Consider the following 115,343-nt stretch of genomic DNA (forward strand, 5'->3'; position numbering starts at 1 on the left):
CCGAGGCCGCACGCCGCCACGACAGCGCCCGCCGTCGTCCATGCCCAGACCATGTCGGCTCCTCTCGTTCGGTCCCAGACTCGTCGACGCTCTCTCAGAAGTCGCACAGAAGGCGTTTCGCTTCCGATGAGTGCGCCGAGCTGTCTGAGAGGAAAGGAGGCCTGCGCCGCTGAGCATGCCCGTCGCCCTCTTTTGCTACACCGAAGGTGCGGGAATCGTCGAAGAAGCACCCGGGAGAGAAACGAGAGAGGGTTTGACAGTATCGAATACGCGTTCGACACTGGAAGGGTGACTCTTCTCGCCGAGCAATTCGCTCCCGATGGCCGACCCGTGCCCCCGGCACCGGCCTCCATGGGGCGCGAATTGCGCGGCCGGGCTTCTGCCGGCGCGACGGACGAGACGCCCGTCGAGCGCGCCAAAGCCGATCTGGAACGGTTGCTGAGCCTGCGCTCGCGCGTGGGCGAGATGGAGCGTACGCGACTGGACGAACAGGTGCTGCGAACGGATCCGGCGTTCGCCTCGCTGCTGCCCGGCGGTGGTCTGCAACCCGGTGGCGTCTATTCCGTGCAGGGAGCGACGTCGCTGATCATGTCGCTGCTCGCGGGTCCCAGCGCTGACGGCGCCTGGTGCGCCGTGGTCGGGATGCCCGCCTTCGGCGCCGAGGCCGCCGCCCGGTTCGGCGTGGATCTCGACAGGCTCGTGCTGGTCCCCCATCCGGGAGAGCGCTGGTTCAGTGTGACCGCCGCCCTGGCCGATGCGGTGAGCGTGGTCGTCACCGTGCCCCGCGGCCGTGTCGGCGATGCAGAAGCGAGCAGGCTGGCTGCACGCATGCGGCAGCACGGTGCGGTGCTGCTCGTCGCCGGCGAGTGGCCACGGACGGACGCGAGGGTGGGCGTGGCATCCAGCGACTGGAGCGGTCTCGGCGACGGGCACGGCTATCTGCGCGATCGGCGCATCACGGTGGCGGTACAGGCACGCTCGTGGGGCACCCCGCGCCGGGCACACCTCGAATTGCCGCCGGAGGGAGGTCTGCGCGGTCTGCCGCCCGTGCGGTTGCGCGCCGGACAGCGGCGTCTCGACGAGCCGGCCCGGCACAGCACGGAAGCTCCTCGGCACCGCATCGACGTGCCGTGGCAGGGCGATGCGAAGCACAGCATCGCCGGCGACGATCTCGCCGACCTCCGCCGGCGACGGGCTGCGGGATGACCATGGTCACCCCGTCCGCGAGCGTGCCCACTCGCACCATCGTGCCCACCCGCACCATCGTGCTCTGGTGCCCCGACTGGCCCGTGCGTGCTGCGGAGGCGGCGGGGCTGGCCGAGGCGGGGCATCCGCTCGCCCTGATCGAGAAGGGAACGGTGTTCGCCTCCTCGGCTTCCGCCCGACGGGAGGGCGTGCGTCGGGGGCTGCGCGTGCGGGAGGCGCAGTCGCGCTGCTCGGTGTTGGCGGTGTTGACCCACGACCCTTCCGTGGACCAGCGCGAGTTCGAGCCACTGCTGGCGGCCGTCGAACAGGTGATGCCCGGTGTGCAATCGATCAGGGCCGGACTGTGCGCGCTGCGCGCACGAGGTCCTGCCCGGTTCTACGGCGGAGAGGATGCCGCCGCCCGGGAACTGCTGCGCGTCGCCGCCGAACACGGTGTGCCCGATGCATGCGTCGGCATCGCCGATGGGCCGTTCGCCGCAGAACAGGCTGCCCGTGCCGCCATTGGCCACGACCGTCTGCGGATCGTGGAAGCAGGAAGATCGGCAGACTTCCTCGCCCCGCTGCCGGTGGACGTGTTCGATTCCGAAGAGGGCTTTCGTACGCTGTTGCATCGGCTGAGCCTCGACACGCTCGGCGCGGTGGCCGCCCTCGACCCGCTCGAGCTGGAAGACCGGTTCGGCGAGCTCGGTGTTCGCGTGCACGCGCTCGCGAGCGGAACCGAGCGCGCCACCGTGATCCCGCGGGTGCCGCAGGCCGTGCTGGAGCGCTCGATCGTCTTCGAACCGGGGCTCGAGCGGGTGGACGAGATCGCGTTCGGGTTCCGGCAGACGGCCGACGACTTCGTGGTCGGTGTGTCGGAGGCGAAGCTGGTCGCCACAGCCATCACGATCACGGTGCTCGGCGAGTCGGGGGCGACGGGTGAACGCACGTGGCTGCACCCGCGGTGGTTCACGGCATCCGATGTCGTCGACCGGGTGCGCTGGCAGCTGCAGGGGGCCGGCGCCGGGCACGGACTGGACTCGCCCGTCGTGCGGGTGACGGTGGCGCCGGAATCGGTCGATGCGGCGAGCCATCACGAAGCCGGCCTGTTCGGCGACGGTCCGGACGAACGCGTGTACCACGCGCTCTCCCGCGTGCAGAGCATGCTGGGCCACGACGCCGTCGGCACCGCCGCGGTGGGCGGTGGACGGATGCTTGCGGATCGCACCGTTCTGGTCTCCTGGGGCGACCGCGCCCCGGATGCCGTCGCTCGCGATGCTGCGAAGCCCTGGCCGGGCTCTCTCCCGCCACCGCTGCCCGCCACGGTGTACTCGCCGCCGACGAGGTGCGACGTGGTGACGGCATCCGGAGACCCGGTCGTGCTGACCGACACCGGGGAGCTGAGCGATGACCCCGCAGCGTTCTCACCCATACCCGGCAGACAGCCCAGACGGCTCACCTCGTGGGCAGGGCCGTGGCCGGTCGAAGAGCGGTGGTGGGATGCCGCAGCCTCGCGCCGTGTCGATCGGCTGCAACTGGTGGACGAGACGGGTGATGCCTGGCTCGTGCTGTGCCATGACGGGGCCTGGAAGCTGGAGGCGCGCTATGACTGAGCGGCCCGCCACCTCGAGACGGACGGCCTGAACGATGGGGTGGAAGAATCCGCCGATCTCCTGGGCCGAGCTGGAACGCAAGCTCTCCGGGCGCCGCCCTCCAGAGGGCGACCTCGCCGCGCTCGACTCTCCCGCCCGCAGCGTGAAGCGTCGCGCCTATCGTGGCGAGCCGATCGTGCCGGAGAGCGGTCCGTACGTGCCGTACGCCGAGTTGCACGCGCACTCCGACTTCAGCTTTCTCGACGGCGCCAGTTCGCCCGAGCGGCTCGTCGAAGAGGCGGCACGCCGCCGTCTGACGGGCCTCGCCCTCACCGACCATGACGGGCTGTACGGCGTCGTGCGCCTCGCCGAGGCGGCCGAGGCGCACGAGAGCGTGAAGACCGTGTTCGGTGCCGAGCTGTCGCTGGAGCTGAGCGCTCCGCAGAACGGGGCAGCCGACCCAGAAGGCACTCATCTGCTCGTGCTCGCCCGCGGAGAGGAGGGCTACCACCGGCTGGCCGGTGCGATCACCGACGCGCAGCTGCATCCGCTCGCCGAGAAGGGGCGTCCGGTCTACGACCTGCACCGACTCGGCGAGCAGGCCGGCGGGTACTGGACCATACTCACCGGATGCCGCAAAGGCGCCGTGCGGCAGGCGCTCGCACACGGTGTGGACGAGGGGGTGGAACCCGACGTGGCCGCGGCATCCCGGGCTCTGGACGACCTGGTCGACCTGTTCGGTGCCGAGCACGTCGTGGTGGAGCTGTTCGATACCGGGGAGCCGCTGGATGCCGTGCACAACGACGCGCTCTTCGCGCTCGCGCAGCGCAAACGGCTGGCCTGTGTCGCCACCGGACTGGTGCACTACGCCACGGAGTCCGAACGGCCGCTGGCCACCGCGATGGCGGCCGTACGCGCCAGGCGGAGCCTGGACGAGCTGGATGGCTGGCTGCCCGCCGCGGCGACCTGTCGGCTGCGTTCCGGTGCCGAGATGGCTCGTCGGTTCGCCCGCTATCCGGATGTGATCGAGCGCACCGTCGAGATCGCCGAGACGCACGCATTCGCACTGGGCTCGGCGAAGCCGCGACTTCCGAAGCAGAAGGTGCCCGCCGGCCGTACACCCATGCAGCACCTGCGCGACCTCGTGGCGCAGGGCGTGGCGAAGTGGTACCCGCCCGATTACCCGCACGCGAGCGCCGAGACCGTACGGGCGCGCATGGAGCAGGAGCTGACGGTGATCGAGCAGAAGGACTTCCCCGGCTACTTCCTCATCGTGCACGACATCGTGCGGTTCGCCCGCGACCGCGGCATTCTCTGTCAGGGCCGGGGATCCGCTGCGAATTCGGCGGTCTGCTACGCGCTCGAGATCACCGCGGTGGACTCGATCCGTTACCACCTCCCGTTCGAGCGATTCCTCTCCAGCATGCGGCCCGAGGAGCCCGACATCGACGTGGACTTCGACGCGCGGCGCCGCGAGGAGGTCATCCAGTACGTGTTCGACAAGTACGGCAGGCGCAACGCGGCGCAGGTGGCCAACGTGATCAGCTACCGGCCGAAGAACGCGGTGCGCGACATGGCGAAGGCGCTAGGACACTCGCCTGGGCAGCAGGATGCCTGGTCCAAGCAGGTGGAACGCTACGGTCCCGAGGTGTTCAGCGGCGACCACGACATTCCCGCCGACGTGGTCGCGCTGGCCGAGCAGCTGCTCACCGCGCCCCGGCACCTCGGCATCCACTCCGGCGGCATGGTGCTCACCGACCGACCGATCGGCGAAGTGTGCGCCATCGAGCACGCCCGCATGGAGAACCGCACCGTGCTGCAGTGGGACAAGAACGACTGCGAATGGATGGGCCTGGTCAAGTTCGACCTGCTCGGCCTCGGCATGCTCGCCGCGCTGCAGTACATGTTCGACATGGTCGAGAAGCACCTCGGCGAGACGTGGACGCTCGCCACGATCCCCGGCGAGGAGCCCGCGGTCTACGACATGCTCTGTCGGGCTGACGCTATCGGCGTGTTCCAGGTGGAGAGCCGCGCGCAGCTGGGCACCCTCCCCCGTCTGCTCCCCCGAGCGTTCTACGACCTGGTGATCGAGGTGGCGCTGATCCGGCCCGGGCCGATCCAGGGCGGGGCGGTGCATCCGTACATCCGCCGGCGCGCGGGCAAGGAGGACGTGACATATGCGCATCCCGATCTGAAGCCGGTGTTGGAACGCACCCTGGGCATCCCGCTCTTCCAGGAGCAGGTCATGCAGATGGCGATGGCGGTCGGCGACTGCACCGGCGAAGACGCCGACCTGCTGCGTCGGGCGATGGGCTCCAAGCGCGGCATCGAGAAAATCGGCACGCTGCGCGACACGGTGTTCGCCGGCATGGCACGCCGAGGACTGAGCGACGACGCCGCCCGCGCCATCTGGGAGAAGATCGAGGCGTTCGCCGACTTCGGGTTCGCCGAGAGCCACGCTCTCAGCTTTGCGCTGCTCGTCTACGCCAGCGCCTGGCTCAAGCTGCACTACCCCGCCGCCTTCCTCGCCGCGCTCATCAAGGCCCAGCCGATGGGGTTCTACTCTCCGCAGACCCTCACGCAGGATGCCGTGCGTCACGGCGTCGTTGTACGCCACGTCGACATCCAGCGCTCGCTCGTGCACCCCGACCTCGAGCCGCTCGACGAACGTGCGACGGGTCTCGGCTCCGGAGGCACCAGTCCCGAAAATTCCCGTCCCGCAGATTCCAGTCCCGGAAGCCCCGGCCTCGGAGGCTGGGACGCCGGCGACCCGGTGAGCGGCCCGCCGGGTTCGACGACCGTGCCGACCGGGTCGCACTCCTGCCTCGAGCAGAAGCAGCCGCCGGTGCCCGCCGGCTTCGACCGCACCGCACCGGATTCCTCCGCCGACCATCGCCGAGACGGTGCGCTGGCCGTACGCCTCGGTCTCACCGACGTGAACACGATCGGCGAGAAGCACGCGCAACGCATCGTGGACGAACGTGAGGCGGACGGGCCGTTCACGGACATCCAGGATCTGGCGCGCCGGGTGGGCCTGACCTCGCCGCAGCTGGAAGCGCTCGCGGCGGCCGGTGCCTTCGAATCACTCGGGCTCACTCGCAGGCAGGCGTTGTGGGCAGCAGGCCCCGCCTCGCGTGAGCGGCGGGAATATCTGCCCTCCACCGCCGTGTTCGTGCAGCCTCCACTGCTGCCGGTGCTCACCGAGTCGGAGCAGGTCGTGTACGACCTGTGGGCCACCGGCGTGTCGCCGGGCGACCATCCGATGAGGCACCTGCGTCAGGAGATGGCGGGGCGGGGCATCCGTTCGATCGACGAACTGCTGAACGTGGAGGCCGGAACGCGGGTGCAGGTGGCCGGAGTGGTCACCCACCGCCAACGCCCGGCGACCGCGAGCGGCATCACGTTCATGAACATCGAAGACGAGACAGGACTCCTGAACATCGTCTGCAGCGTCGGCGTGTGGGGACGCTACCGCAGGATTGCGCGGGAGGCGCCCGCCCTGGTGGTGCGGGGCATCTTGGAGCGCAGCGAAGAAGGCATAGTCAACGTCGTCGCCGACAGGTTCGAGGCGCTGCCGTTGAAAGCACGCACCACCTCACGGAACTTCCAATGATCGAATGATCAGGCCGGCTTGACGCTGTTGTCCTGCGACTTGCCCGAGGCTCCCGCGCTGTTCGGACCGAGCGGTTCGTCCATCAGCCGCAGCCCCTGGGCGCCGTTGGCCGACAGCGCCAGCCGTTCGATCCACTCGGGGTTGATCGCCGGCGGCTTGCTCCCCGAGTAGCGGAAATACAAGGGGATGCCCGGAGCCAGCCACACGGAACTCCGACCGTCGCCGACCGACACGTCATCGCGCCACGTGAAGAAGAAGCTCTCCCCACGACGCAGCTTCGCCCCGATCACGACCTGGAGATGCGCGAGAACCCGATCGTCGAACTTCACTTCGATCTCGGGCCCGCCATAGAGCAAAGCGCCCATCTCCACCCCCTGCAACGCGTCGCCTGCAAGCCTATGCCGTTCACGCTTGCCGGAACCACCAAGATGCCCGTCGTGTAAGTCAAGGCCTTGCTGCCCCGCGAGCCGGCTCCTAGCGTGCAAGCTCATCGAATTCGCACCTGTCGAAGGAGGAATCATGGGCGACGAAGAGAAGATGGACAACAAGAAGGACGAGCTCTGGGGAAAGGGCAAGGAGGCCGTCGGCAAGGCGACGGGCGACGACGAACTGGAGAACCAGGGCAAGTTCGACCAGACGAAAGCGAACCTCAAGCAGGCAGGCGAGAAGGTGAAGGACGCCTTCGACGGCAACGACTGACGCGCCAGCACCAGGGCGGCACCTCCTGCCAGCCGTCGGCCGTCGCGTTCTCGAAGACGAGGCTCGTCTCCGTGTTCGCGACGGCCGGACTGCCGGGCGAACACTCGAGAACGCCGGCGGGGAGGTACTCGAGAACGAGGCCGCCCGGCTCCGCTGAGTACCGCGGCGAGGCGCAGCAGGTGGTCGCCGACGCAGGCGATGTCCAGCGTGCGCACCTCGCGCCGGTCCGAGAGGCGCACTCGGCGCAGCCGGTGTGGCGCGCTCAGCGGTGTCCGAGGCGCTTGCGCAAGAGGTCGATGCGCGCCTGCAGCTGTGTCACGCTGGCCTGTGCGACGGCCGGACCGCCGCACACGCGGCGCAACTCGGCATGCACGAGCCCGTGCGGCTCCCCCGACTGTTTGGCGTAGAGCCCGACCAGGCTGTTCAGCAGGCTGCGCTGCTCCTTGAGCGTGCGGTAGACCGGGGCCGGAGCCTTCGCGGTCTCGCCCGGCGCGGACGCCGGGCGGTTCGCCGCACGCTTCGCCTGCCGTGCCTGACGGGTGCGCAGCAGTTCGTGCACCTGCTCGGGCTCCAGCAGCCCCGGAATGCCGATGAAGTCCCACTCCTCGTCGCTCCCCGGCTCGGCGTAGCCGCCGAATTCCGCTCCGTCGTACAGCACGCGGTCGAAGGCGGCGTGCGAGTCGAGCGCCTCGAACGCGAACTCCTGCTGGAGCGAATCGGATGCCTTGTCCTCGCGTTCGGCGGCCGCCATCATGGCATCCTCCGGATTCCAGAGGTCGCCCTCGCCGTCCACCGACACGCGGTCGAGGGCGTGGTCGCGCTCCAACTCCAGGGCGCGGGCGAGCGCCATCAGGATCGGCACGTCGGGCAGGAACACGGTGGCCGTCTCGCCCCGGCGGCGCGCGCGCACGAACCGGCCGATCGCCTGCGCGAAGAACAGCGGCGTCGCCGCGCTGGTGGCGTAGACCCCCACCGCGAGGCGCGGCACGTCCACGCCCTCGGAGACCATGCGCACCGCGACCATCCAGCGCGAGGTCCCCTGCGCGAACTCCTCGATGCGGTCGCTGGACTCCTTCTCGTCCGAGAGCACGACGGTGACCTTCTCGCCGCAGATGCTCTCGAGGATCGCGGCGTACGCCCGAGCGGCGACCTGGTCGGTCGCGATCACGAGACCTCCGGCATCCGGAACCTGCGCACGCACCTCGCTGAGGCGGCGGTCCGCGGCGTGCAGCACCTGCGGTATCCATTCGCCCTTCGGGTCGAGCGCGGTGCGCCACGCCTGCGCAGTGATGTCTTTCGTGTTGCCTTCGCCGAGTCGGGCTTCCATCTGGTCGCCGGTCTTGGTGCGCCACCGCATGTGGCCGGCATAGACCATGAAGAGCACGGGACGCACGACGCCGTCGCTCAGTGCCCGCCCGTAGCCGTAGTTGTAGTCGGTGCGAGAGGTGCGGATGCCCTCCCGGTTCTGCAGGTACGTCACGAACGGGATGGGTGACGTGTCGCTGCGGAACGGGGTGCCGGTGAGGGAGAGCCGCCGCGCGGCGTGCTCGAACGATTCCCGGATGGCGTCGCCCCAGCTGAGCGCATCGCCGCCGTGGTGCACCTCGTCGAGGATGACGAGCGTGCGCCTGTCGAGTGTGATGTCGCGGTGCAGGGCGGCCTTGACCGCGACCTGCGCGTACGTCACGGCGACACCGCGATAGTGCGAGCCGTAGCGGCCGTGCGCATTCTTGAAGTTCGGATCGATCGGGATGCCGACCCGCGCGGCCGCCTCTGCCCACTGCCTCTTGAGATGCTCGGTCGGTGCCACGATCGTGATGCGCTCCACGGTGCGCCGCTTCAGCAACTCCACCGCCAGGCGCAACGCGAACGTGGTCTTTCCCGCGCCGGGCGTCGCGGCGGCGAGGAAGTCGCGCGGCTCGTAGCGGAAGTACGCTTCGAGGGCCTCGGCCTGCCACGCCCGCAGCTTGCCCGCGGTTCCCCACGGTGCGCGGTCCGGGAACGACGGCGAGAGATGCTCGATGGCCCACGTTCCGACGGTGCGAGCGTTGTCGCCGTTCTGTTCGGGATCCGCCGGAGGTGCGGCATCCTCGGCCGACGCGGGGACGGGGGTCGATGTGCTCACTTCACTCCACCGTACCGAACCCGGTCGCCGGCTCGCGCCGAGTGCACCCGAATGTCGTCGCGACCCCCGGGTGGACAGAGTCGTTTCGGTGCAGCGGGTAGGGCGTCTGTGCAGTGGGCGGGCAGCGACGCAGCAGAGTCACGGGCCGTTGCAGAGCAGAATGGAGCGCATGACGGAACCGCTCCATCCTTTCCATCGGTACGTCGCCCTGGGCGACTCGTTCACCGAAGGGGTCGGCGATCCCGACGAGAACGCGCCGGGCGACATCCGCGGCTGGGCGGACCGGGTGGCGGAAGTGCTTGCGCGCGGCACCGACGACTTCGCCTACGCGAACCTCGCGGTGCGCGGCAAGCTGATCCGCCAGATCGCCGACGACCAAGTGGACGCTGCCGTTGCTCTCGCGCCCGACCTCATCACGATCTCCGCCGGCGGGAACGACGTGATCCGTCCGGGCTCCGACCCCGACGAGGTGGGCGCGCTGTTCGACGAGGTCGTGACGCGGCTTTCCGTCACCGGTGCCACGATCGTGGTCTTCACCGGCGTCGACGTCGGCTTCTCCCCCGTCTTCAAGGCCATCCGGGGCAAGATCGCCATCTACAACGAGAACGTGCGCGTGGTCGCAGAGAAGCACGGATGCCTCGTCGCCGACCAGTGGGCACTCGACTCGGTGCAGGATGCGCGCATGTGGTCCGCCGACCGGTTGCACATGAACCCTTTGGGGCATCACACGGTGGCGCGCATGGTGCTCGACACGCTCGGAGTCGTCCACGACCTGGAGCCGATGGAGCCGGAGCCGCTCCCCGCGCGCTCCTGGCGGCAGGCGCGCGCGGAGGACCTGTCGTGGGCGAAGGAGTATTTCGTGCCGTGGATCGTGCGGCGCCTCAAGGGCGTCTCCAGCGGCGACAATCGGCTCCCGAAGCGACCGCAGCCCGCACCGGTGGTCGCACCGGGCGACCAGGAGGCCGCGCTGTAGGGCGGTGCCTACGCACGCGCGTGCCGCTGCGCGGCGCGCTGCTCAGCCAGCGGTAGATGTTGCTCGGCGGGTCCCGGGCGGGCGGTGCCGGGCGGGCGGTGAGGGACCGGCGGTCGGGGCGGGCGGCGGGTGCTAACCGGGGCGGGCGACGCGGTTACAGGAACATCAGCTGCGGATGGGCCATGCGCCAGCCCAGGCCCGGATCGGCCACCTGCTTCGAAACGGTGAGCGTGCGTGTCACGCTCTGGCCGGCCCCGGTGTACGTGACCGTGCCGACGGCATCCCCCGGCGCGGCGGTCGACGCGGTCGACGTGCGCACCGTCACCTTGACCGGCGTGTTCGAGAAGACGAAGAGCCCACCGGTCTTGGTCGCCTTCAGCGCCGCCTTCTGACCCCAGAGGCTGCTGTAGGTGCCGTAGCCGGCCGACCCTCCGATCTTCACCTCGTGAAAGCCGTTCTCGACGCTGGCCAGCAGCGTGGGCACCTGGCTCCAGAGACTGTCGTAGTCGGGTGCCCCGGTCACGACGCCCACGAGCTTCAGCGCGTGGCCGTGCACCGTGACGGAGGCCGCGAACATCAGGCAGTGCCCGGCCTGATCGGTCCAACCGGTCTTGATGCCGACGATGCCGTCTTTGCCCAGGAGCTCGTTGGAGTTCTGCACGGTGCCGACGTCGGGCAGAGTCGTCGACGGAGTGTCGACGATCTCGGAGAGCACGGGACTCGCCAGCACGAGCTTGCCGATCGAGACGAGGTCTTTCGTGGTGCTGACGCTTCCCGGGTCGAGCCCGGACGGGTCGGTGATCGTCGTGCCGGTGAGGCCGTGCTCGTTCAGCCAGGAGCTCGCGTAGGTGAGGAAGGCGTCCACCGATCCGAAGCCCCAGTTCGCAAGTGAGATCGCGTAGTTGTTCGCGCTCGGCAGGAGCATGGCCGTGAGCGCCTGCTTTTCGGTGAGTCGCTCGCCCGCGACGACGTTCGCCCACGAACCGTCTTCGGCCCACACCTGCTGCAGGATGTCGACGTCGGCATCCGTGAAGGTGATCGTGGGGCCGGTCTCTCCTTTGGCGATCGGATGCTTGTCCAGCAGCACCAGCGCGGTGATCGTCTTCGTCATGCTCGCGATCGGAGCGCTCGCGGTGCTGCCGTTCTGCACGAGCAGGTCGTCCTGTCCCACGAGCCCGACGGCGGCACTGCCCCAGGCCGGGAAAGCGGGATCGACGGCCGCGGCACGGACCGTGGACGATCCGGACGCGGCCTCCGCGGCCGCCGGCAGTGGCGCCACTGCCGAGAGTGCGGTGTAGGCGGCGGTCGCCAGAACGACGCCGAGCACGGTGAAGACGGCTGCCCGGCGACGACGGAATCGGCGGCGCTGGCGGCGATTGGCAGTCGAGTCGCTCCGCGTCCCGACACCGCCGGGGATGCTCTCCGGGGTGCCATCGGCGGCGTGGTCGCCGGGGTGCGCGGGAGGATGTGACACGCCTGCCATCGTAGGCGGCGTCACCTCTGCGTTGCCCTGACAGACGCCGTGGTATGCGCGGACGCCGGCGGATCTGCCGACTCCTCTGCCGAGGGCGTCACCCGCTCCACGTCGCGGTCCCAGGAACCCGCAACGCGTAGAGGGCGACCGCGGCCGCGGAGGCCACGTTGAGCGAGTCGACGCCATGCGCCATCGGAATGGTCACCACGGTGTCTGCCGCGGCCAGCGCCGTGCGGCTCAGCCCGTCACCCTCGGTGCCCATCACCACGGCGAGGCGCTCGGGCGGATTCGCCGCGAGCTCGTCGAGCGCGACGGCGTCGTCCGAGAGGGCGAGCGCGGCGATACGGAAGCCGGCTTCGTGCAGGCGCGGCGCGGCATCCCGCCACTCGCCGATGCGGGTCCACGGCACCTGCAGCACCGTGCCCATGCTCACCCGCACGCTGCGCCGGTAGAGCGGATCCGCGCAGCGCGGACTGACGAGCACCGCATCCGCGCCGAGCCCGGCGACGGCACGGAAGGCAGCCCCGACGTTCGTGTGATCCACGATGTCCTCGAGCACGACGACGCGCCGGGCGCCGGCCAGCACGTCTTCGAGTGGCGGCAGCGGCGGACGGTGCATGGCCGCGAGTGCGCCGCGGTGCAGATGGAACCCTGTCAGGGTCTGCAGCTGTTCCTCGGAGCCGACGTAAACCGGAACGTCCGGATGCCCGCCCAGCAGGGGCTCGACGTCGGGCAGCCAGCGTTCGTGCAGCAGCACGGAGCGCGGAGTGTGCCCGGCCTGTAGGGCCCGGGTGATCACCTTGGTCGATTCGGCCAGGTACAGGCCGCCGGCGGGCTCCAGCGCTCGCCGGAGCGCGACATCCGTGAGCCGGGTGTAGTCGGCGAGCTCGGGTGCGTCGACCGAGTCGATGGGGATGATGCGCATCAGCGGACTTCCGTGTGAAGAGAGTGCGGACGGGGACCTGGGCCGCGACGGTCAGGGCGCGGAAACAATTCGGAAAACTGCGCTGTTTACACTGACGGCGGACGAGGAGACTTCGGGTGAGCACAACGGCGACGGCGGGATCGACGATCGAGGCCGCCATCGACATCCTCGCAGACCGTTCCGTCGCGGTGCTCACCGGTGCCGGCATCTCCACCGACTCCGGCATCCCCGACTATCGCGGGGAGGGCGCCCCGAAGCGGACCCCCATGTCGTACGCGCAGTTCCTCGGCGACGCGCGCTCGCGCAAGCGGTATTGGGCGGGAAGCCACCTCGGCTACGCGCGCTTCCGCGCTGCCGAGCCGAACGCGGGTCACCTCGCGCTGGCCCGAATGGAGCTGGCCGGCGTGGCCGCGGGCGTGATCACGCAGAACGTCGACGGTCTGCACACCCGGGCAGGCTCCCGCCGGGTGGTGCCGCTGCACGGAAGCATGGATCGGGTGCTCTGCCTGGAGTGCGGGCAGATGTTCGCGCGCGAGGACATCGCCGCTCAGATCGATGCGTTGAACCCGTGGCTCTCACGGCCGGAGTCGGTCGTGATCGCGCCCGACGGGGATGCCGAGGTGAGCGACGTCGATGCGTTCGAGATTCCGGCCTGCAGCGTCTGCGGGGGCCCGCTCAAGCCCGACGTCGTGTTCTTCGGCGAGTTCGTGCCGCCGCTGCGCTTCCAGGCCGCCCGTGAGATCGTCGACGGCGCGGGGGCTTTGCTCGTTGCCGGGTCGTCGCTCGCCGTGAACTCCGGCATGCGGCTTCTCGAGCAGGCACGCCGCCGTAAACTGCCCATCGTGGTGATCAATCGCGGGGGGACGAAGGGCGACGCCCGAGCGACCCTCAAACTGGATGCCGGCACCTCCGAAACCCTCGTCGCTCTGGCCGACGCGCTGATCGCGTGAGCGGCGAGCCGGAGACCACGCCCTCGGGTGGCCGAGAGGGGAAACGTGCCACTGCACCGGTGACGCGCATCACGCTCGTGCGGCATGGCGAGACGGACTGGAACCGTCAGCGGCGCATCCAGGGCTCCACGGACATCCCGCTGAACGACGCAGGTGTGGCACAGGCCGCCGTGGCTGCGCACGCGCTCGCCGACGCCGGCTACACCGCCGTGTACGCGAGCGCACTCTCGCGGGCGCTGCAGACCGCGGCCATCATCGCGGACGCCGCGGGACTGGGCGCGCCGGTCGGTGAGCCGGAGCTGAACGAGCGGGCCTTCGGCGAGGCGGAGGGGCTGACGAACCAGGAGATCCTCGGCCGGTTCCCCGACGACGTGGTGCCCGGGCGCGAGACACGGGAGCACGTGGTGCGCCGAGCACTCCCCGTGCTCGAGAGCCTGGCGGTGCAGCACGCGGGTGAGAGCGTGCTCGTCGTCACACACGGGGCGGTGATCGGTTCGCTGATCCGGCACCTGACGAACGGCGAACGGCCCCGACAGGGCGAGCTCATCAGCAATCTGTCGCTCAGCCACCTCTGGCACGACGGCGGCCGCCTTCGTCTCGAGGAGTTCAACCTTCCCGCTACCGCGGCTCAGGCGGAGGCCTTCGCGGTGCCCGCGGACTCCACCTCGGTCAGCGCCCCGAGCAGCGCCGATGCCGAGCCTGCCCAGGTGTAGGCGGATGCCCGTTCCACGCTGAGCGCGGACCTCGCCGCCCACTCCCCCGGCGCTTCCAGCGCGCGCACGGCGCGGGCGAACGACGACGCATCGTGCGGGTCGGCGTACACCGCGGCATCCGCTCCGATCTCGCGGAAGATCGGGATGTCGCTGATCACCGCGGGCGTGCCCACCCGCATGGCTTCGACGACCGGGATGCCGAATCCCTCATCGAGCGACGCCGTCACGAGTGCCGTCGCGTCGCGCAGAGCGGCGAAGTACTCGGCGTCGCTCGCCCCGTCGTGGAACACCAGCGTTGCCCGAGGTGCCGCGGCCGTGAGCCGCTCCCGCTGAACGTCGCTGACCTTGCTCATCAGGTGCAGCTCGTACCCCGGCAGCAGCTGTGTCGCACGCACGAGCGTCTCCACGTTCTTGTACGGCATGAACGAGCCCATGTAGACGAGCGACTTCGTCGCCGGCGCCTGACGAGGCGTGCTGGGCACATCAGGGGGCACCTGGGGCGCGTTCGGCACGACGTACACCGGTCGGCGGGTGAGGCGGTGCCGCGCGATGAGGTCGCGCGTGGTGTGCGAGACGGCGACGACGGCATCCGCCCGGTTCAGCAGCGCGCGCTGCGGCCACCAGGCGAGGTGGTAGAGCCGCCACAGCCCGCGCACGAACGCGGGCAGGTCCCGCGGAGGCGTGCGATTGCGGTAGTAGATGAGGTCGTGCACCGTGAGCACGAGGCGGTACCTGCGGCCGAACGAGCCCATGGTCTGCATCGGGCTGAACACGATGTCGGGCTTCAGCGCGTTGACCTGCAGCGCCACGAGCGGCTCGCGCACGCTGGTCGGCGCGGAGGCCATCGCCCATGGCAGCGCGGGAAGCATGTCGAGCTGCGCACGATCGCTGATCAGCATCGTCACGTCGTGCAGCTTCGCGAGCTCGGCCACCAGGGATGCCGTGTATCGGCTGATCCCGTCGTGCCGGCCGATGCGGGTGTACCGGCAGTCGAAGACGACCTTCATGCTTTCCCGCCCGTTCCCGCCTGCGACGAGCCGGCGTCATGCGGCGAGCCGGCGTCCTGCGACGAGCCGGCGCGGGCTGTCGTCGACGGCCCGCCTGCCGTCTCGTCGAGGAACGCCAGGATGACCTCGGTCGCCTCCTGCGGAGCCTCGTAATGCACGAGGTGGCCGACGTTCTCGATCACGTGCAGGCGGGCATCCGGGAACAGCGTGCGAAGTCGCCGTTGTGCCGCCAGGGGCGTGATGTCGTCGCGGTCGGCGACGATCAACTGCACCGGCTCGTCGATCCGGGCGGCGTATTCCGACACGTCGTGGCTGACGGATGCCCGGAACGCCTCGAGCACGACGTCGCGATTCGCGAATGCGCTGAAGTAGCGATCGTGCTGATCGTGGATCCACGCCCGCAGTCGACGGTCGCGGGTCTTCGCCATCGCTACGCTCATCACCCGCACGATGGCCGGGTTGCGCAGCAGGCCGAAGCCGAGCGATTCGGGAAGTGCGGAGGCGAGCCAGTAGTAGAAGATCGCGAGGCGGGTGAACACTGCCCGTGGGCCCTTCAGTGCCGGTGCGCCGATCGGGTTCACGAGCACGACGATGTCGGGCCGCCGGTCACCGGCGCTCATCTCGCTGCGTTGCTGCGCCAGGGATGCCGCCACGACGATGGAGCCGAACGAGTGCCCGAGCAGCACGAAGCGGCCTGTCAGGGGCACGGCCTCGACGAACGCGCGCAGCCAGGTCGCGTAGGCCTCGATGTCGTGCTCGCGGCCCGCCAGAGGCTCCGACTCGCCGAAACCGGGCAGGTCGGGAACGATCATCCGCCGCGGCGCGAGTCGTGCTGCGATCGGCTCCAGTCCGTGGTGATCGCCGCGAAATCCGTGCACGAGCACGAACGTGGTGTCGGCATCCGCAGCTCCGTACTCCGCATACGCCGTCGTGCTGCCGAGAACCTCCACCCGGTGCTCTCGCACGGGAACTCGCGGCGGGTGTGCGGGCGGGGTGCGGCGGACGGGAGACACGCATGAAGTCTATGAGGGGGAATCGGCCCAACCTGGGCGGTGCCGCGGAGGGGGTCGTTCTACACTGATCCAGACCGATCCGTCGGCGACGGCGCCTCGAGGGACACGTACCGAAATGCCGCAGGAGGACGTCAGTGAGCTTCACCGCACCGATCCAGCTCCCGGGCCTCACGCTCGATCCGGAGTGGTACCGGCGGGCCGTGTTCTACGAGGTGATGGTCCGCTCGTTCGTGGACAGCAACGGTGACGGGACCGGCGACATCCAGGGCCTCATCTCCAAGCTCGACTACCTGCAATGGCTCGGTGTCGACGCCCTGTGGCTGCCGCCGTTCTTCGAGTCTCCGCTGCGCGACGGCGGGTACGACGTGTCCGACTACCGCTCGATCATGCCCGAGTTCGGCACGCTCGACGAGTTCCAGGACCTGGTGACGAAGGCCCACGAGCGCAACATGCGGGTCATCATCGACCTGCCGCTGAACCACACCAGCGACCAGCACGAGTGGTTCCAGCTCTCGCGCAGTGATCCGCAGGGCCCGTACGGTGACTTCTACGTGTGGAGCGACACGGATGAGAAGTGGCCGGACATCCGCATCATCTTCACCGACACCGAGGACTCCAACTGGGCCTTCGATTCGGAGCGGCGGCAGTTCTTCTTCCATCGCTTCTTCTCCCATCAGCCCGACCTCAACTACACGAACCCGGCGGTTCACGAGGCCGTGTTCGACATCGTGCGGTTCTGGCTCGAGATGGGCGTCGACGGCTTCCGGATGGATGCCATCCCCTACCTCTACGAGTCCGACGAGGGCAACGGCGAGGGCGAGCCGCCCACGCACGAGTTCATCAAGGCGCTCCGCGCCATGCTCGACAGGGATTTTCCGGGGCGCGTGATGATCGCCGAGGCCAATCAGTGGCCCCGCGAGGTCGCCGCCTTCTTCGGTACCGAGGAGGAGCCGGAGTGCCACATGGCGTTCGACTTCCCCGTCATGCCGCGCATCTTCTACTCACTGCGCTCGCAGCGCGCCGACGAGCTCGTGCGGGTGCTGTCGGAGACGACCGACATCCCGAACGGCGCCGGCTGGGGCGTGTTCCTGCGCAATCACGACGAGCTCACGCTCGAGATGGTCAGCGAGGAGTACCGCCAGGCGATGTACGGCTGGTACGCCTATGACCCGCGCATGCGTGCCAACGTCGGCATCCGGCGTCGCCTCGCCCCGTTGCTCGACAACTCGCGGGCCGAGCTCGAACTGGCGCACGCGCTGCTCTTCTCCCTGCCGGGCACGCCGTTCCTGTACTACGGCGACGAGATCGGCATGGGCGACAACATCTGGCTGCCCGACCGCGACTCCTCGCGTACGCCCATGCAGTGGACGCCCGACCGGAACGCGGGCTTCTCCACCGCCGATCCCGGCAAGCTCTTCCTGCCCGTCGTGCAGTCGCTCGTCTACCACTTCAACCAGGTGAACGTGGAGGCGCAGCTCGCGCAGTCGCGTTCGCTGCTGCACTGGGTGCGCAACGTGATCTACGTGCGCAAGGCGCATCCGGTGTTCGGGCTCGGGTCGCTGACGGTGCTGCCGACCGATCATTCGTCGGTGCTCGCGTTCGTGCGCTCCTACTCCGGCAGCGGCACCGTCTTCGGCGACCTGCCCGAGAGCGTGCTGTGCGTCTTCTCGTTCTCGCACAATCCCATCTCGGTCACGCTCGACGCTCCCGAGTTCGCGGGCAGCGAGTTGTACGACCTGTTCGGCGGAGGGCAGTTCCCGACCATCGCCGACGACGGCCGCTTCACGCTCACGCTCGGCACGCAGAGCTTCTACTGGCTGCACATCGAACCGTCTCACTGAGCGCGGCGCCGCGACGACTCCGGCGAGCCGCGAAGGACGACGTCGGTGGTCGGCCCTAGCGTGTCAGCCATGAAGCAGTGGCACGACGAACTCGGCGTATTCGACCTCGAGACGACGGGAGTGGATGTTCGCAACTCCCGCATCGTCTCCGCCCACGTCGGCGTGTTGGATGCTCGTGGTGCCGTCATCGAGCGCCTGGACTGGCTCGTCGATCCCGGCGTGCCCATCCCGCCGGGCGCCACCGCCGTGCACGGCATCACCGACGAGCGCGTGCGTGCGGAGGGCAGGGCCGCGCCCGAGGCGGTGCGGGAGATCGTCGCCGCCCTGCACACGCTGCTGAGCCGTGGCATCCCCATCGTGGCGTACAACGCGCCCTACGACCTCTCGCTGCTCGAGCACGAGGCCCGTCGCCACGGCGTGCCCTCGCTCGACGACCCGGCACCGATCATCGACCCGCTCGTCATCGACAAGGCGGTGGACAAGTACCGCCGAGGCAAGCGCACTCTCGAGTTCACGGCCGGGCATTACGGCGTGCAGCTGCTAGACGCACACGACGCCGGAGCGGACGCGATCGCCGCCGGCCGCGTGGCGCAGGCCATCGCCCGGGCATACCCCACCGAGCTCGGCATCGATGCGGCCGAGCTGCACCGACTGCAGGTGCGCTGGTGCCGCGAGCAGGCGGAAGACTTCCAGGCCTATATGCGGCGCGTCAAAGACCCCGCCTTCGTCGCCGAGGGCACCTGGCCCTGCCGCTGAACGCCACCCAGCCTGACGAGACGACGAACGGCCCCGCCAGGAGGCGGGGCCGTTCGCGCGGGCGAACTCGGCTTACGCCGACTTGCCGAAGTTCTTGAAGCGCTGGTTGAACTTCTCGACGCGGCCGGCGCTGTCGAGAATGCGCTGCTTGCCCGTGTAGAACGGGTGCGACTCGCTGGAGATCTCGACGTCGATCACGGGGTACGTGTTGCCGTCCTCCCACTCGATCGTCTTGTCGCTCGAGACGGTCGAACGGGTCAGGAACGTGGCGCCGGACGCGAGGTCGCGGAAGACCACCGGGGCGTAATCGGGGTGAATGTCAGACTTCATCAGGATTCCTCGAAGGGATGGGGATCGAAACTCGACGCGCCTTATCGAAGCGGCGCGAAAGCTTGACGAGCCGCGGACAGGCATCCACGGCCAACGATCGAGTTTAGCAGACGCCGGCCGTGCGCACGGCGGCCCAGCGAGAGTGCAGTGACACGATCTACTCCTGCGGGCGTGCCCTGGCCGTGTATCGGCCGCCCTCGGACGAGACGTCGATGGGCAGACCGAAGGTCTCGCTGAGGTTCTCCGAGGTCAGGGTGGCCGCGAGCTCTCCGGCGGCGACGATGGCGCCGTCGCGAAGCAGCATCGCGTGCGTGAACCCGATCGGGATCTCCTCGGCGTGGTGCGTGACGACGATCATGGCCGGGGATCGGGAATCGCTGGCGTAGCCGCCGAGGAGCGTGACGAGCTCTTCTCGCGAGCCGAGGTCGAGGCTCGCGGCCGGCTCGTCGAGGATGAGCAGCTCCGGGTCCGTCATCACCGAGCGGGCGATCTGCACACGCTTCTTCTCGCCGTCGCTGAGCGTGCCGAACGCCCGGTCAGCGAGGGAGTCGAGCTTCCACTCGGCCAGCACGCGCTTGGCGCGCCGCACGTCGATCTCTTCGTATTCCTCGTGCCAGCGGCCCGTGACGGCGTAGGCGGCGGTCATCACGACGTCGAGCACGGTCTCCCTCTTCGGGATCCGTCCCGCCAGAACGCTCGACGCGTAACCAATGCGTGGTTTCAGCTCGGCGAGGTCGGCCTTTCCGACCTCCTCGTCGAGCACTGTCACGGTGCCGGACGTGGGGTGGCTCGCGGCCGCGGCCAGCTGCACGAGCGTCGTCTTGCCGGCGCCGTTCGCCCCCAGGATGACCCATCGCTGGTCGGCCGTGACGTTCCACTCCACCCCGTCGAGGATCGCGTTGCCGTCGCGCACGACCGACACGGAGTTGAACGAGAGGACGGTGTTCGACATGGCCTCTAGCCTAGCGGGGCGCACTGCGGGCTCAGTGCGTGAGAAGCCTTCGGTAGAGCGCCAGCGTCTGCTCCGCGATCGAGGACCAGGAGAACTGCGTCTGCGCCCGTAAGCGGCCGGCGCTCCCCTGCGCCGCAGCGCGCTCGCGATCCGAGACGGCCTCCGTGAGCGCCTCGGCCAGGTCGGCCACGAAGCGGTCCGGATCCAACGGTGTTCCGGTGCCGTCGGTGGCCTGCTCGAGCGGAACGAGTCTGCCGGTGACGCCGTTCTCCACGACCTCCGGGATGCCGCCGGTCGCCGTCGCCACCACGGGCAGTCCGCACGCCATCGCCTCGAGATTCACGATGCCGAGCGGTTCGTAGATCGACGGGCACACGAACACGGTCGCTGCACTGAGCAACGCGGCGAGCTCGTTCTGCGGGAGCATCCGATCGATCCAGACGACGCCGTCGCGGGTGGCCTGCAGATCCTGGACGAGTCCCTCGACCTCCGACATGATCTCGGTCGTGTCCGGCGCCCCCGCGCACAGCACGAGCTGTACATCGGGCGGCAGCGCCGCAGCCGCCCTGAGGAAGTACGGCAGTCCCTTCTGCCGGGTGATGCGGCCTACGAAGATGACGGTCGGGGCATCCGGGTCGACGCCGAGCGAGCGCACCAGGTCGGGCTCGTCCACGATGCGCCAGGTCTGCAAGTCGATCCCGTTGTAGATCACGTGGGTGCGGGCCGGATCTACCTGGGGGTACACACGCAGAATGTCGCGTCGCATTCCCTCGCTCACGGCGATCACGGCATCGGCGCTCTCGTAGGCTTCGCGCTCCACCCAGCTGGAGAGCCGGTACCCGCCGCCGAGCTGCTCGGCCTTCCACGGCCGCAGCGGCTCCAGGCTGTGTGCCGTGAGCACGTGCGGGATGCCGTGCAGCAGGCTCGCCAGCCGACCCCCGTTGTTCGCATACCAGGTGTGCGAGTGCACGAGGCCGGCGCCGGCGGTGTCCTGGGCGAACTGCAGGTCCACACCGAGCGTTGCGAGCGCCGGGTTGGCGCCGACGAGTTCGGCGGGAACGGCGTACCCCGTGGTGTCCGGCTCGTCCCGCGGTGAGCCGAAGCACCGCACCTGCACCTCGATGGATGCTCGCAGCGCGCGCACGAGTTCGCTCACGTGCACGCCGGCCCCGCCGTAGACATCGGGCGGGTATTCCCGGGTGAGCAGATCGACGCGCATGACGTTGACGGTAGTACAGCGCCCCCCTCGGCTCTACTGTGTAGTCATGAAGGGGACCAAGATCTTCGGAATAGTGTTGGCCGGCGGTGAGGGCAAGCGTCTGATGCCCCTGACGGCGGATCGCGCCAAACCCGCGGTGCCGTTCGGTGGGCAGTATCGATTGGTCGACTTCGCGCTGTCGAACCTGGTGAATTCCACGCTTCGGCAGATCGTCGTGCTCACGCAGTACAAGTCGCACAGCCTCGACCGTCACGTGTCGCAGACCTGGCGCACGACGGGCATCTTCGGCTCGTACATCGCCTCCGTGCCTGCGCAGCAGAGACTCGGCAAGCGCTGGTTCTCGGGCTCGGCCGACGCCATTCTGCAGAGCCTCAACCTGATCGTCGACGAGAAGCCCGACATCGTCGTGGTGGTGGGCGCCGATCACGTCTATCGCATGGACTTCACGCAGATGATCGACGCGCACATCGCCTCGGGGGCCGCGGCCACCGTCGCGGCCATCCGGCAGCCGATCTCCCTGGCCGACCAGTTCGGCGTGATCGAGGTGGACGCCTCCGATCCCGAACGCATCGCCGCCTTCCGCGAGAAGCCGAGCGATCCGGTGGGCCTGCCGGATTCGCCCGACGAGGTGCTGGCATCCATGGGCAATTACGTGTTCGACGCTCAGGCGCTGATCGACGGAGTGCACCGCGACGGCGCCCGACCGGACTCGAACCACGACATGGGCGGCGACATCATCCCGGACTTCGTCTCGCGCGGCGAGGCGGGGGTGTACGACTTTCAGCGCAACGATGTTCCCGGATCCACGGATCGCGACCGGTACTACTGGCGCGACGTGGGGACGATCGACTCGTTCTTCGAGGCGCACCAGGACCTGGTGTCGGCGCTGCCGATCTTCAACCTGTACAACAACCAGTGGCCGATCTTCAGCCAGCAGCTCAACTCGCCTCCGGCAAAACTGGTGCGCGACGTGCGCGGAGCGATCGGCACCACGATCGACTCGATCGTCTCGCTCGGATCGGTGATCAGCGGCGCCCACCTCGAACGCAGCGTGCTCGGGGCGTGGGCGAAGGTGGAGTCCGGCGCCCACGTCGTCGACTCCGTCATCTTCGAGCGCGCCGTGATCGAGCCGAACGCGTTCGTGGGCCGGGCTATTCTCGACAAAGACGTCGTCGTGCGCGAGGGGGCGAAGATCGGCGTTGACCCGGAGCGCGACCGCGCCCGCGGTTTCACCGTCACGTCGTCGGGCCTCACCGTCGTCGGCAAGGGAGTACACGTCGTTCCATGAGCACTGCCGCCTCCGCGTCCGCCCGCTTTCTCGTGGTGCTCGACGTGGACTCCACGCTCATCCACGACGAGGTCATCGAGTTGCTGGCCGAGCATGCCGGATCCGGTGAGCTCGTCGCCGACATCACCTCACGGGCCATGCGGGGAGAGCTCGACTTCGAGCAGAGTCTTCGGGAGCGAGTGGCGACGCTGCGCGGACTGGGCGACGATGTCTTCGGCGAGGTGGCCGAGCGCATCCGCGTGACAGACGGCGTTCCGGAGCTCGTCGAGGCCGTGCACGCTGCAGGCGGTCTTGTCGGCGTGGTGTCCGGAGGGTTTCACGAGCTCGTGGACGGACTGGCCGAGGGGCTCGGACTCGACCGCTGGCGGGCGAACCGTCTCGAGGTGGTCGGCGGCGTGCTCACCGGAGTGGTCGACGGCGCCGTGGTCGACGCGGCGGCGAAGGAGGAGTCGCTGCGTTCCTGGGCGGCGGATGCCGGTGTGCCGCTGCGACGCACCGTCGCCATCGGAGACGGGGCGAACGACCTGAAGATGATGGGCGCGGCGGCGTTGTCGGTGGCCTTCTGCGCCAAGCCCGCCGTGCGCGCGAAGGCGAACCTGGCCGTCGAAACGCGGGATCTCTCCCAAGTGCTGCCCCTGCTCGGCCTGCGCGGCTGACGGCGTCGGTCACCGGCGACCTCTCCAGCAGCGCAGCCCCGACCCTGGCACCGTCAGCCTTGGTGCACCGGTCCGTTCTCACCGTCGGAAGGATCGTTTTCACTGTCAGAGGGATCGTCGCCGGAGTCGCCGGAACTGTCGTCGACCTCGCCGCTGTCGTCGGTGCCGCGGAAAGCGTGCTGCTCGAGTCCGGCCCGCTCCCCCGGAGCCTGCAGCGCGGATCGCCGCTGCGCCGACTCTCCGGCCGCGAGCGAGGAGCGGCCTCCCCATCGCCCGAGCGGGACGAAGCCGTCCAGCGCTTCGTCCTCGATCTCCTCGTCGGTGAACCCGCGCCGCGACGTCTTGCGCACGCGCTCGGCTTCACGGGCCTGTTCTTCGGGATCGTCCGCGTTCAGACGACGGAACTCCCGGACCGTCGCGCGCCAGAGCAGGAAGAAGCCGATCAGCGCGAAAAGGATCCACTGGATCATGTACGAGTAGTGATAGCCGACGCCCTCGGCGGGTGCTGTCGCCTGCACTCGCTTCAGACCCTGAGATGTGGAGCTCGGGCTCACGATCACGCCGTACGCGGCCGAGTACACGGTGCCACCGATGCGCGGCGCGAGCTCGGACAGGTCGACGGACACGATCTGGTCGTTCACGACGCCGCCCTCGCCCTTCTTCGGCTGGCTGCCCTGCAGTCGCGCGACCACGTCGACGGCGCCGCTCGGCGGTGCCGGCTTCTTCGAGGGCACGCTGCTCGATGCCGGCGAAGAGGCGACCCAGCCCCGATCGATGAGGATGGTGCCGCCCGTGCTGAGCTTCAACGCGGTGATCACGCGGAATCCGGTCTCACTGCTTCGTACGCTGTTGCGCAGGTAGTACTGGTGCGAGGCATCCCACGTTCCGCGCATCGAGACGCGTCGCCACACCTGGCCTGGATCGTACGACGACGTCGTGGGCAGGGCTTTGGTCAGGGGCTCGACCGGGGCGGAGAAGTTCGTGTTCACGAGGGCGTTGTCGGCGCTGGCCTCGCGCCCGCGGTCGTACTGCCAGAGCGCGAGGGACGCGCAGACGAGGGCGAAGACGACCGCGATGGCGGCGTAACCCGCCCACCGCCACGTGCGCAGGAACTGCCACCCGGTGAGTCCCTCGGTGACGGTGTCGTAGACGGCGGCCGGCTTCGCGACAGCGCCGGAGAGCGCCGGACGGTGAGCCAACTCGCCCGTCGTGCGCACGACGGCGTCACCCGGTTGCGTGTCGGTAGCCGTGCTCGTTCCTCTCCTCGGCCGTGGCGTTCCACGGCGCGTCGCGCAGGGGCGCGACCGGTTCTGCTCTCTCGAGGTTAATCCGGGCGGCTGTGGGATGCCTGCAGCGAGCATCCGTCGGCCGTCACCGCCTCGGGTCTCCCGCCTCCGCGCTGCGCACAGGGACGCGGAACAGGATCAGTGACCCATCCCGAGGCCGCCGTCGACGGGGATCACGGCGCCGCTGATGTAGCCGGCGTCGTCGGAGGCCAGCCACGCGACGGTCTTCGCCACCTCCCGCGCCTGCCCGTAGCGCCCCGCCGGGATCGCCTTGCGGTACTCCTCTTGCTGCTCCTGCGGCAGCGCCGCGGTCATGTCGGTCTCGATGAAGCCGGGCGCGACCACGTTCGCCGTGATGCCGCGGGCGCCCAGCTCGCGCGTGAGCGAGCGGGCGACGCCCACCAGGCCGGCCTTGGACGCCGAATAGTTCACCTGGCCGGCGGAGCCGTAGAGGCCGACCACGCTGGAGATGAGCACGACGCGGCCGAAGCGGGCCTTGAGCATCCCCTTCGAGGCGCGCTTGACCACGCGGAACGCTCCGCCGAGATTGGTGTCGACCACGCTTTCGAAGTCCTCGTCGGTCATCCGTAGGAGAAGCGTGTCGCGGTTCGTGCCGGCGTTCGCCACGACCACCTCGACCGGGCCGAGCTCGGCCTCGACCGCCGTGAATGCGGCATCGACCTGACTCGAGTCGGTCACGTCGGCCTGCACGGTGAGGGTTCCGACCGGACCTTCGCCGGAGCGGGCGGTGACGGCGACCCGGTGCCCCTGGGCAACGAACTCCTCGGCGATGGCGCGGCCGATTCCGCGGTTGCCTCCGGTGATCAACACGGTGCGGGGGGTGGTCATGAAGGTGTCCTCAGGGGTCGCAGTCGGCACGTGAACGGCATTCAGTCTAGGGTGCGGCACAGGCCCGGCCGAGCCGCCGGCTGCAGCGAAACCGACGGGGTCCCCGGCGTGGCAGGACACGTAGGCTGGGGTGTGCGGAGCGGGTCGTCCACCGCCCTCGGGAGTCCAACCTTCATGAAGCATCAGACGGTCACGTCTCTGCCGGCCGCACCCGCGGACGAGCGGCGGAATCGCATGCTCGAGTACACGATCATGATGTCGATCCGCGTGCTCTGCCTGATCTCCCTGATCTGGGTGCGCGGGTGGTGGCTCGTCATCCCGGCGGCGGGTGCGATCTTTTTGCCCTACTTCGCCGTCGTGGTCGCGAATGCCGCGCAGACCCGCACCCGCGCGCCGGAGCGGCCGGGGGCCATCGTGCGGGTCGGAGACGACTACTACGAGTCCTCCGCCGAGGGTGTCAGGGTCGACGGGGAGTCGGTGTACGACCCGGCCAACGCGCACGGCGCGCAGGGTGAGAACGCGGAAGGCGAAGGCCCGGACGGTGAAGGCCCGGACGGTGAAGGCACGGACGGTGACAGCGCGCCTGGCGCGCGTCCCGATCGGGCGGGCGCAGCCACCGACCGACCGGGCGACGTCCGGGCGGACGAGCAGGACTCGCGCGAGGGCAGGGCCGACGGCGTGACGACCGCAGGTTCTGCCGGTGCCGAGCCGCAGACATCCAGGGAACGTCGGGACGGGGACGACGCGCGGTGACACTGCTGGACGCGCTCGCCGGCGGAACCGACACGCCCATCTGCTCTCGCGCCGGTTGCCGGGAGCGCGCGCTGTGGCGCATCGAATGGCGTAACCCGCGTATTCACGCCGCGGACCGGCGCAAGACCTGGCTCGCGTGCGCCGAACACATCGACTACCTGCGGGAATTCCTCGCCGCCAGGGAGTTCCCGCTGCAGGTGCTGCCGCTCGACGAGGTGGCCGATTCGGCGGACTAGGCCAGTGCGATCAGATCCGCGTAGTCGGCGTTCCAGTGGTCCTCGACGCCGTCAGGCAGGATGAGCACGCGCTCGGGGTTGAGCGCCTCGACCGCGCCCGGATCGTGTGAGACCAGCACGACGGCGCCCTCGTAGTGCGCGAGAGCATCCAGGATCTGCTCGCGGCTGGCCGGGTCGAGGTTGTTCGTCGGCTCGTCGAGCAGAAGCACGTTCGCGCCGCTGACCACGATCATCGCGAGCGCGAGGCGCGTCTTCTCACCGCCGGAGAGCACTCCGGCCGGCTTGTGCACGTCGTCGCCGGTGAAGAGGAACGATCCGAGCACCTTGCGCGCCTCGGTCTCCGTGAGGTTCGGTGAGCTCGAGACCATGTTCTGCAGCACGGACCTCGCGACGTCGATGGTTTCGTGCTCCTGCGCGTAGTAGCCGATGCGCAGGCCGTGACCGGGCTCGACCTGGCCGGTGTCAGGCACATCGATGCCACCCAGAATGCGCAGCAGCGTGGTCTTGCCCGCACCGTTCAGACCGATCACGACCACCTTCGACCCGCGGTCGATGGCGAGGTCGACGGCGGTGAAGATCTCCAGCGACCCGTAGCTCTTCGAGAGATCGGATGCCATCAGCGGCGTCCGCCCGCACGCGGCGGGAGTCGGGAACCGCAACTTGGCGACGCGATCGTCCTGGCGCACGTCTTCCAGGCCGGCGAGCATCTTCTCGGCGCGCGCGACCATCTGATGTGCCGCCGCCGCCTTGGTCGCCTTGGCGCCGAACTTCGCCGCCTGCAGCTGCAGAGCCGTAGCCTTCTTCTCGGCGTTCGCGCGTTCCTTCTTGCGGCGTTCCTCATCCGCCGCGCGCTGCGCGAGATAGGCACGCCAGCCCATGTTGTAGGTGTCGATGACCTGACGGTTGGCGTCCAGATAGAACACGCGGTTGACCGTCTCGCCGACGAGTTCCACGTCGTGGCTGATGACGATGAGCCCGCCCTTGTAACCCTTCAGGAACTCGCGCAGCCACACCACGGAGTCGGCGTCGAGGTGGTTGGTGGGCTCGTCGAGGATCATGGTCTGGGCATCCGAATAGAGGATGCGCGCCAGCTCGATGCGCCGGCGCTGACCGCCGGAGAGCGTCTTCAGCTGCTGGTCGAGGATGCGGTCGGGCAGGTTGAGGTTACTGGCGATCGATGCCGCCTCCGCCTCGGCCGCGTACCCGCCGAGCACATGGAAGCGCTCCTCGAGGCGGCTGTACCGCTTCATCGCCGCCGAGCTGATCGACTCGTCGTCACTCGCCATCTCGATCGTGGCCTGCTGCATCTGCAGGGCGACCGAGCCGAGCCCGCGGGCATCCAGGATGCGCGTGCGCGCCAGATCGTCCGGGTTGCCGCTGCGCGGATCCTGCGGCAGGTAGCCGATCTCGCCGCCGCGGTCGACGGCTCCCGCGGTCGGCAGTGTCTCGCCCGCCAGCACCTTCGTGAGCGTGGTCTTGCCTGCACCGTTGCGGCCGACGAGCCCGACCTTGTCCCCCGCGCCGACACGGAAGGTCACGTCGGACATCAGGGTGCGAGCGCCGACGCGGATCTCGAGATCGTGCACGGCGAGCACAGGCGTGGTCCAGTTCTGTCGCAGGGTGGGAGTGAGTGCGCGAAGGCGCCTGTCCAGGGTATCCGACGTGACGGGGTGCACTGTCCGCTCTGGTCCTGTTAGGGTTGCCTTACCAATGTAAGGATTGCCTTACTTCGAAGCGGGCCCGGTCCGGGCCCGCCCTGCACAGGGGTCGCCGACGTGGGTGCGCCGTACCGGCGATGCGCGTCTTCCCTGCGGCCCACAGCTGATGAATGGGAGATCACGTGCCCCGACGCACAGTCCTCGCCGGCGCAGCGGCTGTCATGGCCGCCGCCGCTCTGCTCTTGACCGGATGCTCCGGCGCGTCCAACGCCGACATGTCCGATGCCGGCAAGTCGGCCTCCGACGCGGCGTTCCCCGTGACGATCAAGCACGTCTACGGATCGACCACGATCGAGAAGAAGCCGGAGCGCGTCGCGACCGTGGCCTGGTCGAACGGCGAGGTGCCGCTCGCCCTCGGGGTCGACCCGGTGGGCATGGCGAAGGCGACGTGGGGCGACGACGACAAGGACGGCGTGCTCCCGTGGGTCGAGGATCAGCTGAAGTCGCTCGATGCGAAGACTCCGACCCTCTTCGACGAGACCGACGGCATCGACTTCGAAGCGGTGGCCGACACGCATCCCGATGTGATCCTGGCGGCGTACTCCGGCCTGACCAAGTCGGACTACGAGACCCTGTCGAAGATCGCTCCGACCATCGCGTACCCGAAGGTCGCCTGGGGCACCTCCTACGAGGAGACGATTCGCATGGACTCGAAGGCGATCGGACTCGGCGACCAGGGCGAGAAGCTGATCGCGAAGCTGCACTCCGAGGTGAACGCGGCACTCGACAAGTACTCGGTGCTCAAGGGCAAGAAGATCCTGTTCTCCTACATCGATCCCAACGACCACAGCAAGATCGGCTTCTACACGAGCCACGACACGCGCCCCGGGTTCCTCGAATCGCTCGGTCTCCCTGCACCCGACGTGGTGAAGCAGGAGTCGAAGAAGACCGACGAGTTCTACACCACGGTCAGCGCCGAGCAGGCGGATCGTTTCGACGATGTCGACCTGTTCGTGACGTACGGCGACAACGCGAAGAGCATGATCAAGGATCTGCAGTCCGATCCGCTGCTCTCGAAGATCCCCGCCATCGCCGAGGGACACATCGCGGTGCTGAAGAACGACACTCCGCTGGCTGCGTCCGCCAACCCCTCCGCCCTCTCCATCGGCTGGGGCATCGACAAGTACTTCGCACTGCTGGCGAAGACACTGGGCTGACGCCGACGTGACCACCACCACCACCTCGGCTCCCGCGGTGCCCGCCGCGCTGCCGAGCGCCGCCTCGCTGCGGCGCTCGGCGGGCGTGCGCGCGTTCTGGATCGCCGCGATCCTCGCGGCGCTCGTTCTGCTGTTCGCGGCGTCGGTGGCGTTCGGCGTGCGCGCGGTCTCACCGCACGACATCGTCGCCGCGCTCGGCGGAGACACCAGCACCGTGGCACGGGCCGCCGTGGTGGCGCGCATCCCCCGCACCGTGCTCGCCCTCCTCGTCGGGGCCGCGTTGGCGATGTCGGGCACCAGCATGCAGGCGGTGACGCGGAATCCGCTGGCCGACCCGGGCATCCTCGGCGTCTCGGGCGGCGCGGCGCTGGCCGTCGTGATCGGTATCGCTTTCTTCGGCATGTCCTCGCCGTACGCCTACCTGGCGGTCGCGATCGGCGGCTCCGCGGTCGCCGCCGTCTTCGTGTACGGGGTCGGGTCACTCGGCTCGGGCGGCGCGACACCGCTGAAGCTCGCCCTGGCGGGGGCCGCCGCCACCGCCGCGTTCACCTCGCTGGTCAGTGCCATCCTGCTGCCGCGTGTGGACATCGTCGAGACGTTCCGGTTCTGGCAGATCGGCGGGGTGGGCGGCGCCACCTGGGATCGCATCGGCATCATGGCGCCGGTGCTCGTGGTGGGCGCGGTGATCTGCGTGCTGATGGCCCGAGGCATGAACTCGCTCGCGCTGGGAGACGATCTCGCGACCGGCCTCGGCGTGAACGTGCTGCGCACTCGCCTCGTCTCCGCACTCGGTGCGGTCGTGCTCTGCGGTGCCGCGACCGCCATCGCCGGCCCAATCGGGTTCGTCGGCCTGGTCGTGCCGCACGTTTGCCGCTTGCTGGTGGGGACCGACCACCGTTGGCTCCTGCCGTTCAGTGCCGTCACCGGTGCCGCGCTGCTGGTCGCCGCCGACATCGTGGGCCGGCTCGTGGCACGCCCGTCCGAACTCGACGTCGGCATCGTGACCGCGATCATCGGAGCGCCGTTCTTCATCTGGATCGTGCGCCGGCAGAAGGTGCGTGCCCTGTGACGGTCATGGATGCCCCGCCCACCTCCGCGCCGGACGTGCGTGACCTCGTGGTCGGCCGCCGCCGGCGCCGGCGCCACCGTCTCGTCGTCACGATAGTGCTCGCCGCGGCCGTCGTCGCGGTCTTCGCCGGCACGCTCATGGTCGGAGAGTCGTTCTACGGACCGGTCGACGTGATCAAGGTGATCTTCGGGCAGACGGTGCCCGGGGCATCCTTCACCGTCGGAGACCTGCGGCTTCCCCGGGCGAGCCTCGGTCTTCTCGCGGGCTTCGCGTTCGGCATCGCCGGAGTGACTTTTCAGACGATGCTGCGCAATCCGCTCGCTTCTCCCGACGTCATCGGAATCAGTTCCGGTGCCAGTGCCGCCGCCGTGTTCGGGATCGTCGTGCTCTCGCTCGACGGCCCGGCGGTGTCTCTGCTCGCGCTGGTCGGCGCGCTCGTCACCGCGATGGCCATCTATCTGCTCTCCGATCGCGGCGGTTTCGCGGGAACGCGGCTCATCCTGATCGGGATCGGAGTCGCGGCCATGCTGGAGAGCGTCGTCTCGTACGTGTTGTCCAAGGCGGCGTCGTGGGACCTGCAGACGGCGATGAGGTGGCTCACGGGGAGCCTGAACGGCGCAGACTGGGCGAGCGTCGTACCGGTCGCCATCGCGTGCGCGGTGCTGGTCCCCGTGCTGCTGGCCCAGCAGCGTGGGCTCGGGGCCATGCGACTGGGCGACGACCTGGCGACGGGGCTCGGAGTTCGGGTGCCTCGCACGAGGGTGTTGTCGCTGCTCGCCGCGGTCGCGCTGCTGGCGATCGCCACGGCGGGCGCGGGGCCGATCGCATTCGTGGCCTTCATGTCCGGTCCCATCGCCGTCCGGCTCGTCGGCCCTGGTGCCTCCCCGCTTCTTCCCGCCGGGCTGGTCGGTTCGCTGCTCGTCATGCTCTCCGACCTCGTCGGGCAGTTCGCCCTCGACGGCCGGTACCCGGTCGGCGTGATCACGGGCGTGCTCGGCGCGCCGTACCTCATCTTCTTGCTCACCCGTATGAACCGCTCAGGGGGCTCCCTTTGACCGAATCGCACACTCTCGCTGCGCAGTCGCTGACGCTCGCGTACGGCGAACGCATCATCGTCGACGGGCTCGACCTCGTGGTGCCGCCGGGGCGGATCACCGCGATCATCGGCGCGAACGGTTGCGGAAAGTCGACCCTGCTGCGCGCGCTGGCCCGCATCCTCGTTCCAAGATCCGGGCAGGTCGTCCTGGACGGCAAGGCGCTCCACGCCAGGCCCGCCAAGGAGATCGCCCGCACTCTCGGGCTGCTGCCCCAGTCGCCGACCGCACCGGAGGGGATCGTCGTGGCCGATCTCGTGGGCCGGGGGCGGCATCCGCATCAGAAGCTGTTGTCGCGATGGAGCGAGCGAGACTACGAGAAGGTGGCCGAGGCGTTGGCGGCGACGGGCATCACGGACCTCGCGGACCGATCGGTCGACGAACTCTCCGGCGGGCAGCGACAGCGGGTCTGGATCGCAATGGCGCTCGCTCAGGAGACCGACGTGCTGCTGTTGGATGAGCCGACAACCTTCCTCGACGTCGCCCACCAGATCGAGGTGCTCGACCTGCTCGCCGATCTGAACCGTGACCGCGGGACGACGATCGTCATGGTGCTGCACGACATGAACCTGGCGGCCCGTTATGCCGACCACATGTTCGCCCTGCGCGACGGGCACCTGATTGCCGGGGGGCGCCCCAGCGAGGTCGTCACGGACGAGCTGATCCGCACGGTGTTCCGGCTCGAGTCGACGGTGATCGCCGACCCGGTGTCGGGCGCTCCCCTCGTGCTGCCCCGTGGCAGGCACCACTCCCCCGAGCCTGAGCACGAACGCGGATCCGGGCCCGATTCGATGCACCAGCTGGAGCATCGCGTCGAACAGGTGGCCGAGCTCGAGCTCTCCTATTCCGGAGGCCGTGATGAGCACTGACGAGTACCGGTTCTTCCGTGCGCCGGTGACAGCCATCCAGGACCTCACGCCGAGCTTCCGCCGGTTCACTTTCGGTGGCGATGACCTCGCCGAGTACGGCGATCCGGGATTCGACCAGCGCGTCAAGGTCGTGTTCCCGACGGCACACGTCGGGCTGGACTCGATGCCGCGCGGCGCGGACTGGTACAGCCGCTGGCGCGAGCTGCCCGAGCACGCGCGCGCTCCCTTCCGCACCTATACGACGCGTGCAGTGCGCAACGATAAGCGCGAAGTCGAAATCGACATGGTCTCCCACGACGTGCTCGGCCCGGCGTCCGCGTGGATCGAGGGCGCCTGCGTCGGCGACGAGGTCTTGATCTACGCGCCGACCACGCATGCGACCGGAGTCAGCATGGGCGTCGACTTCGTGCCGCCGCGGCACACGGAGTCGTTCCTGTTGGCCGGTGACGAGACGTCGGCGCCGGCGATCGCCGTCATTCTCGAGCAACTGCCTCCGGATGCCCGTGGTGTGGTCGTGTTGGAAGTCCCCCACGCGCGCGACGCCGCCTACCTGCCCCGGCATGACGGCTTCGAGTACCGGGTCGCGGCGCGCACCGGTCACGGGCGGCACGCCCACCTCATCGCGGCAGTGCGGCAGGCTGCGGCAGAGCTGGTCCCGGCCGGACGGGGCGCCGAGGTCGAGGAGCTCGACGACCTGGTCTGGGAGGTACCCCGCACGGCGAAGGGCGGAGCCGCGCTGAAGAGTGCGCCGCTCTACGCCTGGCTGGCTGGCGAGTCGGCGGGGATCAAGACACTGCGGCGAGAACTCGTGACCGGACACGGCGTGGACCGCCGTGCCGTGGCGTTCATGGGCTACTGGCGCGAGGGCAGAGCCGAGAACTGAAGAAGGGGTTCCGCGCGCTGTGTGCGGCCCCCCATCTTCAGTGCAACGTGACGCGAGCCGACTGCGGTGCGCGGGTTGGGGTGCCCGCGCACAGAACTAAATCGCGAAGCCGAGCGCTCTCATCATGTCGCGGCCATCTTCGGTGATGCGTTCGGGACCCCACGGCGGCATCCACACCCAGTTGATGCGGAACCGCTCGACGACACCGTCCAGTGCCTGGGCGATCTCGTCCTCGATGATGTCGGTGAGGGGGCATCCGGCACTGGTCAGCGTCATGGAGATGACGAGCGCGTCGTTCTCGTCGTCCCAGGACAGGTCGTAGATGAGACCGAGGTCGACGATGTTCACGCCGAGCTCCGGGTCCATCACATCCTTCAGCGCGTCTTCGACCTGGTCGTAGAGCGCGGGCGCGAGCGTGGCTGCCATGATCGTCAGCCTACGCTCGCGGTCTCGTCGTCGGTCAGGACGGCGTCGGTGTCGGCTTCGCCCTCGGAGACGAAGCGCACGTAGCCTTCCTCTTCGAGCTGCTCGGCGAGCTCGGGGCCGCCCTCTTCGGCCACGCGGCCGGCGACGAACACGTGCACGAAGTCCGGCTTGATGTAGCGCAGGATGCGCGTGTAGTGCGTGATCAGCAGGACGCCGAGGTTGGTGTTGTCGTGGGCCCGGTTGACGCCCTCCGACACGATCTTGAGCGCGTCGATGTCGAGCCCGGAATCCGTTTCGTCGAGCACGGCGAACTTGGGCTTGAGAAGCTCGAGCTGGAGGATCTCGTTGCGCTTCTTCTCTCCGCCGGAGAAGCCCTCGTTGACGTTGCGGGAGGCGAAGGACGAGTCCATCTTGAGGTTGGACATGGCCGTCTTGACGTCTTTGGTCCAGCTGCGGATGGACGGCGACTCGCCGTCGATGGCCGTCTTGGCGGTGCGCAGGAAGTTCGTGTTGGTCACGCCCGGGATCTCGACCGGGTACTGCATGGCCAGGAACAGGCCGCGTCGGGCGCGCTCATCGACGGTGAGCGAGAGCACGTCCTCGCCGTCGAGCTCGATGGTGCCCTGGGTCACGGTGTATTTCGGGTGACCGGCGATCGTGTAGGCGAGGGTCGACTTGCCTGAGCCGTTCGGGCCCATGATGGCGTGGATCTCACCGGTCTTGATCGTCAGGTCGACACCGCGGAGGATCTCCTTGGTGCCCTGATCGGTCTCGACGGTGACGTGGAGGTCGCGGATGGCGAGTGTGGACATGATGAGTCTCAGACGGCTTTCGTGATTGTCGGGTCGATGAAGATGTCTCCGTCGATGATCTCGACGGTGAAAACGGGAACCGGCTCATAGGCCGGCAGATTCAGCGGCTTGCCCGTGGTGAGCGAGAACCGTGAACCGTGCGCCCAGCACTCGAGGGAATCGTCTTCCACGAACCCCTCGCTCAGCGAGATCTCGCCGTGCGTGCAGGTGTCGCCGATCGCATGGATGTCGCCGGCCGAGTCCTTCACGAGGGCGATCGGCACGCCGCTCAGAACGACGCGTCGCGCCTCGTTCGCGACGAGCTCCGCCGCCGTGCAGACGCGCTCTGCGCTCACCGTGCACCGCCGTCGGCGGTGGTTGCGAGCTCGGCCTCGATCGCCGCCTGCAGGTGCTCCTCCAGTTCTGGCGAGCGGATCTGCTGCACGATCTCCACGAGGAAGCCACGCACGACGAGGCGTCGGGCCTCGTCCTCGGTGATGCCCCGCGACTGCAGGTAGAACAGCTGCTCGTCGTCGAAGCGACCGGTAGCACTGGCGTGCCCGGCTCCGACGATGTCGCCGATCTCGATCTCGAGGTTCGGCACCGAGTCGGCCTGTGCACCTTCGGTGAGCACGAGGTTCCGGTTCTGTTCGTAGCTGTCGGTACCCACGGCGTTCTGCCCGATCAGCACGTCGCCGATCCAGACCGTGTGAGCGCTCTTGCCCTGCAGTGCGCCCTTGTAGGTCACTCGGCTGCGCTGGTGCGGCGCGTCGTGGAACACGTACACCTGGTGCTCGATGTGCTGTCCGGAGTCGGAGAAGTACGCGCCGAACAACTCGGTGCCCGCGCCCGCACCGGCGAGGTGGATCGACGGGTTCAGCCGGACGAGACGTCCGCCGAGCGTGACGGAGATGTGCTTGAGCGTGGCATCCCGCTGCACCTGTGCGAAGTGCGTCGCGATGTGCAGCGCGTCGTCGTCCCATTCCTGAACGGTCACCACGGTGAGGCGTGCGCCGTCTTCGACGATGAACTCGATGTTCTCCGCGAGCTTCGCCTGGCCGCTGTTACGCAGGATCAGGGTCGCGACGGTGTTCGGCATGGCGCGCACGACCGTGTGGGCGGCGCGAGCCTCTGCTCCGAGCCCATCGCGGGTGAGCACGACCTCACGGTCGAGCTCACCGTCGAGCGTGAGAAGCAGGGCCTCCTGGGTTCCCGACCAGGCGGCGGCGGATGCGCGGTCCTCGGGCAGCCCCGCACGAGCGACGAGATCGTCGTGCATGGCGATCCAGCGGGCGCTCACACCGTCGACGTCGGTGAGGGTGTACTCGTAGTGCGCACCGTTCAGGCCGTTGTCGACCAGATCGTTGATCGGGGCGGCCGGCGTGTAGCGCCATTCGACCTCGCGACCGGTCACGGCCGGGAAGTCGGTGACGTCGCTGGACTTGAAACGCTCGGAGCGGGTCTGGACGGGGATGAACTTCGGTTCGGTCTCGGTGATCGTCATCCTCAGCGCACTCGCCTTTCAATCGTGACTGAGAGGTTCAACCCACACTGCCTTCCATGCCCATTTCGATCAGCTTGTTGAGTTCGAGCGCATATTCCATCGGCAGTTCGCGCGCGATCGGCTCGATGAAGCCACGCACGATCATCGCCATGGCCTCGGCTTCTTCCATGCCCCGGGACATCAGGTAGAAGAGCTGCTCCTCGCTCACCTTGGAGACGGTCGCCTCGTGGCCGAGCTGCACATCATCGACACGGATGTCGATGGCCGGGTAGGTGTCGCTGCGGGAGATCGTGTCGACCAGCAACGCGTCGCAGCGCACCGTGTTTGCCGCATGGTGGGCCTTCGGATCGACGCGCACCTCACCGCGATAGCCGGCGCGGCCGCCGCCGCGGGCGATCGACTTGGACACGATGGAGGACTGCGTGTAGGGCGCCATGTGGATCATCTTGGCGCCGGCATCCTGGTGCTGTCCGGGACCCGCGAACGCCACCGAGAGGGTCTCGCCCTTGGCGTGCTCCCCCATCAGGTAGATCGACGGGTACTTCATGGTCACGCGGGATCCGATGTTGCCGTCGACCCATTCCATGGTGGCGCCCTCGGCGGCCGTCGCACGCTTGGTGACCAGGTTGTACACGTTGTTCGACCAGTTCTGAATGGTCGTGTACCGCACGCGGGCGTTCTTCTTCACGACGATCTCGACGACCGCGGAGTGCAACGAGTCCGACTTGTAGATCGGCGCCGTGCAGCCTTCGATGTAGTGCACGTAGCTGCCCTCGTCGGCGATGATCAGCGTGCGCTCGAACTGGCCCATGTTCTCCGTGTTGATGCGGAAGTAGGCCTGGAGCGGGATCTTGACGTGCACGCCCGGCGGCACGTAGACGAACGAGCCGCCGCTCCACACCGCGGTGTTCAGCGCAGCGAACTTGTTGTCGCCGGCGGGGATGATCGTGCCGAAGTGCTCCTCGAAGAACTCGGGGTGCTCACGCAGGGCGGTGTCGGTGTCGGTGAAGATGACGCCCTGCGCCGCGAGGTCTTCGCGGATCTGGTGGTACACCACCTCGGACTCGTACTGGGCGGTGACGCCCGCCACGAGACGCGAGCGTTCCGCCTCGGGGATGCCGATGCGCTCGTACGTGTTCTTGATGTCGTCGGGCAGGTCTTCCCAACTCTGAGCCTGCTTCTCCGTGGAGCGCACGAAGTACTTGATGTTGTCGAAGTCGATCTCGGAGAGGTCGGCTCCCCAGTTCGGCATCGGTTTGCGCTGGAAGAGCTGCAGCCCCTTGAGGCGGCGCTGGAGCATCCACTCCGGCTCATTCTTCAGCGCGGAGATGTCGCGGACCACCTCTTCGGAGAGGCCACGACGGGCGCTCGCCCCCGCTGCGTCTGAATCGGCCCACCCGAACTCGTACTGGCCGAGGCCGTCGAGTTCTGGACGGTCGATGAGAACGTCTGACATTGTGATTACCTCGTTTTTCTGCCGTCCGTCACCGGTTTCAGACCGGCTCCGACCCCGTGCGTGCGCCATCGCGGGTCGATGACACCGACGTCGGATTGTGCGGACGGCTGGCGAGCGCGAACGGTGCGCTCGGTGAACGCACACGATTCTACAGGGCGAGCCTGGTGCACGTGTGGAATGCCCGGCAACCTCACGGGCCTCGCCGCTCCGGCGGACGGAATTCGCCCGGCACATCGAAGCCCCGGCGGGAACGCTTCGGGCGACGGCGCGTCAGCGATCCGCGAGCGAGCCGGCGATGCCGCCGACCGCGAAGAACCGGTGCAGCAGACCGAAAAGCAGGAGGGGTGGCAGCACGATGACGAGAATCAGTCCGGGCGTGCGCGCGGATTGCAGGCCGATCGGCAGCGTGTAGAGCGCGTTCGACTTGATGAAGACCAGCGCGACCAGATAGTCGTTCCAGGTGAGCAGGAAGCAGTAGATGGCGGTGGAGACGATGCCGGGCCAGCACGCGGGGAGCACGACGCGCACGAACGAGCCGAACACGGAGCATCCGTCGAGCCAGGCCGACTCCTCGAGCCGCACCGGGACGGTGTCGATGTAGGCGGTGAGCATCCACACCGCCACGGCGACGGCCAGCCCGATGTAGACGAGCGTGAGACCGCCGAGTGAGTCCACGAGGCCGACGCGTGCGAACAGCACGAAGAGCGGAATGACGAGCACGATCACCGGGAGCGACTGCACCACGAACAGCACGAGCGAGAAGCCCGCCACCAGGCGTCCGCGGGCTCGGGAGAGCGCGTACGCGGCGGGAGCGGCCACCGCGATCGCCACGACGGTGGTGGTCATGGCCACGAAGAGGCTGTTGCCCAGCCAGGTGAGCGCGGGAGTGTACTGGAGCGTGGCGAGGATGCCCGCGAGCGGCCCGCCCGGTGCACCGGGACGACCCGGCGAGAAGGCGGCCGCCACCGTGGGCCACAGCGGTGCGGTGACGAGGGCGACGATCAGAGCGATCGCGAGGGTGCGTGCCGTCGTCGCGAGCGCTTTCATGATGCGGTGCCCACGGCGGGTGGTGTGTCGCGTGGTGCGAGTACCGCGTGGGCCGTCCGTGAGTCCGTCGGCCCTCGTCATGTCTCGTGGCCCATCGTGCGCCGGGGCATCGCCGGTCAACGCTCCCCCTGGATGCATCGCGACTGCTGGACTGCTGCGCTCAGAGAACCTGCGAACGGGAATGCACAGCGCTTCAGCCGGCGCGCCCGGCGAGCTGCTCAGTACGCGAGGGCGTCGGCTCTGACTCCTCAGCGGCCGCGTGCACCGACGGGAACAGACCGGGATTCACGTCGAGGACGACGCGCAACGCTCCGACCCAGACGAGGGCGGCGAATACCACGTGCACCGCTACGAGCAGCTCGGGCAGCGCGGTGAGCGCCTGCACCAGGCCGATGGCCGCCTGCACCACGACCACGGCGAGGAAGGTCGCCACGCGCAGCAGCGGCACCGTGGCGCGCGAGCGCCACAGCACCACGGCCAGTGCGATCGCGACCACCAGGGTCAGCGTTCCGAGCACGCCGTGCACGACGGTGATGTCGATCCAGTCGAATTGCATGCGATTCAACGCGTTTGGATCGCCCGAATGCGGTCCGGAGCCCGAGACCAGCGTGCCCACGACGATGAGCACCGCCGTGAGGCCGGCGAGCAACCAGCTCAGGATGCGAGCCGGTGACGTGAGTCGGGCTCGGGCATCCGCGGCCACGGCGCGCTCGTGCACCCGGTGCCAGGTGAGCGTCGTGGTCGTGAGGAGACCCATCGCCATGACGAAGTGGAAGGCCACGACGTACGGGTTGAGGCCCGTCCAGACGCTGATGCCGCCGGCGACGGCGTTGACGACGACGAGCCAGAACTGCGACCACGCCAGACGCGTGATGCTGCGCACGCGGGGCTTCTGGAGGCGGGCCGCGATGATCGTCCAGGCGACGGCGAAACACAGCAGCACGGTGATCATGCGATTCGAGAACTCGATGACCGCGTGGATGCCCATGGCAGGCGTCGGTGTGACGGACGTGGCGTTGCAGGTCGGCCACGTGGGGCATCCGAGACCGGACCCGGTGACACGGACGATGCCACCGCCGAGCACGATGAGGATGCTGACCACCAGCGATGCCGTGGTTGCCCAGCGCAGCGAACGGGGTGAGAGCGTGTAACGGTCGGCCAGCCAGCCGAGCGGGGTCTTGAGCGTCGACACGATCAGAACGGAAGGATCGGGTCGATCGCGATGGCCAGGAACAGCACCGTGAGGTACGTGATCGAGCCGTGGAAGACGCGCATCGGCGACGGGTTCTCGTGCCGGATCGCGAGTGCGTACAGACGATGCGTCTCGTAGACGAACCAGATGCCCGAGGCGAGCGCCGTGACCGTGTAGACGAGGCCCATGTGCGCCACGGGGATGAGCAGCAGCGAGCACGCGACCGTCGCCCAGGCGTACAGGATGACCTGGAGCCCGACGGCGGCTCGGCCGCGGGTGACGCCGAGCATCGGCACGCCCACCGACTTGTAGTCGTCACGGTATTTCATCGACAACGGCCAGTAATGCGGTGGAGTCCAGAGGAAGACGACTCCGAACAGGATGAACGGCGCCCAATCGAGGGACCCGGTGACCGCAGCCCAACCGATGAGCACGGGGAAGCATCCGGCGATACCGCCCCAGATGATGTTCTGCTGCGTTCGACGCTTGAGCCACAGCGTGTAGAGGAGCACGTAGAACAGGATCGCGGCGACGGATAAGGCCGCGGCGAGCCAGTTCGTGGTGAAGTACAGCCACACCGTGGATGCCACCGCCAACGCCCACGAGAACACGTACGCCTCGCGCGGCGTCAGTTCACCGGTGACGAGCGGCCGGTTCTTCGTACGCGCCATGATTTTGTCGATGTCGCGATCGATGTAGCAGTTGAACGCTGCCGCCGACCCGGCGCTCATCGCACCTCCGATGACCGTCGCGACGACGAGCCACAGGTTCGGCACGCCCTGAGCGGCAAGGAACATCACCGGAATCGTCGTCACGAGCAGGAGCTCCATGACGCGCGGTTTCGTCAGAGCCACATACGCCTGGAACTTGCGTCGGAAACCGATCCGTGCCGGGGGGACCCGGCTCTCGACCACTACGCCCATCGCTCCTCTATCACGTGAAAGCTGCGCATTCGAGTCTAGGTCATCGTGAGCACCGGGTTCTCCGAGCGCCCTGTGGTGGACGGGCCCGACATGCTACGCGGCGCCGGGACGTTGTGGGAAGCCCACATCTCGCGACAGCCGAAAGCGGGCGGCGTTATTGGCAATCTCCCTATACTTGTCAGTGCTCGCCTATCGATGCATTGCTCTTTTTCGCGCGCCCGTGCGGGCGCGTGTGACGGTGTCTGCATGGGTGCCGAAGAAGTCTGGGGCGCGCGCACTACCTCCACCGGTGCGGGTCCGTTCGACGGGCCCCTTTTCGCACCGACGAACAAAGAAGGGTCAGTCTCAAGTGGCAGCTCTGCAGTGGGATCCCATTGACAACAAGGCGGTCGACACCGCGCGCGTCCTCGCGGCGGACGCCGTGGAGAAAGTGGGCAACGGGCATCCCGGCACCGCGATGAGCCTCGCTCCCGCCGCCTACCTCCTGTTCCAGCGCGTGATGCGCCGTGACCCGAAGGACCAGCACTGGCTCGGCCGCGACCGCTTCGTCCTCTCGGCCGGCCACAGCTCGCTGACCCAGTACGTGCAGCTCTATCTCGGCGGTTACGGCCTCGAGCTGGACGACCTCAAGGCGCTGCGCACCTGGGGCTCACTCACACCCGGCCACCCGGAGTACGGGCACACGGACGGCGTCGAGATCACCACCGGCCCGCTCGGTCAGGGACTGTCCTCCGCCGTCGGCTTCGCCTATGCGAGCCGCTTCGAGCGCGGCCTGTTCGATCCCGACGCCGCGCCCGGAACAAGCCCGTTCGACCACTTCGTCTACGTGATCGCCAGCGACGGCGATCTCGAAGAGGGCATCACCTCCGAGGCATCCTCGCTCGCCGGCCACCAGGAGCTGGGCAATCTCGTCGTCTTCTACGACAGCAACCAGATCTCCATCGAGGACGACACGAACATCGCCTTCACCGAAGACGTGAAGGAGCGTTACGAGGCCTACCACTGGCACGTGCAGGTCGTGGACTGGAAGAAGACCGGCCAGTACGTCGAGGACGTGCAGGAGCTCTTCGACGCGATCGAGACGGCGAAGGCGGTCAGCGACCGGCCGTCGCTGATCATCCTCAAGACCATCATCGGCTGGCCGAGTCCGAAGAAGCAGAACACCGGCAAGATCCACGGGTCCGCACTCGGCGCCGACGAGTTGCGCGCCGTGAAGGAGGTGCTCGGTTTCGACCCCGAGCAGACGTTCGAGGTCGCCGACGAGGTGCTCGAGCACACACGCAAGGCGATCGAGCGGGGCGCTGACCAGCGCGCGCAGTGGCAGGTCGGATTCGACGCGTGGGCCGAGGCCAATCCGGAGCGCAAGGCGCTGCTCGACCGGCTCCTCAGCGGCGAGCTGCCGGAAGGCGTGGCCGAGGCGCTGCCGGTGTTCGAGCCGGGCAAGGATGTCTCCACCCGCGCCGCCAGCGGCAAGGTGCTGAATGCGCTCGCGCCGGTCGTCCCCGAGCTGTGGGGCGGCTCGGCCGACCTCGCAGAGTCGAACAACACGACCATCTCGGACGCGGCATCCTTCGTCCCCGCCGAGCGCTCCACCCACGAGTGGGCGGGCAACCCGTACGGTCGAGTGCTGCACTTCGGCATTCGCGAGCACGCGATGGCGGCCATCCTGAACGGCATCGTCCTGCACGGTCCTACGCGCCCGTTCGGCGGTACCTTCCTCATCTTCAGCGACTACCAGCGCCCCGCGCTCCGCCTGGCCGCCCTGATGAACGTGCCCTCCATCTTCGTCTGGACCCATGACTCCGTGGCCCTCGGAGAAGACGGCCCGACGCACCAGCCGATCGAGCAGCTGACGACGCTGCGGCTCATTCCGAACTTCACCGTGGTGCGCCCTGGCGACGCGAACGAGGTCGCATACGCGTGGCTCGAGCTGCTCAAGCGGCGCGGCGCGCCCGCCGGCATCGCGCTGACCCGCCAGAACATCCCGGTGTTCGAGCGCGGCGACGGCGAAGCATCCGGTGACACGTTCGCATCGGCGGCGAACGTCGCCAAGGGCGCCTACGTGCTCGCGGAGGCCCCGAACGGCACCCCCGACGTGATCATCATCGCCACGGGTTCGGAAGTGCAGTTGGCGGTCGACGCGCGCGAGGCGCTCAAGGCCGATGGCGTCAACGCCCGCGTGGTCTCCGCACCGAGCCTCGAGTGGTTCGAGGAGCAGACCGACGAGTACAAGGAGTCGGTGCTGCCCGCATCCGTGACCGCACGCGTCTCGGTCGAGGCAGGTCGCGCGCTCGGCTGGCTCCCGTACGTCGGAGACAAGGGGCGCAGCGTCTCGATCGAGCACTTCGGCGCGTCGGCCGACTACAAGACCCTGTTCCAGAAGTTCGGCATCACCACCGACGCCGTGGTCGCCGCAGCCAAGGAGACGCTCGCCGCCCAGTAGGGCCGAGCGAGCAGAACGTAGAAGTAGAGAAGAAGAGGCGAAAGCAATGACCGAATCCAGCACCGCACGACTCGCGGCCGAAGGCGTCAGCATCTGGCTCGACGACCTGTCGCGCGAGCGCATCACTTCCGGTGGCCTGCAGCGGCTGATCGACACGCGCAACGTCGTCGGCGTGACGACGAACCCGACCATCTTCGCGACCGCCCTGTCCAAGGGCGAGGCGTACGACGAGCAGGTGCGCGAGCTCGCGGCTGCGGGCAAGGACGTGCACGAGGCGGTCTTCGAGATCACCACGACGGATGTGCGTAACGCGTCCGACGTGTTCGCTCCGGTTTACGAGGCGTCAGGCGGCAAGGACGGCCGTGTCTCCATCGAGGTCGAGCCGGGACTCGCACACGATGCGGCCGGCACGATCGCCCAGGCCAAGCAGCTGTGGGAGAAGGTCGGCAAGAAGAACGCGATGGTCAAGATTCCGGCCACCGTCGAGGGCCTGGAGGCCATCACGGAGGCGACCGCGGCCGGCATCAGCGTGAACGTGACCCTGATCTTCAGCCTGGAACGTCACCGCCAGGTGATCAACGCGTACCTGAGCGGGCTCGAGCAGGCGAAGGCCGCGGGCATCGACCTGTCGACGATCCGTTCCGTCGCCTCGTTCTTCGTCTCGCGCGTCGACTCCGAGATCGACAAGCGACTGTCGGCGATCGGTACCCCCGAGGCGGAGTCTCTGAAGGGCAAGGCCGCCGTCGCGAACGCGCGCCTCGCCTATCAGGTGTTCGAGCAGGCCTTCGACTCGGAGCGGGCGAAGGTGCTGCTGGCGGCCGGCGCGAACAAGCAGCGGCCGCTGTGGGCATCAACGGGGGTCAAGGATCCGGCCTACTCCGACACGCTGTATGTGACGAGCCTGGTCGCACCCGACGAGGTCAACACAATGCCGGAGAAGACGCTCGAGGCCACGTTCGACCACGGTGAGATCACCGGCAATACGATCGCCGGAACGTACGACGAGGCCAACGAGGTCCTGAACAAGATCGCCGCTCTCGGCATCTCGTACGACGACGTCACCAAGACGCTCGAGGACGAGGGCGTCGAGAAGTTCATCGTGTCGTGGGGCGAGCTCCTCGACACCGTCGCTGCCGCGCTGAAGGACGCCGGCGCAAAGGCGACCGTTCAGTGAGCTTCAAGATTCACGTCAGCGGCGGGGCGGAGGCTGCGGTAGCGCGGCACGTCCCGTCGCTCGTGAACGACCTGGTGGCATCCGGGATCACCGCCCAGGATGCCGCGCTCTGGGGTGCCGATGCGGAGGCCGAGGCGGGCATCCGCCTGGGCTGGACCGAAGCGGTCGCGATCTCGCGCCCGCTGGTCCCCCGCATCGTCGAGCTGCGCGAGAAGTTCCTCTCCGCCGGGCTCGACCACGTCGTGCTCAGTGGTATGGGCGGATCTTCCCTCGCTCCGGAGGTGATCGCGCGCACCGGCAATCTGGAGTTGACCGTGCTGGACACGACAGACCCGGGGCAGGTGATCGCGGCGGTGGACGACCGGCTGGGGAAGACGGTGCTCGTCGTCTCGTCGAAGTCGGGGTCCACTGTGGAGACCGACAGTCACCGTCGCGCGTACGAGAAGGCATTCCGCGACGCAGGGATCGATCCCGCCGAGCGCATCGTCGTGGTCACCGATCCCGGCTCGCCGCTGGACGCCTCCGCTCGCGAAGCGGGATACGCCGTGTTCAACGCGGACCCGAACGTCGGAGGCCGGTACTCGGCGTTGACGGCGTTCGGGCTGGTCCCCGCCGGACTGGCGGGCTTCGACATCGAAGAGCTCCTCGAAGAAGCCGAGACCATCGCGCTCGAACTCGCGATCGATGACCCGACCAACCCCGGCCTCATCCTGGGAGCGGCCATCGCCGGCACGCAGCCGCTGCGCGACAAGCTCGGCATCCTCGCCGATGGCACGCACATCGTCGGATTCGCCGACTGGGCCGAGCAGCTCGTCGCCGAGTCCACGGGCAAGCAGGGCAAGGGTCTTCTTCCCGTCGTGCTCGACGTGGTCTCTCCGGAGCTCGGCGAAAACCTCCCCGACCTGCAGATCGTGCGACTGGTGGACAACGCCGCGATGCACCACCTGTTCCCCGCCGACCGCCACGACGGCGAGATCCTCGTCTCGGGCAGCCTGGGCGCCATGTTCCTGGTCTGGGAGTACGCGGTCGCGGTCGCCGGCCGTCTGCTCGGCATCAACCCGTTCGACCAGCCCGATGTGGAGTCGGCGAAAGCGGCTGCGCGCAGCATGCTGGACTCCCGCCCCGCCCCGGCGTCACCGATTTTCGTCGACGACGGCATCGAGGTGCGCGCCGACGCCGCACTGCTGGACGGCGCGAGCACGGTCGACGCGGCGATCAGCGCACTGCTCGCGCAGTTGCCGGCCGACGGGTACGTGGCAGTCCAGGCCTACGCGGATCGTGATGCGCTGCCGCAGCTGGCGGGCATCCGCGACCTGCTCGCCGCTCGTGCGAAGCGCCCCGTGACATTCGGCTGGGGACCGCGCTTCCTGCACTCCACCGGTCAGTTCCACAAGGGTGGACCCGCCGTCGGCGTGTTCCTGCAGATCCTCACCGACGAGTCGTCGGACCTGCAGGTTCCCGGCCGGCCCTTCACGTTCGGCCAGCTCATCACTGCGCAGGCCGACGGGGATGCCTCCGTGCTCCGCGAACACGGACGTCCCGTACTCACGCTCACACTCACCGACACGTCCACGAACATCGAGACGTTGTTCGGCGACGTGAACGCCTGAATCGACACGAGGAGATCCATGTCACCGGTGGAGATCACCGCGCACTCCAACCCCTTGCGGGTTCCGACCGATCGACGATTGAACCGCATCGCCGGTCCGAGCAGTCTCATCATCTTCGGGGTGACGGGTGACCTGTCGCGCAAGAAGCTGATGCCTGCTGTCTACGACCTGGCGAATCGCGGCTTGCTGCCCCCTGGCTTCGCGCTGGTCGGCTTCGCTCGGCGCGATTGGGAGAACGAAGACTTCGAGAAGGTCGTGTACGAAGCGGTCAAGCAGCATGCGCGTACGGAGTTCCGTGACGAGGTCTGGCGTCAGTTGGCCCAGGGCATCCGTTTCGTCTCCGGCGAGTTCGATGATGACGCCGCGTTCGAGCGGTTGAAGGACACCGTCGACGCGCTCGACCGCGAACGCGGCACGATGGGCAACCACGCGTTCTACCTCTCCATCCCGCCGAAGGCGTTCCCGCTCGTGACCGAGCAGCTGCGGCGCTCCGGTCTCGCGGAGCAGTCGAAGGGATGGCGCCGGGTTGTCATCGAGAAGCCGTTCGGAAGCGACCTGAAGACTGCTCGGGAGTTGAACGATGTCGTCGAGACCGTGTTCCCGCCGGACTCGGTGTTCCGCATCGATCATTACCTCGGCAAGGAGACGGTGCAGAACATCCTCGCGCTGCGCTTCGCCAACGAGCTGTACGAGCCGATCTGGAACGCGAACTACGTCGATCATGTGCAGATCACGATGGCCGAGGACATCGGTGTTGGCGGCCGTGCCGGGTACTACGACGGCATCGGCGCGGCGCGTGACGTCATCCAGAACCACCTGCTGCAGCTGTTGGCTCTCACCGCGATGGAGGAGCCGGTGTCGTTCGATGCCGCCGACTTGCGGGCCGAGAAGGAGAAGGTGCTCAAGGCGGTGCGTCTGCCCCGAGACCTGTCCACCGCCACGGCGCGCGGACAGTACTCGAGTGGTTGGCAGGGCGGCGAGAAGGTCGTCGGCTTCCTGCAAGAAGACGGCATGAACCCGCAGTCGACCACTGAGACGTACGCTGCGATCAAGCTCGACATCGGTACTCGTCGGTGGGCGGGTGTTCCGTTCTATCTTCGGGCGGGCAAGCGGCTCGGTCGTCGGGTGACGGAGATCGCGGTGGTGTTCAAGCGTGCACCGCAGCAGCTGTTCGCGGAGTCGCAGACGTCGGCTCTGGGCCAGAACGCGCTGGTGATCCGGGTGCAGCCCGACGAGGGTGTGACGATCCGGTTCGGGTCCAAGGTTCCCGGCGCCGGCATGCAGGTGCGGGACGTGAGCATGGACTTCGGTTACGGCCATGCGTTCACCGAGGCCAGCCCGGAGGCGTACGAGCGGCTCATCCTCGATGTGCTGCTCGGGGATCCGCCGCTGTTCCCGCGCCACGAAGAGGTCGAGCTCTCGTGGAAGATCCTCGACCCGATCGAGGAGTACTGGGCTTCCCACGGTGCCCCGGAGCAGTATCGGCCGGGAACGTGGGGTCCGGCATCCTCTGATGAACTTCTCGCCCGTGACGGCCGCACCTGGAGGCGCCCATGATCGTCGATCTGCCCGACACCACGACCAGCAATGTCTCGAAGACGCTGATCAAGATCCGCGAAGAGGGCGGTGCGGTCGCTCTCGGCCGTGTGCTCACACTGATCATCGCCACCCGGCTCGGCCAGGAGGAAGAGGTCATCGAGGCAGCGAACGAGGCGTCGCGCGAGCATCCGATGCGTGTCATCGTGGTCTCCACCGCCGACCCCGACCACCCGCACGCCGACGCGGAGAGCCGACTGGACGCGCAGATCCGCGTGGGCGGCGACGCCGGCGCGAGTGAGGTCATCGTGCTGCGCGCCTACGGCGAGACCGCCAGTGACGAGGAAGGCCTGGTCACCGCGCTCCTGCTGCCCGACGCTCCGGTCGTGGTCTGGTGGCCGGGAACCGCCCCCGACGTCGTCTCCACCTCCGCGCTCGGCCGCATCGCCACCAGCCGCATCACGGACTCCTCCTCTGCCGGTGACCCGCACGCGGCCCTGCTGCATCTGGCCGACACGTACGCCCCCGGCGACACGGACTTCGCGTGGACCCGCCTGACGCTGTGGCGAGCCCAGCTCGCCGCCGTGCTCGACCAGCCGCCGTACGAGCCGATCGAGTCCGTCGAGGTCTCCGGTGCCCCCGACTCGCCGTCGACGGTGCTGCTCGCCGCGTGGCTGCGCCTGCAGTTGGATGCTCCGGTGCAGCACGACCTGACCGCTCGCCAGCGCGGGCTCAGCGGCATCCACGGCGTGCAGCTGCGGCGCGCCTCCGGCACCATCGAGCTGGTGCGCGACATGCCCGACCTGGCCACGCTCACCCAGCCCGGCCAGCCGACGCACGACCTGGCACTCCCGCGCCGCAACCTGCGTGACTGCCTCGCCGAGGAACTGCGACGCCTCGACCCGGACGAGCTGTACGGTGAGGTCCTGACGAAGGGTCTGCCTCTGCTGGAGGCGGAGGAACAGGGAGTCGCTGCACGATGACCAACGAACGGCGGGTGCTGGTCCACCCCGACAAGGACGCACTCGTCGCGGCGGTCGCGGCGCGGTTCCTGACCAAGACGGCAGATCTGCTCGACGAGCTCGACCGGGTGCACATCTGTCTGACCGGCGGGAGCGTCGGCATCGGCGTGCTGGCCGCCATCGCCGACTCGCACGCGGTCCGCACGGTCGATTGGTCGCGCGTGCACTTCTGGTGGGGCGATGAGCGGTGGGTGGAAGCCGCATCCGACGACCGCAACGAGAAGCAGGCGCGTGAGGCGCTGCTGTCGCGCATCGAGGTTCCCGAAGAGAACGTGCACCCGTTCCCGGCAGCGGACTCCGGTCTCGGACTGGACGAAGCAGCGGATGCCTACGCTCGCGACCTCGCGATCTTCGGCGACTCGACGGCCGTCTTCCCGCGCTTCGACATCACCTTCCTCGGCGTCGGGCCGGACGGGCACATCGCGTCGCTGTTCCCGGATCGGGACGGCATCCGCGAGACCGAGCGCACGGTCATCTCCGTGCGGAACTCGCCGAAGCCCCCGCCGGAGAGGCTGAGCCTCACCCGGCCGGTGCTGAACGCGTCGGCGCGAATCTGGCTCGTGCTCGCGGGCTCGGACAAGGCATCCGCCCTGGGGCTGGCACTGGCCGGTGCGAGCTACACGGAAGTGCCCGCTGCCGGCGCGAAGGGACGCAAGCGCACCGTGTTCTTCGTGGACAGGGAGGCGGCGGCGGAGGTTCCGGAGAACCTCATCGCGCCGGAGTACTGACGAACCGCCTCACCCACGCGAAAGGCGGGGTCACGAAACCTCACGGTTCGTGACCCCGCCTTTCGCGTTGTCTCCTCGCGGCGTCGCCGCAGGGGTGTCGTCTCAGGAGTGTTGTCTCAGGGGCGCTGCGTCACTTGGTCGGTGTCAGCCGACCGCGACGCGCACGAAGCTGCTGAAGCGCGTCTTCGAGGAGCTGCTCGGCCTCTTCTTCGGTGCGACGCTCTTTCACGTAGGCCAGGTGCGTCTTGTACGGCTCCAGCTTCGCCAGCGCCGGCGGGTTCTCCTTGTCACGTCCGGCAGGAAGGCCCGACGTGGGGCAGTCGATGGTGTCGGGGATCTCTTCTGCCGGAAGGTTCGCGGCGAAGTAGCGAACCGTCTCGTTGCCGAGGGCGTCCCAGTACCGCACGGCGACGCGCTCGGCGTGGTAACCGTGGTCCTGCTCCCCCATCGGGCCCGATCCGACCCGGGATCCCCTGATCGCGCTGCCGCCTGCTGCCATGAATCCTCCTTGATCGCGAGCGCGTGCCGATCGTGGCGGTTACGCGCTGAACTTGGTGATGAGCCCCAGGACGACGATGCACGCGATCCACACCAGAGCGAGAATCACGGTGATGCGGTTCAGGTTGCGCTCTGCGACGCCGGAGGCGCCCAGGTTGGACGTCATGCCGCCGCCGAACATGTCGGACAGGCCGCCGCCGCGTCCCTTGTGCAGCAGGATGAGGAGGGTCAGCAGGAGGCTCGTGATGCCGAGCAGAACCTGGAGCACGACCGTGAGAATCTGCACGAAGTAACGCCTTTCGGATGGGGGCCGGTCCCGCGACAGAGTCGCGAGGCCGAGGACAAGTATATCGGTCTTCGGCCCCGCGACAGTGGTTCGGTCCCGCGACAGTGGTCGGTTCGGCTACACGCCCACGTGCTTTTGGTACCGGACGATAGCCGAGAAGCCATCGACGTCGAGGCTCGCGCCTCCGACGAGTGCGCCGTCGACGTCGGGCTGCCGCATGAAGCCGGCGATGTTCTCCGCCTTCACGGAACCGCCGTAGAGGATGCGTGTGGCCGAGGCCGCCTCGTCGCCCTTGCGATCGGCGATCGCCGTGCGCAGCGCGGCGGCGACCTGTTGCGCCTGGTCCGGAGTCGCCGCCTGGCCGGAGCCGATGGCCCAGACCGGCTCGTACGCGACGACGAAGTCGGTGCCGGCGGGGATCGCGTCGAGTACGGCGTTCAGCTGCGCCACCGGAACAGCGCTGGCTCCGTGCTGCTCGAGGTCGTCGGCCGTCTCGCCGACGCAGATCAGCGGGGTGAGACCGGATGCCACGGCCGCGGCAGTCTTCGCCGCCACGATCTCGTCGGTGTCGCCGAACAGCGTGCGCCGCTCGGAGTGGCCGATGATCGCGTAGGTGCAATCGAGCTGGGCGAGGAACGCAGCCGCGATGTCACCGGTGTAGGCCCCGGGAGCGTACTGCGAGACATCCTGTGAGCCGTAGACGATCGGCAGCTTGTCGGCCGACACGAGCGTCTGCACGCTGCGCAGGTCGGTGAACGGCGGGAAGACCGCCACCTCGACGGCGCCGAAGTCGTGGCCGGCATCCTTGAGGCTCCAGGCCAACTTCTGCACGAACGCGATCGCCTGCAAGTGGTCGAAGTTCATCTTCCAGTTGCCGGCGATGAGCGGCGTTCGACCGCTCTGCTGCACCTGGCCCGTTGTCACGCTTGCCATCCGAGAACCTCCAGACCGGGCAGCGACTTGCCCTCCAAGAACTCCAGGCTCGCGCCGCCTCCGGTGGAGATGTGGCCGAACTGCTCATCGTCGAAACCGAGAGCACGGACGGCGGCCGCGGAGTCTCCCCCGCCAACGACGCTGAGGCCGCGCGTCTGCGTGAGCGCCTGCGCCACCTCGCGGGTGCCGGCCGCGAAGGGCTCGAGCTCGAAGACGCCCATCGGGCCGTTCCAGAACACGGTGACCGATTCGCGGATGATCTCGGCGAACTTCGACGCGGTCTCCGGTCCGATGTCGAGGCCGAGGCCGGAGGCGCCCCACGGCGTCTCCTCCAGCGACTGCACCGGACGCACTTCGTGCTCGGCGTCGGCACCGAACTTCGAGGCCACCACGATGTCGGTCGGCAGGATGAGCTCCACACCGAGTTCCTGGGCCTGTGCCAGGTACCCGCGCACCGTCTCGATCTGGTCTTCTTCGAGAAGGCTGGAGCCCACCTTGAATCCCTGGGCGGCGAGGAACGTGAACAGCATGCCGCCACCGATCAGCAGCGTGTTCACGCGCGGAAGCAGATGGCCGATGACACCGAGCTTGTCGGAGACCTTCGACCCGCCGAGAACGACGGTGTAGGGCCGCTCGGGCGTTCCGGTGAGACGGTCGAGCACGTCGAGCTCGGCGGCGATGAGCAGGCCGGCTGCGCTGGGCAGCGCCTGGGCGAGCTCGTAGACGCTGGCCTGCTTGCGGTGCACCACGCCGAACCCGTCGGAGACGAACGCGTCACCGAACGAGGCGATCTTGCCGGCGAACGCCGCCCTCTCGTCGGCGGACTTGCTCGTCTCCTCCGGGTTGAATCGGAGGTTCTCGAGCACCGCGACGTCACCGTCGGTGAGGGACGCGACGGTATTCTTCGCGGAGTCGCCGACGGTGTCGGAGGCGAACGCCACCGGCTTGCCGAGGAGCTCGCCGAGCCGCTTCGCGACCGGAGCGAGGCTGTACTTCGCGTCGGGGGCACCGTCGGGTCGCCCGAGGTGCGAGACGACGATGGTACGGGCGCCCTGGGAGATGAGCGCGTTCAAGGTGGGCAGCGACGCACGGACACGGCCGTCGTCGGTGATCTCCCCGTCTTTCAACGGGACATTGAGATCACAACGGACGACGACCGTGCGACCGGCGAGCGAACCCAGTGAGTCGAGTGTTCGGAGCGTCACGCGAGTTCCTCGTGCGGCGACTAGAGGCGCTCGGCCACGTACTCGGTGAAGTCCACCAGGCGGTTCGAGTAGCCCCACTCGTTGTCGTACCAGCTGGAGACCTTCACGAGGTTGCCGCTGACGTTGGTCTGGCCCGCGTCGAAGATCGACGAGTGCGGGTTGTGCTGGATGTCGGAGGAGACGATCGGGTCGTCGGTGTACTCGAGGATGCCCTTCAACCGTCCGTCGGCTGCCGCGGCCTTGTACGCGGCGTTGATCTCGTCGACCGTGAGGTTGTCGCGGCCGGTGACCAGCGTGAGGTCCACGATCGAGCCCACGGGAACCGGCACGCGGTACGACGAACCGCTCAGCTTCCCGTTGAGCTCCGGAAGCACGAGCCCGATGGCCTTCGCGGCACCGGTCGAGGCCGGCACGATGTTGATGGCGGCGGCACGGGCCCGGCGCGGGTCCTTGTGGGGGCCGTCTTGCAGGTTCTGGTCGGCGGTGTAGGCGTGCGCGGTCATCATGAAGCCGCGCTCGATGCCGAACGTGTCGTTGAACACCTTGGCCAGGGGCGCGAGGCAGTTCGTGGTGCAGGAGGCGTTGGACAGGATGTCCATGGTCGCCGGGTCGTAGGTGTCCTCGTTCACGCCGACGACGAAGGTGCCGTCGTCACCGCTGGCGGGAGCCGAGATGATGACCTTCTTGGCGCCGGCCTGAAGGTGCTTGCGGGCATCCTCGGCCTTGGTGAAACGTCCGGTGGACTCGATGACGACATCCACGCCGAGGTCTCCCCAGCCCAGCTTGGCGGGATCGCGCTCCTCGAGGACCTTGATCGGCTTGCCGTTCACGACGATGTTGTCGCCGTCGAGCTCGACCGTGGCACCGAGGCGGCCCCCGACGGAGTCGTACTTGAGCAGGTGGGCAAGGGCCGCGTTGTCGGTCAGGTCGTTGACGGCGACGATCTCGAGGTCGCTGCCCTTGGCCAGCGCTGCGCGGAAGTAGTTGCGACCGATGCGGCCGAACCCGTTGATGCCGATCTTCACGGACACGTAAGGACTCCTGTTACTGGGGCGCCGTTCGGCGCTGGATTTCGGGAAAGGAAACGAACGGACGACGGTGTCCCGGACGGCGTCCGCCCGGGACACCCATCCGCTTACGACAGTAGCAGCAGCCCAGAGGTCTTTTCGCGGGCGCGGATGAAGCGCTCCTGCACGTCACCCCAGTTCGCGATGTTCCAGAATGCCTTGACGTAGTCCGCCTTCACGTTCCGGTAGTCGAGGTAAAACGCGTGCTCCCACATGTCCAGCATGAGCAGCGGGACGGTCGCGGTGGCGAGGTTGCCCTGGTGGTCGTAGAGCTGCTCGATGATCAGCTTCTGACCCAGCGAGTCCCACGCGAGGATCGACCAGCCGGAACCCTGGATTCCCAGAGCCGATGCCGTGAAGTGCGCGCGGAACTTGTCGAACGAGCCGAAGAACTCGTCGATCGCCGCAGCGAGCTCGCCGGTCGGCTTGTCGCCGCCGTCCGGGGACAGGTTCGTCCAGAAGACCGTGTGGTTCACGTTGCCGGCGAGGTTGAACGCGAGGTCCTTCTCCAGCTTGTTGACGTTCGTCAGGTCGTCGGCGTCCCGCGCCTCCTGGAGCTTGGCGATGGCGGTGTTTGCCCCGTCGACGTAGGCCTTGTGGTGCTTGTCGTGGTGGAGTTCCATGATCGTTCCGCTGATGCTCGGCTCGAGCGCCGAGTAGTCGTACGGAAGGTCCGGAAGCGTGTAGTCAGCCATTCACTCTCTCCTCGTGTTCGCGTGATATTTCCCACCGAGGGGCGTGTCGACACCCACGGTGAGAGCAACTCTCTCAGTTTAGTGACGGCTGCCCCGACCCCGTCGGGCGCGAGATCAGTCCAGGTCTGCGGGGAGATTCGCCTCGGTGCCGGGGATGCCGATCTCCACTGCCCGTTTGTCGGCCATCGCGAGCAGGCGGCGGATTCGGCCGGCGACGGCATCCTTCGTCATCGGCGGATCCGCGTGGTGGCCGAGCTCGTCGAGACTCGCGTCCCGGTGAGCGAGACGCAGCTCGCCCGCGTACTTGAGGTGGTCGGGGATGGTGGGTCCGAGGATCTCCATGGCGCGCTCGACCCGAGCGCAGGCAGCGACGGCGGCCTGCGCGGAGCGGCGCAGGTTGGCGTCGTCGAAGTTGACCAGGCGGTTGGCCGTGGCGCGCACCTCACGCCGCTGGCGCAGCTCTTCCCAGGTGCGCACCGTCTCGGTCGCCCCGATGCGCGTGAGCATGGCACTGATCGCCTCACCGTCGCGGATGACGACCCGGTGCACGCCCCGCACCTCGCGTGCCTTCGCCGAGATGCCCAGGCGGCCGGCCGCGCCGACGAGCGCCATCGCGGACTCGTTCCCGGGACAGGTGACCTCGAGTGCGGCCGAGCGGCCCGGATCGGTCAGCGACCCGTGAGCGAGGAACGCACCGCGCCAGACAGCGGCGAGCTCGTCCTTGGCCCCCGTGGTCAGCCGATTCGGCAGACCGCGGATGGGGCGGCGGTGCTGGTCGAGCAGGCCCGTCTGACGGGCGAGCGTCTCTCCCCCGTCGAGCACGCGCACCGTGTACACGGTGTTCTTGCGGATGCCGCCTGCCGAGGTCACCGAGACCTCGCTGCGCACTCCGTACAGTTCGGCGAGTGCTTTGCGCACGTGGCGGGCCAGCTGCGGGGAGTCGAGCTCCGCCTCCACGGCGATACGGCCGGAGATGAGGTGGAGGCCTCCCGCCAGGCGCAGGATGGTGGCCAGCTCGGCCGCCCGCACGGTGTTCTTGCCCGCCTCGACGCCGAGGAGTTCTTCTTTGACGTCAGCGGTCAGTGCCAATCGTGTGGGTCCGTTCTGTGAGTGCATGGCTGCCGGTACGGGCAGGGAGGCCGTGACGATGCGTCATTCCCGGCCGAGATCACGGTGCTTGATCGCCACCGCGACGCCGGGAGCATCGCGCAGGCGCGCTGCCAGCGCTTCCGCGATGGCCACCGAGCGATGCTTGCCCCCCGTGCAGCCTACCGCGATCGTGGCGTGCCGCTTGTTCTCTCTGCGGTACCCGGCGAGCACCGGGTGCAATGCCGAGGCGTAGCCGTCGACGAATTCCAGCGCGCCCTGCTGCTCGAGCACGTACTCGCGCACGTCGGTATCGAGTCCGGTGTGCGCCCTCAGGTCGGGCTGCCAGAACGGGTTGGGCAGGAAGCGGGCGTCGGCTACCAGATCGGCGTCGGGCGGGAGACCGTACTTGAACCCGAAGCTCATGATCGTCAGTTGGATGTCTGCGGCGTCGCTGGCGGCGAAGATCTGGTTGATCTCGACCGCGAGCTGGTGGATGTTGAGGTCCGACGTGTCGATGATGATGTCGGCCGATTCCCGCAACTCGCGAACGCGGGCGCGTTCGGCGCTGATGCCGTCCAGGATCGTCCCGGTGCCCTGCAGCGGATGCGGGCGGCGCACGGACTCGAAGCGGCGCACGAGGGCCGCGTCGGTGGCATCCAGAAAGAGAACGCGCACCTGGGCTCTGCCCCGCAGCGACTGGACCATCTCCTGCAGGTCGGAGAAGAAGTCCCGGCCGCGAACGTCGACGACGGCCGCGATGCGAGGCAGCGTGTCTCCGGCGCGACCCGCGAGATCGATGAGCGGACGCAGCATCTGCGGCGGCAGGTTGTCGACCACGTACCAGTCGAGGTCTTCGAGCGCGTTCGCCACCGTGGAGCGGCCCGCACCCGACATGCCGGTGACGATCAGCAACTCCTGGTGCTGCTCGCTTTCAGGGGTCTGATCCTCGGTCATCCTTCGCCTCGGGTCGTGGAATTGACGGTCTGACCAGCCTAGGCGGTCGGGGCGGATTCCGTCGCGTCGTGCGCGAGGACCTGCTCATCAGTGGATTCCACGGCCGCTCCGCGGTCGTCGGACGCGCCGGCCGTCTCTGCCGTGTGCAGTGCGTCGTGGATCGTCGCAGCCAGGCCAGGCCCGATCCCCTTCACCTCGGTGATCAGGTCTGGCGTGGCCGAGCGCAAGCGGGAAACGGAGCCGAAGTGTCTCAGCAGCTCTCGTACTCTCGACGGCCCGAGCCCCGGGATCTCGGCGAGCGTCGATGAGATGTCCCGTTTGCGCTTGGCGCGTTGGAACGTGATCGCGAAGCGGTGCGCCTCGTCACGAATGCGCTGCACGAGGAAGAGGGCGTCGCTGTTGCGTGGCAGGATCACGGGGTAGTCGGAATCGGGCAGCCAGAGCTCTTCGAGCCGCTTCGCGATGCCGGCGAGCTGGATGCCGCTCACGCCGGATTCCTCCAGTGCGCGTTTCGCGGCGGCGACCTGCGGCTGACCGCCATCGACGAGCAGCAACTGGGGTGGATAGGAGAACTTGCGGGGTCGGCGCGCGCCCTCCTCCTCCGGCTCACCGTCATCGTCGGCGCCGGGGCGCAGGTACGCGAGACGCCTCGTGAGCACCTGGTAGATGGACTCGGTGTCATCCGTGGACGCGGGGATGCTGAATCTGCGGTACTGGTCTTTGCGCGGGAGCCCGTCCTCGAACACGACCATGGAGGCGACGATGTTCGTGCCCTGCAGGTGCGAGACGTCGTAGCACTCCATGCGCAGCGGGGCCTCGGCCATGCCCAGCCCGTCACGGATGTCTTCCAGCGCTTGCGAGCGGGCCACGAAGTCCGCACTCCTCCGCGTCTTGTAGAGCATGAGCGCGTTCTTCGCGTTGAGTTCCGCGGTCTGCGCGAGGGCGGCCTTCTCGCCGCGATGGGCGACGTGCAACCGTACCTTCGACGGCATGGCTCCTCTGCTGTGCGACGCCTCGGCGGCTTCGGCACGCCGGAGGCCGAGCCAGCGTTCCAGCTCGGTGGAGTCCTCGGGCAGCACCGGCACGAGGATCTCCTTCGGCGGCGCGAACTCGCTGTCGTATGCGTTCTCGAGCACAGTTTCGACGAGCTGCTCGAGCTCGACGTCGAGCTCTTTGTCGACCACCCAGCTTCGCGTGCCGCGGATGCGTCCGCCGCGCACGATGAACTGGAGCACGGCCGCGGCGAGCTCGTCGTCGGCGAGTCCGAACACGTCGGCGTCGACGTCGTCGGAGAACACCACGGCGGTCTTCTCCATCACGGCGCGCATAGCCTGGATGCTGTCACGGTAGCGAGCGGCGGCCTCGTACTCCTGGTTCTCGGCCGCCTGGCGCATCTTCTGCTCGAGCGCGCGCACGAAGCGGGTGTCGTTGCCGGCCATGAACGAGACGAAGTCGTCGGCGACCTCCCGGTGCTCCTCGACGGTGACCCGGCCGACGCACGGCGCGACGCACTTGCCGATGTCTCCGAGGAGGCACGGCCTGCCAGTGAGCTCCGCTCTGCGATACACCCCCGGCGAGCAGCTGCGCATCGGAAATGCCTTGAGCATGAGGTCGAGGGTCTCTCGGATCGCCCACACCTTCGTGTAAGGGCCGAAGTAGCGGGCGCCCTTGATGCCGCGGTTGCGCGTGACCATGGCACGCGGCACCTCGTCGGCGAGCGTGACGGCGAGATACGGGTAGGTCTTGTCGTCGCGGAACTGCACGTTGAACGGAGGGTTGAACTCCTTGATCCACGTGTACTCGAGCTGCAGCGCCTCGAACTCGTTCGCGACGACGGTCCACTCCACACTGGAAGCCGTCGTCACCATGCGGCGGGTGCGTTCGTGCAGATTGCGCAAGGGCTGGAAGTAGTTGCTCAGCCGGGCGCGCAGGTTCTTCGCCTTGCCGACGTACAGGACGCGCCGGTGGGCATCCCGGAACCGGTAGACGCCGGGCTGAGTCGGGATCTCACTCGGTTTCGGACGGTAGGCGACGGTGTCGGCCATCGCGCGCTCAGGCGGTCTTCTGCTCGTCGAGCCGGTCGAGGATCTCCGCGAGGAACACGCCCGTGTGACTGCCCTTGGTGCGGGCGACGTCTTCCGGCGTTCCGGTCGCGACGACACGGCCGCCGCCGGAACCGCCCTCGGGGCCGAGATCGATGAGCCAGTCGGCGGACTTCACCACGTCGAGGTTGTGCTCGATCACGATGACCGTGTTGCCCTTGTCGACCAGGCTTCCCAGCACCTGCAGAAGCTTGCGCACGTCTTCGAAGTGCAGACCCGTCGTCGGCTCGTCCAGCACATAGACGGTGCGTCCGTTGCTGCGCCTCTGCAACTCGGTGGCGAGCTTGACGCGCTGCGCCTCGCCGCCGGAGAGCGTCGTCGCGGACTGGCCGAGCCTCACGTAGCCGAGTCCGACATCCACCAGCGTTTTCAGGTAGCGATGGATGGCGCTGATCGGCTCGAAGAACGCGGCCGCTTCCGAGATGGGCATGTCGAGAACCTCGGCGATGTTCTTGCCCTTGTAGTGCACCTGGAGCGTGTCGCGGTTGTACCGCGCTCCCCCGCACACTTCGCACGTGACGTAGACGTCGGGCAGGAAGTTCATCTCGATCTTGATGGTGCCGTCGCCCTGGCAGTTCTCGCAGCGGCCGCCCTTTACGTTGAAACTGAAGCGACCGGGCAGGTAGCCACGGGCCTTCGCCTCGGTGGTCTCGGCGAACAGGGTGCGGATGCGGTCGAACACGCCGGTGTACGTCGCCGGGTTCGATCGCGGCGTTCGTCCGATCGGTGCCTGGTCGACGTGCACGACCTTGTCGAGCTGTTCCGTGCCCGTGACCCTGGTGTGCTTGCCTGCAACCTTGCGCGCCCCGTTCAACCGGTTCGCCAGCACGCGGTACAGGATGTCGTTGACCAGCGAGGACTTGCCCGAACCGCTCACACCGGTGACGGCGACGAAGACCCCGAGGGGGAACTCGACGGTGAGGTTGCGCAGGTTGTTGGCATTCGCGCCGACGACGCGAAGCATGCGCTGCGGGTCGACCGGTCGACGCTGCTGCGGCGTCTCGATGGCGCGGCGGCCGGCCAGATAGTCCCCGGTGAGCGAGTCGGTGTTCGCGACGAGCTCGTCGTATGTTCCCGAGTGCACGACGCGTCCACCCGCTTCGCCCGCTCCCGGGCCGATGTCGACGATCCAGTCGGCCGTGCGGATGGTGTCTTCGTCGTGCTCGACGACGATGAGCGTGTTGCCGAGGTTGCGCAGGGCGACGAGCGTATCGATGAGGCGTCGGTTGTCGCGCTGATGCAGACCGATGCTCGGCTCGTCGAGCACGTACAGCACACCCGTGAGGCCGGATCCGATTTGCGTCGCGAGCCGGATGCGCTGCGCCTCTCCCCCGGACAACGTCGCGGCCGCGCGACCCATGCTGAGGTAGCTCAGTCCGACCTGGATGAGGAAATCGAGTCGCAGCTTGATCTCGCGCAGCACCTGGGCGGCGATCATCTGCTCGCGCTCGGTGAGCTGCAGCTTGTTCATGAAGGCGCGGGCGTCCGCCAGGCTGAGATCGGCGACGTCGGCGATGCTGTGCTCGTGGATGAGCACGGCGAGCACCTCGGGCTTGAGTCGCTTGCCCTTGCAGACGGGGCACGGCACCTCGCGCAGGTATTCCGACCAGCGCTGGCGCTGCGTGTCGGATTCGGCCTGCAGGTACTGCCGCTCGATGTAGGGCACGACGCCTTCGAAGCCCGACGTGTAGCTGAGTTCGCGGCCGTAGCGGTTGCGCCACTTGACCTTGACCTTGAAGTCCTTGCCGCGCAGCACCGCCTCGCGGATCGTGGCCGGTAGCTCGTCCCACGGACTGTCGAGGTCGAACTCGAGATCGCGGGCGAGGCCGGCCAGCAGCTTCTCGTAGTACTGGTACAGGCCCTTGCCCTGGGTGCTCCACGGCAGGACGACACCCTCCGAGATGGCGAGCGAGGTGTCGCCGAGCAGGAGGTCCTCGTCCACCGCCATGCGAGTGCCGAGTCCGGAACACTCCGGGCAGGCACCGAACGGCGCATTGAACGAGAAGGTGCGCGGCTCGATCTCGGTGAGCTGGATCGGGTGCCCGTTCGGGCAGGCGAGCTTCTCGCTGAAGTTGCGTGAGCCATCCGGCCCGCTCTCGTCGACGAAGTCGATCGTCACCAGCCCGTCGGTGAGCGACAGTGCGGTCTCGAGCGAGTCGGTGAGACGGGTCAGGATGTCCGGCCCGGCGACGAGCCGGTCGACCACGACCGAGATGTCGTGCTTGTACTGCTTCTTGAGCGTGGGCGGGCTGGAGAGCTGGATCTGCTCGCCGTCGACCAGGGCGCGCGAGTACCCGGATGCCGCCAGCTCGGTGAAGAGGTCGACGAACTCGCCCTTCTTCTGCTTCACGACGGGACTGAGCACGAGATAGCGGGTGCCCGCCTCGAGCTCCATCAGCTGGTCGGCGATCTGCTGCACCGTCTGGCGCTGGATGACCTCGCCGCAGACGGGGCAGTGCGGCACGCCGATGCGCGCCCAGAGGAGGCGCATGTAGTCGAAGATCTCCGTGATGGTGCCCACCGTGGACCGCGGGTTGCGGTTCGTGGACTTCTGGTCGATCGAGACGGCGGGGCTCAGACCCTCGATGAAGTCGACGTCGGGGCGGTCCACCTGGCCGAGGAACTGACGGGCGTACGCGGACAGCGACTCGACGTAGCGGCGCTGGCCCTCGGCGAAGATCGTGTCGAATGCGAGCGACGACTTTCCGGAGCCGGAAAGGCCCGTGAAGACGACCAGCGAGTCACGGGGGATCTCGACGTTCACGTTGCGCAGATTGTGCACGCGGGCACCGCGCACACTCAGCTGGGAATGGGTTTCCACCTTCGAGATCGACACCCCAGAATTCTAGGTAACACGTCTGACAAACGAGTGAGGTGAGAGCAGAGCGAGCTTGCTCGCTCTGCCGAAGCGATTGAGTTTGTCGAGCCGCGTAGCGGCGACACATGTCGAGTGAGGTGAGAGCAGAGCGAGCTCGCTCAGCGGCGCCGGACGATCGCTGCCACGAATGCCACTATCGCCGCCACGGCGACGAGCGCGACGACGCCGGCGACGGGTGCGACGACGAGCGCGTGTCGTCCTGCCCAGCGCGTGGCGGCGTCGCCCGCTCCCCCGGAACCGAAGACATCGGATGCCACGAGCACGATCGCGAGGACGACCTGTGCCGGCACCTGGATCGCCAGCCACCGTCGCAGCGGCCGCCACAGGGCGGCGAGTTGCAGAGCGCCGCTCGGTTCCACGACCGTCGCCAGTGCGCCGAGCACGGGCAGCAGGTGCACGGTCGCGAGTGCGGCGTACGCGCGCCAGTCGAGGGCATCCGGGGCCCGGCCGAGCTGGGCCAGCGCCAGCACCAGAGCACAACCCCACGCGCCGAGCATGACGGGGAACAGCGCTCCGGCCACGGCGAGTGCTGCGGCGATGAAGGAGAACGGCGCGGGCGCGAGGAGAAACGCCGCGACGGCACCCATGATCGCGACCGCGGCGCGCGGGAGGAACCCGGGCACGATCGCACCGGCGTCGACGCGGGTGTGCAGGCGTTCGCTCATCGGCGCCTCGGTCGGCTCAGCACGCGCAGCCCCGCGGCGAGGGCCGCCGCGTCGCCGTGCCAGTGCACCACATCGGCTCCGATGGAGCGCAACTCGTGCATGCGCTCCTCGCGTAGTGCCAGCACGACGCGCAGGGCGAGCCGCTGGCGCTTGTCGAGGCCGCCCGTGTTCGGGACGGGCAGGGTGTCGACGACGAGCACGCGATGCCCTGCGGCACGCCACAACCCCGCGAGTCGCACGGGATCGCTGTCGAGCACGGTGGTGAGCAGCAGCACCTGCGCACCGGAGGCGACGAGCGGCGTCCGTGCTCGTGAGAGCAGACGCGAGTGCGGGCTCGTGCGGGCGATGGCCGCGCCGAGACGTTCGCGGTGACGGCCTCCGGTGCCGCGTGGGATCGCTCCGCCTGCTCGGGAGAGCACCTGGAACGACACGGCATCGCCCTGCTCGCCGAACGCGGAGGCGAGCGACCATGCGGCCGAGCGCGCGACATCCATCGACGTCACACCGCTGATCGTGGGATCGCCGAGAGCCCAGTCGGCGACGGACTCTCCGACGTCGTCGGCGTCGTCGAGCACGATCGCCACGTCGAGGTCGCTGGTGGCGTTGGTACGCCGCACGAAGAGGTCGCCGGGGCGTCGGCCGAGGCGCGCCGTCGCCTTCCAGTCGATGCGCCGCAACCGGTCGCCGGGAGCGAACGGGTGGATGTCGCGGAACTCGCCTCCGTCGCCGGGCCTTCCCGACGCGTGAGCTCCGGTGAGCCCGCGCAGCCGCAGCGGAACGGGCAGCGACGCGACGCTCGTGAGCACCGGCTCGACGACGGCGCGGTGGGATGCCCGTGGCTCGGCTTCGGAGATGAAGGCCGCGTCGGTCGCGACGCCGCGCACCTGAACGGCCACGAGCTCCTGCTCGCCGGAGTGCGCCAGTGGCACGTGCGCGCGGAGGATCGCCGGTGGTGCAACGGCGAACCGCTGCGTCTCGAACCCGAGCGAGGTGACGCGCACCAGCACGAGTGGCACGTCGGGATCCGCCTCGATGACGATGTCGACGTCGGCGTGGTCGCTCTGCCTGCCCGTCGCAGGCTCGCCGTCGCTCCCGTCGCGATCGGTGTCGAGTCCAGAGGACCGTAGCGTCACGCGCGCCGACTCGTCCTCGCGTGGCCGGCGCAGGGCGAGCACCGCGGCGACGAGCAGCACCACCGCGATCACGGCCCCGTCCGGGCGGCCGAGCACGACAGAGACGACCGCGACGACGAGCGCGGTCACGGTGGTCGCGGCAGGAACCGCCGTGCGGCGCCAGGTCATCAGACTCCCGCGCCGCGGGCGGCGACCGGCGGCCCCGGAACGGCCTCCACGAGCCCGGCCACGATGCGCACCGGGTCGGTGCCCGCCGCCCACGCGGCCGGCGTGAGCGTCAGACGATGCGCGAGTGCGGGCACAGCCACTCGCTTGACGTCGTCCGGCGTCACGAAGTCCCGTCCGTCGATCACCGCGAGGGCACGCGAGACGAGCATGAGCGCCTGCGATCCCCGCGGCGAGGCACCCACCTCGACCGCGCGATCGCGCCGGGTCGCGGCGGCCAGGTCGACGCAGTAGTGCACGATGTCGGGGTCGACGTGCACGAGTTCGACGCCGGCCTGCATGGCGCGCAGCCCCGTGGCATCCGTCACCGGGTCGACGTGCGCCACCTCGGTGCGCCGGGCGATGCGTCCGGTGAGCACTCGCTCCTCCTCGGCGCGGTCCGGATACCCGACGCTGAGCCGCACCAGGAACCTGTCGAGCTGCGCCTCGGGCAGCGCGTACGTGCCCTCGTATTCGATCGGGTTCGCCGTGGCGATGACGTGGAACGGGCTCGGCAGACCGAAGCTGGTGCCCTCGACGGTGACCTGTCCCTCGGCCATCGCTTCCAGCAGTGCGGACTGGGTCTTCGGCGCCGTGCGGTTGAGCTCGTCGGCGAGCAGCAGGCCGGTGAACACCGGTCCGGGACGGAACACGAACTCGCCTGTGCCCGGTGCGTACACGTACGAGCCGGTGATGTCTGCCGGGAGCAGGTCGGGCGTGCATTGCAGGCGGCGGAACGGCAGTCCCATCGCCTGCGCGAGGCTGCGGGCGGCGAGCGTCTTGCCGAGGCCCGGCACGTCCTCGAACAGCACGTGACCCTTGGCCAGGATGCTCGCCAGCGCCACGCGCAGCGGCTCGCTCTGGCCGATCACCACCTCTTCGACGGCGTCGAGCACCGCGGCGGACCGCTTCGCGATCGTCGTGATGTCGGCGGGGCGGACCTCGGAGGGCTCGTCCGGATGCTCGGCGGCCCGAGCTTCGGGGTGTGTGTCGGTCACGGTGTCGGATGTCCTGTTCTCTTCGAGGGGGTTCCGAGTTTCTTCGTGGGGATACCGAGGCGATCCAGCGCGTCCAGCGCGTCGAGGCACGCGCTCAGTGCGGCCGCGGACGGAAGGATGCCTCCGGGCGCCACGAGAGCGTCGTAGGCGGCCGATCCGATGGTCGCGACGATCTTGTCACGGTCGGCCTCGGCGGCGAGGTCGAGGCCGTGGCGCGCCAGTCGCCGGGAGGCGAGCTCGCGCACGGCCCGGATCGCGGGCTCCCTTACCGAGCCGCGGTGGGTCCGGAAAGCCCACGCCAGTCGTGCGACGTCCGACCGGGTGCCGGCCGTGGGCGCTTGCTCGGTGACGGGCCAGGGCACCGTGGCGGAGCCGCGGAAGGCCGCCCAGACGAGGCAGAGCGCCACGATGAGCATCCCGAGCGCGATCGAGAAGTACACCTCGACGCCGAGGTACCAGAGCAGCGCGGCAACCGCGGCGCCGGCGATCGCAGACCAGACGACACCGGCGACGCTGAACGTGTGACGCGGAACGGGTTCGCTCATGGCGCAGCTCCGCCGGAACCGGCGCGGTCGTGCCAGGAGGCACGCAGGCGCACAAGGCATTCGCGGGCCTGCGCCACCGTGGATGCGTCGGCGGCGTGTCCGCCGAATCGCACCTCTTGATACAGGCGCAGCAGCGTGTCTGCGGCGTCGTGGTCGGTGTCGAGGCGCGCAATGATGCGGGAGGTGTACTCGGCCGGGGTCTCGGCGGGGCGACGTCGCACGCCTGAGGCGGCAGCGGCATCCTGCAGGCCGAGCCAGGCACGCTCGATGGCGTCGTGCGGATCACGGGCATCGTCGAGGAGCTCGATCGCCCGCGCGATGCCGGTCACCACCGCCGGCGCGGCCACGTCGTCGTCGGGAGTCGACGGCGTCGGCGTCGTGATCGGCAGAACCGCGGCCGGACGCGTCTCGGTGAGCATGGCGGGCCGTCGCAGCAGACGCCGCAGGAGGTAGACGAGCACAAGCGCGAGCACGATGGCCGCCACGATCGCCGCGACGAGCCACGGATGCCACTGCACTCCCGACTCCGCGTGTCGGGCCCCCTCGTTCGGTGCCGTGGTCTGCTGCGGTCCCGAGAACGTGCGCTGGGGGGCGATCGAGGCCGGGGTCGGGATCCAGCGCGGCTGCCCGGTGCGGACGGGGCCGGCGACCAGCACGCCAGCGACGACGATCACCCCGAGCGCGACGACTCCGGCCACGGCGCCGGCGCGCCCGAGGCGCGGCCTCGTCACCCTGTCGCGTCCGTTGCTCACGCGTTCACGCTAGCGCGCTCGGCTTCGCCCCTTCACCGTCTGCCCGGCCGGGGCGCTCGGCGCTCACGCGTGCCCGGCCTTCTCCATCTGGCGCAGGTCGCGCTTCAGATCGCCCAGCTCGTCGCGCAGGCGGGCGGCCAGCTCGAACTTGAGCTCGCCGGCGGCCGCGAGCATCTGGTCGTTGAGATCGGCTATGAGCGACTCCAGCTCTTCCGCGCCCTCGGCAGCGATGCCCTCGCGCCGCAGGTTCGGTGTCGGTGCCTTGCGGCCGCCTCCCCCGCCGTCCTTCGTCTTCTTGCCGCCCTTGCTTCGCGAGGCGAGCAGCTTCTCGGTGTCGGCCTCCTCGCGCGCCAGCACGTCGGTGATGTCGGCGATGCGCTTGCGCAGCGGCTGCGGGTCGATGCCGTTCACGCGGTTGTACTCGACCTGCTTCTCGCGGCGCCGGTTCGTCTCCTCGATGGCCTGCTTCATCGAATCGGTGAGCACGTCGGCGTACATGTGCACCTCGCCCGAGACGTTGCGGGCGGCGCGGCCGATGGTCTGGATGAGCGAGGTCGATGAGCGCAGGAAGCCCTCCTTGTCGGCGTCCAGGATGGCCACGAGCGACACCTCGGGCAGGTCCAACCCCTCCCGCAGCAGGTTGATGCCCACTAGCACGTCATAGACGCCCTGGCGCAGCTCGGTGAGGAGCTCCACGCGGCGCAGGGTGTCGACATCCGAGTGCAGGTAGCGCACCCGCACGCCCGCCTCGGCGAGGTAGTCGGTGAGTTCCTCCGCCATCTTCTTCGTCAGCGTCGTAACGAGCACGCGTTCGTCGCGTTCGACCCGCAGGCGGATCTCCTCCAGCAGGTCGTCGATCTGTCCCTTCGTCGGCTTGACGACGATCTCGGGATCGACGAGCCCGGTCGGGCGGATGATCTGCTCCACGATGCCGTCGGCGATGCCGAGCTCGTACCGGCCCGGCGTGGCCGACATGTAGACGGTCTGTCCGATGCGCTGCGTGAACTCCTCCCACTTCAGAGGGCGGTTGTCGAGGGCGCTCGGGAGCCGGAAGCCGTGGTCGACGAGCGTGCGCTTGCGCGAGGCGTCCCCTTCGTACATGGCGCCGATCTGCGGCACGGTCACGTGGGATTCGTCGATGATGAGAAGGAAGTCCTCGGGAAAGTAGTCGAGCAGGCAGTGCGGGGCCTCCCCGGGCTGCCTGCCGTCGATGTGCCGCGAATAGTTCTCGATGCCGGAGCAGAACCCGATCTGCTCCATCATCTCCAGGTCGAAGCCCGTTCGCATGCGCAGCCGCTGAGCCTCGAGCAGTTTGCCCTGTCGCTCGAGCTCCTGCAGGCGTTCGGCGAGTTCGATCTTGATCGTGCCGATGGCGCGCTGCATGGTCTCGGGGCTGGCGGCGTAGTGGGTCGCCGGGAAGACGGACACGGCATCCAGCTGCTTGATCACCTCACCGGTGAGCGGATGCAGTGAGTACAGCGCCTCGATCTCGTCGCCGAACAGCTCGATGCGGATCGCGTGCTCCTCGTACATCGGGATGATCTCGATGGTGTCGCCGCGCACGCGGAACTTGCCGCGCGAGAAGTCGATGTCGTTGCGCTGGTACTGCATGTTGACGAACATGCGGATGATGGCATCCCGCCCGATGTTCTGGCCCACCTGAAGAGCGGCCATGGCGTCGAGGTACTCCTCGGCGGCGCCGAGACCGTAGATGCAGGACACGGTGGAGACCACCACCACGTCGCGCCGGCTGAGCAGCGAGTTGGTCGTGGAGTGCCGCAGCCGTTCCACTTCGGCGTTGACCGACGAGTCCTTCTCGATGAAGGTGTCGGTCTGCGGGACGTAGGCCTCGGGCTGGTAGTAGTCGTAGTACGAGACGAAGTACTCCACCGCGTTGTGCGGCATGAGGTCGCGGAACTCGTTCGCGAGCTGCGCGGCCAGCGTCTTGTTGTGCGACAGCACGAGCGTCGGACGCTGCACCTGCTCGATGAGCCAGGCCGCTGTCGCCGACTTGCCGGTGCCGGTCGCGCCGAGCAGCACGACGTCGGTCTCGCCGGCGTTGATGCGGCCCGCGAGCTCGCGGATCGCCTGCGGCTGGTCGCCGCTCGGGGCGTACTCGCTGACGACCTCGAACGGGCGGACGGCGCGAGTGGCTTGCATGGATTCCATCCTAGAAAGGACGACCGACACTCGCTCCGGCCCCGGGCGAACGCCGGTGACCCGGCGCACGTGGACAGCGAGTCACGCGCTCTCGATGGTGCCGGTGTCGCCGGACGAGGACTTCGGCCGCACGGCCTTCGGGCGCATCGCACCCGCGAGCACCGTGGCGGCCAGCAGGATGCCGATCGAGACACCGAACGGCCACGCGAAGCCGCCCGTGGCGTCGACTAGGGCACCCACGATGATCGGTGAGACGATGCCCGCGATGCCGAAACCGGTGTTCATCATGCCGCTGGCGGTCCCCGACCACAGCGGCGCGACATCCATCGGGATCGCCCAGAGCTGCGCGTTCGTCAACTCGAGGAAGAAGAACGAGAGCGCCAGCGCCACGACCGTGACGGTGAGAGGCGGCGTGAACACGAGCGGGACGAGGCAGAGCCCTGAGCCGATGAAGCCGATCAGCAGGAGCGTGCGACGGGATGCCTGCGCCCGCCATCCGCGCCGGATCAGCAGGTCGCTGAGCACGCCGCCCAGCGTGTCGCCCACCACGCCGCCGATCAGCACGAGCGAGGTGAGCAGGCCGTACTTCGCGATGTCCTGGTGGTAGACGTCGGAGAGCAGTGTGGGAATCCAGGTGAAGAACACCCAGGCGACCCAGCCGTAGGCGAAATCGACGAGTGTGACGGGCAGGATGGTGCGGATCAAGCGACGCCACGGCACGGGCGGCAGGTCGGCCGCCTTCGGCGCCTCCGGCACCTCGGTGAGCTCCTGCTTCGTGATGCCCTTCATCTCTTTCGGGCGATCGCGGAACATGGCGTACCAGAGCAGCGCCCACAGCATGCTCAGGATGCCGATGAAGATGAACGAGGACCGCCAGCCGGAGAAGACGATCAGCGCCGCCACCACGATCGGCGCCACCGCCGTGCCGAGGCGGGATGCGGAGTGCACGACGCCCTGCACCAGCCCGTTGCGGTCCGGCGGCACCCAGCGGCTCATCGCCTGGGTGGCCGTGGGGAACGTCGCCGATTCGCTGAATCCGAGGATCGCGCGCGCGATGAGCAGTGTGACGAGGCCGACGGCGAGGCCGGTGAACAGGGTGGAGAGACCCCAGAGCAGACCGAGGATCAGCAACGCTCTGCGCGGGCCGATCTTCTCGCCGACCCACCCGCCGAAGATCTGCAGCACCGCGTAGAAGAGGGCGAACACGGAGGCGGCGAGCCCGAACTCGGCGTTGGTGAGGTGGAACTCCTTGATGATGCTCGGGCCGGCCGTGGCGATGTTGTTCCGGTCGAAGTACGCGATGAAGTACATGACGCAGAGCAGCACCACGACGCGGCCGCGTCGGCGATGCACGAGAAGAGGCGTTGCGCGCGTCGCCCCGCGTTTCGGTCCCGTCGCCGTCATCGGCTCAGCCCGTCGGCATCGGTTCTCGACAGAGTCGGCCGTGTCATCCCGGAGGCACCTCGAGCTGCTTCGCCCGGTGCCTGCGCGAGGAGAAGCGGCGCCCGGTGAGTGCCAGGCTGAGCGGCGTACGGCGCGCGGCCTCCGTCACGAGCACGGCGCCGAGAATGACGAGGATGTAGGTCACGAGCGTGAGCCACGGCGTCGGCACCGTGCGCTCCAGCCAGTCGTCGCCGACCCAGAGCAGGACCCAGATGAACATCGGGTGCGCCAGGAAGATACCGAACGATCGGTCGGACGCCGTGTCGACGAAGCGTGCCGTCAGCGAGCCGATGCGGCGTCGGTCGGCCCACCAGGTGCCGACGGCGAGGAAGCCGAGCGAGACGGCGACGCCCCACACGATGACGGCCGGCTGCATCGGGGTGCCGGCGCCGTAGAGGCTCGCGCCACGGAGCCGCTCGACACCGTAACCGGCGAGCATGATCCCGGCGGCACCGAGCACGATCCAGCCGATCAGACCGCGTCGTGCCCGGACCCAGGCCAAAAAGGCCGTGTGGTGGTCCGCGGCGACGGCACCGGCGAGGATGAAGAACGAATAGGTGAAAACGATCTGTTTCGCCCAGTGGCCGTACCACCCGGTGGTGTGCGGCGCGTAGTGGTACCACGACATGAGTCCGGCCTGCACGACGAGCCCCGCGAGCAGCAGCATCCAGTGCCGGCCCCGGGTGCGGCGCACGAGCCAGATGATCACGGGTACGAGCAGATAGACCTGCATCGTCACGAGAAGGAAGTACAGGTGGTACCACGCGCTGCCGGTCAGGGTGGCGAACACGAACTTCACCAGAAGGTCCCACAGTGAACCACTCGGAGTGTGCAGGTAGCCGGCGACCACGTAAATCGCCGACCACACCACGTAAGGCACTCCGACCAGCAGGAAGCGCTTCGGCCAGAACTTGCGCATCGAGACCGGCCTGGCCTCGTAGGAGTAGAGCAGCACGAACGCGGTGAGCGCGAAGAACACCTCGCGCGTGAAGTGCAGCAGGTCCAGCACCAGATAGAGCGCCACGTCATCGGAAGCGATGGTGTGGCTCGTGGTGTGCACGGCGATCACGCAGAGGAACGTGAGGATGCGCACGATGTCGATCGCGTAGAGGTGACCGCCGTGCGGCCTCGACGATGCCCCGGCATCGTCGGTGTTCCTGTTCGAGCCTCGAACTGTCGGGTCTCGCACTGTCCGGCTCCGCGCGCTCCGGTCGTCATCTCCGCCGAAAGCCGCGCTCATTCGGTCCCGTCCGCCGGCTCGGCGACGGCGGCGCGCAGCCTCACGCGCTGCACCTTCCCGGTGGCGGCGCGCGGCACATCGTCGACGACCGTGATGGTGCGGGGGCGCTTGAAGCGCGGCAGACGCTGTTCGGCCACCAACCGGAGCCGGTCGACGAGCGCGTCATCATCCTCAGCGCTGCGGATGCTCTCGGCCGGGATCACGAACGCGACGGGCACCGACCCGAGCACCTCGTCGGGAGCACCGACCACCACCACCTCGCGCACCGCGGGATCGGTGAGCAGAGCCTCCTCGACCTCGAGCGGATAGACCTTTTCGCCGCCACGATTGATCACGTCGTCGACGCGACCGGCGAGCGTGATGTAGCCGTCGGCATCCCGCGACCCGAGATCGCCGGTGCGCAGCCACCCCTCCGTGTCGAAGCGGTCGGCTGCGGCGCCCGCGAAGTAGGAGCGCACGACGCCGCGGCCACGGATCCACAGCTCGGCCACCGTGCCGTCGGGCACGACTCCTGCGCCGTCGCGCACCTGCACCTCGGTGCCCACGGGGATGCCGACAGTGCCCGCGCGCGGTGCGTCGACCGGTGTGGCCGTGATCTGGCTGGATGCCTCGGTCATGCCATAGCTGACGACGAGCGGGATGGCGATGAACGCGTCGGCGACAGGTCCGGGCAGCGGTGCCGATGCCGTGCGGATGAGCCGCAGGCCCGGCGGCGGCACGATCGGCTCGGTGGCGAGCACCGCGAGGATGGCGGGGACGGCGTTGATCCAGGTGATGCGGCGCTGCGCCATCAACGGCCAGAAGTCGGTGCGGTGGAATCGCCGGTCGAGGACGAGCGTCGCCCCGGCGTTCAGGGTGGCGAGCAGCCCCACCACCTCGGCGTTGATGTGGAACAGCGGGAGCGGGTTGTAGCCGCGGTCGCTCTCGGTGAGCCGCAGGTGCCGCCCGACCGCGGAGCCCACGAAGGCGAGCCGGTCGGCGGTGAGCTCGACGCCTTTGGGCTTGCCGGTCGATCCCGAGGTGAAGAGCATGGCGGAGCCGCCGTCGCGGAACAGGCTGGATGCATCCACCTCGGCGCGATGTTCGCGCTGCGGGTCCGGCACGGGTAACGGTCGCAGCCCGGCTTCGGCTGCCCGCTCCGGGTCGTCGGCGACGAGCGCTTTCGGTCCATCGACGAGCCCTGCCAGGCGCCGGATGTCCGCCACGCCGAGTGCCGGATCCATCGGGACCGAACGGTGCCCGGCGGCCACGAGCGCCAGGTGTGCGAGCGCGAACGCGAGTGGGTCGGCGATCTGCACGAAGACCGTGGTCGGCTCCCCCAGCGCCGCCGCCCGGAGGAAATCCGTGACCCCGGCAAGCAGGTCGGCATACGTCAGCGCGCGATCGCTCCTGGCGTCTTCGAGGTAGTGCCGCTGGCCGTTCTCGGCGGCACGGCGCACGATCAACTCCCCGATCGTGGGGAAATCCGTCTCGTCGATCCGCTCGCGTGCCACCTTTCGATGGTACCGAGGGCGGCTATGCGTCGCCCGTGCGGAGCCTCTGCCCCTCCCTTGGCCTCACGCGGCACGCGCGGCAGCAGCGACCGAGGAGATGGCGCGGCCGCCCACGGCCGGTCCGCCCAGGTCGAGCACACGGTCGGCGTCGCGCACCTGGGCGGCGTCGTGCGTGACGAGCACGGCCAGCCGGTCGCGCAGCGCCCAGCGCAGGTCGCTCATCAACGCGTCGGATGCCTGCTCGTCCAGGTGCGCCGTCGGCTCGTCGATGAGCACAACGTCTCCTCGCGTCAGCAAGGTGCGTGCGACGGCCACTCGCTGTCGCTGGCCGCCGGAGAGCCGGCTGCCCGCCGCGCCGATCCGGGTGTCGAGGCCGTGCGGAAGGGCGGCGACGAGCGGGGCGAGACCGACGCGCTCGAGCGCATCCAGGAGCTCGGCATCGTCGGGTGCGTCGTCGCGGCTGCGTGCGATGACCAGGTTCGCGCGCAGCGTGGAGTCGAAGAGGTGGCCCTCCTGCGGACACCAGGCGATGCGGGTGCGCAGCGACGCGGGCCTCAGCGTGCGGGCGTCGGCGCTCACGCCGCGGCCGCGCAACAGGTAGCTGCCCGAGGTGGGGTCGGCGAACCGCAGCAACAGGGCGAGGAGCGTCGACTTGCCCGATCCGCTCGGTCCGGTCACGGCCAGCCATTGACCGCGCACGGCACGGGTGGAGGCAGCGGAGAAGGCGTCTCGAGCGGCACCGGGGTACCGGTACGAGACGGAGTCGAGTCGGATGCCGTCGACTGCGTCGAGCAGACCGCCGGCAGCCGGATCGTCGACGACGCCGGGCGTCAGCGCCGTCACAGCACGCACATCGGCCAGCACGCGAGCGAGGCCGGGTGCGCGCGATGCCGAGGCGACGGCATCCAGGAGCGGTTCGACCAGACCGAGTGGCACGAGCGCGAGGATCGCCACGAGTTCGGGACGGAGCGCTCCTGATGCGACGGCGTCGGCAGAAAGCGGAAGCATCGCGATCGCTGCGGCGCAGCACGCGAACACGCTGAGAGCGGATGCCGCGCCCTCGGCGCGCGCAGCCGACTGTTCGGCCCGAGCCTCGGCGGCGCTGGCGTCCGCGAGGCGGTGGCGGAGTCTGCGGGCCGCGCGCGGGGTGAGGTCGTCGCGGGCGCCGAGCAGTTCGGTGAAGCCGCCGAGCACTGCCGCGCGAGCGGCTTCTCCGCGCCGGGCCGACGCGCGGGAGCCCGCGCAGGCGAGCAGACCTGCACCGAACAGGCCGACCGCGGCAAGCGCGACGATCACCGCCGCCGAGGGGCCGAAGACGACACCGAGCGTCACGCCGGCGCCGGCCAGCACGACGACAGCGGCGATCGGGGGTTGGACGACGCGCGGCACGAGGTCGCGCACGCGGTCGGCGGCGCCGATCAGAGAGGAGAGCGCTGCGACGGGCGACAGCGCCGTGCGGCCGGCCGGGCCGGCGGCGGCGAGGGCTCCCCAGAGCCGCACGCGCAGAGCGGTCACGGCGCGGAACACGGCGTCGTGCGTGAGCAGCCGTTCGGCGTACCGCAGCACCGATCGGCCGATGCCGAAGAAGCGCACGCCGACGATCGCGACGAGCAGGTACATGATGGCGGGCTCCTGGCTGGCGCGCACGATGAGCCAGCCGGAGACGGCCGTGAGCGCGATCGCGAAGCAGGTGGACAGCACGCCGACCAGCACCGCGGCCAGCATGCGGAGACGAACGGGGCGCACGATCGCCCGCAGCTCGCTCAGCGATGCTGTGCCGCGCGCTCGCGGTGCGGCCGGGGCGTCGTGCGTCGGCGGAATGCTCGTCGCCGGGATGGCCGTGGACGGCACATCTCCGTCCACGAGGTCGGAGGAGGGCTGAACGTGATCCACCGGCCGGGGCGGGGTCGCTCGCCCGTTCACGGTGACCACCACGTCGGCGAGCGGGCGCACCGCCGGATCGTGCGAGGCGACGACGACTGTGGTACGGCCGCGGAGCGCCGACAACTCGTGGCGGACGAGGGCGGCCGAGTGCGAGTCGAGGTGCGCCGTCGGCTCGTCGAGCAGCACGAGCGCCGCACCGGCGTCGACCGCCGCGAGCACCCGCGCGAACGACAGCCGTCGCGCCTCGCCCGGGCTGAGCGACGCCGGGTCGTCGTCCGCGACAGCGAGCAGTCCGACACGGACGAGCAGGGCATCCGCGGGCACGGCGTCACCGACCGCGTCGCTCCCGGCTTCCACGGCGACAGAGCAGTCGACTGCGTACAGGGCGACCTCGTCGCGCACGCGGCGGGCGGCGAAGTGCGGGTGCTGCGGCATCCAGGCGATCCGATCGGCCGGCGGAGCGGTGATGACACCGGTGCAGCTGGAGCCGTCGTCGAGGAGGGCGCCGCGACCGGCCAGCACCGCGAGCACGCTCGACTTGCCGCACCCGCTGTCTCCGGCCAGGAGAGTGACGCCGTTCTCGACGGCACGGAAGCCGAGGCCCGCGATCGTCGGCGTCGTGCGGCCGGCATGCCTGATCGTGAGATCCTGCACGGCCAGGGCACCGCGCGTCCGCACGAGCCCGGAGGGATTCGCGGTGCGCGCCAGTGTGGCACGCACCCGGCGCAGTGCTTCCCTGCCGGTGTCGGAGGCATGGAATGCCGCGCCGATGTCGCGCAGCGGTGCGTAACACTCCGGCGCGAGGATGAGCGCCACGAGCCCCGCCTGCAGCGTCAGCTCTCCGCTCAGCAGCCGCACACCGATGAACACCGCCACGACGGCCACGGAGATGGTGGCGATCATGTCGAGAGCGAGAGAGGAGAGGAACGCCGTGCGCAGCGCGGTCATGCTGCGGCGACGGTGCTCGTCCGAGATGTCGGCCAGGGCAGCCGTCTGCTCCCGGTCTCGGGCGAGGCCCACGAGCACCGGCAGCCCGCGGGCGAGTTCGACGAGGTGGTCGGAGAGTCGGCCGAGGGCGTCCAGGGACGCGGCGACCCTGTCTCGGGTGTGCAGGCCGATGAGCGCCATGAACAACGGGACCAGCGGCACCGTGATGACGATGACGAGCGCGCTCACCCAGTCCGCCGCGAGGATGCGCGCGCCCACCAGCAGGGGAACTGTCGCCGCACCGACCAGAGACGGCAGGTACTGCGTGTAATAGGCGTCGAGCTCGTCGAGGCCCGATGCCGCCAGCGTGGCATCGGCACCGACGCCACCGTCCGTCCGCGACAGGTACGCCTTCGCGAGGCGAGAGCGCAGCCGGTTCTTCACGCCGGAGGACGCGGACTGCGAGGCGACGCGCAGTCCCCACACCGAAGCCGCTCTCAGCAGCGCGCCGGCGAGCCCCTCGAGCACCACGGGCAGCACCTCGCCGCGGGCGATGACGGTGACGACGCCGGTCGCGATCGCATCGGCCAGCAGCACGAGGCCGAGCGCCTTGAGCGCTCCGAGCGCGCCGAGGATCAGCAGGCGGCGACGGCCGACCTCGTCGATACCTTCCCACGGTCCCCGTGACGTTCGCGGAGCGCGCTCGCCGGGTGACGTCATCGGGGCTTCACCGCCGCACGGACCGGCTTGACCTCGGGGATGCTCGTGCCCGCCACCCGCTTGCGGAACACCCAGTAGGTCCAGCCCTGGTAGACCAGCACGAGCGGGACGCCGAAGGCGGCGACCACACTCATCACGCCCAGCGTGTACGCGGAGCTGGCGGCGTTCGACACGGTCAGGTCGTACGCGGCGCTCACCGTGGACGGCAGTACGTTCGGGAACACGTTCGCGAAGATCGACGCCGCTCCGAAGACGAGGAACGCGGCCATGCCCGCGAAAGCGCGTCCTTCGCTCCCCCGCCTGGCCCACCGCCAGGCGATCACGGCCGCCACGACGGCAGCAGCGACGAGGATCCAGGTGTACGCCTTGCCGTTCATGAACTGCACCGCAAGGACCCAGAGCGCGATCGGGATCAGCAGCGCCGGCATCCACCGCACGGCGAACCGGCGAGAGCGCACCCGAACGTCGCCGTCGGTCTTCAGCGCGAGGAACACCGCCGCGTGCACGAGGCAGAAGCCCACTACGGCGAGACCGCCGAGCACGGCCCAGCCGTTCAGCCACCCGAACGGACCGCCGACGCCGTCGCCGTTCGAGTCGATCGGCAGTCCCGTGGTGGTCAGCACGAGCATGACGCCCACGCCGAAGGCCGAGACGAACGACCCGAGTCCGAGGGCGAGATCCCATCCGTGCGTCCATCTAGTGGTGTGTCCCTTGCCGCGGTACTCGATGGCGACGGCACGGAAGATGAGGCCCAGCAGCACGAACACCAGCGGCACGTACAGCGTGGAGAAGAGCGATGCATACCAGAACGGGAATGCGGCGAACGTGGCGCCGCCGGCGGTGATCAGCCACACCTCGTTGCCGTCCCAGACCGGGCCGATCGAGTTGAGCATCACACGTCGGTCGTTGTCATTGCGGGCGGACAGCAGCATGTGCATGCCCACGCCGAGATCGAAGCCCTCGAGAAAGAGGTAGCCGATCCACAGCACGGCGATGATCACGAACCACAGTGTGGGGAGGAAGTCCATGGGGGTTAGATATCCCTTCTCGTCGACGGTCAGTAGGCGAACGCGAGCACGTCGTCGTCAGCGGGGGCGTCAGGATCCTTCGGCTTCTCGCCGAGCTCCGGTATGGCGGCCGCCACCCCGCCGCGGATGTACTTCACGAGCAGTCGCACCTCGAACACCATCAGCACCGCGTAGACGATCGTGAACGAGACGAGCGAGAACGCGATCTCCCCGAATGTCACCCCCGGAGAGACGGCCGCAGCGGTGAACATGAACACTCCGTCGACGCCGCCGGGCGTCGGGTTGGGCGCGACCACGAACGGCTGGCGCCCCATCTCGGTGAAGATCCACCCCGCCGAGTTCGCGGCGAACGGCGCGAAGATGCCCGATACGGCCAACCACATCAGCCAACGGGGCTGCGGCACCGTCCCCTTTCGGGTGAGCCAGAGCGCGACGACGGAGGCGAACGCGGCGAGTGCGCCGAACAGGATCATCAGCCGGAAGCCCCAGTAGGTCACGGCCATCACCGGAACATAGTTGATCTTCGAGCCCGCTCGGTCGCCGAGCTTCGCGTCGTCGGGAAGATGCGTTCCGTACTTCTGCTGGTAGCTGGGCACCAGTTCGTTCACACCCTTGACCGGCTCGTTGAAGTCGCCGTTGGCGAGGAAACCGAGCACGCCGGGAACCTCGATCACGTTGACCACGCCCGCGCAGTCCTTCGAGCCGATGTCGCCGAACGCCAGCAGCGAGAAGCTCGTGCCGGTGTGGCAGGCCGCTTCGGCCGACGCCATCTTCATCGGCTGCTGCACGAACATCAGGCGAGCCTGCGCGTCGCCGGTGATCGTGACGCCGGCGAACGCGATGATCGCCGTCACCGCGCCGATGCGCAGCGAGGTGAGCCAGACCCTGTGGTCGGACTTGTCACGCCCGGGCACGTCGGGCGCCTCGCCCACGATGACGCGCTGGTCGGGCCCGACCGTGTCGATGCCGTCGCGCCGACGCTGCCAGAGGTGATACCAGCCGACGCCGAGCAGCATGGCGCCGCCCACCGCCAGCGCGCCGAAGATGGTGTGCGTGAACGCGGCCACCGCGGTGTTGTTGCCGAGGATGGCCCCGATGTCGTTCATCACGGGCCGACCGTGCACGAGCGTCACGCCGACAGGGTGTTGCATCCACGAGTTGGCCGCGATGATGAAGTAGGCCGAGACGACGGAGCCGGCGACGGCGAGCCAGAGGCACGCGAGATGGATGCGCCGCGGCAGCTTGCCCCACCCGAAGATCCACAGGCCGAGGAACGTCGACTCGACGAAGAAGGCCAGCAGCGCCTCCATCGCCAGTGGGGCGCCGAACACGTCGCCGACGAAACGGCTGTATTCGCTCCAGGCGAGGCCGAACTGGAACTCCTGCACGAGCCCGGTGGCCACGCCCATGATGAAGTTGATCAGGTAGATCTTTCCCCAGAACTTCGTCATGCGGTAATAGCGGTCGTTGCCCGTGCGCATCCAGAGCGTCTGCATGAGAGCGACCAGCGGTCCCAGGCCGATCGTGAGGGGCACCATCCAGAAGTGGTAGACGGTGACGATGCCGAACTGCCAGCGTGCGATCAGAAGGGGATCCAGCTCGGTGGTGAAGTGCACGTCTCCTCGATTCGATGTTTTCTACGTGCCGTAGAATTCTACGCGCTGTAGAAGTTGTACCACCGTCGCCGGAACTTTTCTACACGCGGTAGAATCGAGACATGGCAACTCGCACTGTGGTCAATCTCGGAGAGCTGGAACGCGCGATCATGGACGTCATCTGGGACGCCACCGCGCCGCTCGCCGCCACCGACCTGCGCGAGCAGTTGAAGGCATCCGCGCCCGGCGGCAAGGAGCCGGCGATCACCACGGTGATGACCGTGCTGTCCCGGCTGGAGGCCAAGGGCTTCGTCGTGCGGGACAGGGATGCCAGGCCGCACCTCTACAGCGCAACCATGACCCGCGAAGACCACGTCGCCGAGCTGATGCACGAGGTGCTCGGCTCCGCATCCGATCGGGATGCCGTGCTCGCCCGTTTCGTCGGCCAGGTCACGCCGCACGAAGCGGAGCGCCTGCGCAGGCTGCTGGACGCGTAACGGCCGTGCTCACCGTCGCTGTCGCGCTGGCGCTCTTCGCATTCGCCCTCGCCTGGCCCGTGCCCGTGGCGCTGGCGCGGGCGGCCTGGCCGCGCCGCATGCCTGGCGCCGCGCTCGTGCTGTGGCAGGCGATCGCGCTCGCAGGCGGCCTGTCGATGATCGGCTCCCTGCTCGTGTTCGGGCTCATCCCGTTCGGCGCCGACCTGCCCGACGCCGCCGGCGCGTTCGGCTCCGACCTTTTCGCCGGCCGCCTCCCGCACGACGCGAACTTCTTCCAGATGTTCGCGCTCGCCGGCGCAGTGCTGCTCGGCGTGCACCTGCTGCTCAACCTCGTGCGCACGGCGTGGCGCGCGGAGCGACAGCGCCGCCATCATGTGCAGTTGCTGCACCTGCTCAGCGACCCGATGCCGGACTCCCCCGGCACGCGCGTGATCGACCATGCAACCCCGATCGCGTACTGCCTGCCGGGCGCGCCGCGCGCCGTCACCGTGCTCTCGGCCGGCCTGCTCGAGCTGCTGAGCGACGAGGAGCTCGCCGCCGTGGTGGCGCACGAACGCGCGCACGTGACACAGCACCACAACATCCTGCTGGTCGCGTTCAGCGCCTGGCGGAGCGCGCTTCCGTGGTTCCCGATCGCGACCCGCGCGCACGAGGCCGTCGGGCTCCTCATCGAGTTGCTCGCCGACGATCAGGCGCGTCGTACCGTCTCCGGCCGCGACCTCTCCCGGGCTGTCGCGCGCGTGGCGCTGGCCGCCGCGCCGCAGACGGATACCGGCACAGGTGTCGGTTCGCGCGGTTCGGGTGCTCGAGCAGGCGTCAAACCCGTCGGTGCTGCCGTCGGGGCCGGCGCCTCTGCTACGGCGCGGGGCGCGGTGTCGTCTCCGCGCTTCGGCGATCCCGGCTTCGGCGCGGCCCCAGCGGCACCCACCGAGTGGGCGGATGCCCGGATCGCCCGGCTGACGCAGCTCCCGATCGCGCACGTGCCGGCGTTGCGCCTGTCGGTGCTCGCAGCGTCGATCGCCCTCGTCGCCCTGCCGACGCTGATGCTGCTCAGTCCCGCCGTGCGCTGACCCGGTCGCCGATCAGCGCCGCCGCGCTGAGCCCGTCGCAGCCTCGCTCACCTGGGTCCACAACGCATCCACGCGGCGCAGCAGCTCGTCTTTGCCGCCGTTGTTGTCGATGACGACGTCCGCCACGGCACGGCGTTGTTCGTCGTCGGCCTGCGCGTCAATACGACGGCGGGCGTCCTCGTGGTCCATGCCGCGGTCTTCGACGAGGCGTCGCACCCGTTCCTCACGATCGGCCTCGACGACGACGACGCGGTCGAAACGCAACGGGCGATCCGCCGAGGCCTCCACGAGCAGCGGCACGTCGTACACGACGACGCCGTCGGGATCGGATGCCCGGGCTTGCCCGAACCTCTCCAGCGCGGCCCGCCAGACGGCCGGGTGTGTGATCGCGTTGAGGTCCGCCAGTGCATCGGGATCGGCGAACACCAGGCGTCCGAGCGCCATCCGGTCCAGGGAGCCGTCCGCGGCGACGACCCCGTCGCCGAATCGCTCCCGGATCGCGGCCAGCCCCGGCGTGCCCGGCTCGACGACTTCGCGAGCCAGGCGGTCGGCATCCACGATCACCGCGCCGTGCTCGGCCAGCCGGGCCGACACCGTGGACTTGCCGGACGCGATGCCGCCGGTGAGCGCGATGATCTGCACGCGCTCGATGCTATCGGCACGGCGTCGCGGGGACGGTCGCCCAGAGCGTCTACACCGGCTCGAGCGGCACCGGCTCACCGGCCGGGAGCTCGACGACGATCGGGTCGCCCGAGCGCACGACGCCGCCGGCGAGCACGACCGACATGACGCCCGCCTTGCGCACCACGGTGCCGTCGTCGAGCCGAGTGACCATCTCCTTCATCAGCTGCGGTGCGAGCCAGTTGATCTTGTAGCACGGATTCCGCAGCCCGGTGAGCATGACCTTCGCCTCGGCGCCGAGGTGCAGCACAGTGCCCGTCGGAAGCGTGAGCAGGTCGAGGCCGGCGGTCGTGACGTTCTCCCCCATCTCGCCCGGCCGCACGCTGTAACCCTGCTGTGCGACGTCGCCGAACAGCTCGGCGTGCAACAGATGGACCTGCCGCAGGTTGGGCTGCGTCGGGTCCCGCTCCATGCGGGAGAGGTGCTGCACAGTCGTTCCCGCATGGGCGTCGCCTTCGACGCCCCAACCCTCGATCAGCCGGATCTCGTCGACGACTGGCTTGCTGAACCGGTGGCCGTCGTCACGGCTGACCGTGAGCACGCGAGGCGTCGCGGCGGCGACGGGGATGTCTGTGGCGGGCTCAGCGGTCGAGTCGGCGGTCGGTGCGGAAGTCATGCATCCATTCTGCAGAACCGGACGGGCGTGCGGCGCGCGGTGCGTGATTCGAGACCGTGCAGGCATCCCCCGACGACGAAGCGGCCGGGCCCCGAAGGACCCGGCCGCTTCTCGCGTGTGAGCGATCAGTTGCTGCTCGAAAGCTTCTCGCGCAGAGCCGCGAGAGAAGCGTCGTCGGCCAGAGTGCCACCGGCGCCCTGGTCGCTCGAGTAGGTGGCACCGCTGCGGGCGGTGTCGGCCTGAGCGGCCTCCTCCTCGATGCCCTTGGCGACCTGGCGCTTGTGCGCCTCCCAGCGGGACTGAGCTTCGGCGTACTCCTGCTCCCACTTCTCGCGCTGAGCGTCGGAGCCTTCCTTCCACTCGCCCGTCTCGGGGTCGAAGCCCTCCGGGTACTTGTAGTTGCCCTGCTCGTCGTACTCCGTGAGCATGCCGTAGAGCGCCGGGTCGAACTCGGTGCTCTCCGGGTCCACGCCCTCGTTCGCCTGCTTGAGCGACAGCGAGATGCGGCGGCGCTCCAGGTCGATGTCGATGACCTTGACGAAGACCTCCTCGCCGACCGACACGACCTGCTCGGCGAGCTCGACGTGCTTTCCGGACAGCTCGGAGATGTGCACGAGGCCCTCGATGCCGTCCGCGACGCGCACGAACGCACCGAACGGAACCAGCTTCGTGACCTTGCCGGGTGCGAACTGGCCGATGGCGTGCGTACGGGCGAAGACCTGCCACGGGTCTTCCTGAGTTGCCTTGAGAGACAGGGAGACGCGCTCGCGGTCGAGCTCGACGGAGAGCACCTCGACGGTGACCTCCTGGCCGACCTCGACGACCTCGCTGGCGTGCTCGATGTGCTTCCACGACAGCTCGGAGACGTGCACGAGGCCGTCCACACCGCCGAGGTCGACGAACGCACCGAAGTTGACGATCGACGAGACGATGCCCTTGCGCACCTGACCCGGGTGGAGGTTGGCGAGGAACTGCGAGCGGCTCTCCGACTGCGTCTGCTCGAGCAGGGCGCGGCGGGACAGGACCACATTGTTGCGGTTCTTGTCGAGCTCCAGGATCTTCGCCTCGAGCTCCTGGCCGAGGTACGGCGTGAGGTCGCGCACGCGGCGCAGCTCGATGAGGGACGCCGGCAGGAAGCCGCGCAGTCCGATGTCGACGATGAGGCCGCCCTTGACGACCTCGATGACCTGACCGGTCACGACGCCGTCCGCTTCCTTGATCTTCTCCACGTCGCCCCACGCGCGCTCGTACTGCGCGCGCTTCTTGGACAGGATCAGACGGCCTTCCTTGTCCTCCTTCTGGAGCACAAGGGCCTCGACGGTATCGCCGACGCCGACGACCTCGCTGGGGTCGACGTCATGCTTGATGGAAAGTTCGCGGGAGGGGATCACACCCTCGGTCTTGTAACCGACGTCGAGGAGAACCTCGTCGCGGTCGATCTTCACCACGGTGCCTTCGATGAGGTCACCGTCGTTGAAGAACTTCAGAGTCTTCTCGACCGCGGCAAGAAAATCGTCAGCAGAGCCGATGTCGTTGATCGCGACCTGCTTGGGTGCCTTGTCGGTCGTTGCGGTTGTCATTGAGTGGGTACTCCAGATATGGACATGAATCAGGCCCGGCGAAGTCATTCGGTGTGGAATTTCCGCCAGGCAGGCGAATAGGAAAATCACAAAAGTGACTCTCCAGACTACCGTTCCACGGCGTCCGCTCGCAACAACGCGGTCTGCTGCCCGGGTATTCCTCGAGCAGCAGACCGCGCCGATCAGCCCAGCATGGCCGTCTTCAGCGTGTCGAGGCCGACGCCGCCCATGTCGAGCGCCTTCTTGTGGAACGCCTTGATGTCGAACGCGGCGCCCTCTCGGCGCTGGTACTCGTCGCGGATCTGCTCCCAGATGCGCTGCCCGATCTTGTACGACGGAGCCTGCCCCGGCCAGCCGAGGTAGCGGTTCACCTCGAAGCGGACGAAGCCGTCGTTCATGTTCACGTTCCGGCCGAGGAACTCGAACGCGTACTCGCCCGTCCAGGGGCCCTGTCCGTCCGGGCGCTGCTTGGTGAGGTGCACGCCGATGTCGAGCACGACGCGAGCGGCCCGCATGCGCTGGCCGTCGAGCATCCCGAGGCGGTCTGCCGGGTCGTCGAGGTAGCCGAGCTGCTCCATGAGGCGTTCCGCGTACAGCGCCCAGCCCTCGGCGTGGCCGGAGGTGCCGGCGACGCGCCGCCACGTGTTCAGCTGCGCCTTGTTGTACGTGGCGGTGCCGATCTGCAGGTGGTGGCCCGGAACACCCTCGTGGTAGACCGTCGTGAGCTCGCGCCAGGTGTCGAACTCGGTGACGCCCTCCGGCACACTCCACCACATGCGTCCGGGGCGCGAGAAGTCGTCCGCCGGGCCCGTGTAGTAGATGCCGCCCTCCTGCGTCGGAGCGATCATGCACTGCAGCTGCCGCACCGGCTCCGGAATGTCGAAGTGCGTCCTGCCGAGCTCCTCGACCGCGCGGTCGCTCGTCTCCTGCATCCAGCGCTGCAGCGCGTCAGTGCCGTGCAGCTTGCGGGAGGCGTCCGCGTCGAGGAGCTCGATCGCCTCCGCCACCGAGGCGCCCGGCTTGATCTGACGGGCGATGGACTCCTGCTCCTCGACCATGCGGCGGAGCTCCTCGACGCCCCACTCGTAGGTCTCGTCGAGGTCGACGCTCGCGCCGAGGAAGCCGCGCGAGGCGAGGGCGTAGATGTCGCGACCGACGGCATCCTGCTCGGGGGCGTGCACGGCCAGTTCGTCGTCGAGGAACATCGAGAGCTCGCCGTACGCGGCCGCGGCCTCGGCGGCGCCCTTCTCGAGGTCGCGCTTCAGCGCGTCGGGAAGCTCGCCCTCGTCGGCCTTCGCGCCCGCGGCCAGCGTGAAGAAGAACCCGTCGCGCGCCACCTGCTTGTCGGCCTGGGCGATGCCTTCGCGCACCTGGCGGATGGCCGGCACGTTGCCGGCCTGGATGCCCGCGCGCAGCGTCGCGATATAGCCGCGCATCGCGTCGGGCAGGTTGTGCATGCGCTTCGCGATCGCCTCCCAGTCGGAGACGGTGGAGGTGGGCGAGAGGTCGAAGATCTCGCGGAGCTCCTGCACTGGCGAGGCGATCACGTTGAGGTCGCGTTGGGCGAAGCCGGCCTCGTGCTTCTCGAGCTCGAGCCGGAGGTCGCGCACGAGGTCGAGCTTCGTCACCCGATCGATGTCATCGACCGGTTCGGCCGCCTCGATGCGGCGCAGGGCTTCGGCCTGCGCCTTCGCCACGGCCTCGTGGCCGGCCGGAGACTGGTCGGAGTACTCGCCCTCGCGCCCGGGACGCCCGAGGTACACGTGGTACTCCGGGAAGAGCTCCAGCTCGGTGTCGACCCACTCCTCCGCGATCGTGTCGATGGGAGTGGGCGTGCGCTGCGGTTGTTCCTGCTGCTGGTCTGTCATGCCCGTCAGCCTAGGGCCGTAGCGTGCGGCGGCGTCAGTGTGCAGCGGCGTCCCAGTCGGGACCGCGGCCGATCTGCACGGTGAGCGGCACGTCCAGCGTCGCCGCGGTCGACATGCGGCGGGTGACGATCTCTTCCAGCTTCTCCTGCTCGCCCGGCGCGATCTCGAAGATGAGCTCGTCGTGCACCTGCAGCAGCATGCGCGAGCCGAGTCCGGCATCCGCCATGTCGGAGGCGACGCCGAGCATCGCGATCTTCATGATGTCGGCCGCGGAGCCCTGGATCGGAGAGTTCAGCGCGGCGCGTTCAGCGTTATCGCGCAGCACCCGGTTCGGGCTGTTCAGATCGGGGAACGGACGTCGTCTGCCGAAGATCGTCTCGGTGTAGCCGTCGCTCTTGGCCTGCTGCACGACGTCGCGCAGATAGTCGCGCACCCGGCCGAACCGCTCGAAGTAGTCGGCCATCAGCTGCTTGGCCTCGGCCTGGCTGATGCGCAGCTGCTTGGCGAGCCCGAACGGGCCGAGGCCGTAGGCCAGCCCGTACGACATGGCTTTGACCTTGTTGCGCATCGCGGCGGTGACGTCTTCGGGTGCGACACCGAAGACGTGGCTGCCGACGTAGCGGTGCAGGTCCTCTCCCGCGCGGAAGGCCTCGATGAGGCCGGCATCACCCGAGAGGTGCGCCATGATGCGCATCTCGATCTGCGAGTAGTCCGCCGTGAGCAGCGACTCGAACCCCTCGCCCGAAACGAAGGCGGAGCGGATGCGTCTGCCCTCGTCGGAGCGCACCGGGATGTTCTGCAGGTTGGGATCGTTGGACGAGATGCGGCCCGTCGCGGCACCCACCTGGTCGTACGTGGTGTGGATGCGTCCGTCCGCCGCGATCGACTTCTCCAGCGTCTCGATCATCTGCTTGAGCTTCGTGGCGTCGCGGTGCTTGAGCAGCGACTGCAGGAAGATCGAGCCCTCGTTCTCCTCCTCGATCTTCTCCAGCAGGTCGGCGAGGGAATCGGCGTCGGTCGAGTACCCGGTCTTGGTCTTGCGGGTGGGCGGAAGTCCGAGCTCGTCGAAGAGCACGGTCTGGAGCTGCTTCGGGCTGCCCAGGTTCACCTCGTGGCCGATCGCGGCGAATGCTGCGGTGCGGTAAGTGTCGGCACCTTGCTCGAGCACCTCACGCTGGCGGGCAAGCACGCCGGCGTCGATGGCCACGCCGGTGAGCTCCATCTGCGCGAGCACCGGTGTGAGCGGCCGTTCGATCTCGTCGTGCACCCGTCGCGTGCCGGCGTTCGCCTCGGTCGCGAGCGTGGTCGTGACGGCGTCGGCGACGCGGAGCACGAACCACGCTTCAGTCCCCGCGCCCACGGGCGGCACTTCGGGCACCAGCTGGTTCGGATCCGACACCGGCATGCTCTCTTCGAGCGCGCTCAGCACCTGGTCGGCCAGCGACGCAGGCACGCGGCTCGGGTTCAGGAGTCCGGCCATGACGCGGGTGTCATTCACGGCACCGCGGATCGCGAGGCCGGCACGTTCGGATGCCTTGAGCTGGCGCTTGGCGTCGAAGAAGACTTTCGAGGTGGTCTCGTCGGCCAGCCACGAGCGAAGGCCGTCCACGTTCTCCGCGGGGATGTAGGCGCTGGCGGACGCGCTGGACAGACCGATGCCCGCGAACTCCCCGTCGACGGTGTCGACCACCACGCCGAGGCCGAGCGGGGTGTGCTGGGCGGCGAGCCAGGCATCCACTTCGGATGCCGCCAGCGTGAGCACGTCGGGTGCCGCGATGCGCGATTCCGCGCCGGAGGCGACGGCCGCCTCCGCGTCGTCCAGCTTGAGCACGCGGTCGAGCATGGTGCGCATCTGCAGGCCGCCGAGCACCTCGCGCACGGCCGTCGCGTCGACCCCTCTCCGTTCGAGATCGGCCGGAGCGAGCGGGAGGTCGAGATCGCGCACGAGAGCGTTCAGGCGCCGGTTACGACGGGCGCGCTCGCTCTGCTCGCGCAGGTTGCTGCCGGCGACGCCCTTGATCTCGTCGGCGTGCGCCAGGATCTCCTCGACAGTGCCCCACTGCGCGATCCACTTGGCTGCGGTGACGGGACCGACCTTGTCGATGCCGGGGAGGTTGTCGGCCTTCTCACCGACCAGAGCGGCGAGCTCCGGGTACTGGTGCGGCCACACCTTGTACTTCTCGAAGACGGCGTCGGCATCGTAGCGCTTGAGCGCGGTGACGCCCATCGCGCTCGGGTAGAGCACGGTGACGTCGTCGTCGATGAGCTGGAAGCTGTCGCGGTCGCCGGAGACCACGAGCACCCGGTACCCCTGCGCGGCACCCTGTGCGGCGAGGGTGGCGAGGATGTCGTCGGCCTCGTAGTCGTCTTTGGTGATCCACGGCACGTTCATGGCCGTCAGTGCATTCTGGAGCAGTCCGACCTGCCCGGAGAACTCCGGCGGGGTCTCCCCCCGGCCTTCCTTGTACTCGGCGTACTCGGCCGTGCGGAACGATGTGCGCGACACGTCGAATGCAACGCCGAGGTGCGTCGGTTCCTCGTCCTTGAGAAGACGAAGCATCATCGAGAGGAACCCGTATACCGCCTCGGTGTGCTGACCGTCGTCGGTGATGAAATTCCCCGTCTGCACGAGCGCGAAGAACGCCCGGAAGGCCAGTGAATGGCCGTCGATGATCATGAGGGTAGGCTTTTGCGGGTCCGACACGGAAGCCAGCCTACAAGCGGCCTCGGACAGGCGATTGAGGGTTGGACAGCGAAGCTTGCTTCGATGGCCGGCCCGATTGAGCCTGTTGGTCGGCGTAGCCGCGAATACAGGCGATTGAGGGTTGGACAGCGAAGCTTGCTTCGATGGCCGGCCCGATTGAGCCTGTTGGTCGGCGTAGCCGCGAACACACGCGAGTGACGCCAGGATGGTGAAGTCCGCTTCGATGCCGGCTCCATCTACCGCCGGCCGGAGGTTGCCGGTGAGCACCTACAGGAGAGCCATGTCCGAAGCCGAGAAGCATGCCGCCCCCGACGCGCTCGCCTACGTCAGACAGCGAGGAATGGGCGCGCTTGCGGCGAAAATGGGCATCGAGATGATCGAGTTCTCGGTGGACCGCGCGGTCGCCACCATGCCGGTCGAGGGCAACACGCAGCCGGCGGATCTGCTGCACGGCGGGGCGTACGTCGTGCTCGGCGAGACGCTCGGGTCGATGTCGGCGAACCTGTGGGCCGGAGAGGGCCGGCTGGCCGTGGGCATCGAGATCAACGCCACTCACACCCGGTCGGCGACGAGCGGCATCGTGACCGGCGTCTGCACGCCGGTGCACCTCGGACGAACTCTGACCACGCACGAGATCACCGTCACCGACGACCGGGGCCGCCGATGCTCGACGATCCGCATCACGAATCTGATCAAGGACCGCGGGTAGGGCGCGATGCCGCCTACTTCTTGGCGGCGAGCTGGTCGATGATCGCCTTGGCCACGTCGTGCATCGTGAGGCGGCGGTCCATGGATGCCTTCTGGATCCAGCGGAACGCCTCCGGCTCGCTGAGTCCCATCTTCTCGTTCAGCAGACCCTTGGCGCGATCGACGAGCTTGCGGGTCTCGAAGCGCTCGTTGAGATCGGCGACCTCGGCCTCGAGCGCGATGATCTGCGCGTGACGAGCGAGAGCGATCTCGATCGCCGGCAGCAGGTCGTTCGGCGTGAACGGCTTGACGACGTAGGCGAGGGCGCCCGCTTCGGTGGCGCGCTCCACGAGCTCCTTCTGGCTGAAGGCCGTGAGCAGCACGACGGGGGCGACGTGGTTCTTGGAGAGGCGTTCGGCGGCGGAGATGCCGTCGAGCTGCGGCATCTTGACGTCCATGATGACGAGGTCAGGTCGCAGCTCGGTGGCGAGGGCGACGGCGGTCTCGCCGTCGCCGGCTTCGCCGACCACCTCGAACCCGTTGTCGCGGAGGATCTCGACGATGTCGAGACGGATCAGCGATTCGTCTTCCGCGACGACGACGCGGCGCGGGACGGCGGTGTTCTCAGTGTCTGTCACGAGCATCAAGCCTACGGTATGGGCGATCGACGTGAGTGCGCGCCCGCATGCTCGTGTCGCCGAGCAGAGTGATATCGCCCATGCCTGCGCCGCGATAGGGTGATGGTCGGCGTCGCGATGCGGTGCCGTGGGCCGGTGTGGCGGAATGGCAGACGCGGAGCACTCAAAATGCTTTGTCCGAAAGGACGTGTGGGTTCGAGTCCCACCACCGGCACACGCGATTGAGGTTCGGGAGCACGAGTTCGCTCGTGCTCCCGAACCGATTGAGTGTGTGGAGTGGCGTAGCCGCGACCACCGTGATGAGGGGGATCGCCTGAAGGTGGTCCCCCTCATCACGTATCAATGGAGCGGGACTCGAACAGCCGGCGGAGCCGGCGTGGTCGATGGGACCGCGGCGAGAGGCTCCGCGGAGCGCGAAGCGGTGCGTGGAGGGCGTCGGGGACCCACCACCGGCACACGCGATTGAGGTTCGGGAGCACGAGTTCGCTCGTGCTCCCGAACCGATTGAGTGTGTGGAGCGGCGTAGCCGCGACCGCACGCGATGCGCGAAGCGGTGCGTGGACGGCGTCGAAGACCTCGCACCCGCTCCGGCTCAGATGAGCAATCCGCCTCCCGTCTCTGGCTCGGCGACCTCGCCGCTGGATACCGTGCACTCGTGACCCCCGACCGGGGGTATTCGAGGTTCAGTGCTTCCGGCTATGGATCACCGTAAAGCACACGAAGACACACAGGGGGTGTGTGGGTATGCAACCTGGGTTCGAGCACGACACGACGAGACGTCGGCGCCTGCGAATCGTCTCGAGCATGGCGGCGGCGGTCGTCGTCGCCGGGATCGGGCTGGCCGGTGCGGCGCCGGCGCAGGCCTGGCCGGTCGGCCACGGCGGTGACGGGCGCGTCGGCGGGCACGGGCATCCGGGATCGGGTTCGTCGCAGCAGTTGACGCCGCGCACGCAGTTCGCGATGGCACCCGACGGCTCGAGCGGTGCAACGCAGGGCGGGGAAGGCATCCCGAACATCGACGTCGTCAAGAAGACGATCGCCACGTATTACGGCGATCCGGGGACCGGGATGGCGAACACGACGAGCTCGCCGTACATCAGCGAGATGGACGGCATCGTCGCCCGAGCGACCGCGACGCTGAAGCCGTCATACGACCGCGCGATCGCCCGCCACGAGAAGCCGGCCATCGTCTTCGATGCCGACGACACCACGCTGTGGACGTACGACATGGAAGTCGGCGACATGCACTTCAACTACAACCCCACGGAGCAGGATGCCTGGGTGCAGGCCGCGAAGTTCCCCGCCACTCCCGCCATGGTCGGCTTCGTGAACGCCGCAGCAGCCATGGGCTACACGGTCTTCGGCCTCACCGGCCGCAACGACGACCAGAAGGCGGCCACGCTGACGAATCTGACGAACGTCGGCTACACCGCTTTCACGGCCGACGACTTCTACACGAAGTGGACAGGCACGGGCACCTCGCAGCAGCCGTCATACATCACCTGTGCCACCTCCAGTTGCACCACCGTCGAGTACAAGGCGCTCACCCGCCGGCACATCGAGCGGGACCTCGGCTACACGATCACGCTCAACGTGGGCGATCAGTGGTCCGATCTGCAGGGCGGCTTCGCGCAGAGCACGCTCAAGCTTCCGAATCCGACCTACTACCTGCCGTCGCCCGATCTGCCGGGCGTCTCGGAGCCGAAGCTCGCGCCGCGCACGCACTTCACCATGAAGGCGGACGGGTCGAGCGGCGCGACGCAGGGTGGGGACGGCATCCCGAACATCGACAGCGTGAAGAAGACGATCGCCACCTACTACGGCGATCCGGGCACGGGCATCGCCGACACGACGAGTTCGCCGTACATCAGCGAGATGAGCCGCATCGTCGCGCGGCAGCTGCCGTCGCTGACGGCGACGTGCCGGCACGAGAAGCGCTCGCACCACCGGCCGGCCGTCGTGTTCGACGCGGACGACACCACGTTGTGGACGTACGACATGGAGGTCGGCGACATGCACTTCGACTACGACCCCGGCGAGCAGGATGTCTGGGTGCAGGCGGCGAAGTTCCCCGCCACACCCTCGATGGTCCACCTGGTGAACTCTCTGCGTCAGGCCGGATGCACCGTGGTCGGGCTCACCGGCCGCAACGACGACCAGAAGACGGCGACGCTGACGAACCTGTGGAACGTCGGCTATCGCGGCTTCACGGCGACGAACTACTACACGAAGTGGACCGGCGTCGGCGCATCGCAGCAGCCGTGGTACATCAGGTGCGCCGCGGCGAGCTGCACCACGATCGAGTACAAGTCGCAGACCAGGGCCCATGTGGAGTCCCGTTCCGGCGGCGACTACGACATCGTGGCGAACTTCGGCGACCAGTTCAGCGACCTGATCGGCGGGCACGCCGACCGCACGGTCAAACTGCCGAACCCGACGTACTACCTGCCCTGAGCCAGGTCGGACCTGCCCTGAGCCAGGCCGGACCGGACCGAACCACTACCGGTGGGGCGCTTCCGTACCGACGCAAGCGCCCCACCGGTAGTGTGCGACCATGTCCTCAGCCAGCTCTCCCCCACAGTCCGCCGCCCCGGCATCCGAGAGTCCGATTCCGCCCGCCGTCACGGCACCCGCGAATCTGCCGCTGCCGAAGCGGCCGATCGACATCTTCTTCCTCGTCATCTTCGCGGTGTTCATCGTCACCTGTATCATCAGCGACTCGGTCGAAGGCCTCGGACTCGACCAGGTGAAGGACTCCCCGAACCTGCTGGTGCAGTGGAATTACTGGTACGCATCCAACTTCGATCCGCTGTACCGATCGCATCCTGTGTGGCTGCGCTTCATCAGCGGCACGTCGGCGTTCGTGTACGTCATCTTCTACGTGCTGCTGATCATCTCGATCGTGCGCAAGTGGAACTGGATCCAGCTGCCCAGCGTCATCTACTCCACGATGATCATCGCGCTCACCGGCATCCCGATCTTCGGTGTCGAGTTCTTCGGTTCGGCCGCAGAGCGCACCCCGAACCCGGGAATGTTCCTCGCGTTCAACCTGCCGTACATCGTCGTGCCGCTGCTGCTGCTGATCCGCATGCGCAAGCCGCTGCCGTTCACGCGGAGGTTCTGAGTCGCCCCTCGAAGACGAAGCGACCCGGATGCCGTCAGCAGGCATCCGGGTCGCTGTGCGTCGCGCAGGCGGCTAGGCGAAGACCTTCACGCCGTTCACCGTCTTGAACGTGGGCGCGATGATCACGCCGAAGAACGGCACCGCGATGCGCAGGAAGTAGGTGAGGGCCAGGATCTGCCCGAAATCGCCGATCGCGAACCCGACGACGGCGATCAGGCCGAACAAGAGCGCGAGGCCGAAGCCCTTCACGGTGGCCAGAAACGGGGTGGCGACGCCGATGCTCGCGATCACGATGCCCACGTCGACGATGAACGGCTGCCACGCGCCGGTGTTGCCGAGAGCCACGCCCGCCACGATCCAGGCGGCGATGGCGACGAGCCAGAACAGCACGAACACGGCACCGGCGATGCGCTTGTCGAGTTCACCCTTCGGCGGCCGAGCGATCATCTTCGTGTTTCCCCTTCCGAGGGTATGGACGGACAGCGGGCCGAACGGCCTTCTCGATAGTACCGCCGGTTCGATCACGCCCGCGCGGGCAGATAGCGTGGAGCCCGTGTTCACCAGCTACGTCGCGATCGGAGACAGTTTCACCGAGGGAGTCGGGGACGACCTGCCCGATGGACGCGTGCGTGGCTGGGCCGATCTCGTCGCCGTCGGCCTCGCCGTGGCCTCCGACGAGCCGGTGCGATACGCGAACCTGGCGATCCGCGGGCGCAAGCTCGGTCCCATCGTCGGCGAGCAGTTGGGTGCCGCGATCGCTCTTCGCCCGCAGCTGATGAGCATCAACGGCGGCGGCAACGACATCATGCGACCGCGCGTCTCGATCGACGACGTGGCCGAGCAGACGGCGCAGGCGGTTCGCACGGCGGCGGCAGCGGGCATCCACGTGCTGCTGCTCAGCGGAGCGAACCCGAGCGACAACCTGCCGGGCGGGCGCGCCGTGCAGCGTCGCGGCGACGAGCTCGCAGAACGCGTGCGTGCAATGGTGGCTCGCGCGCAGGCCGAGACGCCGACGTCGGGCGGCATGACGTTCGTGGACAACTTCGGCGACGCCGGGCTGCGCGACCTGCGCTACTGGTCGCTCGATCGGCTGCATCTGAACGCGTTCGGGCACGCGCGCGTGGCATCGAACGTGCTCACGGCACTCGGCGTGCCGGTGCCGGCCGAATGGCGAGTGGACGAGATCGCGGCGCAGACTCCGGTGGGGAGGACGCGACCCTCGCTCGCCTACTACCGCGACTACGTTCTGCCCTGGATCGGGCGCCGCCTCACCGGACGTTCCTCGGGCGACGGCCGCAGCGCGAAGCTCTCGCAACTGACGCCGGTCGACCCCGACATCGCGTTCTGACACACCTCGTCGCCCGCACCGCGTTCCTGTGCGTCCGCGTGCGGCTAAGCGACGTGCCTACAGAGCACAAGGGGTTGCCGAGGGCGTGGCCGCGCTCCTAGCGTTCCTCGCGTTCGTCACTCGCACGACTCGTCTCGTGCGGGGCAGCGGAGGAGGGTGCATGTCGACCAGCGACTTGAAGACGATCCGCACGCGGATACCGGCCCGCATGGACCGCCTCCCCTGGTCGCGCTGGCATTGGATGGTCGTGGTCGGCCTGGGCACCGTCTGGATTCTGGACGGCCTCGAGGTGACGATCGTCGGCGCCATCGGTAGTCGTCTCACCGAGAAGTCGAGCGGACTCGGCCTGACGTCCGGTGAGGTCGGATTGGCGGCGGCAGTGTACGTGGCGGGGGCCTGCGCGGGAGCGCTCTTCTTCGGCTACCTGACGGACCGGTTCGGCCGCAAGAAGCTCTTCATGATCACGCTCGGCCTGTACCTGCTGGCCACCGTCGCGACTGCGTTCTCGTTCACGCCCGTTTTCTTCTTCGCCTGCCGCTTCTTCACCGGCGCGGGCATCGGCGGGGAGTATTCCGCGATCAACTCCGCGATCGACGAGCTGATACCGGCCAGGCGCCGCGGGGTGGTGGATCTCGCCATCAACGGGTCCTACTGGCTCGGCACCGCGTTCGGCGCCGTGCTCACCGTGTTCCTCCTGAACACCGCGATCTTCCCGGCGAACCTCGGCTGGCGTCTCGCCTTCGGTCTCGGCGCCGTTCTCGGGCTGACGATCCTGCTGGTGCGCCGGAACGTGCCGGAATCGCCGCGGTGGATGTTCATCCACGGCCTCGACGAGGATGCCGAGACGCAAGTCGCCGAGATCGAGCAGCAGGTCGAGGAGCAGACCGGCGACCACCTCGATGAAGTCGGCGACGACGACGAGATCGAGATCGAGCAGCGTCGGTCGACGGGCTTCGGCGAGATCGTCAGGGTGGCGCTCTCGAAGTATCCGAAGAGATTCGTGCTCGGGCTCTCGCTGTTCATCGGCCAGGCGTTCCTCTATAACGCGGTCTTCTTCACCTACGCGCTGGTGCTCACGAAGCTGCTTCACGTTCCCGATGATGTGGCGCCCTGGGCGCTCGTGCCGATCGCGGTCGGCAACTTCCTCGGCCCCGTGCTGCTCGGCCGTCTCTTCGACAGCATCGGACGCAGGATCATGATCTCGGTCTCGTACATCGGCAGCGGCGTGCTGCTGGTGGGCACTGGCATCCTGTTCGATGCGCGCATCCTCGACGCCACCTGGCTCACGGTGTGCTGGGTGATCGTGTTCTTCCTCGCCTCGGCCGGGGCCAGCTCCGCCTACCTGACGGTGAGCGAGATCTTCCCGATGGAGACCAGGGCGATGGCGATCGCCTTCTTCTACGCGGTCGGAACGGCTCTGGGCGGCATCGTCGGGCCGCTGCTGTTCGGACAGTTCGTGTCGATGGGCATCTCGGCGGTCGCCGTGGGCTACTTCATCGGTGCCGGCCTGATGATCGCGGCGGGATTGGTCGAGGTCTTCCTCGGCGTCGACGCGGAGAACAGGTCGTTGGAGGACGTCGCCGACCCGTTGTCGAAGACGACGGCGTCGTAGCCCGACGGAGGTGGTGGCGGTGATCTTCGAGGATCGAGTGGATGCCGGCCGCCGGCTCGCCACTGCCTGCTCCGCCCATCGAGACTCCTGGCCTCGCCCCGTCGTGTTGGGCATTCCTCGTGGCGGGGTCCCGGTGGCCGCCGAGGTGGCGCGGGCTCTGGGCGCCCCGCTCGACGTGATCCTGGTGCGCAAGCTCGGGCTCCCGCGCAACGAGGAGGTCGCGATGGGGGCGATCGGCGAGCACGTGCGCCTTCTCGACGAGCACCTGATGCGGGCGATGGGAGTCAGCGAGCAGGAGGTCGCGGGCGTCGAAAGACGGGAGCGGGCCGAGCTGGAGCGACGGGTGCGCGTGTATCGGGAGGACAGGCATCCGGTGCCGCTGGACGGGGCGACGGCGGTCGTGGTGGACGACGGGCTCGCCACCGGGTCGACCGCTCGTGCCGCGTGCGCAGTGGCGCGGGCGCAGGGGGCGGCATCCGTGGTGCTGGCGGTGCCCGTGGCCCCGCCGGACTGGACACCGCAGCCGGGCGTCGACGCGGACACGTTCGTGTGCGTCGCGCGCCCGACTCGGTTCTTCGCGATCGGTCAGTGGTATCGCGACTTCACGCAGACCACGGACGGCGAGGTGAGGTCGCTGCTCGGCCTGTGATGGCGCTACTTCAGCGCAGCGTATGCCGGGGCGGCCTCGTTGTGGACATCGCCGACGACGTGCACGCGCACGTCGTTCGTGGAGCCGGAGATTCCGGGAGGCGATCCGGAGATGACGACGACCTTGTCTCCGACCTCGGCGAGGCCCTGGCCGATCAGCACGTCATCGACCTGTCCCATCATCTGGTCGGTGTGCGTGACGCGGTCGACCAGGAACGCCTCGATACCCCAGGTGAGCGCCAGGCGGCGGCGGATGCCCTCGTTCGTCGTGAACGCCTTCATCGGGATCTTGGAGCGCAGGCGCGACATGCGGCGCGCAGAGTCACCCGACTCGGTGAACACGCAGAGGTACTTGGCGTCGACGAAGTTCGCGACCTCGGCGGCGGCCAGGGTGATGGCACCGCCCTGGGTGCGCGGGGTGGTGCCGAGCGGCAGGATGCGCTCGAGGCCGTGCTCCTCGGTCGACTCGATGATGCGGGCCATGGTCTGCACGGTGACCACGGGGTACTCGCCCACACTGGTCTCGCCGGAGAGCATGACGGCATCGGTTCCGTCGAGGACCGCGTTGGCGCAGTCGGATGCCTCGGCCCGGGTCGGCCGCGGGCTGGTGATCATCGATTCCAGCACCTGCGTCGCGACGATGACGGGCTTCGCCATGCGGCGCGCGATCTCGACGGCGCGCTTCTGCACGATCGGGACCGCCTCGAGCGGGAGCTCGACGCCGAGGTCGCCACGGGCCACCATGATGGCGTCGAAAGCGTCGACGATCTCCTCGAGCGCGTCGACCGCCTGCGGCTTCTCCACCTTCGCGATGACGGGAAGACGGCGCCCCTCCTCGGCCATGATCTCGTGCACGCGCTCGATGTCGGCCGCGTTGCGGACGAACGAGAGCGCGATGTAGTCGGCGCCGAGCTTCAGACCCCAGCGAAGGTCCGCCTCGTCCTTCTCGCTCAGCGCGGGGACGTTCACGGCGACACCCGGCAGGTTGATGCCCTTGTTGTTCGACACGGGACCGGGCACGACGACCTCGGTCTTCACCCGCACGCCGTCGGTCTCCAGCACGCGCAGCGTGACCTTGCCGTCGTCGATGAGGAGCGGATCGCCCGCCTTCACGTCGTTCGGGAGGCCCTTGAACGTGGTCGAGGAGATCTCCTTGTTGCCGAGGACGTCCTCGGTCGTGATCGTGAAGATGTCGCCCTCGGCGAGTTCATACGGGCCGCTCTCGAACTTGCCGAGACGAATCTTCGGTCCCTGCAGGTCGACCATCACGGCGATGTCACGGCCGGAGTCCTCGGCGGCTCGGCGCACGTTCGCATAGACGGCCTCGTGCACGTCGTAGGTGCCGTGGCTCAGGTTCATGCGGGCGACGTCGACGCCGGCATCGATGATGGCGCGGATGTTTTCGTAGCTGGCCGTTGCGGGGCCCAGCGTGGCGACGATCTTGGCTCGTCTCATGGGTTTTATTTCGTACTCTCGATCTTCAATGCGCCGAACGCACGGGTCACGGCCCGAAGGCCGGTGTGCAGTGGCTAGATGGTGATACCGCGGTCGGTCGGCTTGACCGGGAACGGAAGCTCGGTGTCCCCCTCAAGATACCGGTCTACGGCGGACGCCGCAGCCCGGCCCTCCGCGATGGCCCACACGATGAGCGACTGACCGCGTCCGGCGTCGCCGGCCACGAACACACCCGGCTGTCCGGTCTGGTAGTCGCCGTCGCGTCCCAGGTTGCCGCGATCGTCGAACGACAGATCGAACTGCTCCGACAGTGTGTCCTGCTCCGGTCCGGTGAATCCGAGGGCGAGCAGCACGAGGTCGGCGGGGATCTCGCGTTCCGTTCCGGCCTTCGGCACGCGGCGGCCGTCGAGGTACTCGGTCTCGGCGACCCGCACCGCGACCACCTCGCCGACCTCGTTGCCGACGAACTCGACGGTCGAGGCGAGGAACTCGCGCTTGCCGCCCTCTTCGTGCGAGGTCTGGACCTGGAAGAGCGTCGGCGTCATCGGCCAGGGCTGGTGCGCCGGCCGCTCGCTCGGCGGCAGCTTGCCGATCGCGAGATTCGTCACCGAGGCGGCCTTTTGCCGGTGGGCGGTGCCGATGCAGTCGGAGCCGGTGTCGCCGCCGCCGAGGACGACGACGTGCTTCCCCTCCGCCGTGATCTGCGTGGGAACCGAGTCCCCGGCGCCGACCCTGTTCTGCTGCACGAGGTAATCCATCGCGAAGTGCACGCCCGCGAGGTCGCGACCGGGGATGGGCAGGTCGCGCGGCACCATGGCGCCGGTCGCGACGACCACGGCATCGTATCGGGCACGCAGGTCGGGCCAGCTGATGTCGACGCCGATGTTCACGCCGGCGCGGAATCGCGTGCCCTCCGCGGTCATCTGCCCGAGCCTGGCCTCGATGGTCTTCTTCTCGAGCTTGAAGTCCGGGATGCCGTAACGCAGCAGTCCGCCGATCCGATCGTCGCGCTCGTACACGGCCACCGTGTGGCCGGCGCGGGTGAGCTGCTGGGCGGCGGCGAGGCCGGCGGGGCCCGATCCCACGACCGCGACGGTCTTGCCGGTCAGGCGCTGCGGCGGATGCGGCTGCACCCAGCCGTTGGCCCACGCCTGATCGATGATGTCGTGCTCGATCTGCTTGATGGTGACCGGAGGCTGGTTGATCCCCAGCACGCACGAGTCCTCGCACGGGGCCGGGCAGAGGCGGCCGGTGAACTCCGGGAAGTTGTTCGTCGCGTGCAGGCGGTCGATGGCCTGGCGGCCCTCACCGCGCCACATCAGGTCGTTCCATTCCGGGATCAGGTTGCCCAGCGGACATCCCTGATGGCAGAACGGCACACCGCAGTCCATGCAGCGGCCCGCCTGTCGCCGCAGCTGGGCCGGGTCACTGGGCTCGTAGACCTCTTTCCAGTCCATCAGACGCACGGAGACTGGCCGCCGCTTGGGCAGCTCGCGCTCCGTGACCTTCAGAAAGCCCTTCGGGTCAGCCACAAGAAACTCCCTCGTCGTAGGGCGGGAAGCCCTTCGGGTCAGACAGCCTCATCCGCCGGTCACCTCCATGATCCTGTTCCAGACGACATCGCCATCGGGATCGAGTCCCTCGTCGACGGCGTTCTTGCGGGTTTCGAGCACGGCGGCGTAGTCGCGCGGCAGCACCTTCGTGAAGCGCGCGGACGTCGCCTCGAGATCCTCGAGCAATTTGCTCGCGACAGTGGATCCGGTCTCCGCGACGTGCTGCTCGAGCAGGTCGCGGACGATCTCGATGTCGCCGCTGCCGAGCGGCAGGAGCTGTAGCTCACCGGCGGCGATGGCCTCACGGTTCACGCGCTCCTCGCGGAGATCCAGCACGTAGGCGGTTCCACCGGACATGCCGGCCCCGAGGTTGCGGCCGGTCGTGCCGAGGATCAGTGCGAGGCCGCCGGTCATGTACTCCAGCGCGTGGTCGCCGACACCCTCGACGACGGCGGAGGCGCCGGAGTTGCGCACCAGGAACCGCTCCCCCACGATGCCGCGGATGAACAGGCTGCCCTGCGTGGCGCCGTAGCCGATCACGTTGCCGGCGATCACGTTGCGGTGTGCCGGGAAGACGCTGGAACGGTCGGGGCGCACGATGATGCGGCCGCCGGAGAGACCCTTGGCAACGTAGTCATTCGAGTCTCCCTGCAGACGAAGCGTGATGCCGCTGGGAACGAAAGCCCCGAAGGACTGTCCGGCCGAGCCGGTCAGAGTGATGTCGATCGAGCCGTCCGGCAGCCCGTGCTCGCCGTGACGCACCGTGACCTCGTGGCCCAGAAGCGTGCCGACGGCGCGTGCCGTGTTGCGGATCGGGAGGTCGATCTCGATGTGCCCGCCGTTCTCCAGCACGTCGGCCGCGCGCTCGATGAGCTGGTTGTCGAAGTGCTTCTCGATCTCGTGATCCTGGTTGCGCAGGTGGCGGCGCGGGGCATCCTCGGCGAACTCCGGTCCGTGCAGCACGGGACTGAGATCGAGACCGGATGCCTTCCAGTGGTCGATCGCGTTCTGCACGTCGAGCAGTTCCACGTGTCCGACGGCCTCTTCGATGCTCCGGAACCCCAGTTCGGCGAGGTACTCGCGCACCTCTTGCGCGATGAACTCGAAGAAGTTCACGACGAATTCGGGTTTGCCGCTGAAGCGCTGGCGCAGCAGAGGGTTCTGGGTGGCCACACCGACAGGGCAAGTGTCCAGATGGCACTTGCGCATCATGATGCAGCCCTCCACCACCAGGGCGGTGGTGGCGAACCCGAACTCCTCGGCCCCGAGGAGCATGCCGACGATGACGTCACGGCCGGTCTTGAGCTGCCCGTCGACCTGCACCACGACGCGGTCGCGCAGCCCGTTGAGCATGAGCGTCTGCTGCGTCTCGGCGAGGCCGAGCTCCCACGGCGTTCCCGCGTGCTTGAGCGAGTTCAGCGGGCTCGCTCCGGTGCCACCGTCGTGCCCGGAGACCAGGATGACGTCGGCGAGGGCCTTGGCCGTGCCCGCCGCGACGGCGCCGATGCCCGTCTCGCTCACCAGCTTGACGTGCACGCGGGCCTGCGGGTTCGCGCGCTTGAGGTCGTAGATGAGCTGCTTGAGATCCTCGATCGAATAGATGTCGTGGTGCGGCGGCGGCGAGATGAGGCCGACGCCGGCGGTCGCGTGTCGGGTGCGGGCGATCCACGGGTACACCTTCGCCGGCGGCAGCTGACCGCCCTCGCCGGGCTTCGCGCCCTGCGCGAGCTTGATCTGCAGGTCGCTGGCGTTCGAAAGGTACATGCTCGTCACGCCGAAGCGGCCGGAGGCGACCTGCTTGATCGCGCTGCGCCGCGTCGGGTCGAGCAGACGGTCGATGTCCTCGCCGCCCTCGCCGGTGTTCGACTTTCCGCCGAGGCGGTTCATGGCGATCGCCAGCGTCTCGTGGGCCTCGCGCGAGATGGAACCGTAGCTCATCGCGCCGGTCGAGAAGCGCTTCACGATCTCGCTGACCGGCTCGACCTCGTCGATCGGAACCGCCGGGCGAACACCCGACCGCAGCGTGAACATGCCGCGCAGCGTCATCAGCTGCTCGGCCTGGTCGTTCACGAGCTTGGTGTACTCGCGGAAGATGTCGAACCGCCGGTTGCGCGTGGAATGCTGCAGCCGGAAGACGGTCTCCGGGTTGAAGAGGTGGGGAGCGCCGTCGCGACGCCACGAGTACTCGCCGCCGGTGGCCATCCTCTCGTGCGCGTGCACAGCCCCCTCAGGCGGGTAGGCCGAAAGGTGCCGGGCGAGGTTCTCGGCGGAGATGACATCGATGCCGACGCCGCCGAGCTTGGAGGTGGTGCCGGTGAAGTAGCGGTCGATGAACGTCTGCGACAGGCCGACGGCCTCGAACGCCTGCGCGCCCGCGTACGACGACACGGTGGAGATGCCCATCTTCGACATGATCTTCAGCACGCCCTTACCGAGCGCCTTGATGAGGTTTCGCACGGCCTTCTCGCTGGAGATGCCTGTGATCATGCCGCTGCGCACGAGGTCTTCGCATGTCTCCATGGCGAGGTACGGATTCACCGCGCTCGCACCGTAGCCGATCAGCAGCGCCACATGGTGCACCTCGCGCACGTCACCGGCCTCGACGACGATGCCGACCTTGAGCCGGTTCTCGGTGCGGATCAGGTGGTGGTGCACCGCGGAGAGCATCAGCAGCGACGGGATCGGCGCCAGGTCTTTGTCGGAGTCGCGGTCGCTGAGCACGATGAACTCGGCGCCGCCGGCGATGGCGTCGCTGACCTCCTGGCACATCTCGTCGAGGCGGCGCTCCATCGCGTCCTCGCCGGCGTCGAACCGGTACAGGCCGCGCACGGTGACCGTGGTGCCGCCGCCGGGTCGCGGGTCGATGTGCTGGATCTTGGCCAGCTCGTCGTTGTCGATGACGGGAAAGTCGAGCACGACCTGATGGGTGTGCTCCGGCCCGGGCTCGAGCAGATTGTGCTCCGGCCCGAGGCCGAGACTCAGCGAGGTGACTACCTCTTCGCGGATGGAGTCCAGCGGCGGGTTCGTGACCTGCGCGAACTGCTGCGTGAAGTAGTCGAACAGCAGTCTCGGCCGCGTGGACAGCACGGCGATCGGCGTGTCGGTGCCCATCGCCCCGATCGGCTCCGCACCGTTGATCGCCATCGGCGTGAGGAGGATGCGCACCTCTTCTTCGGTGTACCCGAACGTGCGCTGACGTCGGGTGACCGACGCCGGAGTGTGGACGATGTGCTCGCGCTCCGGGAGGTCCTTGAGGTTGATGCGGCCGGCATCCAACCACTCGCCGTACGGCGAGGCCGCGGCCAGCGACGACTTGATCTCGTCGTCTTCGACGAGGCGGCCTTCTACGGTGTCGACGAGGAACATCTTGCCGGGGCGCAGGCGGCCCTTGCGCACGACGCGGCTCGGCTCGATGTCGAGCACCCCGGTCTCGCTGCCGAGCACGACGAGTCCGTCGTCCGTGATCAGATAGCGCCCAGGACGCAGGCCGTTGCGGTCGAGCGTGGCACCCACGAGCGCGCCGTCGGTGAAAACGAGGGCGGCCGGGCCGTCCCACGGCTCCATGAGCATGGAGTGGTACTCGTAGAACGCGCGGCGGGCCGGGTCGATCTCGGTCTGCTTCTCCCATGCCTCCGGCACCATCATCATGATGGCGTGCGGCAGGGACCGCCCACTCAGGGTGAGCAGCTCCACGACCTCGTCGAACGAGGCGGAGTCGCTGGCACCGGGTGTGACGATCGGAAGCAACGGCTTCAGATCGCCGAGCAGCTCGCTGTGCAGCTGAGACTGGCGCGCGCGCATCCAGTTGCGGTTGCCCTGCACGGTGTTGATCTCGCCGTTGTGCGCGATCATGCGGAACGGCTGGGCCAGCGGCCACGACGGGAACGTGTTCGTGGAGTATCGCGAGTGCACCAGCGCGAGCTTCGAGGCGAACCGCTCGTCGGAGAGATCCGGATAGAACGGCTCGAGCTGAAGCGTCGTGACCATGCCCTTGTAGACCAGGGTGCGGCTGGAGAGCGAGCTGAAGTAGACATCCAATTCCCGCTCGACACGCTTGCGGAGGCGGAAGGTCAGACGGTCGAGCGCGATGCCTGCGCGGGGCGCGCCGTTCTCGTCGGGGAGCTCGCTGTCGACGAAGAACTGCTCGAGCGCCGGCATCGCGTCACGGGCCAGCGTGCCGATCTCGTCCGGACGCACCGGAACCCGGCGCCAGCCGAGCACGCGCAGGCCCTCCTGCACGGCGATGTTCTCGATGGCGGACTTCTCGGACTCGCGCTCGTCGTCGTTCAGCGGCAGGAACACATTGCCGACCGCGTAACGGCCGACGTGCGGCAGCTCGAAGTCGACGACCGCGCGCAGGAAGGCGTCCGGGATCTGCGTCAGGATGCCCGCCCCGTCACCGGTGCCCGCGTCGCTTCCCACGGCACCGCGGTGCTCGAGGTTGCGCAGGGCGTTCAGCGCGTGGTCGATGATGTCGTGCCCGGCAGTGCCGCGCAGGGTCGCGACCATCGCCAGGCCACAGGCGTCGCGTTCAGCGGCCGGGTCGTAGAGACCCTGCGGGCCGGGAACTGCGCTGAACCGGGAAAACGGGTGGCTGTGCGCCATGAGTACCGTCCTCGCATGATGAAGGGGGCGGGACGACGTCGGCCCGTAGGGACAGGAGGGGTTCGCTGCCGGGATCGCCGTGTTCGAGGGTTCAGCCGGCAGAGCTTGTGGCTGCGGCCGTGGATTCGCCCGATCCACCGTCGGCAGAGGCGGCGTCGTGGTCGTCGTGCTCGTCGTCGGGATCGGTGTCGAATGAGTCTACCGCAGCATCGGTCCTGTTCCATTCACGACCGGGCAGGTACACGCTGAGCTCGACGCCGGGATGTCTGCGGGACTGCGCGATGAAGATGATGAGCCCCAGCACGACAGCCCCGAACGCCGCCCAGACGTTGAACGGGATGCTGAGGAAGGAATATTCGCTCGGATCGATGCGAATCGACTCGAGGTAGCTGCGACCGAGGCCGTACCACATGAGGTAGCCGGCGAACATCTTGCCCCAGCGCCAACGGAACTTCTTCTCCAGCGCGAGGAGCACGATCACACCGATGACGTTCCAGATCATCTCGTAGAGGAACAGCGGCTGGAACAGGGTGCCGTCGGCGAGGCCCGTGGGGAACGCGGCGTTCGAGCTCTCGATCTGCAGACCCCAGGGGAGGTTGGTGGGCAGGCCGTAGAGCTCGTGGTTGACGTAGTTGCCGAGACGGCCGATGGCCTGGGCGAGCAGAAGTCCGGGAGCGAGGGCGTCCGCGAAGGAGAGGAAGCGCACACCGGTCTGTTTGCTGGCGATGAACGCGCCGAGCGCTCCCCCGATGAGCGATCCGAAGATGGCGTTGCCGCCCTCCCAGATGAACAGGATGCGCCACGGATTGGCACCGGGGTAGAAGTAGTCGTGCGGGTGGGTGACGACGTGGTACAGGCGGGCACCGATGAGGCCGAGTACGACGGCCCAGATGAGGAAGTCGATGACGACGCCGGGCTCACCGCCGCGACGGGTGAGACGGCGCGAGGTCCAGATCGTGCAGATGATGATGCCCACCAGGATGATCAGAGCATAGGTGCGGATCTCCCAGTGGAACCCGAACAGGTCGATCGGGATCGACTGCCAAGAGATGGGCGGGCTCGGAATGCTGAGCGGTGCGATCACCTGTCGGGTTCCCTTTCGTCCGGACGGCGCGGTCCGTCTCACGATGCGGCGCCGACGGCGCCACGGCCAACTTAGTCTAGGGCGCTCAGGCCCTGGTTCCGGCGGAGAGCGCTGCCGCCACCTCGGCCACGCCGCGCACCCCGCCGTCGGCGAGGGCGTGCACCAGGGCGGAGCCGACGATCGCGCCGTCGGCGTAGCCGACGACCTCGCGCACCTGTTCCCCGGTCGAGATGCCGATGCCCACGCACACCGTGGCGGCACCCGCGTTGCGAAGACGTGCCACCAGAGTGCGCGCCGCGGCGTCCACGTCTGTGCGCTCCCCGGTGATGCCCATCGTCGAGACCGCGTAGACGAAGCCGCGCGAGGAATCTGCGGCCATTCTCAGACGTGCGTCGCTCGATGTCGGCGCGGAGAGGAACACCCGGTCCAGGCCCGTGCGCTCGCTCGCGGCCACCCATTCCGCTGCCGAGTCCGGCGTGATGTCGGGAGTGATCAGCCCGCTGCCGCCAGCAGCGGCCAGTTCGTCGGCGAAACGATCGACGCCGAACTGCACGACGGGGTTCCAATAGGTCATGACGAGCGCGGGAACGTCGACGCGGGCGCGGATCTCGCGCACGGCGGTGAAGACATCCCGCACGCGGAACCCCGCGTGCAGTGCACTCTGCGCGGCCGCCTGGATGACCGGACCGTCCATCACGGGGTCGGAGTAGGGCAGGCCGAGTTCGAGCACGTCAGCGCCGTTCTCCGCCAGCGCGACGGCAGCGTCGATGCTCGTGGCCAGGTCGGGAAAGCCGACCGGCAGGTAGCCGATCAAAGCACCGCGACGCTCGGCGTTCGCTCGGGCGATCGCGGAGTCGACGTGGGTGAGGGCGACCTCGGTCATGACTGTGCTTCCTCGGCGTCGGCGGGCGATTCGGTGGCTGCTTCGCCGTTGAGCACGCCGAAGTACGCCCCCGCAGTCTCGACGTCTTTGTCGCCGCGGCCCGAGAGATTCACCAGGATGACGGCGTCCCGACCCAGCTTCTTGCCGAGGTCGATGGCGCCGGCAAGGGCGTGCGACGATTCGATGGCCGGCAGGATGCCCTCCGTGCGGCAGAGCAGTCGGAACGCGCTCATCGCCTCGTCGTCGGTGATCGGCAGGTAACTGGCCCGTCCGATGTCGCGCAGCCAGGCGTGCTCCGGTCCCACCCCCGGGTAGTCGAGGCCGGCGGAGATGGAGTGCGACTCCATCGTCTGGCCGTCGGCGTCTTGCAGAACGTAGGTCTTGGTGCCGTGCAGGATGCCCGGCGTGCCCTGGCTGAGCGTAGCGCCGTGCTTGCCGCTGGCGATGCCGTGGCCGCCCGGCTCGAAGCCGTAGAGCTGCACGTCGGCGTCGTCGAGGAAGGCATGGAAGATGCCGATCGCGTTCGACCCTCCTCCGACGCACGCCGCGACCGCGTCGGGCAGCCTTCCGGTCAACTCCAGCACCTGGCGGCGGGCCTCCTCGCCGATGACCTTGTGGAAGTCGCGCACCATGGTCGGAAACGGATGCGGCCCGTTCACCGTGCCGAGCAGGTAGTGCGTGGAGTCGGCGTTGGCGACCCAGTCCCGGAACGCCTCGTTGATGGCATCCTTCAGCGTGCGCGAGCCCGTCTTCACCGGGACGACCTCGGCGCCCAACAGCCGCATGCGGGCGACGTTGAGCGCCTGGCGCTTCGTGTCGACCTCGCCCATGTAGATGGTGCACTCCATGCCGAACAGGGCGGCGGCGGTCGCGGTGGCGACGCCGTGCTGGCCCGCGCCCGTCTCGGCGATCAGCCGCGTCTTGCCCAGGCGCCGGACGAGGAGCGCCTGGCCGAGCACGTTGTTGATCTTGTGCGAGCCGGTGTGATTCAGGTCTTCGCGCTTGAGGATGATGCGCGCACCGCCGGCATGCTCCGCGAACCGGGGCGCCTCGGTGATGATGGACGGTCGGCCGGTGTACGTGGCCTGCAGTCGTGCCAGCTCCGCCGCGAACGCCGGATCCTGTTTCGCCGCCTCGTACTCCGCCGAGAGCTCATCGAGCGTCGCGATGAGCGATTCCGGCATGTACCTGCCGCCGTAGTCGCCGAAGTCGGGACCGATCTGGTCGCGGAGGGCCATGGTCACTCCCCTGTGTCGAAGGTTGTCTGTGTCGAAGGTTGTCCGGCACGAGGCCGGTGGGTCTGGGCGCTCCGCCCGCGCGGGGTTCGCCAGCTAGGCGGCAAGGAACTCGGCGAGCCGTGCCGTCGGGTCGCCGGTGACGAGAGCCTCGCCGACGAGTACGACATCGGCGCCTGCCTCCCGATAGTGCCGCACATCATCGGGGCTCAGCACGGCCGACTCGGCCACTCTTGTCACGCCCGCGGGGATGCGGTCGGCGAGCGAGCCGAACAGGTCACGATCGAGCTCGAACGTGTCGAGGTCGCGGGCGTTGACGCCGACGAGGCGGGCACCGGCATCCAGGGCACGAGAGATCTCCTCGGCCGAGTGCGTCTCCACGAGCGCCGTGAGCCCGAGGCTCGAAGCCAACTCGTGCAACGAGACGAGCGTGCGCTGGTCGAGCGCCGCCACGATCAGAAGAACGATGTCCGCGCCGGCGGCGCGGGCCTCGTAGACCTGGTACGGGTCGGCGATGAAGTCCTTGCGGAGCACCGGGATGCCGACTTGCGCGCGCACCGCGCGCAGGTCGTCGAGCGAGCCGAGGAAGCGACGTTGCTCGGTGAGCACGCTGATCGCGGAAGCACCACCCTCCTCGTAGGCCGACGCGAGGGCAGCGGGGTCCGGGATGTCCGCCAGCCGGCCCCGGGACGGGCTAGCCCGCTTGACCTCGGCGATGATCTTCACACCAGCCGCAGGCGCGAGGGCGGTCAGCGCATCGCGAGGCGCAGGTGCGTTCTCGCACGCGGCGATCACGGACTCGAGCGGGGTCTCGGCGGCGCGCACGCGCGCGTCTTCCACCGACCCGCCGACGAGCTCAGCGAGCAGCACGAGGCTCAGTGGCCCTTCGGCTGATACTTCGGGCCCTTGACGCCGTAGCCGGCCTTCGCCATGATCGCGCCGACGATCGGGCCGATCAGCACCACGACGACCGCCGCGCCGACGACCACCCAGGGCTGGTCGAACCAGAAAGCGAACACTCCGACGATGACGCCGATCAGCATGATGATGACGGCCGTCCAGGCGGCCGGCGAGTGACCGTGGCCGGGATCCGAGGACTCAGCGCTCATGACTCTCTTTCCACTGGGGGTTGGCTTTCCACTGGGGGTCGGCTTTCCGCTGCGGGTTGGCTTTTCACCGACGGTGGTTTTTCACCGCGGAGGGGAATGCACCCATTCTAGCGAACCGGCGGTTCGTCTCCGTGCGCGGCGTCATCCGATGATTCGGGCTGTGCATCGTCGTCGATGTCCTCCGCTTCCGTCGGGTCGTCGCCGCGGCTGAGGTCGTCCCAGTCGTCGATCGCGGCCTCGCGGGCGCGGGCCTTGCGATCCGCGGCGGAGAGGTTCTGCTCGTCCGCGGTGGCCGAGCGGCGCGGGTGTTCGGAGGCGTCCGCCGTGGCGCCGTAGCGACGCGACGTCGACGGCCAGAGGTGCGCCGTGACAGCGACCAGGAGTGCGGCGAGCGCGAGCAGGATGCCGGAAGCCAGCGCGACGGCAGGCCACGCGGTCGACGACGCGTTCGCGATGACGGCGCGCACGCCGGAGTCTCCGGCGATGCCCGTCGCCTTCGTCACGACGGAGATGCCGGAACCTGCCGGATCGGCGATGGCCGTGACCGCGGAGCCGATGATGGACGCCGCGAGCACCAGACCGAGCAGCGCCAGCACGTACCGCAGGATGCGGCCGGCCAGGGCGAGCGCGCCACCGAAGGCGACGCCGGCGAGCGAGAGCGCGGCGATGGCGGGAGCGGCGCTGGAACCCGCCACTGCCAAAGCGCCGCTGTGCCCGGATGCCGTCGTGAGATGCAGTGTGAACCAGGTCTGCGTCGAGGCGGTGAGCGCGAGACCGGACGCCAGGACGGCGAGCAGGATCGCGGTGTACTTCAGGCGTGAGCCCGTGCGGCGGGAAGCCATTGTCAGATCACCCGTTCCATGGCGTTCGCGATGGCGACCGCGCGCAAAGGCGCGGCCGCCTTGTTCTGCGATTCGACGAACTCGTTCTCGGGAATCGAGTCCGCCACGAGTCCGCCTCCGGCCTGCACGCGGGCGAGCCCGTCCATGATCGTGGCGGTGCGGATCGCGATGGCGAGATCGGCGTCGCCCCCGAACCCGAAGTAGCCGACCACTCCCCCGTAAACGCCGCGTTGGGCGGGTTCGAGCTCGTCGATGATCTCCAGCGCACGCGGTTTGGGGGCGCCGGAGAGCGTCCCGGCCGGGAACGTCGAGCGGAACACGTCGATCGCTGTCGATCCCGGACGCAGATCGCCCTCGACGGACGAGACGATGTGCATGATGTGGCTGAACCGCTCGATGCGCATGAACTCGGTTACCTCGACGGAGCCCGCGACGCAGACCCGGGCGAGGTCGTTGCGCGCCAGATCCACCAGCATGAGGTGCTCCGCCCGCTCCTTCTCGTCGGCAAGCAGCTCGGTGGAGAGCTCGGCATCGTGTTCCGGGGTGGCGCCGCGCGGACGCGAACCGGCGATGGGATGCGTGAACGCACGCCGGTCCTGCACCTTCACCAGAGCTTCGGGCGACGATCCGACGACCGTGTACGGCGCCCCGCTGGAGCGCTCCAACTGGAGCAGATACATGTACGGGCTCGGGTTCAGGCTGCGCAGAACTCGGTAGACGTCGAGCGGATCGGCGGTGACGGGCAGTTCGAAGCGTTGCGAGATGACCACCTGGAACACATCGCCGGCGCGGATGTGCTCTTTGGCCGACTCGACCGAGGCCAGGAAGTCCTCGCGTCGGGTGCGCGAGACCGGATCGGGAACGATGCCGAAATCGGCCAGCTCCAGGTGCGCCTCTGCGTTCTGCGAGAGTTCGGCCTGCATGCGGTCGAGCCGGGCCTGCGCCGCCTCCCAGAGATCGTCGGCGCGGCTGCGGTCGACACGCTCTCCGGCAGCGACGTCGTCCACGAGAACGTTGGTGATGAGCTGCAGCGTGCCGAACCGGTGGTCGACGGCGACGAGGTCCGAGACGAAGCAGAGCGCCTGGGAGGGCACGTCGAATTCCGCCGGCGGCTGATCGGGCAGCCGCTCCAGCTGGCGCACGGCCTCCCACCCGATGAAGCCGACGAGGCCGCCGGTGAGCGGTGGGAGACCGTCGACGGGGTCGGAGCGCCAGCGCTCGTAGAGCAGCGCGAGAAGATCGAGTGACGGTGTCTGCGCGAGCTGCGCTGCGGCATCCGTGCCGAAGGCCCGCTGCGCACTCAGGCCGTAGTCGAGCCAGAGCGAGCCGGCGTCCGAGCCCTCGCCAGGCGCGGATGCCGACGACTGCGTCAGAACACCGAACGAGCCGACCCCCACGAACGAGTAGCGCGAGAAGATGCCACCCTGTTCGGCGGATTCGAGCAGGAACGTGCCCGGCCGCTCCGCGCCGAGCTTGCGATAGATCCCGACGGGCGTCTCGCCGTCCGCGAAGAGCTCCCGCGCCACCGGGATCACCCGACGTGTGCCCAGCAGCTCGTCGAACCCGGAGCGCGTCGTCGTCCCCGCCGTGTTCACGCGGGCTTCCCTGCGGCGTCCGCCACGACCGGGTGCAGCAGATCGGTGTCGAAGCAGGTTCGCGTTCCCGTGTGGCAGGCGGCGCCGAGCTGCTCCACACGCACGAGTAGCGTGTCGCCGTCGCAGTCCAGCGCGGCGCCGCGCACGAACTGCACGTGACCGGACGTGTCGCCCTTGCGCCAGTACTCCTGACGCGAGCGCGACCAGAACGTCACGCGACCCTCGGTCATGGTGCGCAGAAAGGCTTCACGGTCCATCCAGCCGACCATGAGCACCTCGCGGCTGTCCCACTCCTGGATCACCGCGGTGACCAGCCCGCGGTCGTCGAATTTCACGCGATCCAGGATCGCGGATGCGCTCGCGCGCGTCATCCCGGTCGTCGCGTCGTTCATCGTCGCGCCTGCGTTCCTCGTCGCGCCTGCGTTCCTCGTCGCGTCCGAGCCCAGCGCTTTACCGGTGCCCATGGTCTCAACCGGACTCATCGCTTCACCTGTACTCATTGCCTCACCGGGGCCCCTGCTGTGTGCAACGCGGCTTTCACGTTGCCGATCGTCATCAGTCCGTCGTGGAAGACGCTCGCCGCGAGAACCGCATCCGCTCCGGCCGCGACCGCGGGCGCGAAGTCGTCCACCGAGCCCGCCCCGCCCGAAGCGATCACCGGTGCGGAGCTCACGTCGCGCATGGCTGTCACGAGCTCCAGGTCGAAGCCTTGTCTAGTGCCGTCGGCGTCGATCGAGTTCACGAGAAGCTCTCCCGCGCCGAGCTTCACGGCGCGCGCCGCCCAGGCCAGGGCATCCAGATCTGTCTCGGTTCGCCCGCCGTGCGTCGTCACGACGAAGCCGGAGGCCGTGCGGGGCGACCGCTTCACGTCGAGCGAGAGCACGAGCACCTGGTCGCCGAACCGCTCCGAGATCTCGCCGATCAGCTCGGGGCGGGCGATGGCGGCGCTGTTCACACCCACCTTGTCGGCGCCGCTGGCCAGCAGCCGGGCGACGTCATCGCTCGAGCGCACGCCGCCTCCGACCGTGAGCGGGATGAAGACCTGCTCGGCGGTGCGCCGCACCATGTCGTAGGTGGTGGCCCTGCCCTCCACGGTGGCGGTGACGTCGAGGAACGTGAGCTCGTCGGCACCCTGTTCGTAGTACCGGGCTGCCAGCTCGACCGGGTCGCCGGCGTCGCGCAGATTCTGGAAGTTCACGCCCTTGACGACGCGGCCGTCGGCCACGTCGAGGCACGGGATGACGCGGATCGCGAGCGACATGTCTGCTCCGTCCGTCTCAGAGCCGGGCCGCGTGGATCGGGGTGACGAGGATGGCGCGCGCACCGAGCTCGTACAGGTCGTCCATGATGCGGTTGGTGCTGCTGCGCGGGACCATGGCGCGCACCGCTACCCATCCGGAGTCACGCAGCGGCGAGATCGTGGGCGATTCGACACCGGGCGTGAGTGCCACGGCTCGTTCGATGAGCTCCGACGGAAGGTCGTAGTCGATCAACACGTACCGCCGGGCCACCATCACACCCTGCAGACGGCGCTGCAGAGTGGCGAGCCCCGGTGCCGGGTCCCCCGGCGCGCCGATCAGCACGGCCTGCGACTGCAGGATGACGGGTCCGAAGATCTCCAGGCCCTGCTTGCGCAGCGTGGAGCCGGTCTCGACGACGTCGGCGACGGCGTCCGCCACACCGAGGCGTACCGCGGACTCCACGGCACCGTCGAGACGCACGAGCGTCGCGGAGACGCCCTCCCGCGCGAGGAACGCGCCGACGAGGCCGTCATAGCTGGTGGCGATGCGCAGGCCTTCGAGATCGCGCACGCCGGAGCAGCGCCCCGCGGGCCCGGCGAACCGGAACGTGGAGGCGGCGAACCCGAGCTCGTCGATCTCGTGGGCGCTGGAACCGGAGTCGAGCAACAGGTCGCGGCCGGTGACGCCCACGTCGAGTGCGCCGCTGCCGACGTAGGTGGCGATGTCGCGGGGACGCAGGTAGAAGAACTCGACATCGTTCGCCGGGTCGGCGACGATGAGTTCTTTGGGGTCTTTTCGGCCGTTGTAGCCCGCCTCGGCGAGCATCTGGGCGGCGGTCTCGGAGAGCGAGCCCTTGTTGGGCACGGCGATCTTCAGCATGGGGCGCTGGACTTCCTTACGGTGAGCGGACGTGGGTGAGGGTGTCAGCCGCGCGAAGCGGCGCGCTCACAGATGTCGGTACACGTCCTGAAGGCTCAGCCCCTTCGCGACCATCATCACCTGGAGGTGGTAGAGCAGCTGCGAGATCTCCTCGGCCGCCTCGTCGTCGCTCTGGAACTCGGCCGCCATCCACACCTCGGCGGCTTCCTCGACGATCTTCTTGCCGATGGCATGGATGCCCGCATCGAGCTCACGAACGGTGCCCGAGCCCTCGGGACGCCTCGCGGCCTTGTCGGTCAGCTCGGCGAACAGTTCGTCGAAGGTTTTCACGTCCCTAGGTTAGCGTGGCGCCGCCGGTCACCCGCTCACACCCGGCTCGGATGCTCGTGCTCGGCGGCTCTGTCGCGCAACAGTGAGATCTGCGCCGCCGGGTTCTGCGCGCGGAACACACTCGAGCCCGCCACGAACGTGTCGGCTCCCGCCTCGGCCGCGGTGACGATGGTCTCCTCGGTGATGCCGCCGTCCACCTGCAGCCAGACGTCCAGCCCGCGGGCGTTCACCGCCTGCCGCAGTCGGCGCAGCTTGGGCATGGTCTGGGGCTGAAAGCTCTGCCCGCCGAATCCCGGCTCGACGGTCATGACGAGAACCTGATCGAACTCTTCGAGAAGACCGAGGTAGGCATCCGGATCCGTCGCCGGTTTCAGCGCGATTCCCGCACGAGCGCCGATCTCGCGCAGCCGACGCGCGAGCGCGACCGGATCTGCCGCGGCCTCGGCGTGGAACGTCACGGAGTGCGCGCCGAGCTCGGCGTAGCCGGGAGCCCAGCGGTCCGGGTCGTCGATCATGAGGTGCACGTCGAGTGGGATGGCCGAGACTTCCTGGATGCGGCCGACCATCTGCGGCCCGAACGTGAGGTTGGGCACGAAGTGGTTGTCCATGACGTCGACGTGCACGAGGTCGGCGGTGGCGATGCGACCGAGCTCGTGCTCCATGTTCACGAAATCGGCGGCGAGGATGCTCGGATTGATGCGGACCATGGCATCCACGTTATTGGTCTCCGCTCGGCCGTCTGCGCAGCAGCGCGATGAACATGGCGTCGGTGCCGTGCCGGTGCGGCCAGAGCTGCACCTGGGCCCGGTCGCCGGCGAGGTCGAGCTCGCTCACCGCCAAGGCCTGCAGAACCTCCTGCGTGGGGAGCTCGGCGAGCTCGGGATGTCGCTTCAGCGCGTCGCTGACGGCAACCCGCGTCTCGGCGAGGTGCGGTGAGCACGTGACGTAACAGAGCACGCCGCCGGGCCGCAGCGCCTTCACCGCGGAGTCGATCAACGCCGTCTGCAGCCTCGTGAGCTCGGGGACATCGCCCGGCGTCTTGCGCCAGCGCGCCTCCGGCCGGCGGCGCAGAGCGCCCAGCCCTGTGCACGGCGCGTCGAGGAGCACGCGGTCGTAGGTGCTCGGCTCGATGTCGCCGACGAGGGTGCCGTCGCGCTGCGTGAACTCGATCGCGGCGGGTGCTCCCTGCGCTGCGGCGGCGGCGACCGGGGCGACGGCGCGGCGTACGAGATCGAGCCTGGCCGGCACGAGCTCGTTGGCGACCAGACGGGCGCCGGATGCCTGTGCTGCCGCCGCGAGGATCGCCGCCTTCCCGCCGGGTCCCGAACACAGGTCGAGCCAGCGTTCGCCGCGCTCGACCGGCCGCGCGGCGAGGAACGCCTGAGCGGCGAGTTGCGAGCCCTCGTCCTGTACGCGGATCGCACCATCGGTGCCGGCCACGATGGCCGTCGGATCGCCGCCGCGCCAGACGAACCCGATCGGCGAATACCTGTCGAGGTCGGAGTCTTCTGGGCGCTGCGCCAGCCCGGGCAGCGCGGCGAGGTTCACGCGCGGCGCCTCGTCGTCGGCGCGCAGCAGCGCCTCCAGCTCGTCCTCCCGGTGCTCGGCCGCGAGCGAGCGGCGCAGTGCGCGGACGATCCAGGTGGGGTGCGAGTAGAGCGCGGAGAGCCTGTCGTCGTCGTTCTTCGCGCCATCGGCGATGCGCTGCCGCCACACTTCCGGTCGGGTGCGGGCGACCGTGCGCAGCACGCCGTTGGCGAATCCGACGGCGGAGCGGGATGCCGCGCCTCGCACGAGCTCGACGGTCTCGTTGACGGCGGCGTGGCTGGGCGTGCGCAGCGCGAGCAGTTGGTGGCAGCCGAGGCGCAGTGCCTCGAGCACGGGACCGTCGATCCGGTCGACGCTGCGGTGCGCGGCGGCCTCGATGATCCGGTCGTAGTAGCCGCGCATGCGCAGCGTGCCGTAGGTGAGCTCGGTCGCCAGCGCGGCGTCGGCCGGAGTCAGTCGGGCACGCTCGAGACGGGTCGGCAGGAGCAGGTTCGCGTAGGCATCCGACTCCGTCACTGCGCACAGCACGTCGAAAGCGACCGATCGCGCGGTCGCGGGGCGGGACTGCCGGTCGTTCACGAGGAGACCTCCGTGCGGGTGGGCGTGTTGCTACGGGATGAGGCCTCGCCGAGATCGGCGGCGGTGCCGGCGGGAACGCCGCGCAGCCAGTCGGCTCCCGGCATGGCGCGCTTGCCGGCCGGTTGCACGGTGACGAGCTCGAGCGGTGCGGTGGCGGTTCCCAGAAACGCGCGCGCACCCTGCAGCAGGAGCTCGCCGGGACGCAGAGGATGCTCGCCGCAGCGCAGCGGGTCTGCCTCCGCCCGCCGTGCCACGAGAACCTTCACGCGTGAACCGTCGATCGTGAAGAACGCGCCCGGCTCGGGCGTCACGCCTCGCAGGCGCGCATAGACCGACTCGGCGTCGCGGGACGGGTCGAGCCGGGCATCCTCGATGCCGAGCTTCGCGGCGAGTGTCGGTTCGCCGTGCTGTGGCTCGGTGCGAGCGCTGCCGTCGGCGATCCCGTCGATCACCTGCTCGACGAGCCGGGCCCCTTCGAGGGCGAGGGATGCGAGCAGGTCGCCTGCCGTCTCATCCGTGCCGATCGCACGCTCGATCGTCGCGTACACGTCACCGGCGTCGAGCTGCGGAACGAGGGAGAAGACGGCGGCGCCGGTGCGCTCGTCGCCGGCGATCAGCGCACGCTGTACCGGGGCGGCGCCCCGCCAGCGCGGCAGCAGCGAGAAGTGCAGGTTGACCCAGCCGTGCGCGGGCGCGGAGAGCAGCGGTTCGCGTACCAGTCCCCCGTACGCGACCACGACGCCGAGGTCCGGCTCGGCCGAGAGGATGCGCCGGGTCGCGTCGTCGTCCAGCCGCCCGGTCTTCAGCACCGGCAGCCCGAGCTCGACGGCGGCGGTCGCCACGGGCGACGGGGTCAGCACGCGCTTGCGACCGAGCGGGGCATCCGGTCGGGTGACGACGAGGGTCACCTCATGCGAGCCGCCGGCCAGCGCGCGAAGCGTGGGCACGGCGGCATCCGGTGTTCCGGCGAACACGATCCTCATCGGGCGATCCTCATCGGGTGGGTCTCCTTCGGGAATGCGGACGATCGAACGCCCTCGAGGTTCGACCCGTCACGAGATCTCGGGGTCGTCGAGTCTGACTCTGAGTGTAGGCGGCGGGCGGTAACCGCGACCGGGCCGCGGCCTACGGCCTTGGGACGCCGCCCGGATGACCGCCGACCGCAGCGCGGAGGCCACTGCCGTGCCCTGCGCATAGTCGAAGCGCACGATGGCCCGTACCGACTCCGGATGGCCGCTCCCGTGTCTTCCCTCCGCCTCGACCGGTGTCGGTCCGAGCACGTCGAGGAATGTGCCGGGTTCGAGCGCCTCCAGCGCCTGCGGCACCGCGGTCGGTGTGCCGCTGATCGTCGCCACCCGAACGGTGGGCGGAAACTTCAGGGCCCGTCGATCGGCGAGCTGAACGCTCGCGTACGAGCTCTGCCGCCAGGTGGCCAGGGCCTGGGCGAGCGGGCCGGCCACGCCGACGAGCACCACGGGGGCGCCGCCGGCGGCCAGCGACGCCGCGTTCGACCACCAGCGCAGGCAGTCTTCCGCCACGTTCAGCGACTCACGCGCGAGCATGCGGTCTCCGTCGAGGAGCAGCACCGCGCGGTACCCGCCGGGCACGAGCGGTTCCGCGCCCCGGGTCGCCACGACGAGCGCGGGTCGCTCGTCGACCTCGGTCACACGCCGTTCGCCGTCGGAGACGACGACCCGCGTGCCGGGGAACGCACGGCCGAGCTCTTCCGCCGTTCGTGCGCTGCCGCGGGAGGTCAGCCGA

General features: G+C 68.7%; 100 protein-coding genes and 1 tRNA gene (2 of these 101 running past the window's edge). 33 read left to right on the top strand and 68 right to left on the bottom strand.

The window, feature by feature from the left end:
• Positions 1-53, bottom strand: partial view of a hypothetical protein gene (locus H623_RS0102195; RefSeq protein WP_022899310.1) — the 5' portion only. It extends 187 nt beyond the left edge of the window; 53 of the gene's 240 nt are visible here — the first part of the coding sequence; the start codon lies at positions 51-53; its stop codon lies beyond the left edge, outside the window.
• Between the two features lie 235 nt (positions 54-288).
• On the opposite strand from H623_RS0102195, the gene H623_RS22015 reads away from it, so the two are divergent.
• From H623_RS22015 to H623_RS0102215, 3 genes are read left to right on the top strand one after another with little or no spacing between them, the layout of a single operon-like run.
• The gene (locus H623_RS22015; protein ID WP_211217959.1) at positions 289-1,206 is read left to right on the top strand and encodes a hypothetical protein; all 918 of its coding nucleotides are present in this window, start codon (positions 289-291) and stop codon (positions 1,204-1,206) included.
• Entirely contained in the window at positions 1,203-2,798 is a 1,596-nt protein-coding gene (locus tag H623_RS0102210) for a DNA polymerase Y family protein (RefSeq protein WP_022899312.1), read from the top strand. Before H623_RS22015 ends, H623_RS0102210 begins: the two co-directional genes overlap by 4 nt.
• A gap of 34 nt (positions 2,799-2,832) precedes the next feature.
• A complete protein-coding gene (locus tag H623_RS0102215) occupies positions 2,833-6,390 on the top strand; it encodes an error-prone DNA polymerase (protein WP_022899313.1) in 3,558 nt (1,185 codons plus the stop codon).
• Between the two features lie 8 nt (positions 6,391-6,398).
• Here H623_RS0102215 and H623_RS0102220 read toward each other — a convergent pair whose 3' ends face one another.
• A complete protein-coding gene (locus tag H623_RS0102220) occupies positions 6,399-6,755 on the bottom strand; it encodes a DUF7882 family protein (protein ID WP_022899314.1) in 357 nt (118 codons plus the stop codon).
• 154 nt (positions 6,756-6,909) lie between these two features.
• Between H623_RS0102220 and H623_RS0102225 the strand changes: the two genes are divergently transcribed.
• Positions 6,910-7,089, top strand: coding sequence for a CsbD family protein (locus tag H623_RS0102225; protein WP_022899315.1), 180 nt, complete (start codon positions 6,910-6,912; stop codon positions 7,087-7,089).
• A 262-nt stretch (positions 7,090-7,351) separates the two neighbouring features.
• On the opposite strand, the gene H623_RS0102230 is transcribed toward H623_RS0102225, so the two are convergent.
• Positions 7,352-9,112: a DEAD/DEAH box helicase gene (locus tag H623_RS0102230; RefSeq protein WP_026939813.1), complete on the bottom strand. Its 1,761-nt coding sequence runs from the start codon at positions 9,110-9,112 to the stop codon at positions 7,352-7,354.
• A 271-nt stretch (positions 9,113-9,383) separates the two neighbouring features.
• Here H623_RS0102230 and H623_RS0102235 point away from each other — a divergent pair, with 271 nt between their 5' ends.
• Complete coding sequence (locus tag H623_RS0102235) at positions 9,384-10,187, top strand: SGNH/GDSL hydrolase family protein (protein ID WP_022899317.1); 804 nt, start codon at positions 9,384-9,386, stop codon at positions 10,185-10,187.
• Between the two features lie 154 nt (positions 10,188-10,341).
• Here H623_RS0102235 and H623_RS0102240 read toward each other — a convergent pair whose 3' ends face one another.
• Positions 10,342-11,661 (bottom strand): D-alanyl-D-alanine carboxypeptidase family protein, encoded by a 1,320-nt coding sequence (locus H623_RS0102240; protein WP_022899318.1) that lies wholly within the window; start codon positions 11,659-11,661, stop codon positions 10,342-10,344.
• A 97-nt stretch (positions 11,662-11,758) separates the two neighbouring features.
• Positions 11,759-12,586: a TrmH family RNA methyltransferase gene (locus tag H623_RS0102245; RefSeq protein ID WP_022899319.1), complete on the bottom strand. Its 828-nt coding sequence runs from the start codon at positions 12,584-12,586 to the stop codon at positions 11,759-11,761.
• A gap of 116 nt (positions 12,587-12,702) precedes the next feature.
• Between H623_RS0102245 and H623_RS0102250 the strand changes: the two genes are divergently transcribed.
• Both H623_RS0102250 and H623_RS17325 read left to right on the top strand, forming a co-directional pair.
• Entirely contained in the window at positions 12,703-13,536 is an 834-nt protein-coding gene (locus H623_RS0102250; RefSeq protein WP_022899320.1) for a Sir2 family NAD-dependent protein deacetylase, read from the top strand.
• 59 nt (positions 13,537-13,595) lie between these two features.
• Positions 13,596-14,249, top strand: coding sequence for a histidine phosphatase family protein (locus H623_RS17325; RefSeq protein ID WP_022899321.1), 654 nt, complete (start codon positions 13,596-13,598; stop codon positions 14,247-14,249).
• Here H623_RS17325 and H623_RS0102260 read toward each other — a convergent pair.
• Both H623_RS0102260 and H623_RS17330 read right to left on the bottom strand, forming a co-directional pair.
• Positions 14,165-15,256 carry a glycosyltransferase family 4 protein gene (locus H623_RS0102260; RefSeq protein WP_022899322.1) on the bottom strand — a complete coding sequence of 364 codons (1,092 nt, stop codon included), beginning with the start codon at positions 15,254-15,256 and terminating at the stop codon, positions 14,165-14,167. The genes H623_RS17325 and H623_RS0102260 overlap by 85 nt on opposite strands.
• Entirely contained in the window at positions 15,253-16,269 is a 1,017-nt protein-coding gene (locus tag H623_RS17330) for an alpha/beta fold hydrolase (RefSeq protein ID WP_084485511.1), read from the bottom strand. Before H623_RS17330 ends, H623_RS0102260 begins: the two co-directional genes overlap by 4 nt.
• A gap of 134 nt (positions 16,270-16,403) precedes the next feature.
• Here H623_RS17330 and treS point away from each other — a divergent pair, with 134 nt between their 5' ends.
• Both treS and H623_RS0102275 read left to right on the top strand, forming a co-directional pair.
• Positions 16,404-18,110, top strand: coding sequence for a maltose alpha-D-glucosyltransferase (gene treS / locus H623_RS0102270; protein ID WP_022899324.1), 1,707 nt, complete (start codon positions 16,404-16,406; stop codon positions 18,108-18,110).
• Positions 18,111-18,179: 69 nt separating this feature from the next.
• Positions 18,180-18,866, top strand: coding sequence for an exonuclease domain-containing protein (locus H623_RS0102275; RefSeq protein WP_022899325.1), 687 nt, complete (start codon positions 18,180-18,182; stop codon positions 18,864-18,866).
• A gap of 72 nt (positions 18,867-18,938) precedes the next feature.
• Here H623_RS0102275 and H623_RS0102280 read toward each other — a convergent pair whose 3' ends face one another.
• The 3 genes from H623_RS0102280 to glgA all read right to left on the bottom strand — a co-directional run bounded on the left by H623_RS0102280 (position 18,939) and on the right by glgA (position 21,367).
• Positions 18,939-19,196, bottom strand: coding sequence for a type B 50S ribosomal protein L31 (locus tag H623_RS0102280; protein WP_022899326.1), 258 nt, complete (start codon positions 19,194-19,196; stop codon positions 18,939-18,941).
• Between the two features lie 157 nt (positions 19,197-19,353).
• Entirely contained in the window at positions 19,354-20,148 is a 795-nt protein-coding gene (locus tag H623_RS0102285; protein ID WP_022899327.1) for an ABC transporter ATP-binding protein, read from the bottom strand.
• Positions 20,149-20,179: 31 nt separating this feature from the next.
• Positions 20,180-21,367, bottom strand: a complete 1,188-nt coding sequence (gene glgA / locus H623_RS0102290) for a glycogen synthase (protein ID WP_022899328.1) — start codon at positions 21,365-21,367, stop codon at positions 20,180-20,182.
• A gap of 46 nt (positions 21,368-21,413) precedes the next feature.
• Here glgA and H623_RS0102295 point away from each other — a divergent pair, with 46 nt between their 5' ends.
• Positions 21,414-22,655, top strand: a complete 1,242-nt coding sequence (locus tag H623_RS0102295; RefSeq protein WP_022899329.1) for a glucose-1-phosphate adenylyltransferase — start codon at positions 21,414-21,416, stop codon at positions 22,653-22,655.
• Positions 22,652-23,311: a phosphoserine phosphatase SerB gene (gene serB / locus H623_RS0102300; RefSeq protein WP_022899330.1), complete on the top strand. Its 660-nt coding sequence runs from the start codon at positions 22,652-22,654 to the stop codon at positions 23,309-23,311. The genes H623_RS0102295 and serB overlap by 4 nt, the downstream gene beginning before the upstream one ends.
• Before the next feature lie 53 nt (positions 23,312-23,364).
• Here the strand turns inward: serB and H623_RS17335 are convergent, their stop codons facing one another.
• Positions 23,365-24,528, bottom strand: a complete 1,164-nt coding sequence (locus tag H623_RS17335; RefSeq protein ID WP_022899331.1) for an SURF1 family cytochrome oxidase biogenesis protein — start codon at positions 24,526-24,528, stop codon at positions 23,365-23,367.
• A 207-nt stretch (positions 24,529-24,735) separates the two neighbouring features.
• Positions 24,736-25,446, bottom strand: a complete 711-nt coding sequence (locus H623_RS0102310; protein WP_022899332.1) for a beta-ketoacyl-ACP reductase — start codon at positions 25,444-25,446, stop codon at positions 24,736-24,738.
• 174 nt (positions 25,447-25,620) lie between these two features.
• Between H623_RS0102310 and H623_RS21350 the strand changes: the two genes are divergently transcribed.
• Positions 25,621-26,199 carry a DUF3099 domain-containing protein gene (locus H623_RS21350; protein ID WP_022899333.1) on the top strand — a complete coding sequence of 193 codons (579 nt, stop codon included), beginning with the start codon at positions 25,621-25,623 and terminating at the stop codon, positions 26,197-26,199.
• Positions 26,196-26,435 carry a hypothetical protein gene (locus tag H623_RS0102320; RefSeq protein WP_022899334.1) on the top strand — a complete coding sequence of 80 codons (240 nt, stop codon included), beginning with the start codon at positions 26,196-26,198 and terminating at the stop codon, positions 26,433-26,435. Before H623_RS21350 ends, H623_RS0102320 begins: the two co-directional genes overlap by 4 nt.
• On the opposite strand, the gene H623_RS0102325 is transcribed toward H623_RS0102320, so the two are convergent.
• Positions 26,432-28,030 carry an ABC-F family ATP-binding cassette domain-containing protein gene (locus H623_RS0102325; protein WP_022899335.1) on the bottom strand — a complete coding sequence of 533 codons (1,599 nt, stop codon included), beginning with the start codon at positions 28,028-28,030 and terminating at the stop codon, positions 26,432-26,434. The two genes, H623_RS0102320 and H623_RS0102325, sit on opposite strands and share 4 nt — an antisense overlap.
• A gap of 284 nt (positions 28,031-28,314) precedes the next feature.
• On the opposite strand from H623_RS0102325, the gene H623_RS0102330 reads away from it, so the two are divergent.
• Genes H623_RS0102330 through H623_RS0102350 form a run of 5 tightly spaced genes read left to right on the top strand, consistent with a single transcriptional unit; the run spans position 28,315 to position 33,225 of the window.
• Positions 28,315-29,310, top strand: a complete 996-nt coding sequence (locus tag H623_RS0102330) for an iron-siderophore ABC transporter substrate-binding protein (RefSeq protein ID WP_033371200.1) — start codon at positions 28,315-28,317, stop codon at positions 29,308-29,310.
• 7 nt (positions 29,311-29,317) lie between these two features.
• Complete coding sequence (locus H623_RS0102335) at positions 29,318-30,379, top strand: FecCD family ABC transporter permease (protein WP_022899337.1); 1,062 nt, start codon at positions 29,318-29,320, stop codon at positions 30,377-30,379.
• A 5-nt stretch (positions 30,380-30,384) separates the two neighbouring features.
• On the top strand, positions 30,385-31,434 hold the full coding sequence (locus tag H623_RS0102340; RefSeq protein ID WP_026939818.1) for a FecCD family ABC transporter permease: 1,050 nt from the start codon (positions 30,385-30,387) through the stop codon (positions 31,432-31,434).
• Positions 31,431-32,342: an ABC transporter ATP-binding protein gene (locus tag H623_RS17345; RefSeq protein ID WP_022899339.1), complete on the top strand. Its 912-nt coding sequence runs from the start codon at positions 31,431-31,433 to the stop codon at positions 32,340-32,342. The genes H623_RS0102340 and H623_RS17345 overlap by 4 nt, the downstream gene beginning before the upstream one ends.
• Complete coding sequence (locus H623_RS0102350) at positions 32,332-33,225, top strand: siderophore-interacting protein (protein ID WP_022899340.1); 894 nt, start codon at positions 32,332-32,334, stop codon at positions 33,223-33,225. Before H623_RS17345 ends, H623_RS0102350 begins: the two co-directional genes overlap by 11 nt.
• Positions 33,226-33,321: 96 nt before the next feature.
• Here H623_RS0102350 and H623_RS0102355 read toward each other — a convergent pair whose 3' ends face one another.
• From H623_RS0102355 to H623_RS0102390, 8 genes are all read right to left on the bottom strand, one after another.
• Positions 33,322-33,651: a metal-sulfur cluster assembly factor gene (locus H623_RS0102355; protein WP_022899341.1), complete on the bottom strand. Its 330-nt coding sequence runs from the start codon at positions 33,649-33,651 to the stop codon at positions 33,322-33,324.
• Positions 33,652-33,656: 5 nt separating this feature from the next.
• Positions 33,657-34,463, bottom strand: coding sequence for a Fe-S cluster assembly ATPase SufC (sufC, locus tag H623_RS0102360; RefSeq protein ID WP_022899342.1), 807 nt, complete (start codon positions 34,461-34,463; stop codon positions 33,657-33,659).
• An 8-nt stretch (positions 34,464-34,471) separates the two neighbouring features.
• Positions 34,472-34,798 (bottom strand): non-heme iron oxygenase ferredoxin subunit, encoded by a 327-nt coding sequence (locus H623_RS0102365; RefSeq protein WP_022899343.1) that lies wholly within the window; start codon positions 34,796-34,798, stop codon positions 34,472-34,474.
• A complete protein-coding gene (sufD, locus tag H623_RS0102370; RefSeq protein ID WP_022899344.1) occupies positions 34,795-35,946 on the bottom strand; it encodes a Fe-S cluster assembly protein SufD in 1,152 nt (383 codons plus the stop codon). Before sufD ends, H623_RS0102365 begins: the two co-directional genes overlap by 4 nt.
• Before the next feature lie 37 nt (positions 35,947-35,983).
• Complete coding sequence (sufB, locus tag H623_RS0102375; protein ID WP_022899345.1) at positions 35,984-37,402, bottom strand: Fe-S cluster assembly protein SufB; 1,419 nt, start codon at positions 37,400-37,402, stop codon at positions 35,984-35,986.
• Between the two features lie 270 nt (positions 37,403-37,672).
• A complete protein-coding gene (locus H623_RS17350; protein WP_022899346.1) occupies positions 37,673-38,530 on the bottom strand; it encodes a carbohydrate ABC transporter permease in 858 nt (285 codons plus the stop codon).
• 112 nt (positions 38,531-38,642) lie between these two features.
• The gene (locus H623_RS0102385) at positions 38,643-39,641 is read right to left on the bottom strand and encodes a COX15/CtaA family protein (RefSeq protein WP_022899347.1); all 999 of its coding nucleotides are present in this window, start codon (positions 39,639-39,641) and stop codon (positions 38,643-38,645) included.
• 2 nt (positions 39,642-39,643) lie between these two features.
• Positions 39,644-40,564: a heme o synthase gene (locus H623_RS0102390; RefSeq protein ID WP_026939820.1), complete on the bottom strand. Its 921-nt coding sequence runs from the start codon at positions 40,562-40,564 to the stop codon at positions 39,644-39,646.
• 349 nt (positions 40,565-40,913) lie between these two features.
• Here H623_RS0102390 and tkt point away from each other — a divergent pair, with 349 nt between their 5' ends.
• From tkt to pgl, 6 genes are read left to right on the top strand one after another with little or no spacing between them, the layout of a single operon-like run.
• Positions 40,914-43,007, top strand: a complete 2,094-nt coding sequence (gene tkt / locus H623_RS0102395; protein ID WP_022899349.1) for a transketolase — start codon at positions 40,914-40,916, stop codon at positions 43,005-43,007.
• 46 nt (positions 43,008-43,053) lie between these two features.
• Positions 43,054-44,181, top strand: a complete 1,128-nt coding sequence (gene tal, locus H623_RS0102400; RefSeq protein WP_022899350.1) for a transaldolase — start codon at positions 43,054-43,056, stop codon at positions 44,179-44,181.
• Positions 44,178-45,791, top strand: a complete 1,614-nt coding sequence (locus tag H623_RS0102405) for a glucose-6-phosphate isomerase (RefSeq protein WP_022899351.1) — start codon at positions 44,178-44,180, stop codon at positions 45,789-45,791. Before tal ends, H623_RS0102405 begins: the two co-directional genes overlap by 4 nt.
• Positions 45,792-45,809: 18 nt before the next feature.
• Entirely contained in the window at positions 45,810-47,348 is a 1,539-nt protein-coding gene (zwf, locus tag H623_RS0102410; RefSeq protein ID WP_022899352.1) for a glucose-6-phosphate dehydrogenase, read from the top strand.
• Positions 47,345-48,310, top strand: a complete 966-nt coding sequence (locus H623_RS0102415; RefSeq protein ID WP_022899353.1) for a glucose-6-phosphate dehydrogenase assembly protein OpcA — start codon at positions 47,345-47,347, stop codon at positions 48,308-48,310. The genes zwf and H623_RS0102415 overlap by 4 nt, the downstream gene beginning before the upstream one ends.
• Positions 48,307-49,077, top strand: a complete 771-nt coding sequence (gene pgl / locus H623_RS0102420) for a 6-phosphogluconolactonase (protein ID WP_022899354.1) — start codon at positions 48,307-48,309, stop codon at positions 49,075-49,077. Before H623_RS0102415 ends, pgl begins: the two co-directional genes overlap by 4 nt.
• A 130-nt stretch (positions 49,078-49,207) precedes the next feature.
• Here pgl and H623_RS0102425 read toward each other — a convergent pair whose 3' ends face one another.
• The 22 genes from H623_RS0102425 to H623_RS0102530 all read right to left on the bottom strand — a co-directional run bounded on the left by H623_RS0102425 (position 49,208) and on the right by H623_RS0102530 (position 77,574).
• Entirely contained in the window at positions 49,208-49,576 is a 369-nt protein-coding gene (locus H623_RS0102425) for an RNA polymerase-binding protein RbpA (protein WP_022899355.1), read from the bottom strand.
• A gap of 39 nt (positions 49,577-49,615) precedes the next feature.
• A complete protein-coding gene (gene secG, locus H623_RS0102430; RefSeq protein WP_022899356.1) occupies positions 49,616-49,861 on the bottom strand; it encodes a preprotein translocase subunit SecG in 246 nt (81 codons plus the stop codon).
• Positions 49,862-49,978: 117 nt separating this feature from the next.
• Positions 49,979-50,794, bottom strand: a complete 816-nt coding sequence (gene tpiA, locus H623_RS0102435) for a triose-phosphate isomerase (protein WP_022899357.1) — start codon at positions 50,792-50,794, stop codon at positions 49,979-49,981.
• On the bottom strand, positions 50,782-51,999 hold the full coding sequence (locus H623_RS0102440; protein ID WP_022899358.1) for a phosphoglycerate kinase: 1,218 nt from the start codon (positions 51,997-51,999) through the stop codon (positions 50,782-50,784). Before H623_RS0102440 ends, tpiA begins: the two co-directional genes overlap by 13 nt.
• A 20-nt stretch (positions 52,000-52,019) precedes the next feature.
• Positions 52,020-53,030, bottom strand: a complete 1,011-nt coding sequence (gene gap / locus H623_RS0102445; protein WP_022899359.1) for a type I glyceraldehyde-3-phosphate dehydrogenase — start codon at positions 53,028-53,030, stop codon at positions 52,020-52,022.
• 104 nt (positions 53,031-53,134) lie between these two features.
• Positions 53,135-53,761 (bottom strand): superoxide dismutase, encoded by a 627-nt coding sequence (locus H623_RS0102450; protein WP_022899360.1) that lies wholly within the window; start codon positions 53,759-53,761, stop codon positions 53,135-53,137.
• Between the two features lie 114 nt (positions 53,762-53,875).
• On the bottom strand, positions 53,876-54,850 hold the full coding sequence (whiA, locus tag H623_RS0102455) for a DNA-binding protein WhiA (RefSeq protein WP_022899361.1): 975 nt from the start codon (positions 54,848-54,850) through the stop codon (positions 53,876-53,878).
• A gap of 63 nt (positions 54,851-54,913) precedes the next feature.
• Positions 54,914-55,804 carry an RNase adapter RapZ gene (gene rapZ / locus H623_RS0102460; protein ID WP_022899362.1) on the bottom strand — a complete coding sequence of 297 codons (891 nt, stop codon included), beginning with the start codon at positions 55,802-55,804 and terminating at the stop codon, positions 54,914-54,916.
• 38 nt (positions 55,805-55,842) lie between these two features.
• Positions 55,843-57,849, bottom strand: a complete 2,007-nt coding sequence (uvrC, locus tag H623_RS17355) for an excinuclease ABC subunit UvrC (protein ID WP_022899363.1) — start codon at positions 57,847-57,849, stop codon at positions 55,843-55,845.
• Between the two features lie 7 nt (positions 57,850-57,856).
• Positions 57,857-60,742, bottom strand: coding sequence for an excinuclease ABC subunit UvrA (gene uvrA / locus H623_RS0102470; RefSeq protein ID WP_022899364.1), 2,886 nt, complete (start codon positions 60,740-60,742; stop codon positions 57,857-57,859).
• A gap of 140 nt (positions 60,743-60,882) precedes the next feature.
• Positions 60,883-61,449: a hypothetical protein gene (locus tag H623_RS0102475; RefSeq protein WP_022899365.1), complete on the bottom strand. Its 567-nt coding sequence runs from the start codon at positions 61,447-61,449 to the stop codon at positions 60,883-60,885.
• The gene (locus H623_RS17360; RefSeq protein ID WP_022899366.1) at positions 61,446-62,750 is read right to left on the bottom strand and encodes a DUF58 domain-containing protein; all 1,305 of its coding nucleotides are present in this window, start codon (positions 62,748-62,750) and stop codon (positions 61,446-61,448) included. Before H623_RS17360 ends, H623_RS0102475 begins: the two co-directional genes overlap by 4 nt.
• Entirely contained in the window at positions 62,750-63,712 is a 963-nt protein-coding gene (locus H623_RS17365) for an AAA family ATPase (protein ID WP_033371208.1), read from the bottom strand. Before H623_RS17365 ends, H623_RS17360 begins: the two co-directional genes overlap by 1 nt.
• A gap of 68 nt (positions 63,713-63,780) precedes the next feature.
• Positions 63,781-64,329 (bottom strand): hypothetical protein, encoded by a 549-nt coding sequence (locus tag H623_RS0102490; RefSeq protein WP_022899368.1) that lies wholly within the window; start codon positions 64,327-64,329, stop codon positions 63,781-63,783.
• Positions 64,326-65,081, bottom strand: coding sequence for a DUF4129 domain-containing protein (locus tag H623_RS17370; RefSeq protein ID WP_022899369.1), 756 nt, complete (start codon positions 65,079-65,081; stop codon positions 64,326-64,328). Before H623_RS17370 ends, H623_RS0102490 begins: the two co-directional genes overlap by 4 nt.
• A gap of 63 nt (positions 65,082-65,144) precedes the next feature.
• On the bottom strand, positions 65,145-67,241 hold the full coding sequence (gene uvrB, locus H623_RS0102500) for an excinuclease ABC subunit UvrB (protein WP_022899370.1): 2,097 nt from the start codon (positions 67,239-67,241) through the stop codon (positions 65,145-65,147).
• 81 nt (positions 67,242-67,322) lie between these two features.
• Positions 67,323-68,594, bottom strand: coding sequence for an MFS transporter (locus H623_RS0102505; RefSeq protein ID WP_026939822.1), 1,272 nt, complete (start codon positions 68,592-68,594; stop codon positions 67,323-67,325).
• Between the two features lie 94 nt (positions 68,595-68,688).
• Entirely contained in the window at positions 68,689-69,873 is a 1,185-nt protein-coding gene (locus tag H623_RS17375) for an acyltransferase (protein WP_022899372.1), read from the bottom strand.
• 47 nt (positions 69,874-69,920) lie between these two features.
• Positions 69,921-71,417, bottom strand: coding sequence for a class I adenylate-forming enzyme family protein (locus H623_RS17380; protein WP_022899373.1), 1,497 nt, complete (start codon positions 71,415-71,417; stop codon positions 69,921-69,923).
• Positions 71,418-71,480: 63 nt separating this feature from the next.
• Positions 71,481-74,948 carry a thiol reductant ABC exporter subunit CydC gene (cydC, locus tag H623_RS0102520; protein WP_022899374.1) on the bottom strand — a complete coding sequence of 1,156 codons (3,468 nt, stop codon included), beginning with the start codon at positions 74,946-74,948 and terminating at the stop codon, positions 71,481-71,483.
• On the bottom strand, positions 74,945-75,976 hold the full coding sequence (gene cydB, locus H623_RS0102525) for a cytochrome d ubiquinol oxidase subunit II (RefSeq protein WP_022899375.1): 1,032 nt from the start codon (positions 75,974-75,976) through the stop codon (positions 74,945-74,947). Before cydB ends, cydC begins: the two co-directional genes overlap by 4 nt.
• Positions 75,977-76,005: 29 nt before the next feature.
• Positions 76,006-77,574 (bottom strand): cytochrome ubiquinol oxidase subunit I, encoded by a 1,569-nt coding sequence (locus H623_RS0102530; protein WP_026939824.1) that lies wholly within the window; start codon positions 77,572-77,574, stop codon positions 76,006-76,008.
• A gap of 134 nt (positions 77,575-77,708) precedes the next feature.
• Between H623_RS0102530 and H623_RS0102535 the strand changes: the two genes are divergently transcribed.
• A complete protein-coding gene (locus H623_RS0102535) occupies positions 77,709-78,068 on the top strand; it encodes a BlaI/MecI/CopY family transcriptional regulator (RefSeq protein WP_026939825.1) in 360 nt (119 codons plus the stop codon).
• A gap of 5 nt (positions 78,069-78,073) precedes the next feature.
• Complete coding sequence (locus H623_RS0102540) at positions 78,074-79,138, top strand: M56 family metallopeptidase (protein WP_022899378.1); 1,065 nt, start codon at positions 78,074-78,076, stop codon at positions 79,136-79,138.
• Positions 79,139-79,150: 12 nt separating this feature from the next.
• Here the strand turns inward: H623_RS0102540 and coaE are convergent, their stop codons facing one another.
• The 5 genes from coaE to polA form a co-directional block, all read right to left on the bottom strand.
• Positions 79,151-79,780, bottom strand: coding sequence for a dephospho-CoA kinase (gene coaE / locus H623_RS0102545; RefSeq protein ID WP_022899379.1), 630 nt, complete (start codon positions 79,778-79,780; stop codon positions 79,151-79,153).
• Between the two features lie 49 nt (positions 79,781-79,829).
• The gene (locus tag H623_RS0102550; RefSeq protein ID WP_022899380.1) at positions 79,830-80,435 is read right to left on the bottom strand and encodes an MOSC domain-containing protein; all 606 of its coding nucleotides are present in this window, start codon (positions 80,433-80,435) and stop codon (positions 79,830-79,832) included.
• A gap of 125 nt (positions 80,436-80,560) precedes the next feature.
• Positions 80,561-82,015 (bottom strand): 30S ribosomal protein S1, encoded by a 1,455-nt coding sequence (gene rpsA / locus H623_RS0102555; RefSeq protein WP_022899381.1) that lies wholly within the window; start codon positions 82,013-82,015, stop codon positions 80,561-80,563.
• A gap of 182 nt (positions 82,016-82,197) precedes the next feature.
• Positions 82,198-83,883 carry a DUF885 domain-containing protein gene (locus tag H623_RS0102560; protein WP_022899382.1) on the bottom strand — a complete coding sequence of 562 codons (1,686 nt, stop codon included), beginning with the start codon at positions 83,881-83,883 and terminating at the stop codon, positions 82,198-82,200.
• Positions 83,884-83,917: 34 nt separating this feature from the next.
• Positions 83,918-86,587 carry a DNA polymerase I gene (gene polA, locus H623_RS0102565; RefSeq protein WP_026939827.1) on the bottom strand — a complete coding sequence of 890 codons (2,670 nt, stop codon included), beginning with the start codon at positions 86,585-86,587 and terminating at the stop codon, positions 83,918-83,920.
• Positions 86,588-86,867: 280 nt separating this feature from the next.
• Here polA and H623_RS0102570 point away from each other — a divergent pair, with 280 nt between their 5' ends.
• Positions 86,868-87,296, top strand: coding sequence for a hotdog fold thioesterase (locus H623_RS0102570; RefSeq protein ID WP_022899384.1), 429 nt, complete (start codon positions 86,868-86,870; stop codon positions 87,294-87,296).
• Positions 87,297-87,309: 13 nt separating this feature from the next.
• Here the strand turns inward: H623_RS0102570 and H623_RS0102575 are convergent, their stop codons facing one another.
• Positions 87,310-87,912 carry an ANTAR domain-containing response regulator gene (locus tag H623_RS0102575; RefSeq protein ID WP_026939828.1) on the bottom strand — a complete coding sequence of 201 codons (603 nt, stop codon included), beginning with the start codon at positions 87,910-87,912 and terminating at the stop codon, positions 87,310-87,312.
• Between the two features lie 131 nt (positions 87,913-88,043).
• Between H623_RS0102575 and H623_RS0102580 the strand changes: the two genes are divergently transcribed.
• From H623_RS0102580 to H623_RS0102590, 3 genes are all read left to right on the top strand, one after another.
• A tRNA-Leu gene (locus H623_RS0102580) sits at positions 88,044-88,126 on the top strand.
• Positions 88,127-88,716: 590 nt separating this feature from the next.
• Positions 88,717-90,366, top strand: a complete 1,650-nt coding sequence (locus H623_RS0102585; protein ID WP_245558861.1) for an HAD family acid phosphatase — start codon at positions 88,717-88,719, stop codon at positions 90,364-90,366.
• Positions 90,367-90,466: 100 nt separating this feature from the next.
• Positions 90,467-91,036, top strand: a complete 570-nt coding sequence (locus H623_RS0102590; RefSeq protein ID WP_022899386.1) for an EXPERA domain-containing protein — start codon at positions 90,467-90,469, stop codon at positions 91,034-91,036.
• Positions 91,037-91,108: 72 nt separating this feature from the next.
• Here H623_RS0102590 and H623_RS0102595 read toward each other — a convergent pair whose 3' ends face one another.
• Positions 91,109-91,483, bottom strand: coding sequence for a hypothetical protein (locus H623_RS0102595; protein ID WP_022899387.1), 375 nt, complete (start codon positions 91,481-91,483; stop codon positions 91,109-91,111).
• A gap of 106 nt (positions 91,484-91,589) precedes the next feature.
• On the opposite strand from H623_RS0102595, the gene H623_RS0102600 reads away from it, so the two are divergent.
• The 3 genes from H623_RS0102600 (at position 91,590) to H623_RS17385 (ending at position 94,645) form a co-directional block, all read left to right on the top strand.
• On the top strand, positions 91,590-92,384 hold the full coding sequence (locus H623_RS0102600) for an SGNH/GDSL hydrolase family protein (RefSeq protein WP_245558862.1): 795 nt from the start codon (positions 91,590-91,592) through the stop codon (positions 92,382-92,384).
• Positions 92,385-92,592: 208 nt separating this feature from the next.
• Positions 92,593-93,996 (top strand): MFS transporter, encoded by a 1,404-nt coding sequence (locus H623_RS0102605; RefSeq protein WP_033371218.1) that lies wholly within the window; start codon positions 92,593-92,595, stop codon positions 93,994-93,996.
• 19 nt (positions 93,997-94,015) lie between these two features.
• Positions 94,016-94,645: a phosphoribosyltransferase gene (locus H623_RS17385; RefSeq protein ID WP_051143069.1), complete on the top strand. Its 630-nt coding sequence runs from the start codon at positions 94,016-94,018 to the stop codon at positions 94,643-94,645.
• Positions 94,646-94,650: 5 nt separating this feature from the next.
• Here the strand turns inward: H623_RS17385 and pyk are convergent, their stop codons facing one another.
• From pyk to H623_RS0102700, 18 genes are all read right to left on the bottom strand, one after another.
• Positions 94,651-96,099, bottom strand: coding sequence for a pyruvate kinase (pyk, locus tag H623_RS0102615; protein WP_022899391.1), 1,449 nt, complete (start codon positions 96,097-96,099; stop codon positions 94,651-94,653).
• Between the two features lie 74 nt (positions 96,100-96,173).
• Entirely contained in the window at positions 96,174-97,631 is a 1,458-nt protein-coding gene (locus tag H623_RS0102620; RefSeq protein WP_022899392.1) for a glutamate synthase subunit beta, read from the bottom strand.
• Positions 97,632-97,679: 48 nt separating this feature from the next.
• The gene (gene gltB / locus H623_RS0102625) at positions 97,680-102,257 is read right to left on the bottom strand and encodes a glutamate synthase large subunit (RefSeq protein ID WP_022899393.1); all 4,578 of its coding nucleotides are present in this window, start codon (positions 102,255-102,257) and stop codon (positions 97,680-97,682) included.
• Positions 102,258-102,348: 91 nt separating this feature from the next.
• Positions 102,349-103,341 (bottom strand): prolipoprotein diacylglyceryl transferase, encoded by a 993-nt coding sequence (lgt, locus tag H623_RS0102630; RefSeq protein WP_022899394.1) that lies wholly within the window; start codon positions 103,339-103,341, stop codon positions 102,349-102,351.
• A gap of 85 nt (positions 103,342-103,426) precedes the next feature.
• Positions 103,427-104,224, bottom strand: a complete 798-nt coding sequence (gene trpA, locus H623_RS0102635; RefSeq protein ID WP_022899395.1) for a tryptophan synthase subunit alpha — start codon at positions 104,222-104,224, stop codon at positions 103,427-103,429.
• The gene (trpB, locus tag H623_RS22020; RefSeq protein ID WP_022899396.1) at positions 104,221-105,462 is read right to left on the bottom strand and encodes a tryptophan synthase subunit beta; all 1,242 of its coding nucleotides are present in this window, start codon (positions 105,460-105,462) and stop codon (positions 104,221-104,223) included. Before trpB ends, trpA begins: the two co-directional genes overlap by 4 nt.
• Before the next feature lie 93 nt (positions 105,463-105,555).
• The gene (trpC, locus tag H623_RS22025) at positions 105,556-106,326 is read right to left on the bottom strand and encodes an indole-3-glycerol phosphate synthase TrpC (RefSeq protein ID WP_026939830.1); all 771 of its coding nucleotides are present in this window, start codon (positions 106,324-106,326) and stop codon (positions 105,556-105,558) included.
• Positions 106,327-106,334: 8 nt separating this feature from the next.
• The gene (locus tag H623_RS0102650) at positions 106,335-106,568 is read right to left on the bottom strand and encodes a DUF6704 family protein (RefSeq protein ID WP_022899398.1); all 234 of its coding nucleotides are present in this window, start codon (positions 106,566-106,568) and stop codon (positions 106,335-106,337) included.
• Between the two features lie 107 nt (positions 106,569-106,675).
• Complete coding sequence (locus H623_RS17390; protein ID WP_022899399.1) at positions 106,676-107,410, bottom strand: Trp biosynthesis-associated membrane protein; 735 nt, start codon at positions 107,408-107,410, stop codon at positions 106,676-106,678.
• A gap of 2 nt (positions 107,411-107,412) precedes the next feature.
• Positions 107,413-109,005: an anthranilate synthase component I gene (locus H623_RS0102660; RefSeq protein ID WP_022899400.1), complete on the bottom strand. Its 1,593-nt coding sequence runs from the start codon at positions 109,003-109,005 to the stop codon at positions 107,413-107,415.
• The gene (gene hisI, locus H623_RS0102665) at positions 109,002-109,376 is read right to left on the bottom strand and encodes a phosphoribosyl-AMP cyclohydrolase (RefSeq protein ID WP_026939831.1); all 375 of its coding nucleotides are present in this window, start codon (positions 109,374-109,376) and stop codon (positions 109,002-109,004) included. The genes H623_RS0102660 and hisI overlap by 4 nt, the downstream gene beginning before the upstream one ends.
• Before the next feature lie 125 nt (positions 109,377-109,501).
• Positions 109,502-110,266: an imidazole glycerol phosphate synthase subunit HisF gene (gene hisF / locus H623_RS0102670; protein WP_022899402.1), complete on the bottom strand. Its 765-nt coding sequence runs from the start codon at positions 110,264-110,266 to the stop codon at positions 109,502-109,504.
• 16 nt (positions 110,267-110,282) lie between these two features.
• Entirely contained in the window at positions 110,283-111,125 is an 843-nt protein-coding gene (gene hisG / locus H623_RS0102675) for an ATP phosphoribosyltransferase (RefSeq protein WP_022899403.1), read from the bottom strand.
• A 66-nt stretch (positions 111,126-111,191) separates the two neighbouring features.
• A complete protein-coding gene (locus H623_RS0102680) occupies positions 111,192-111,455 on the bottom strand; it encodes a phosphoribosyl-ATP diphosphatase (protein WP_022899404.1) in 264 nt (87 codons plus the stop codon).
• A 35-nt stretch (positions 111,456-111,490) separates the two neighbouring features.
• The gene (gene rpe / locus H623_RS0102685; RefSeq protein WP_022899405.1) at positions 111,491-112,162 is read right to left on the bottom strand and encodes a ribulose-phosphate 3-epimerase; all 672 of its coding nucleotides are present in this window, start codon (positions 112,160-112,162) and stop codon (positions 111,491-111,493) included.
• A gap of 10 nt (positions 112,163-112,172) precedes the next feature.
• The gene (locus H623_RS0102690; RefSeq protein WP_022899406.1) at positions 112,173-113,582 is read right to left on the bottom strand and encodes an RsmB/NOP family class I SAM-dependent RNA methyltransferase; all 1,410 of its coding nucleotides are present in this window, start codon (positions 113,580-113,582) and stop codon (positions 112,173-112,175) included.
• Entirely contained in the window at positions 113,579-114,565 is a 987-nt protein-coding gene (fmt, locus tag H623_RS17395) for a methionyl-tRNA formyltransferase (RefSeq protein WP_022899407.1), read from the bottom strand. Before fmt ends, H623_RS0102690 begins: the two co-directional genes overlap by 4 nt.
• Before the next feature lie 69 nt (positions 114,566-114,634).
• Positions 114,635-115,343, bottom strand: the final stretch of a protein-coding gene (locus tag H623_RS0102700; RefSeq protein WP_022899408.1) for a primosomal protein N' family DNA-binding protein. Its footprint extends 1,289 nt past the window's final position; 709 of the gene's 1,998 nt are visible here — the last part of the coding sequence; its start codon lies off the right edge, out of view — the gene reads right to left on this strand; the stop codon is at positions 114,635-114,637.

Origin of the sequence: Humibacter albus DSM 18994 (genome assembly GCF_000421825.1) — a bacterium.
GTDB classification, from domain to species: Bacteria; Actinomycetota; Actinomycetes; order Actinomycetales; family Microbacteriaceae; genus Humibacter; species Humibacter albus.

Coding starts and splice junctions, on each gene's coding strand:
- H623_RS0102210 (WP_022899312.1), top strand. CDS start 1,203: ATGACCATGGTCACCCCGTCCGCGAGCGTGCCCACTCGCACCATCGTG.
- H623_RS0102215 (WP_022899313.1), top strand. CDS start 2,833: ATGGGGTGGAAGAATCCGCCGATCTCCTGGGCCGAGCTGGAACGCAAG.
- H623_RS0102220 (WP_022899314.1), bottom strand. CDS start 6,755: ATGGGCGCTTTGCTCTATGGCGGGCCCGAGATCGAAGTGAAGTTCGAC.
- H623_RS0102225 (WP_022899315.1), top strand. CDS start 6,910: ATGGGCGACGAAGAGAAGATGGACAACAAGAAGGACGAGCTCTGGGGA.
- H623_RS0102235 (WP_022899317.1), top strand. CDS start 9,384: ATGACGGAACCGCTCCATCCTTTCCATCGGTACGTCGCCCTGGGCGAC.
- H623_RS0102245 (WP_022899319.1), bottom strand. CDS start 12,586: ATGCGCATCATCCCCATCGACTCGGTCGACGCACCCGAGCTCGCCGAC.
- H623_RS0102260 (WP_022899322.1), bottom strand. CDS start 15,256: ATGAAGGTCGTCTTCGACTGCCGGTACACCCGCATCGGCCGGCACGAC.
- H623_RS0102275 (WP_022899325.1), top strand. CDS start 18,180: ATGAAGCAGTGGCACGACGAACTCGGCGTATTCGACCTCGAGACGACG.
- H623_RS0102280 (WP_022899326.1), bottom strand. CDS start 19,196: ATGAAGTCTGACATTCACCCCGATTACGCCCCGGTGGTCTTCCGCGAC.
- H623_RS0102285 (WP_022899327.1), bottom strand. CDS start 20,148: ATGTCGAACACCGTCCTCTCGTTCAACTCCGTGTCGGTCGTGCGCGAC.
- glgA (WP_022899328.1), bottom strand. CDS start 21,367: ATGCGCGTCGATCTGCTCACCCGGGAATACCCGCCCGATGTCTACGGC.
- H623_RS0102295 (WP_022899329.1), top strand. CDS start 21,414: ATGAAGGGGACCAAGATCTTCGGAATAGTGTTGGCCGGCGGTGAGGGC.
- serB (WP_022899330.1), top strand. CDS start 22,652: ATGAGCACTGCCGCCTCCGCGTCCGCCCGCTTTCTCGTGGTGCTCGAC.
- H623_RS0102310 (WP_022899332.1), bottom strand. CDS start 25,446: ATGACCACCCCCCGCACCGTGTTGATCACCGGAGGCAACCGCGGAATC.
- H623_RS21350 (WP_022899333.1), top strand. CDS start 25,621: ATGAAGCATCAGACGGTCACGTCTCTGCCGGCCGCACCCGCGGACGAG.
- H623_RS0102330 (WP_033371200.1), top strand. CDS start 28,315: ATGGCCGCCGCCGCTCTGCTCTTGACCGGATGCTCCGGCGCGTCCAAC.
- H623_RS0102340 (WP_026939818.1), top strand. CDS start 30,385: ATGGATGCCCCGCCCACCTCCGCGCCGGACGTGCGTGACCTCGTGGTC.
- H623_RS0102350 (WP_022899340.1), top strand. CDS start 32,332: ATGAGCACTGACGAGTACCGGTTCTTCCGTGCGCCGGTGACAGCCATC.
- H623_RS0102355 (WP_022899341.1), bottom strand. CDS start 33,651: ATGGCAGCCACGCTCGCGCCCGCGCTCTACGACCAGGTCGAAGACGCG.
- sufC (WP_022899342.1), bottom strand. CDS start 34,463: ATGTCCACACTCGCCATCCGCGACCTCCACGTCACCGTCGAGACCGAT.
- sufD (WP_022899344.1), bottom strand. CDS start 35,946: ATGACGATCACCGAGACCGAACCGAAGTTCATCCCCGTCCAGACCCGC.
- sufB (WP_022899345.1), bottom strand. CDS start 37,402: ATGTCAGACGTTCTCATCGACCGTCCAGAACTCGACGGCCTCGGCCAG.
- H623_RS17350 (WP_022899346.1), bottom strand. CDS start 38,530: ATGACGAGGGCCGACGGACTCACGGACGGCCCACGCGGTACTCGCACC.
- H623_RS0102390 (WP_026939820.1), bottom strand. CDS start 40,564: ATGGGCGTAGTGGTCGAGAGCCGGGTCCCCCCGGCACGGATCGGTTTC.
- tal (WP_022899350.1), top strand. CDS start 43,054: ATGACCGAATCCAGCACCGCACGACTCGCGGCCGAAGGCGTCAGCATC.
- zwf (WP_022899352.1), top strand. CDS start 45,810: ATGTCACCGGTGGAGATCACCGCGCACTCCAACCCCTTGCGGGTTCCG.
- H623_RS0102415 (WP_022899353.1), top strand. CDS start 47,345: ATGATCGTCGATCTGCCCGACACCACGACCAGCAATGTCTCGAAGACG.
- pgl (WP_022899354.1), top strand. CDS start 48,307: ATGACCAACGAACGGCGGGTGCTGGTCCACCCCGACAAGGACGCACTC.
- H623_RS0102425 (WP_022899355.1), bottom strand. CDS start 49,576: ATGGCAGCAGGCGGCAGCGCGATCAGGGGATCCCGGGTCGGATCGGGC.
- tpiA (WP_022899357.1), bottom strand. CDS start 50,794: ATGGCAAGCGTGACAACGGGCCAGGTGCAGCAGAGCGGTCGAACGCCG.
- H623_RS0102450 (WP_022899360.1), bottom strand. CDS start 53,761: ATGGCTGACTACACGCTTCCGGACCTTCCGTACGACTACTCGGCGCTC.
- rapZ (WP_022899362.1), bottom strand. CDS start 55,804: ATGACCGAGGATCAGACCCCTGAAAGCGAGCAGCACCAGGAGTTGCTG.
- uvrC (WP_022899363.1), bottom strand. CDS start 57,849: ATGGCCGACACCGTCGCCTACCGTCCGAAACCGAGTGAGATCCCGACT.
- H623_RS0102475 (WP_022899365.1), bottom strand. CDS start 61,449: ATGAGCGAACGCCTGCACACCCGCGTCGACGCCGGTGCGATCGTGCCC.
- H623_RS17360 (WP_022899366.1), bottom strand. CDS start 62,750: ATGACCTGGCGCCGCACGGCGGTTCCTGCCGCGACCACCGTGACCGCG.
- H623_RS0102490 (WP_022899368.1), bottom strand. CDS start 64,329: ATGAGCGAACCCGTTCCGCGTCACACGTTCAGCGTCGCCGGTGTCGTC.
- uvrB (WP_022899370.1), bottom strand. CDS start 67,241: ATGCAAGCCACTCGCGCCGTCCGCCCGTTCGAGGTCGTCAGCGAGTAC.
- cydC (WP_022899374.1), bottom strand. CDS start 74,948: ATGACGTCACCCGGCGAGCGCGCTCCGCGAACGTCACGGGGACCGTGG.
- cydB (WP_022899375.1), bottom strand. CDS start 75,976: ATGGACTTCCTCCCCACACTGTGGTTCGTGATCATCGCCGTGCTGTGG.
- H623_RS0102550 (WP_022899380.1), bottom strand. CDS start 80,435: ATGACTTCCGCACCGACCGCCGACTCGACCGCTGAGCCCGCCACAGAC.
- rpsA (WP_022899381.1), bottom strand. CDS start 82,015: ATGACAACCGCAACGACCGACAAGGCACCCAAGCAGGTCGCGATCAAC.
- H623_RS0102560 (WP_022899382.1), bottom strand. CDS start 83,883: ATGACAGACCAGCAGCAGGAACAACCGCAGCGCACGCCCACTCCCATC.
- H623_RS0102570 (WP_022899384.1), top strand. CDS start 86,868: ATGTCCGAAGCCGAGAAGCATGCCGCCCCCGACGCGCTCGCCTACGTC.
- H623_RS0102585 (WP_245558861.1), top strand. CDS start 88,717: ATGGCGGCGGCGGTCGTCGTCGCCGGGATCGGGCTGGCCGGTGCGGCG.
- H623_RS0102590 (WP_022899386.1), top strand. CDS start 90,467: ATGTCCTCAGCCAGCTCTCCCCCACAGTCCGCCGCCCCGGCATCCGAG.
- H623_RS0102595 (WP_022899387.1), bottom strand. CDS start 91,483: ATGATCGCTCGGCCGCCGAAGGGTGAACTCGACAAGCGCATCGCCGGT.
- H623_RS0102605 (WP_033371218.1), top strand. CDS start 92,593: ATGGACCGCCTCCCCTGGTCGCGCTGGCATTGGATGGTCGTGGTCGGC.
- pyk (WP_022899391.1), bottom strand. CDS start 96,099: ATGAGACGAGCCAAGATCGTCGCCACGCTGGGCCCCGCAACGGCCAGC.
- gltB (WP_022899393.1), bottom strand. CDS start 102,257: ATGGCGCACAGCCACCCGTTTTCCCGGTTCAGCGCAGTTCCCGGCCCG.
- trpA (WP_022899395.1), bottom strand. CDS start 104,224: ATGACCGAGGTCGCCCTCACCCACGTCGACTCCGCGATCGCCCGAGCG.
- trpB (WP_022899396.1), bottom strand. CDS start 105,462: ATGGCCCTCCGCGACCAGATCGGTCCCGACTTCGGCGACTACGGCGGC.
- H623_RS0102650 (WP_022899398.1), bottom strand. CDS start 106,568: ATGAGCGCTGAGTCCTCGGATCCCGGCCACGGTCACTCGCCGGCCGCC.
- H623_RS17390 (WP_022899399.1), bottom strand. CDS start 107,410: ATGGCTTCCCGCCGCACGGGCTCACGCCTGAAGTACACCGCGATCCTG.
- hisI (WP_026939831.1), bottom strand. CDS start 109,376: ATGACGCGCGCGAGCGCATCCGCGATCCTGGATCGCGTGAAATTCGAC.
- hisF (WP_022899402.1), bottom strand. CDS start 110,266: ATGTCGCTCGCGATCCGCGTCATCCCGTGCCTCGACGTGGCCGACGGC.
- hisG (WP_022899403.1), bottom strand. CDS start 111,125: ATGCTGAAGATCGCCGTGCCCAACAAGGGCTCGCTCTCCGAGACCGCC.
- rpe (WP_022899405.1), bottom strand. CDS start 112,162: ATGGTCCGCATCAATCCGAGCATCCTCGCCGCCGATTTCGTGAACATG.
- fmt (WP_022899407.1), bottom strand. CDS start 114,565: ATGAGGATCGTGTTCGCCGGAACACCGGATGCCGCCGTGCCCACGCTT.